Below are 115343 nucleotides of genomic sequence, written 5' to 3'. Positions count from 1 at the left end.
TTCCATCCCATGATGTTGGTTCTAACACCATCAACCATAGGATTAAACAACTCATACAAATAATTAAAAATAATAATTGCTGAGATGGTCTTGATTAAAGGCGCTAAGACTACAGAACCAATGCCCATGGTAAGACTAGATGCTAGATCCTTCCAGTTGTAAAGATTTTTATGGTCGTGAGTTTTGCTATATGTGAGTTCAACTAATATTAATCCCAGAAAACAAGGAATCCCATAGACTAATGGGTTTGTAAAATTCATATACTATATATTATGTATGAAAAAGAATGTCTCGATTTTTGCTAATATATGTATTCTACAACGGAATTCTTGTTATTTAAAGTATTTATAATGCCAAAAGGAATATGTTCAACTCTCCAAAGACTACCGTTATTTTTTCTATGACATTATCTTAGCTGATAAAAATACGTTCAATCTTTGATAAAATAGATTTTGGAAAGTAATTGAAACAAGTTGTTCTCACTATCAATACCTATATATCCTGGATTGATACTTTAAGGCTTACCAACTGTATAGGTTGTTGCATTAGATAAGCTAAGAGATTTTCTTTTTAATCATAACGCCCAGCGTTAAATACTATTTGTCCTCATACGGGCAAGATCGAAAATAAGTCAATAAATCAAACTTTCTATCTTCAAAAGTATCATTTAGAATTTTAAAATTTTGAATTCTGTCTATTCTAAAAGCACGATAGTCATTTCTCAAGTAGCACCATGCTATCAGTATCCATTTATGGTTTGTAGCGTATAGGGCATAAGGTTCAATCTTTCTAAATGATACTTCAGTAGCCTCTGCTTTTTTGTAATTTATTTCTACATAGTTAAAGTTTGTGATTGCTAACTGAATTTCAGATAAAGCATTACTCGAAATATCCTCATAATTACTAGAATTAAAAACATAGATATTTCGCTCTAGAAGTTCACTTTTTTGTTGAACGGAAGTGCGGAATACTGATTTTATTTTGGTAAGGGCTTCATCAAAGTCTTTAACAAATGATGCATCCTGGGTTTGCTTAATCAGGTGCTGAGCAGTAATTAAAGCATTGGCTTGTTGCTCAGTAAATTGTACAGGCGCGACAGCATAGCCTTCCATTAGGGAATAACCACGTCCTTCAATGGTAGTAATTGGGATTCCTGCGTCTTCTAACTTTCTTATATCCCTGTAAATGGTTCTTACGCTAACCTCATATTTTTTTGCAAGCTCACTAGCAGTTAGTAAGCGTTTAGATCTTAAAAGTGTGAGTATTGATATAAGGCGGGATAGCTGTGACATAAGAAACAAAGATAGTGAACTGACTAGCAATTCACTATCTGCTCGTTTTTTGATAATCTATACGTTTTACATCCAAGAATGCAAGGCAATGCGGTTGCCTTCTGTATCTATAAATTGTGCCATAAAGCCATTTTCGCCAATATCGGTTTTTGGCATTATTATTTTACCACCAGCTGTTTCTACTTTGTTCAAGGAAACACTCAGGTCATCTCCTCCGTTTAGGTATATTGTTGGCCCATCTGTAGTTGGGGTCTGTCCTTCGCCTTCCACAAGACCTCCACCAACACCATTATTGTCATTATCATAAGCAAACATGCCATATTTCATGTTCTGTTCTGGCATGTGATGATCTGTGATTTCAGAATCCATTACAGTGGTGTAAAATTGTTTAGCTCTTTCGTAGTTTTTTACTGGAATTTCAAACCAGTTAATTGCATGTTTCATTTTTTTATTGATTTGTTTATTAAACTTACATGCAAAAGTAGGAGCGCTTGTGACGAATTATGTCAGGGGTGTTTTTTAGTTTTTATTTTTTAACTCGTTTTATACTTTTCGTATTGGTACTGGCCCTTTAAAATGAAGTGTAGCTAAAAAATATGCCAAACTTATTTATTAAAAAGAGCTTTTATATCTGGTTTGGTTAGTTCTATTAATGTGAATACTCCTAGTAGGATTCCAAGAATACCTGTGAGGCAATTTACTATGGCTAGGCCAAAAATAAAATTGTAGTTTTTTTGTTCTTTTATATATTTTGATGCCATTAAATTTAAGATCCCGAGAACAATACAAAATAAAATACCTATACCACCAATAATTGTAAATATCCATCCAAAATTAAATGGCAGTTCGGTATCCTGTTGTGAATGTTCAATAACTTGGTTAAAGAAAAAACCCATGCCGGCGTAAAGCATAAAAAATAAAGAAAAACACATGGTTAGAATACCTTTGATGAGGTATAAGATTCTAAATGTATTGAGGTTGTTAGGTTTGGTTTGCATTTTAATTTGTATTAAGTTTTTGGTTGTACTCTTTATTGCGTTTTAATCCGTTTTTTTGACTAGTTATTATAAGATCAAATAACTTCCGTCAGCTTATATAGCATATATATCTTTTCAATACTTATGCTTGACGGTACCTGTTTGACAGCTGACAATAACGAAGGTAGCCGAAAATTTTTGCAAAATCAACAATACACAAAAGAACCACTCTGTTTTTCTCAGAGTGGTTCTTTGATGCTAATTTTATTCTATAGTAAGCCTTACATAGCTGCTTTGTAAATAGCAATGGTATCTTGTAAAGTTACATCTCTTGGGTTACCCCCTGTACACACATCGGCTAAAGCATTATGGGCCATTTCTTTAAAATCTTTTTCTTGAACACCTAGCTCTTTTAAACCAGAAGGGATGCCAACAGATTTTGATAAGGTTTTAATTGCTGTTATGGCTGCATTGGCACCTTCTGCATCACTCATCTCTGAAACATCTACTCCCATAGCTTTTGCAACATTTTTTAGTTTATGGGCACAAGAAGGAATATTAAATTGTTCTACATGTGGTAGTAAAATGGCATTGGCCACTCCGTGTGGTAAGTTATACATACCACCTAATTGATGTGCCATGGAGTGTACATACCCCAAACCTGCATTAGAAAATGCTTGCCCTGCAATAAATTGTCCCCAGGCCATTTTACTTCTAGCTTCAAGATCTTCGCCATCTGCCACAGCTTTTTCTAAGCTCTCTGAAATTAGCTTAATGGCTTCTAGGGCTAGAGTGTCAGACCATTCAAAAGCACCTTTGGTAATATATGTTTCTATAGCATGTGTTAAGGCATCCATACCTGTAGCAGCTGTTAAATCGGCAGGTTTGCCTATCATCAATTTAGGGTCGTTAACGGCTATTTTAACCAAACAGTTTTTGTCTACCATAACCATTTTTATATGGCGCTTCTCATCTGTAATTACATAGTTTATGGTAACTTCACTTGCAGTACCTGCTGTGGTATTAATGGCGATAATGGGTAAGGATGCATGCTGAGACAAATGTATACCTTCATAATCTTCAATATTTCCGCCGTTTGTAGCTAGAATACCAATAGCTTTACCGCAATCTTGTGGAGATCCACCTCCTAAGGTTAGTATAAAATCACAATCGTGTTTTTTTAATAATTCTAAACCACCATTAACATTTTTAATTGTTGGGTTTGGATCTACATCATCAAATAAAACGGTTTTAATATTAGCCGATGCAATAACATCCAGTACTTTTTCAGCTACTCCTAACTTAACAAGTACTTTATCAGTAACAAAAAGTGCCTTTTTATAAGGCAGTGTTTTTAATTCTTCTCCTAAATCTTCTAACGCACCGGGACCTATTAAGCTAAGAGGTGGTAAATATATTCTACGATTTTGTAACATTTGTATATTATTTATATGGTTAAACCAAATATTTGCATGTACAAATGACCAAATTTCCCCTCTTAATTTTTATGATTTTTGTCATTTTGTTTAAAAGAAGAAATAAAAAAACCACTTTGTTGCAACAAAGTGGTTTTACGTATAGTCTAAAAACGTAGTGTTGTTTAGTTGATTTTTATGAGTTCAACATCAAAAATTACTACTGCACCACCTGGTATCCCAGAAGTTCCATTATTACCATATGCTAAATGTGCTGGAATATAGAAAGTAGCACTGCCTTCTTCATTTAGGTGGGTCATTCCTTCTGAAAACCCTGCAATTAAAGCATTTAAATTAAAGTTTACTTCTTCTGCGCTTTCATCAAAAATAGCCTCATTTAAAAAATATCCAGTGTAAGTTACAGTTACATTATCTGCTGTAGTGGGTTTATTGCCAGTCCCTTCAGTATGTATCACATAGTGTAAACCAGTTTCTGTTTTTTGGGTGGTAATATTATTTTCTGTTATGTACGCCTGAATTTGTTCTTCATTTTCAGTCTTATAATTCACATAAATTAGTTCTATATCAAAAATAAGAACAGAGCCACCAGGGATGTCTCTATAGTCGTTACTGCCATAAGCTAAGTGAGAAGGGATTAATAATTTTCCACTGCCACCTTCTTTAAAATAAGAAATACCTTCAACCCATCCAATAATCACATTTTGTAAATTAAAAGATAAGCCCTCTGCATCACTTTCATCAAAAACATCTCCGTTAGTATAATAGCCTTTATACACTACTTTAACTCTATCTGTTGGAATTGGACTTTCTCCAGTACCAGGGTTGTCTATAACATAATATAGCCCAGTACTACTTTTTTGAGCGTTTAAATTATTACTCTCAATAAAAGCTTGAATCTCTTGATCGTTTTCTTCTCTAAAATCTTTGACACTATCATCATTAGAGCATGATGAAAGTATTAAAAAGGCAAATAAAATAGGTAAATACTTCATAGTTTAGTTTTAAGTTCAAAAATATAAAAGTCGTAAAATTAATCCCTAATTTTTCTGTCAAAATTATGCGGTTTTTATTTTAACGAAAAAACCACCTTGAGTAAACAAAGTGGTTTTTAAATTTATAGTGGTTGCTGAATCTTCAGCGCATCAACTATTTTATCATATCGTAGCTACGCTTAATAAAGTTAGTTAATTCTTCTCCCTTTAATAAGCCTTGAGATAATCTTGCCAAATCTAAGCTTTGGTTAATTAAACGCTCTTGTTTCTTTTTGGTTTTGGTATTTAGTATTTCCCCAACCAAATCAGAGTTTGTATTTACAATTAAATTGTACATTTCTGGCATATTGCCCATGCCAAACATACCGCCACCACCTGTTTGTTGCATCTCTTTCATACGGCGCATAAACTCGGGTTGTGTAATAATAAATGGGTTTGCGTTACTATCCATAGCTTCTAATTGTACCATGAATTTTTCAGAAGGAATAACCTCTTTTAACAACTCATCTAAAGTTTTCTTTTGGTCTTCATCTAACTTAGAAATTTTGGTGTCGTCTTTCTTGATTAAGTTATCAATATGGTCGCCATCTACACGTGCAAAAGAAATCTTCTCTTTACTTGTTTCTAATTTTTGTATCAAGTGCGAGACTATAGGGGAATCTAATAACAATACCTCATAGTCTTTAGCTTTGGCAGCTTCAATATAACTATGTTGTGCATCTTTATCAGAAGCGTAAAGAATTACTAGCTTATCATCTTTATCGGTTTGGTTTGCTTTTATCTTATTATACAATTCTTGATAGGTGTAATACTTACCATCAACTGTTGGATATAAGGCAAAGGCATCTGCTTTTTCAAAGAATTTTTCTTCAGAAAGCATACCATATTCAATCACGATTTTGATATCGTTCCATTTAGATTCAAAATCCTCACGGTTATTATTGAATAGTGACTTTAACTTATCAGCAACTTTTCTTGTAATGTAAGACGAAATCTTCTTTACTGCGCCATCAGCCTGTAGATATGAACGTGATACGTTTAACGGGATATCTGGAGAATCAATCACACCACGAAGCATTGTTAAAAATTCAGGAACAATTCCCTCAACGTTATCAGTAACAAACACTTGGTTTTGATACAGTTGAATTTTGTCTTTCTGAATTTGCATATCGTTGCTCAGCTTAGGGAAGTATAAAATACCTGTTAAGTTGAATGGATAATCTACATTTAAATGGATGTTGAATAACGGTTCTTCAAATTGCATAGGATACAATTCTCTGTAGAAACCACTGTAATCTTCATCTTTTAATTCAGATGGCTGCTTTGTCCAGGCAGGATTAGGATTGTTGATAATATCATCAACTGTAATCTGGCGATGCGGTTCGGTAGTTTCTTTACCGTCTTTATCTTTTGTAGTTTTTGGCTCGTGCTCTGGGTCGTTTATTTCCTTAGTTCCAAATTTAATAGGAATAGGCATAAACTTGTTATACTTATTCAATAAATCTCGAATACGAGACTCTTCTAAGAATTCGGTAGAGTCTTCAGCAATATGAAGAATGATTTCAGTACCTCTTTCGGTTTTTTCTGCAGGTTCTAAAGTAAATTCAGGAGAACCATCGCAAGTCCAATGTGCCGCAGGTTCTTCCTTGAATGATTTGGTAATAATTTCAACTTTATCTGCTACCATAAATGCAGAGTAGAATCCCAAACCAAAATGCCCAATAATACCAGCATCTTTAGCAGAATCTTTGTATTTGTCTAGGAATTCCTCAGCGCCAGAAAATGCTACTTGGTTAATGTATTTCTCAACCTCTTCGGCTGTCATACCTAAACCTTGATCAATAATATGTAATTTTTTATTGTCTTTATCAATTTTAACCTCAATTTGTGGGTTGCCATATTCAACCTTGGCTTCTCCAACATTGGTTAGGTGTTTTAACTTCAAAGTAGCGTCTGTAGCATTACTGATAAGCTCACGTAAAAATATTTCGTGATCGCTGTATAAGAACTTTTTAATTAACGGAAAGATATTTTCTACCGATACATTAATGTTTCCTTTTGTCATGATATATGTAGTTTAATCAAATTTTATATTCGATTCTGTTAATGACAAAAAAAATACCAAGAGTAAAAATATGACAACTTGACACAGCTTTTTCTTTAGGCTTTAGTTTTTGGAGTTTGAAATTTGACCATTATTTTTTCGTATTTTGGTTAAACAAAATTTGCAGATATGTATAACTCTAGAATAATTGGCCTTGGTAAATATGTGCCTGATAATATTATTACAAACGATGACTTGTCTAAAATGATGGACACCAACGATGCATGGATACAAGAGCGTACGGGTATACAAGAGCGTAGATGGATAAAAGAAGGTTCGGGCGACACATCTGCAGTAATGGGAGCCAAAGCAGCAAGAATCGCTATAGAACGCGCAGGGTTAACCAAGGATGATATTGATTTTATTGTGTTTGCAACATTAAGTCCCGATTATTACTTCCCGGGTTGTGGGGTGCAAATTCAAGACATATTAGACATGCCAACGGTTGGTGCTTTGGATATAAGAAACCAGTGTTCTGGTTTTATTTATGCTGTATCTGTAGCAGACCAATTTATTAAAACTGGTATGTATAACAATATTCTGGTAATAGGTGCAGAATACCATTCTGGAGGATTGGATAAATCTACTCGCGGACGAAGCGTGTCTGTTATTTTTGGAGATGGTGCAGGTGCCGCTGTAATGACCAGAACTGAAGATAATACAATAGGTGTGCTGTCATCCCATTTGCATTCTGAAGGGAAACATGCTGAGGAGTTAGTAGTGGAAGGGCCAAGTATAAGGCATTGGGTGCCAGAAATTTTAGAGGCGAATAACGAGGAAGATACGTCGTATTACCCATATATGAACGGACAGTTTGTGTTTAAACATGCTGTGGTTAGATTTAGTGAAGCCATAGTAGAAGGGTTAACGGCCAATAATCTACAAAAAGAGGATATAGATATGTTGATTCCGCATCAAGCAAATTTGAGAATATCCCAATTTATACAGAAGAAGTTTGGTTTAAGGGATGACCAAGTGTTTAATAACATTCAAAAATATGGTAACACCACAGCAGCATCAGTAATTATAGCTTTAACCGAGGCTTGGGAGGAAGGTAAGATTAACGATGGCGATACAGTGGTGCTTGCTGCTTTTGGTAGTGGGTTTACCTGGGGAAGTGTTATTATGAAGTGGTAACTTTAATAAAATAATAACGATGTGGTTGGTGGTAGATTAAATATCAAACTTCTGTTACTGACGATCTTAAGAAACAAAAATCCGAAACCAATGCATGATAGCGGAGTTTCGGATTTTTTAATGCTATTATCAGCTAGTTTCAATTAACACAAATTTTGAAAAGACAAGCTCTTATAGCTTAGTTAGATGATGATAATAGCAAAATAATGCTGTTACGTTGGGGTGTGCCCATCTATTTTAATACGAAAACAAAACTCGAAATTTCATGAATTTCGAGTTTGAATGTGTCCAAAGACACTAACCGTTTTAATGATTTTTTTTAAAAGCGACTAACTCAAATAATTACTAAATACGGTTTTTGGTTACTATGTAACGTGTTGGGATTGTGATTATTGTGATGGTATTGAAATTTTAACATTTTTAACAATGCTATTAATACAAACAAACCCCCAAAGTTTAAGCTTTGGGGGTTCTATTTAATAATCTAAAGATAACACTAACCATCAACTATTATTAGATTATTAAAATACTATTTATAGGAAGCCTCCACTACCTTGTTTTGTGTTATTATCTCTTTGTTTTCTGCGTAAAGCACGGTACTTGCCACCTCCAAACCTATAAGAAAAAGCAATGTTCCAAGTATTGCTTTCCCAATTAAACTGTCCAATACCAGGGTAAGGAGTTCTGGCTTTAAACTCAAAATTCATGGTATTAAAAATATCGCTGTAATTAAAGCTTAGTGTGGCACGCTGTTGTTCTAGGAACGAATAACGCATTCCAGTGTTAAGCATAAACATAGGTTCTCTTGTAAATTGTATGCCTTTCTCTTTGCCACGATACATGGTAAACAAAGAAAAACTTAACTTTTTAGAGGCTTTAAAGTTGTTAAAGAGTCTTAAATTCCACACCACATTATCAACTTTTGTGTTTTGTGTAATGATATCTGCTTCAGTAGCATTTGTTAAATCGTCGGTATCTATTATTTCTGTAATCCCTCTTTGCTCTTGCGAGTATAAATCGAAACTCCCGTTTAAACTCCACCATTTTGTAGGTCTATAATTGCTAGACAGTTCTACACCATAAGCTGTGGTATTGTCAAAATTACCAAAAGTTAAAATAGCATTTCCTGCTGGAATATTGTTTCTGTCAATGCGTACAAAACGGTTAATATTATCTTCAATTAATCTAAAAAATATACCTCCGGTTACACTTCCCTTTTTTAATTTACGTGTGTAATTCAGCTCAATTGAGTTTGTAAATTGTGGTAGTAATTCTGGGTTTCCAAATGAAGAAACTCTTGGTGTGGCCCATTCTCTTATGGGGTTTACTTGTTGCAAGCCTGGTCTGTCTACACGTCGGCTAGCACTAAATTGATAAGTGTTTTTATCCGAAGCTTTGTAACTTGCAAAAATAGAAGGATACACTTGAAAATAATCATTTTCAAAAGGAATAGATGCTATTGTATTGTCAGCAAAAAATTGAAGTGCGTCAGCATCTTCCAATACCTGTTCAAATCTTGCACCTATTTGGTAGTTCCATTTTTCGTTTATAGTTTTTCCATAGGTAAAATATGCAGAGAAAATATCTCTGTTGTATTCAAAATCAGTACTGGGGGTTTGGATAATGTTGCCCTGATCATCAAAGGTTTGACCTGTAGAACTATAATCCACATCAGAATTAAAGAAGCGCGCTTCTAAGCCAGCTTCAAGTTTAGATGTTTCATTTAGGGGCTTAACGTAATCTACATTAATAAACGTCTGGTCTCTTTTGGTGTCTACCATATCAACATAATTAGGAGGAAAGCTAAAGTTTCTAAAGTTGAAATTTGCTATTTCATCGTTTTCAAAATTATTATGGTCTATCTCAATATCTAAAGTTTCGTTTTCTTCTTCGTTAAAAACATGCTTATAAGCTAGGTTGTATTGGCTCGATATGTTATCTGTTATATTACTAAATAATTGAGCCTGATTAATAGGGCCGGGAAATGTGATAAAGGTGTCTCCAAAACCATTACCGTTAAAGGTGTTTTGGTTGGTAAATATTGAAATAGTGTTTTTGTCATTCATATAAAAATCTACACCAAACTTGTAAAGATGCGACTCATTATCATTCCCGAATTTGAAATCTTGTCGAGAATCATCATCAAGTCTATTTATATTTCCAAAATTATCATACTTGCCAATATTGTTACCATAATTCCCATAGAAATTGAATTTTCCGTTACGGTAATTCATATCAATAGAACTGTTGAATTTTGCAAAAATCTCTTTGGTAACACCAACATTTAAATTTCCGTTAAAGCCTATTTGTGTGTTTTTATGTAGTTTAATATTGATGATGCCACTCATGCCCTCAGGGTTATATTTTGCAGAAGGATTAGTGATAAGCTCGATAGATTTAATAGATGTGGAAGGGATTTGGCGAAGAAGTTGAGCAACAGGCACATTACTTAATTTGCCGTCTACCATAACACGTACATTTTCGTTACCTCTTAGGCTTATGTTGCCAGTTTGTTGGTCTACATTTACCGAAGGTAAATTATTCATGATATCACTTGCCGTAGGACCAGCAGTTGTTAAATCTTTACCTACTGTAATTACCTTTCGGTCAACTTTTTGCTGTATGGTAGAAACTTCGGCAACTACTGTAACTGCCTCTAAGTCTTCGAGTTCTTCTTCAAGATAAACATTGCCTATATCAACTTTATAATTCCCTCTTTTTAGGGTAACGTTTTTGTTGTAAGTTTTGTAGCCTATATACTGTATGCTTACAGTAACGTTACCTTCCTCAATTTTTTCAATTTTAAAAGAACCATCGTCTAAAGTAATACCTCCGGTTAAGGTCGTTCCTTTGGTATCTTTAATGATGACGTTTACATAAGGTAAGGGTTGTTTTAATTTTGCGTCTAAAACCTTACCTGAAATAATCCCCCTTTTGGCATCGTTGGGATCTGTTGGGTTTGCATGAACTGAAAGTGAAAAAAAAGCAAATAGAATGATGCTTAATGAAAAAAGATGTTTCATTTTGGATTGATTGTTTTTGATTGATGATGTTTGTGAGTAACAAATAGACGTATCATTTAGAATAATGTTACTAGTTTTAACAAAAAATTAATTTTTTTAACATGAAGGAAAGGAAAACCTTAGTATTTGGAGCCTCTTTGAAGCCCAATAGGTACTCTAATTATGCCATACAACGATTGGTAGCAAATGGAGTAGAAACTGTGGCTTTTGGGCTGAGACAAGGAGAGGTGTCAGGGATAAACATAGATACAGAGTTACTGGATTATGAAAACGTTCATACCGTCACTTTATATCTAAGTCCAAAACGACAAAAGCAGTATTACGATTATATCGTCTCTTTAAACCCGAAACGCGTTATTTTTAATCCCGGAACAGAAAACCCTGAACTGTATAAAATTTTAAAAACTCATAATATTGGCTTTGAAGCGGCTTGTACTTTAGTGTTGCTTTCTACCAATCAGTACTAAACCCAGATACATTAGCAAGCCATTGATAATTAGTATTTCAAATCCAATTTGATACCCATTTAGAAGTTCTACAGAGTATTTGTTTAGAGTATAAGACAAAGCAGGAGCTACAACAGCTATAATCCATACATATTTATCTTTAATTTGGTTTTTAGTAAAAATACCAAAGGCAAATAGTCCTAAAAGGGGTCCGTACGTATAGCCAGCAGCTTTAAATAGTTCCCAAATTACAGATACATCTTTAAAAATAATATCAAAGAGAATAATCACAAGCACTAAAATAACACTTACCAAAATATGTACGTTTTTTCTAATTTTCTTTTGAGTATTCTTAGGTTTTTTGTCTAATTCGATTATATCGATACAGAAAGACGTTGTTAAAGATGTAAGCGCAGAATCTGCGCTAGAATATGCAGCGGCTATTAAACCCAATAAAAAGAATGCTGAGGTTAGTATACCAATTTCGGGAAGCATGGCTATAGTTGGAAATAAATCGTCTTTTTTTGCCGTAACACCATGTTGGTTGGCATATTGTGTAAGTAATAAACCCAAAACTAGAAAAAGGATATTAACAAAAATTAATACAACACTAAACGATACCATATTTTTTTGAGCTTCCTTTAGATTTTTGCAGGTCAAATTTTTCTGCATCATGTCTTGATCTAACCCTGTCATTGTTATGGTTATAAACATACCTGCTAAAAAACTCTTAATGAAATATTGTGCATTATTCACATCTTCAAAAAAGAATGTTTTGCTCAAAGGACTTTGCACGACGTTTGCGTAAACCTCTGTAATACTGTTTAAGTTAAGAGCAGAAGCTAAAAACACAATGGTAACAAAAACAGATATCAGCATGAATAAGGTTTGTAATGTGTCGGTAAAGATTATAGTTTTAATACCTCCCTTAAAGGTGTATAACCAAATAAGGGCTATAGTAATGATTACGGTAATAAAAAAGGGTATTCCAAACTGATTAAACACTAATAGTTGTAATACTTTCGCGACCAAAAACAATCGAAATGCAGCACCTACAGTTCTTGAAATAAGAAACGCTATAGATCCGGTTTTATAACTGATGATACCAAATCTATCTTTTAAATAGGTGTAAATTGAAGTTAAATTGAGTTTATAGTATAAAGGTAAAAGCACGTAAGCGATAATTAAATATCCAAAAAAGTAACCTAAAACTACTTGTAGATACCCAAACTGTTTCGTTTCTACCGCACCCGGAACAGAAATAAAAGTGACCCCAGAAAGCGAAGCTCCAATCATGCCAAAAGCTACTAAATACCAAGGAGCCGATTTATTGGCCTTAAAAAAGGCTTCGTTAGAATCCTCTTTCCCTGTAAAGTAGGATATTAAAATCAACACTACAAAATAAGCTGCTATTAAAAGTAGGATTTGAGTAACACTCATAAAATTCGTTTTCAAGTTCTCAAAATACAACTATTCAAATTTAAACTCCAAACAGAATACTAGGTATTTTGATTGCAGGTTTTAAAATTAGCGAAATTGATATGTAAGTACTATTTTCGCAATCATGGAATTCTCCTCAAAGTTGTTAGAAAATGCAGTGAATGAAATCTCTCAATTACCAGGTATTGGTAAGCGTACAGCATTGCGTTTGGTGCTACATTTGTTGCGCCAGCCTAAAGAACAAACAAAAGCATTGTCTCAAGCATTACTTGATATGAGAATGCATATTAAGTTTTGTAAATCCTGTCATAATATTAGTGATGTGGAATTATGTGAAATTTGTGCCAACCCTAATCGAAATAGTCGTGAGATTTGTGTTGTTGAAGATATTAGAGATGTGATAGCTATAGAAAACACAAGTTCGTTTAAAGGGTTTTATCATGTTTTAGGAGGTAAGATTTCTCCAATAGACGGTATTGGTCCGCATGATTTAAACATTACATCTCTGGTTGCTAAAGTTAAATCAGGAGCTGTTGATGAGATTATTTTTGCATTAAGTTCTACTATGGAAGGAGATACGACTAATTTTTACATTTTTAAACAGATTAAAGAATACAACATAACTACATCTACCATTGCCAGAGGTGTTTCTGTTGGAGATGAATTGGAATATACAGATGAGGTTACACTTGGCAGAAGTATTTTGAATCGTGTACCATTTGAATCCTCTTTAAAACTATAAACTATATTTTTTGAAACTTTCCGTAGTTATATTAAATTATAATGTGCGCTACTTTTTAGAGCTCTGTTTAAAAAGTGTACAGGCCGCTACAGCTTTTATTGATGCAGAAATTATTGTGGTAGATAATGATTCTGAAGATGGTAGTTGTAAGATGATTAAGGATAAGTTTCCTGATGTTAAATTAATCGAAAATAAAGAAAACTATGGTTTTTCTAAGGGGAATAACATTGGGGTCTCCCATGCACAAGGCGAGTATATATGTATTTTAAATCCCGATACGGTAATTGCTGAAAATACTTTTGAAAAGCTACTGGAATTTAGTGGAGAAAAGAAAGGTTTGGGTGCTATTGGGTGTAAATTGATAGATGGTAGAGGCTGTTTTTTACCTGAAAGTAAGCGTAATATTCCTTATGTAAAGGCTGCGTTTAAAAAAATATTTGGAGATGCTTCAGAGTATTACGCTAATGACCTCTCTGAAGAAGAGGTGGGTAAGGTTGATGTTTTGGTAGGAGCCTTTATGTTTTTAAAGAAAGAAGCTTACACAAAAGTAGGTGGTTTTGATGAGGACTATTTTATGTATGGCGAGGATATAGATTTATCTTATAAATTGTTAAAAGCAGGTTTTCAAAATTATTATTTAGGGAGTGTAAAAGCAATCCATTTTAAAGGGGAGAGTACTTTAAGAGATAAAAATTATGCACGGAGGTTTTATGGGGCAATGCAGATATTTTACCATAAACATTTCAAGAAAAACATTTTGTTTGACCTCGTTGTGAGATTAGGGATAAGAATTGTGTATATGTTTAGGGGCACCAAGATAGAGAAAACAAAGTTTGTTAGTCAATATGCACTGATTTCCAATAAAGACAATGATAAATTAAAAGCAGTTTTATCAGGAGATACTGTTGTTAAAAATGCAATTAGCGATTTTAAAAATGAAACGGAAATTATTTTGGATGCTAATTACTTAAGCTATGCTAGTATTATAGATATTATGGATGCGAATGGGCATAGAAAATGGACTTATAAAATATTACCCAATAGTTCTAGCTTTATTGTAGGTAGCGATGATGCAATCAGTAGAGGAGAGATTATAAATTTTTGAGCTTATTATTGAGTTTAATTTAAAGAAATTGATGATTTTTAATTAATTTTGCAATCTAAATAAAAAATAAAGGCTTTAGTTTAAATAAATGGCAAAGTTTGAATTAACATTACCGAAAATGGGGGAAAGTGTTGCAGAAGCAACAATCACATCTTGGTTAAAGGATGTTGGAGATACCATTGAAATGGATGAGGCAGTATTAGAAATAGCTACTGATAAAGTGGATAGTGAAATACCCAGTGAAGTGGAGGGGGTGTTGATTGAAAAACGTTTTGAAGTTGATGATATAGTTCAAGTAGGACAAGTTATAGCAATTATTGAAACTGAAGGAGATGATATTCTTGCTGTTGAAACAACTGGAGAGCTTAAGAGCGAAGATACGCCAGCAATAGTTAGTGAGCTAACAGAACGAGTTGAAATTGCCAAAGCAGAAGTTAGCTCTAAGGTGCCAGCAATCTCGAGCAACGAGCGTTTTTATTCCCCATTGGTTAAGAATATAGCCAAACAAGAAGGTATTTCTCAAGAAGAATTGGATACCATACACGGTACAGGTAAAGGGGGTAGAGTTACCAAAAATGATATTTTAAGCTACATTGATAACAGAGGAGCAGCTCCTGCCCCGAATTTACAGGTCAAGGAAACAGTGTTGAGTCAACCTAAACCTGTTCTGCCAAAAGCTGAGCCTAAACCAGTTGTAGTGAGTGGAGCGGATGAAATAATTGAAATGACACGCATGGGAAAATTGATTTCCCAGCATATGACGAATTCTTTACACACCTCTGCTCACGTGCAAAGTTTTATTGAGGCTGATGTGACTAAAATATGGAACTGGCGGAATAAAGTAAAAGATGAGTTTGAAAAACGCGAAGGAGAGAAATTAACGTTTACGCCAATTTTTATGGAAGCAGTAGCCAAAGCGTTAAGGGATTATCCATTATTGAATATCTCTGTTGATGGAGACAAGATAATTAAGAAGAAAAACATCAATTTGGGTATGGCAACCGCCCTTGCAGATGGCAACTTGATTGTTCCTGTTATAAAAGATGCTGATCAACTAAATTTGGTTGGTATTACAAAACAAGTTAACGATTTAGCAAATAGGGCACGAAACAACCAATTACGTCCAGATGAGATTCAAGATGGTACCTACACGGTAACTAACGTAGGATCATTTGGCAGTATTATGGGGACGCCAATTATAAATCAGCCGCAAGTTGGTATTTTAGCTTTGGGGGCTATTCGCAAAGTTCCAGCTGTTATAGAAACATCAGAGGGCGATTTTATAGGTATAAGATATCGAATGTTCTTATCACATTCTTACGACCATCGTGTAGTAAACGGAGCCTTAGGCGGTATGTTTGTTAAAGCAGTGAAGGACTATTTGGAGGCTTGGGATATGCACAGGGAAGTATAGAAGAACTAAAATTATAAACGGAAACCCGACCTCTAGCGGTTGGGTTTTTATTTTTGCAACATCAATCAAGACACATAAATACAACATTTAATGCAGCTAAACCTAACAAAACCCATCTGTTTTTTTGATTTAGAAACTACTGGAATCAGTATCACTTCTGATAGAATTGTTGAAATTGCAATTTTAAAAGTATACCCTAATGGAAAAGAGGAGCGCAAAACATGGCGTGTGAATCCAGAAATGAAAATTCCCAAAGAGGTTACTGAGATACATGGGATTTCTGATGAAGATGTGGCAGACAAGCCTACCTTTAAGGAACTGGCCAAGGAGGTATATAATATGATAAAGGATTCTGACTTAGGAGGGTTTAATTCTAATAGGTTTGATATTCCACTTTTGGCAGAAGAGATGCTACGTGCCGATGTGGATTTTGATATGAAAAACAGACAAGCTATTGATGTACAAACTATTTTTCATAAAATGGAACAGCGTACATTGAGTGCTGCATATAAATTTTATTGTGATAAAAATTTAGACGATGCCCATAGTGCTGAAGCAGATACCAATGCAACTTACGAAGTTTTAAAGGCGCAAATCGCTAAGTATGATACTTTGGAGAATGATACTAAGTTTTTAGCAGAGTTTAGTTCCAGAAAGAAGTTTGCAGATTTTGCAGGGTTTATAGCTTATAATAAGAAAGGCGAGGAGTGCTTTGCGTTTGGAAAGCATAAAGGAAAACTAGTCACTGAAATACTTGAAAAAGAACCCGGTTATTTTGGGTGGTTATTAAATGCAGATTTTCCGCTGTATACAAAAAAGGTACTCACAGCTATCAAGTTACGACAGTTTAATAATAAGTTTTAGTAGGCAGTAGGCAGTAGGCAGTAGGCAGTAGGCAGTAGGCAGTAGGCAGTAAGCAGTAGGCAGTAAGCGGTAGATAGAGGATGTAATATTGGGCTATGTAGCTGAAGAAAACATAACTTTTTTAAGTATGAGTTCCCCTCCTTAAATAGGCTAGGAGCGGGTTACTAGAGCAAGAGTGGCGCGTTAGGGATTGAACGGCATGTTTGAAATCCCCGACGCAGGAGGGATTGAGTAGAGAAAGCCCGACCCCTTGTGGGTAACGCCCAAATAAAATATAATGTACTCATGAGTACAGAATTGAAAGTTTATAATTTAACGTTAAGAGTTCCTCTCCTTTGGAGAGGTTAGGAGAGGCTTGATATGAAATTAATTTGCATAGGTAGAAATTATACAGAGCATATTACTGAGTTGGAAAATGAAAAACCAACAGACCCTGTAGTGTTTCTAAAACCAGATACGGCTATTTTATTGAAAAAGCAGCCCTTTTTTATTCCTGATTTTTCTGAAGATATACATCATGAGGTAGAGGTTTTAGTAAAAATTAATAAAGTAGGTAAGCATATAGATAAGAAATTTGCACACAAATATTACGACGACATTGGACTTGGTATTGACTTTACTGCCAGAGATTTACAAAGTAAATTAAAAGCTAAAGGCTTGCCTTGGGAAAAGGCAAAAGCATTTGATGGTGCAGCTGTAGTTGGAAAATGGATGCCAAAAACAGAAATAGAAGATGTTAATAAAATTAATTTTTCTCTAAAAAAGAACGATATTATTGTACAAAAAGGAAATACTAGCCACATGCTTTGGAAAATTGATGAATTGATAGAATATGTTTCCAAATATTTCACTTTAAAGATTGGAGATATTATATTTACGGGCACGCCTGCTGGAGTTGGTAGGGTTGTTGCTAATGACAAATTAAAAGGTTTTATAGAAGACAAAGAATTATTTTCTATAACTGTTAAATAACATGGAACAACATTATAAATTATTTAGAGTAAAGGAATTAGCGGATAATGATGATGATTTTGTGATGGCACTAGCTGCTACTTTTTTAGAAGAAGTGCCAGAAGATGCTGAACGTTTAAAAAAGGCGGTTGCTGAAAAAGATTACCATACGGCCTATCAAGCAGCCCATAAAATGAAACCAACGGTAGACTTGTTTGAACTGGGAGTATTGCAAGATTTAATTGAAGTTCAAGATTGGGGGAAATTTACCAAAACTGATATGGATATTACCGATAAGTTGGAAATAGTAATTGTCGCTGTAGAAAATGCCATTGCAGAGATTAAACAAGATTTTGGATTGTAAGGATGTTAGCAGAAATCATAACCATTGGCGACGAACTTCTTATAGGTCAGGTTATAGATACCAATTCTGCATTTATTGCACAAACCCTAAATAGTATTGGAGTTTCCATTTATCAAATTACTTCAGTACAAGATGATAGGGATCATATTCTTCAAGCATTTAAAGACGCAGAAAGTAGGGTAGATATCATAATTATTACAGGTGGTCTAGGCCCAACTAAGGATGATATTACCAAAAAAACCATTGCAGAGTATTTTAATGATACGTTAATACGTGATGCAGCTGTTACCAAAAATATTGAGGAGATTTGGAAGAAATATGTACGCCAAACATTGTTGCAGATTAATAAGGATCAGGCTTTAGTGCCCTCCAAGGCTGCAGTGTTGATGAACGAACTTGGTACAGCGCCCGGCATGTGGTTGGAAAAAGGAGAGAAAACATTCGTGTCTTTACCCGGTGTGCCTTTTGAAATGAAAAAACTTTTGGTTAATAAGGTAATCCCAAAACTAAAAACCAAATACAAGTTTCCGTTTATTCTGCATAAAACTTTACTAACCTATGGTTTAGGTGAGAGTACTATAGCAAAGCGTATTGAAGCTTGGGAAGAAGCACTTCCGGAAACGGTAAAATTAGCTTATCTGCCAAAACTTGGTAGTGTGAGGTTGCGTTTATCATCTAAAGGACTTGTTGAAGATGTAGTGCGTCAAAATATTGATAGGGAGATAGAAAAGGTGTTACCTTTAATAGAGGATGCTTTTGTTGGGTTTGAAGATGAGGCACAATCGTTAGAGATGATAATTGCTAACCGACTTACGCAATTAAGAAAAACTCTAGCTATAGCAGAAAGTTGCACTGGAGGTAATGTGGCAGAACAGTTTACTCAAAATGCCGGAGCATCAGCGTACTTTAATGGAGGCGTAGTAACTTATGCTACCGAATCTAAGGTCAAGGTGTTGGGAGTCCCTAAAGATCTCATAGAAAAGCACTCGGTGGTAAGTGCGCAAGTTGTAGAGGCAATGGCCAAAAATGTTAGGGAGTTATTTAATGCCGATTATGGTTTGGCTACTACAGGAAACGCGGGACCCTCTAAAGGTGATTCTAATGCTGAGGTTGGTACTATTTTCATAGCTATAGCCACAAAAGATAAAGTGGTTTCAGAATCGTTTATGTTAGGTGCAGCTAGGAAGCGTGTTATAAAAAGAGCTGTGAATAAAGCTCTAGAAATGCTGGAAAAAGAAATTTTGAAAAATTGATGTTTTAAAAAAGCACTTCGAAACACAAAGTGTTGAGATATTCTTTTACATTGTCATTCCTGCATATGCGGGAATCTAAAATATCAGAATTTTTTAAGTTTTAAATCTTTGAAACCCTAATAGAACCATCTCGTTATAGAGGAGCTTTTTACTTCAAATAAATCTCTTTAAAAAATTCGGTATTTTAATTGCCATAATTCAAAATTTAAGTATATTTGCACCTCGTTTTTAAGCAACAACACATTTAAAAGTTAAAAAGTAATGTCAAGAGTTTGTGAACTTACAGGGAAAAAGGCAATGGTTGGTAACAACGTGTCTCATGCAATGAATAAAACTAAGCGCAGATTTGATGCTAACTTAGTAAAGAAACGTTTTTACATTCCAGAAGAAGACAAGTGGATAACTTTAAAAGTGTCAACTTCTGCTTTAAAGACTATCAACAAAATAGGAATTTCTGCTGCTATTAAAGAAGCAAAATCTAAAGGTTTTTTAAAATAAGTAGCTCAAAGTAGTATAAAATGGCAAAGAAAGGTAACAGAATACAGGTAATCTTAGAATGTACAGAGCATAAAGAATCTGGACAACCAGGAACTTCAAGGTACATTACCACAAAAAATAAAAAGAACACGCCAGATAGAATGGAGTTAAAGAAATTTAACCCTATACTTAAGCGTATGACGGTTCATAAAGAAATTAAATAATACGTTTTAAACGTAGAACTATAAAGATAAAGCAGCCATGGCAAAAAAAGCAGTAGCATCGTTACAAACAGGATCTAAAAGATTAACCAAAGCGATAAAAATGGTTAAGTCTCCAAAAACTGGAGCTTACATGTTTGTAGAGTCCGTAATGAGTCCAGACTTAGTAAACGATTTCTTAAACAAGAAATAAAACGTTTAAAAACCACAATATATCAAGCTGCTGTCTTTAAAGAGAGCAGCTTTTTTTATATTTACCTCTCAGGTTTATTTTATGACAATATTACAGGTATTTCATAAAGGCAGGAATATTGTTATTTAGTATATGGTTCTTTACTATTAACAAGATACCTAATGCAAAAAGTAAAACAGTTTTAAAAACGATAAAAATTATAAATGAGTTTTTTTAAAAAAATATTCTCTTCAGAAAAAAAAGAAACTTTAGATAAAGGGCTAGAAAAATCAAAATCAAGTTTCTTTGGAAAATTAAGTAAAGCTGTAGCAGGAAAATCTAAAGTAGATGATGAGGTTTTAGATAATCTTGAAGAAGTATTGGTAACTAGTGATGTGGGTGTAAATACTACGTTAAAAATTATAGAACGGATAGAAGAGCGTGTTGCCAAAGACAAGTATTTAGGTACAGATGAACTCAATCAAATTTTACGTGAAGAAATAGCAAGTTTACTATCAGAAACTAATTCTGGAGAGGAAACAGAGTTTAGTATTCCAACCAGTAAAAAACCTTATGTGATGATGGTGGTTGGCGTTAATGGTGTTGGTAAAACTACTACCATTGGGAAATTGGCGAGTCAGTTTAAAAAGCAGGGACTTAAGGTTGTTTTAGGAGCTGCAGACACTTTTAGGGCAGCAGCTATAGATCAACTACAGGTTTGGGCAGATCGTGTTGATGTACCTATTGTAAAACAATCTATGGGTAGCGATCCAGCTTCTGTAGCATTTGATACTTTAAAAAGTGCTATAACCCAAGATGCAGATGTGGTTATTATAGATACGGCAGGGCGTTTGCACAATAAAATAAATCTCATGAATGAGTTAACCAAAGTAAAACGCGTCATGCAAAAAGTGGTGGATGATGCACCTCATGATGTACTTTTAGTTTTAGATGGCTCCACAGGACAAAATGCTTTTGAGCAAGCAAAACAATTTACAGCTGCCACAGAAGTAACATCGTTGGCAGTTACCAAACTGGATGGTACCGCAAAAGGAGGTGTAGTTATTGGTATTTCAGATCAATTTCAAATCCCTGTAAAATATATAGGTGTTGGAGAAGGTATTGACGATTTACAAGTATTTAACAAATATGAGTTTGTAGATTCGTTTTTTAAGTAACTTTTTGTTTAAATACCCCTGAGGTTTTCGAAAATTATAGTCAGTTAATCAATGCATTGATCTTACCCCATAACTCGTTATCAAAATCTGAACGCGCAAAGTTAATACCATCAGCGAAGTTTCCCATTCTAACAATAACTAGTTTTTTACTAGGTACTACATATATTTTTTGATCGTTTTTACCAAGGGCAGCATAAGTGTCGTTTGGTGCATTAGGAATTAGCGTTCCGTTGAATTCTATCTGACTAGCAGGCAAGCGGTAACTGCTTTTGCCGTTTAACCACCATAAATAACCATACGATTTATTAATGTCTTGTGAAGTATTGGTAGCTTCTTCTAAAAAGGCTTCAGGAACAATTTGTGCGTCTTCCCATTTACCTTTTGCGTAAATCATTAATCCATAACGCGCCATACTTCGTGTATCGCTCCAATATACATTAAAGTCTGAACTTTGAATCCAGGCACCATTCATTCCAATTCTACTTTTTAGTTTACTTTCAAAATAAGAACTCCAAGAAGTATTGCTGGCTACTGAAACTACATCTTGCATTTTTTTATATACATTATGATATGCCCAACGTGTTCCTGCATCAGCTTTATATTGTAAATTTTCTTTTGATATATTATCTCCTAAACTATCATCTAAACCCGAATTCATAGATAATAAATGCTTACAAGTAATTAAACTTTCTTTGTCCAAAGGCATACTCGTCCAGCCGTTACCCAAATAATCAGAAGCTTTGTTGTTGATATTTAATAGCCCCTCTTTTTGAGCTATTCCACAAATGGAGGTAGTTAACGTTTTGCCAGCACTTGCCCAGTACCATGGTTTTATGGCGTCGTGTCCATTCATATATGCCTCAACTACAATTTTACCTTCATGAAGTATCATGAAACTTTTGGTGTTTTTTTCTTCAAGGAAGTTTAGGAGTGGTTGTAATTCACTGTGATTCCAATCTAAGGTTTCAATAGTTTTGTTTTCCCAAACATCAGAGTTTAATGGAGGAAAATATATGCTATCGTTAATAATTTCTGGTGTATCGCTATTTGTGTCTTCTGAAGAGCAACTACATACGGAGAAGATCGTTATAAGAAGGTAGAAAATATTGATTTTCATCTGTTAGAATTTGTTGTTATACTATATACAGATGTAATGCGCCATAAACTCATATGATACTTTTTTTGATTTAAGTGTCATGGCTCATTTCATAACTGTAGGTTTTCAATTTAGGACATACAAATATATAAAAGGTTTAATTGAAAAGAAATTCCTCGATATTTAGTATCGAGGTTTCCTTTGATATTGTCATTGCCGTGGAAACTGGAATCTCTTGATTAAAAACTTAAAAATCTAACCAGATATGAGGAAAAGGATTTTTCTATAATTCGTAAATCATTACCTATCTTTGCACCTCTTTTAAACAGTTATGCGCACAAAATCGCTTAAAAAAAATAGAATTAATGTAGTTACTCTGGGCTGTAGTAAAAATGTTTACGATAGTGAAGTACTCATGGGGCAACTAAAAGCCAGTGGAAAAGATGTGGTTCATGAAGAAGAAGGCAACATTGTTGTGATAAATACTTGTGGGTTTATTAATAATGCCAAAGAAGAAAGTGTGAATACTATTTTAGAATTCATGCAAAAAAAAGAAGCTGGAGATGTAGATAAAGTGTTTGTTACGGGATGTTTAAGTGAACGCTATAAACCAGATTTACAAAAGGAAATTCCTAATGTAGATCAATATTTTGGTACAACAGAGTTGCCAGGACTTTTAAAGGCACTTGGAGCAGATTATAAGCATGAGCTCATAGGAGAGCGTTTAACCACCACCCCTAAAAACTATGCGTATTTAAAAATAGCTGAAGGGTGTGATAGACCCTGCTCTTTCTGTGCTATTCCTTTAATGCGAGGAAAACACAAATCAACACCTATAGAAGAACTTGTAGTTGAAGCTGAAAAGCTGGCTGCTAATGGCGTTAAAGAGTTGATTTTAATTGCTCAAGATTTAACCTATTATGGCTTAGATTTATATAAAAAACGAAATCTTGCTGAACTGTTGGAAGCTTTGGTAAAGATAGAGGGTATTGAGTGGATTCGTTTACATTATGCATTTCCAACAGGGTTTCCTATGGATGTTTTAGAAGTGATGAAACGTGAGCCAAAAATTTGTAATTATTTAGATATTCCGTTACAACATATTTCTGATACTATTTTAAAGAGTATGAGACGTGGTACTACAAAGGAAAAAACAACCAGATTACTACAAGAATTTAGAGTAAAAGTACCTGAAATAACGATTAGAACAACATTAATTGTTGGATACCCTGGAGAAACTGAAGAGGATTTTGAAACATTGAGACAATGGGTAAAAGACATGCGATTTGAGCGTTTGGGTTGTTTTACTTATTCTCATGAAGAAAACACACATGCTTATAATTTGGAAGACGATGTTCCTGAAGAAGTTAAAATAGATAGAGCTAACCAAATTATGGAAATTCAATCCCAAATTTCATGGGAACTCAACCAAGAGAAGATAGGGCAAGAGTTTAAAGTGGTAATTGATAGAAAGGAAGGTGATTACTTTATTGGACGTACTGAATTTGATTCCCCAGATGTAGATAATGAAGTGCTCATAGATGCCAATGAAGTATACCTTAAAACTGGAGAATTCGCTAACGTGAAGATTGTTGAAGCTGAGGATTTTGACCTTTATGGAAAAGTAGTATAACTAAAAAACCGATTAGAATTTACTGAGTACTAATCGGTTTTTAGTTTTTATAAACTTTATGATTCCTGTTTTTTGGCGGTTTGCCTATCTAGTTGCTTCTTAATTTTTTTGATTGCATTTTCTATAGATTTCTCAGGTTCTATTATATTATAATCTCCCCAAAATTTTGGATCAGCAAATCCAGAGGTTGCTTCGGTTAAAATTGTTGATGGTTTTAACATCCTATCTCGTGCCTTGACAATTTTTGTATTTGGAATTTCCCAATCTGTAATAGCCATTTCGCTATTAAGTGTATAGATACTATTAAATAGTTTCCCTTCCCAATTTACTTTAAATGTTAACCCAATATTGCTATAAGCATAATGCCATCTGCCATTTTGTGTTCTATACTTTACTTTATAGGTGGCTTCGGTTGGGTACACATCAACTTTTCTTGGTTTTTTTCTAACAAATATAGAGCTAGACAATTCTTTGTTTTTAACATTTAAGCTGTATTCAGCGTTGGTTAAAGCAAGTGTATTTGCATCTATATATAATTTGCCATAATACAAGGGCGATTTTACATTGGGTTTTTGCTTAAAGTTAACTACATACACGAGGTTTTTGTTAATATTGGTGGAGTTCTCATAATTAAAATCATAGAAATCAATATCCTCTTTGTTAAAAATATATTCAGGATATTTTACTAAATCAGTATATAAATTACTGAATGGACCTCCTTGTAGTTTTAAAGCTAGTGTATCTAACCTGTTATAATTTATGTTTTTTCTTGATTTTATGAGTTCTATGTGATCATTACGAAGACTACTGTAAGGCTGTTTATGAATTTTAACCACAGCTTCAGATAAAGATGCATTCTTACGTCTTTTCTTTATAGTTTCTCTGTAGAATGCTGTCATTAATGCATTTTTGTCATTGTACGCCGTACTTTTGTTTGCCAATGTTTTTTCTACTAATGTTCGCGCATCATATTTAGGGGATGCAGAGAGGCTAATAGGATTTAATTTGGTAACACTGGGTGTTAACATGATTTTTTCGTAGTCGCCCAAATCAATAATATTTAGCAACTTTCTTTCATAACCTAAATGTGTAACTACCAATTTTGCATCTAAGTATTTGTAAGGGATTTTTAATAAAAACTCTCCATCGGAGTTCGTAACGGTACTAATATTGGTACCATCAACAACAATATCTGTGAAGACAAGTACATCTTTGGTTTCCTCATCGATAACTTTGCCATTTACTTCTTTAATGGCTTGTGTGTTTTGTGCATGCATAATAAAAAACGAACACAGCAGCAGACAAACTAATCCTAATCTCATATTGGTAATGTTTTTCATAATTTAAGGAATTAAGGTTTAACTGAAATTACAAAAAAAAGAGACAAAAGCTTAGTAATCAATAGTTTTTAACAAAAAAATTAACTTTTAATAGTTGTGATAATTGAAAAGAGATTTTTTAGTAATAAAAATAAAATAGGCCAATATAATTTTCTAGGATAGGTTTTTATAATCCTCATATAGAAGTATCGGTTAGAGTCATCATAAATGCGATAATAGCTTGTTGTTCATCTTCTGTTAAATCTAAACTGTCAAAAGGTAATGTTTGGTATGGGATATCAAAACCAAGTCCTTTTCCACCACCTTTGTTGTAAAAATCCATTACCTGTTCTAGATTGTTATATATTCCATTGTGCATATACGGAGAGGTAAGATTAATATTTCTAATTGTAGGTGTTTTAAATGCTCCTTTTCTAGAATCTGTTTTAAATAAATAATAGCGACCCAAATCATCATCTAATATTTTGTTTTTTTTAGTTTTTGGGACACCAATAACTTCTAACTCTGTTTCGTTAAAATTTGGAGGAATGGTACCGTTGAACAGAGGTGGGAAATGGCATGTTGCACAAGCAGCTTTTCCCATAAATAGATTAAACCCTTTTATTTCTTTATTGGTTAAACTATTTACCTCTCCATTTATGTTTTTGTCAAATTTAGAATCAAAAGCATTTAAAGATTTAACATAGGATGCAATTGAATGTCTTATATTTATATCAGTAGCACCTCTTTTGTATAAAGAATCAAAAGCTTTAGAATACTTTTTGTCATTTTTTACGACTTTAACAATATGATTTAAGTCTGTGTTAAACTCATCATGGTTGGTTACTACTCCTACGATTTGTCCCTCTAAACTCCCAGATCTGTTATCCATAAAAAAAGATTTTTGTAAACCAGAATAGGTTAGGGTTGGTGTATTTCTATTTAAATTTTTATTAAAAGTGATTCTACCGTCTGTAAATGCTTTTTCTTTAATATGGCATGTTGCGCAAGACATATCGTTGTTTATAGAGAACCTCTTGTCATTAAATAGTACTTTACCCAGTTCTATCTTAGTTTTTAAATGAGTAGTATCGCTTTTATAGTCTGAAAAGAAATCTAAATTAAAGCTGTTTTTAGAGAATAAGCTAGTTGTGTTATTTTTGATTGCCAGTTCAAAAGGAAAATCTATGTTCCAATCTTTTTGGGTAGTATTTAATAATTCTAATTGTTTGTTTGTATGTGTTTTTATAAATTGATAACGATTAAAATTCTCAAAGTCAGTATCTACTAATGTCTTAATTGCTTTTTGTATTTCAGAGCTCCATTGTTTAAGTATACTTTGGTTGTTGAAATTATTTTTATATATATTAAGTACCTCATCTAAAGTACTAAGTGCTAAAGAGGATTCCTTGAGGGATTCTCCAAATACTGGTGAGTCAAAATTAGAAAGTCCAGTAGTTGCAGTTCTAACAATAGCGTCTCTAATAAGCCATAAAATATGATAATCTTTAAACTTTAGTGTTGTATTATGTTCTATTAGTTTTAATCTATCCCTGGTAACTCTTATTGCACGCTCTATAACTAAAGTGTCAATAACATCTACAAATAAGTTTTCTTCAATTACCTGATAACCTATGGGTTGGTTTATCTTTATGTCAGTTGGGTCTTCCTCGTGAACTCTTAATAAGTTAGGAGCGTTTAAAGATTTATAGTTTTCTTTCTCAAAATAAGCCAAAATGGGTTCGCTTTTTTTGAAATTATATCTTGATTTTAGATAGTATACTTCATTAATTTTATTTGTGTTTTCTACATGAATACTGTCTAAATATTGATAAGCCATTTTAAGATGGCTTCGGTATAATTTCTCAAGCTTTTCAGTATTAGAGAGTTTTTCTTTCCTTAGATTTTCTTTTTGTTTGCAAGATGTATACAAAAGCAAAAGACATACGCTTATTGCATATGTCTTAGCTCTGAACGTAACATTCAAATATGTGCTCATTTTTTATCTATCTAAACCTTTTATTAGGTATAATTGTGAACCTTCTCTTCTGTTTGCTAAATCAGGGTTGGCTTTTGGGTCTGTAAATGAAGTGCCATCGGCAGGATTCCAACCGTGGTTTTGAGTAATTAATAGGAAGTTGTTATCCCCATTGTTTACAATATCAGTAACATCAATCATACCTGTAATTTCCCACATTCTATCTGTACCATATCCTATTGTTGCAGCTCTATCCTGATCGCATTCTAAAACTGTTTTAACCGTACCAGTAGTTAAATTATATTGGTATAGTTTAGCGTATCCTACAATATCAGGGTTTAAATCTGCATAACCATTTGGATCTTCTTGGATGTATGCATAGTTTTCGGTAACTAGAATGTTGTCTGGAGAGTGAAAGCCATCGGCTTTACCTCCTTCTTTATCGCCATCAAGAACACAGGTAATTGTACAAGCACCAGTAGGATCTGTTTCGTTAAGTACTACTTTATAGATACGCCCCAAACGAGTTCCTTTGCCTACTAAATCTGGTTTATCTCTACCTGTTACTGCAAAATATATTTCTCTTTGATTACCAGCAGAACCTCTTCTCCAGTCGATATCTTCTAATCTAGAGAACCCCATTACACCTTTGCTCTTGGCCTCAGTGTCTAAAGCAGTAATTTCTGTTTCAGTCAATTCAACAAATTCAGCATTATACTCAGTTCCTTCTACCATGTCCACTTCATATGTAATTCCAGCAGAAGTTACTTTTAATCCATATAGTTTTCCTCCAGTTAAATCTCCTCTATTACCAACGTACATTCCTAGTTGTCCAGAAGGTACACTGTTGTCAGAATGATCATCTCCTATAAAAGCAACAGTTTTATCAGTATAGGCATCTTTACCTATTACAACAGCATTTTCAGTAGACCATTGTCCAAAAGCAGTTAACATTTCTCCTATTCCAGCATCGGCAGCATCCTTTGCAGGGTCGGTAACAAAAACTCCTTTAGAAGAACCTCCCCACTCACCTCCAGAAAGGTACAAGGGACCAAAACCATGCTCGTCAGGTGTAATTAAGGATCCAGAACATTGAGCAGTTTCAGCAGTGGCAGCAGCATTTAGTATGTACTCACCAGAATATGGTCTTAAGTTTTCAGTTAATTTAATACGGGCAATAGAATAATCTGCTTCAATATTATTAATAAGCGTAAATGTCCCATCATCGTTTTTAAGTAAGCCAGCACCATCAGCCATAGAGCCATACACAAAATCAGGTGTGTTAGGAATTACATCTTCAGAAGATAATAAAGGTGTAATTTTAATTCCTACAAAGTCACTTGTTACAGTTAATAGACCGGGGGTTTTAGAAGCAGTTAAATATACTGATGCATCAGAACCGTTAATACCATCTGCACCATCTGCACCGTCCTCTCCGTCTTGCCCATCAATACCATCAATACCGTCTTTTCCATCTTTACCGTCCTCAATATCACAGCTAACTACTGATAAAGGAATAATTGTTAGGGCAATTACAAGCGATAAAAAGCTAAATAATTTTTTCATAATTTTTTTAATTGATTTTTAGTTATTATTTCCTCTCAAAATTAGATGGGTATTCCAAAAATCTTGTTAAGCCATTACTGTGCTTTTATTAAGTTAGGGTTATAGAAAAGTTATCAAGATTACCTAAATATTATCATTGTTATTTCAGTGTTAAGAATTGTTATGGAACTATTAATTTTTGAAGTTTTACTCATGATATTAATATGAATTAAGGTGTTTTTCAATGGACAAAAGGTGGACATAATCTGTTTTATTTTTTTTATTGTGTCTATATACATACATTGGTGCTTCCTAACATGATATATATGCCAACCATTGATATCTATAGCATTACACTAGTTTTGCTGTTTTTTTGTTTTTTCATTTTGTCCAGTTTTGCTCATTTTACTTTTGGACAAACTTTTAACACCTATTTTAAACCCCACTCTTATATATAGATATGAAGAAGATTTTACTTTTTTTACTTTTTATAGGTTGTGCTTCATACGGTTATTGCCAACAATTATATATGGAGTATGGCTCTACTATCTCTTCTTTTGATTACAAAAACTCTAGGGGAGAACGTTTAAATAATTTGTTAGCACAATCTAAATCCTATTTTGGTATGGGGTATAGACACCCTTTAAATAAGGCTAAAACTATTTTTCTAAGAGGTGGTATTAATTATAATAACTATGGCGCTATTGGTAGTGAGAGTAGTGTAGATAATTATTTTGCTTGGGATGTAAGTTACTTAGGAATAAAAGGAGGTACTGATGTAAAATTATTTCAATGGAACGATTTAGTGTTTTTTGCGAATGGCTCTGTGGCTTCAGAGTTTTTAGTTAGAGGAAACCAAACCATAAATAACGATGTGTTTAATTTGGTAGGCGAGGAAGAATTTAACAATAACATTTTGTTTCTAAGAGCAGGAATAAGTATGCAGTACCCAATTTCTAGTAGCACAGCTATTGTTGCAGGCTATAATTATGGGAGCTCTATATTGATAAGTAGTGGTATTAGTGCAGAAAAATTAAAACTAAATGCACATCAATTCGGTATTGGTTTCATCATTAATTTACCCACATGTTATTGTGATTTTTAAGGTGGACAAACTATGGACATTATAGTATATAAGGAATATTTAATATAGTTTCGATAAAGCGAAGCTCTAAACAATAAAGATGACAAACCAAATAATTAGGCATATTATAATTTGTGTGTTAACGATGTTTACAGTTGCATCGGTTTTTGGACAATCGAAAACCAAGAATACAGAATACAGGATTGTAAGATCTAGTGTAGGGGTAGGAGGATCCTCTAAAATACTTCAAACATCTAAAGGTAAATATATTGTAAGCCAGAGTTTGGGGCAGTCTAGCGTTATTGGTACCTCTTCTAAAAATGGATATTACTTACGTCAAGGGTTCCAGCAACCGCATAGTAAGATTGTAATAAAGAAGAGTAATGAAACTAGTAGTTTAAAAGCACTAGTATTCCCTAATCCGTTTGAAGAACGTATTACAATTTCATTTAAAGAAACGCTAACAGCAAAGGTTATTGTTGAAATTCATGATGTAATTGGAAAGTTAGTATATAAAGGTCAGTTTCTTCCCTCTAGAACAATACAAATAAATCTTAATAACCTCTCAACAGGTTCCTATGTGCTAAAGGCGATGTCTGGTAGTAGAACCCTTAATTCTAAAGTTATCAAAATATAATACCTATTAAAAACCAAATGTTATGAAACGTATAATAACCCTAACCTTAGCCTTATTGATATCAATGATTGTTTTAGCCCAAACCGAAGGCATAAGCTACCAGGCAGTTATAATTGGTCCTGATGATTTGGAATTACCTGGTGTAGATTCAGAGGGCAATTATTTGCCAACAACAGATATAATTGTGAGATTTTCTATAATTGCTCCAGGAAGTGGTTTTGTTGAGTTTACTGAAGAGCAAGAAACAACTACCGATGAATTTGGTAGAATAAATTTAATTATTGGTGCAGGGAACTATGATGATTTTGAAAAAATTTATTGGGACGGTAAACCAAAATCCTTAAAAGTTGAAATAGATTTTAGAAATGGAGATGGTTTTGTAGACTTAAGTGTAGAGAAATTAACCTATGTACCCTACATTCAACATAGAACAATAAAGGCTTCAGATTCTTTGATAGTTGACGGTAATACAGAATTAAAGGGGGATTTAACTGTTGTAAACCAGCCAACAAATTTAGGGGGGACGCTTAATGTTAATGGTGGTAATAGTACAAACTTATCAGGAAGGCTTGAGGTAGATAGTTTAGCCAATTTTAATAACGGCATAAATGTAAACAACAAAAGTGTTGCTAATTTATCTGGAGCCTTAATAGTTGGAGATTCGTTAACAGGCCCCCCTAATTGGGATGTAGATGCCCCTACAATACTTAATGGTAGTTTAGAGGTAAAAGGTAAATCTACTTTTGGAGCTTTGGAATCAAGAACATTAATAGTTAATGATAGTACAACCTTAAAAGGGGTGGTTAAAATTGAAACAGATAAGCAAACTGTAATAAACTCCACTGTACATATAGATGAAATTAGTTATACAAGCACAGATAATCAAACAGATCAGGTTGATGGTGTAGATCCTGGATTGAACAAAGATAATTACCCTCTGTTGGTTAAAGGAAGTACCCAAGGTATAGCTATTGAGGTTGAGGGTAAGAGAAGAAACGGTAATAATTTTATTTCGTTTTGGGATGAAGACGACCAATGGGGAAGAATTGAAGGCGAGGTAGAATCTGAATATAGAAACAATGCCGATTATATATTCGATCAAAACTCTCTTGGATATGATATCGCAGATGCAACTATGGATTTACTGTTTCAAGCTTGGGACACAGCAGTGGCAATTGGCGAAAATATCGCTGCAGCTACAGCAGTTGCACCTTGTATTGGCCCTATACCTTGCGTTATGGGACCACCACCTTCATGGATAGTTAGTACTAAAGCTAAATTAGTAGCAGAATCTATTAAAACTGCAGCTGCAGTTGTAAATGAAGGTTTTGCAATTGCTCATAAAGTTACATACGACAATAATAAAGACACTTTTCAGGGTGTAACCTATGCTTCTGGGGCTGGTGATTATGCGGAATATTTATTGAGAGAATATAAAGATGAAAAGATGACGTATGGTGATATAGTTGGGGTTAAGGGAGGTAAAATATCAAAATCATTATATGGTGCAGAGCGGATTATGGTAGTATCCTATAAGCCAATTGTGTTGGGTAACATGCCTCAAAAAAATCATGAAGCAAATTTTGAAAAGGTTGCGTTTATGGGGCAAGTGCCTGTTAAGATTTTTGGAAGGGTAAGTGTTGGAGATTTTATTATACCTAGTGGTAAAAATGATGGTATTGGAGTTGCTGTATCGCCCTCTGAAATACAAGTAAGCCAATTAAAAGATATTGTGGGAACGGCATGGGGAGAGAATGTTACAGGTTTTAATCTCGTTAATGTTGCTGTTGGATTAAATAGAAACGATAGTCATTTAATTCTTGAAAATTTACAGGATAAAGTTGATTCACAAGCTCGAGAAATTTCGAATTTGAAAAGTCAAATTGAAGATATATTATCAAGAATTGCTCATGTAGAACAGGTTGGTTTTGCAGCTAATAAGGAAACAACAGAAAAAGCTCAAACCAATCAGATTAATTACCAAGACTATAGTAGCAGAAAGCTATCAGTAGTAGAAGCTCCAGAAACAAATATTATTTACTTTGAGATTAACGAACAAGACCTAGAAGCGGGCTTAACATTAGCAAAGAAAATGATGGAAGATTCTGGAGATTTTGATAGGAATAGAAAAATTTTTGATAAGCTAGAAAATGATACACAGTTTAGACAACAGTTTATCCTGAGCCTGCAAGAGAAGATAGATAAACAGATGAAATATCATAAAGAAATAGATAGGAGTGGTTATTAAAACTATCTAAACTATTTTAATTTATATGAAAGCTAAAATTTTATTTTTCTTTTTAGGTGTATTTATTTTACAGGCATTATCGCCTCTGAAGGCACAAACAACTGCTATTCCAGATGCAAAGTTCGAGTATTATTTAGAAACTCATGATGCAAATGGTATAGAGGTTGGTATTGGAGATGATACCAGCATGGGTGATGGTATTGATAACAACGGATTGGTTCTTTCTAATAAAATTGATAACGTAATTGCACTTAATGTTGGTAACTTAAATTTAAATACACTTTCTGGTATTGAGGATTTTTTAGGACTGGAAACATTAATATGCAGTGGAAATAATTTAATAGATATTGATGTTTCTAATAATGAGAATTTAAAATCACTATTGTGCGGATCTAATCAACTTACAGGATTAATAGTAAACGCAAATACTAATTTAGAAGATTTAGACTGTTCAAACAATCAAATTTTAAACATAGATATTAGGGATAATGTTCTTATAAGAAGTGTAAATTGTTCCAATAATAGAATTTCAACTATCGATTTAAGTCAAAACCCTGATTTAACTTCATTATCAATTTCAAATAATAGAATTACTAATTTAGATGTAGATGCTAATACCAATCTTCAAAGCCTATATTGTGCTTCAAATCAATTAACGACTTTAGATCTCCTATTCAATAACTCTCTAAGTATACTAGATGTTTCCAATAATGCATTGACAAATCTAGATTTAAGTGCCATTAATACGGTTGTTTGTCCAGACCAACAAACAGATCCTATTACCATCTGTCAAGGTCCATCAACACTAAATGTATCAAATAATCAACTTACCTCTCTGGTAGTTTCAAACGAATTTAATGATTTAGTGACATCGTTCAATTCCGAAGGAAATATAGATTTATCTTGTATTCAAATTGATGTGGGTTTTGCTGTAGACGCAAATTGGATAAAAGATGATTGGACATACTTTTCAGAAACAACTTGTGCAGCTATTTATACTTATGTTCCAGATGATAATTTTGAACAGGCTTTAATCGATTTAGCTTTAGATGATGTTTTAGATAATCTGGTTTTAACATCAAATATTGTAGCTGTTAACAATCTAGATGTATCTAATTTAAATATTGATACTCTTTTGGGTATTGAAGATTTTACAGGACTTACAACCCTAAATTGTGGAGGTAATAATATTTTAGAATTAGATATTTCAAATAATATACTCTTAACCAATTTAGATGCCTCTGGTAATAATTTGGAGCATCTAGATTTAAGTGCCAATACAGCAATAACCGTTTTAAATATTTCAAATAATAATCTAAGTAGTATAGATATCACTACAAACGTATCTCTGGAGAATTTAAACTGTTCTAATAATGCCATCCAGCTTTTAGATTTAAACAATCATCCATCAATTACAGATTTTAATTGCGAATCTAATGCTTTGGAAGTATTAAATATTCAAAACGGACAAAATGGGAATTTAACAAATTTTACAGCTGTGAATAATCCTAATCTTACTTGTATTGAAACAGATACTGGGGGAGTGCCAGGTGGAGTAAATTGGGTTATAGATGCAACGGCAAATTATGCGACGAATTGTGGGACATATGTTCCAGATGGTAACTTTGAACAAGCTTTAATTGATTTGGGGTATGATGTAGCCCCATTAGATAATTATGTGCCTACAGGTAATATTTTAGGGGTAACTGATTTAGATATTAGTGGTAGAGATATTGCAGATGTAACAGGAATTCAGGACTTTGATGCCCTGCAAACCTTTAACTGTGCAAATAATGCCATTGTTGAGCTAAACTTAGTGGCAAATATGTTACTAACAAGTATTAACTGTAATAATAATGCCTTAGAGTTTGTTGATATAAGAAATGGAAATAATGCCAGCATCACGTTTTTTGATGCCACCATTAATTCCAGTTTGTTTTGTATTAATGTTGATGCTGCTGTGATAGGTAATATTCCGGCAGGTTGGACGATTGATCCCATTTCAAATTATAACTCTGATTGTGATACTAATAGATTTACGCCTATTCCAGATGATAATTTTGAACAAGCTTTAATTGATTTAGGGATAGATGCTGGCCCATTGGATAATCAGGTGTTAACAGCTAATATAGAATATTTAACATCTTTAAGTGTAAGCGGTAAAAATATTGAAAGTCTGGAGGGTATACAGGCATTCTTGTCGCTTACAGAACTAGATTGTAGTGATAATTTTTTAGATGAATTGGATGTAAGTGGTATGGTTAATCTGGAAAATTTGTTCTGTGGTTCAAATTTTTTCCTAACCACAAATACAACAAACCCAAACGGTGTGTTAAATATTTCAGGTACACCTAATTTAACCAAACTATTTTGTCCGGATAACAATTTGGCCGATTTGGATATCTCATTACATACTAATTTAGAAATATTGGAATGTTCAAACAACAAATTAGGGGGTATAGATATTAGTAATAACACTAATTTAATAGAGGTTATTTGCGACAATAATCAGATATCTAACTTTGTTAGTTATGCAGCTGATAATTCTACGCTAATTACAATAAGCTGTAACAATAATGAGCTCTCTACCCTACAAGTAAATAGATGCTTAGCACTAACAACTTTAAATTGTAGAAGTAATGCGTTAAGCTTGCTGGATATAGGTGCTAATACGGCACTGGAAGTTTTAGATTTTTCAGATAATGAACTAGCTGATATAAACCTATCTGCCAATTCTAACCTCATAGCACTTTCAGGATCACAAAATCAGCTAACCGAAGTAGATGATTTATCATCAGTAGTTCTGGAAAGTTTAATTTTAGACAATAATCAAATAAGTCAATTAAACACAGTATTAAATAGCTTGCCCTCGCTTAAGCATTTATCAGTTAGCAGCAATGCTCTCACAGATTTAAATACAAGTATAAATGTAAGTTTAATAGAATTAAACGTGAGTAATAATGCAATCACATCTTTAGAGCTTGCCTCGAATTTAAATCAGCTTAAAAACTTTAACTGTAGTAATAATGGAATTGATGGTGGTATGGATTTATCTACGTTGGGAACAGGAGCTTGTCCTGCACAGAACTTAAACAATCCACTAGATTTTTGTCCAGATACTATCACTATAAATGTGTCGGGCAACCAAATAGAATTTGTGAGTATCCAAAATGGAATAAATAGTGAAATCTCCAATTTTTCGGCAACTAATAACCCTAATCTTAACTGTATTCAAGTGGATGACGAAAATAACGTTGGGGCCAGTTGGATAAAAGATATTACTGCGGTATATAGTATAGATTGTAAGTTTGGAGAAACCTATGTGCCTGATGATAATTTTGAACAGGCATTAATTGATTTAGGTTACGATATAGCTCCTTTAGACGACTATGTGCCAACCATAATTATAGAAGTGGTAACTGATTTAGATATAAGCGGAAACAACATTACAGACTTAACAGGTATAGAAGATTTTACTGCTTTACGGGTTTTTAATTGCTCTAACAATACCATAAGTACCATAGATGTAGGTAGTAATATAAATTTAACTGAAATTAACTGTTCTAATAATACTTTAACACATCTAGATTTAACCAATAATACAGGTGTTGTTAGTGTGGATATCTCCAATAATGATTTTACAGAATTTGATGTTAGTCTAATCCCAGCACTTGAAGTATTGGACTGTAATCAAAACGAGATTGTAGAACTTGACTTCACTACTAACCCTACACTTACAAATCTAAATTGTGCTTCAAATGCATTGGAGGTTTTAAATTTACAAAATGGACAAAATGGTAATCTAACGAATCTAAATGCACAAAATAATATAGATTTAACCTGTATCCAAACCGATGATGGTACTGTTCCCGCAGGAGTAACGTGGTTAAAAGATGCAACTACGCAGTATGCCATAAACTGTCATTTTGGAGAAACCTATGTGCCAGATGATAATTTCGAGCAGGCTTTAATAGATTTGGGTTACGATACAGCACCCTTAGATGATTACGTGCCAACAGTCAATATTAAAAACAGACAGTCATTAGATGTAGAAAGTAAGTCTATTTTAGACTTAACAGGTATCGAAGATTTTGAAGCACTTACAACATTAAGCTTTAGTAATAATTTAATTGAAGCAGTAGATTTGAGTAATAATGTAAAGTTAGTTGGGGTTGATGCTTCAGGAAATCAACTTACAGATTTAGAAACCTCAAGCCTTTTAGATTTAAACTATTTAAATATTGCTGGTAATAATTTTACTCAAATAAATACAGCTTCAAATTTAGGTTTAATAGATTTAAATATAGCTGATAATCGATTCGAAACATTAGATGTTAGTTTGCTTTTAGATTTAGAAAAATTGAATTGTTCTTTTAATCTACTAGCAGAGTTAGATTTTACTTCGAATACGAAACTCACTGAGCTGATTTGTATTTCAAATTTGTTATTCCAAGATAAATTGAATATTCAAAATGGTGCCAATGAAACTCTTAGGATATTTAATGCTTCGGATAATCCAGACTTAAGCTGTATTTTGGTGGATGATCCTGTGGCTGTAATCTCCAATGTGGATGGTTTGTATGATAATTGGTTTAAAGATGCTACAACAAATTATCAAACGGTTTGTGACGATGCCGATAATGATGGCGTAGCCAATGAGGATGACTTATGTCCAGGAACACCATTTGGCGAACCTGTAGATTTATTTGGCTGTACCTTTTCAGCATTACCAGAAGATAATTTTACCATTCTAATTACAAGTGAGACATGTTTAAATAATAACGATGGAAAAATAAGAATAACCACTAAAGAATTTTATCAATATAAAGCACATTTAGTTGGAGATGATTTTGATAGAGAATATAGCTTTACCAACGAAATAGATATTTTAAACTTACTTGCGGGAACGTATAGATTATGTATGACATCGGATGAATTACCAAATTTTGAGAGGTGTTTTGATGTAGTAATTAATCATCCTGAAAATTTGGATGTCATTACCGGTAAAAGTAAAAAAGGAAAGGAAGTAACGTTTACTATGTCTGGAAGTAGTAATTATAATATTGATTTTAATGGTTTGCAATTTTCAACAACAGATTCCTCTATAACGCTACAATTAGAACAGGGAGAAAACACAATAAAGATTTCAACAGATTTACCTTGTCAAGGTTTTCATGAGGAAAGTATTTTATTGTCTGATGAAATGTTAGTATATCCAAATCCATTTCAAGAAGATATTAATATTTACTTGGGAGAAATGGATAGTGATATTGTAGAGATACAGGTCTTTTCTTATATAGGGCAAATGGTTTTAAATAGACAAATAGAGTGGAGAGATAAGAGAAGCGTTACTATAAATACGCAGCATTTTAAAACAGGTTTGTATACTGTGATTATAACATCTAAAAATTCAATTTCTAACTTTAAAATTGTTAAGAAATGAAAAAGATAATTTATGTAATTTGTTTTAGTTTTTTAGTGTTTGCATGTAGCAACCCTTCCACTATAGAGCCAGATCCAATTAGTGTAGACCCAGAAGATCCCAGTGAAATAGATAAGCTAACCGTAAGTCTGCAGTTTCCCCACAAGGATGAATTGTGTAATACAGGAGCAAATATAACACCAACACAAAGCACTGTCTTTTTTGAATGGGAAGCTAGTGATGTTGCAGATGGTTATAGAATTTTTATCACGAATTTAATTGATGGGTCAACTATTGAAGAAGAAACTACCGAAGATAAAATAGGGATTGTAATAAATAGAGCAACTCCATATTCTTGGTATGTACAATCTAAACGCGGTACTGTAACAGCAGAGAGTGAAACCTGGAAATTCTATAATTCAGGACCAGGAGTTGAGACATACGCACCTTTTCCTGCTACAATTAATGCTCCAGACATGGCAGCTTCTGTAAATGCAGGTACGGTTACTCTTATATGGTCTGGTAGTGATGTTGATGATGATATAGTTAATTACGATGTATATTTAGGAACAAGTAATACACCAGATATTCATGCTAGTGCCGTTACTGCAACTCAGCTAGATGTTACTGTAAGTTCAGGAACTATTTATCATTGGAAAATAGTTACTAGAGATACTACAGGAAACACTTCAGAGTCTTCAGTATTTCAGTTTAGAGTACTTTAAAAAAGCCTTAACTTAATTTTTAGATATTAAAAAATGTAATAACTGTATATTTACACGACTATTACGTGATATATGCAGCAAGAGTACATACCATTTCGGGCTACTGGTTATTTTTCATCATTAATTTGTGATTATTTAGATGAGAAAGACGAGCTTAAATCGTTTTATCATCGTTTTCCATCCATTGATAATTTTAAATCTCAAATTGAAGAAAAAAAGCAATCTTTTCAGGTGCAATCTAGAACTACTTTAGTAGATGCTTTGAAACAGCAGTACCAAAATCTTGAAATTTCAGAATCTACAAGCCACAATCTTGAAAGCTTAAATTCTGAAAATACATTTACAATAACCACGGGACACCAACTAAACTTATTTACAGGTCCACTTTATTTCTTATATAAAATAGTTTCAACAATTAATCTTTCGAAACAACTAAAAGCGGTATATCCAGAACATAATTTTGTGCCAGTATATTGGATGGCCACAGAAGATCATGATTTTGAAGAAATTAATTATTTTAATTTTAAAGGGAAAAAATTCCAATGGAATAAAAATGCCAATGGATCAGTAGGAGAACTAAATACTAAAGGTTTAGATGAAGTGTTAGAGTTGTTTTCTCAAGATTTAGGCGCTAGTAGAAACTCAGAATTCTTAAAAGATTTATTTAAAAAAGCTTATATAAATCATGATAATTTAGCTGACGCTACACGATTTTTAGCTAACGAATTGTTTAAAGATTATGGTTTAATAATAATTGATGCTAATGATACTAAGTTAAAACGCCTATTTATACCTTATGTTGAAAAGGAACTTTTAAGTCAGGTATCGTTTAAAAAAGTTAGTACTACAAATATAGCTTTAGCCAAAGTTGATGATTCTTATAAAATTCAGGTAAATCCAAGAGAAATAAACCTTTTTTATTTAAATGAAGGATTACGAGAACGTATCATTTTTGAAGATGATGTTTATAAAGTGGTTAATACAGATATAATTTGGAGTAAGAGTGAGATACTAAAACATCTTAATGAGGAGCCTGAAAGATTTTCTCCGAATGTAATTATGCGTCCATTATACCAAGAAGTAATTTTACCAAACCTTTGCTACATTGGTGGAGGAGGGGAATTAGCGTATTGGATGCAATTGAAATCTTATTTCGAAACGGTAGATATTCCTTTTCCAATGTTGTTGCTTAGAAATTCAGTCTTAATAAAAACAGAGAAACAGGCTAAGAAACTTCAAAAGTTAAATATTTCTAACAAAGCTATTTTTTTAAAACGACATTCTTTTATTAATAAAAAAGTACGTGAAATATCAAATATCGATTTAAGTTTTGCGCCTCAAAAAGAGTATTTAAAAGCTCAATTTGAAGATATGCTTAAACTTGCAGAGCAAACCGATAAATCTTTTATCGGAGCTGTTAAGGCACAAGAAAAGAAACAGCAAAAAGGGCTTGAGACATTAGAAAAACGATTACTAAAGGCCCAAAAGAAAGCACTCTCTGATGAGGTGTCTAGAATGACAGAACTTCAAAATGAGTTGTTTCCTAATAGGAGTTTGCAGGAACGTAACACTAATTTTTCAGAGTTTTATTTAGAATATGGACAATCGCTAATCCCAAGGTTAATAGAAAATTTAAAACCATTAGGTGGTGAGTTTTCAATTTTAACCATTTAGTACGCTAAAGATTAAGAACCAAATCTTGTAAAGAATCCTCTGTGGTTATGTCTAATTTTTTACGTAATCGGTAGCGTGCTTTTTTAACCCCTTCTGGAGAAATGTTTAAGATGTTAGCGATCTCTTTAGAAGATAAATTCATCTTTAATAAAGCCATTAATCGCAATTCATTTGATGTTACCTCAGGATATTTCTGTTTAACATTAGTATTAAAATCCGTATGTACTTGCTCAAAATAACGAGAAAAATTATCCCAATTATTGTCGCCTTTTAAATCAAAATTTATGGTACGAATTAATTGATTGTACCCTTTTAGAGAGTTTTCAGAAGTTTTAAAAGTTTTAGCTTGCTGTTTTAAGGTTTCTAAAAGTTCATTCTTCTTTGCTAAATGCAATGCATGAGTAGTTAATTCTTTCTTTTTATAATCAAGTTCAAGATTTAGTTTTTCTTTTTCGGTTTTACTTCTTTTCAACTTTTGTCTTAAGGCATAAAAACCAATTAATGCTAATAATAAGCCTAGTCCCAATAGGATGATGTATAACGTATTGACTTCTCCTTTTTTTTCTAATAAATTAATCTCTGCTTCCTGTAAGGCTATTTGTTGTTCTTTTTTTTCGGTTTCGTATATTGTTTTTAACTCTTCAATTTGTTGTGTTTTAGTAATGGAATATAAACTGTCATTAACTTCTCGGGATGCATCAAGGTATACTATAGCTTCTTTGTGCTTGTTTTGCGCTTGTAGAATCTTAGCGCGGTAAGGATAAAATCGTTTTAGATAGGCAAGAGCGTTGTTGGGTTTAGCAAGTTCTATGGCTTCATAATTATACTTTAGTGCTGTGCCGTAGTTTTTGTTCTTATATGAAATTTTAGATAATCCGTGAAGTGCATTAGCTAAGTTAAGTTGATAACTTTCTTCTTCTGCTATAGTTTTAACTTCTAGAAAAAGTGTTTTAGCTTTAGCATAGTTTTCATTTTCTATTTCTAATTCCGCGACAGCATTTAGTGCATCAGAAAGTGCAAATTTATCTTCAAATTCTTTAGCATATTTTATAGCTAAATCGTAATGTTTTTTTGCATTAACGTAATCGTCTAAGTTTTTATATGTAGATCCTAAAGATGTGTTAACATAAGTTAGCGACCACTCCTGATGTTCTTGCTCATAGATTTGCGCAGCTTGCTTATAATATTTTAGTGCAGACTCATAATTTTTTTGAGTAGATTGAATGATACCGATTTGCTCCAAGGCACCAGCTCTTCTGGGGTCTTTTACTTTTTCAAAACATTCTAAGGCTTTAAGAGCTTCTTTCAAGGCTATTTTGTAGTTGCCTTTTTCTGCATAACGGATGGATAACGCATCATGATGTGATCCAATAAATTTAATTTTAGAAGGGTCATCATCGTCTTCGGTTTCTTCAATTAGTTTTAAATTTTCTTTGGTAATAGCAATTGCTTCATCTAAGTCCCCCGATGTTTCTTTAACAATAGAAATGGCATGATTAATAAATATTAACCCTCTTGTGTATGAAATATCTTGAAAGTTTCTTTTTGCAATGGCGTAATAGTGTAAAGCAGAATCATTTTCACTTTTGTTTAAAAAATAATCGCCTATATGCATGTTGCATGCAGCAATACCAAACTTATTATCAATTCTATTTGAGATTTCTATACCTTTTAAAGCATAGGCTTTTGCTTCTTCAGGTTTAGAGTATTTAAGATTTTTATTGAGATTTATTAAGATGCTAATTTTTGTAGAGTCATCTGTTTTTCTTTGTTCAAGTTCATGCTTTAAACTGTCAATAAGCGTTTTGTCTTGAGCCTGTAGAAAGTAAAATTGAATAATTAATAAAACTGTAGAACAAATGAACTTTTTCATATTGAGCACTAATTTATTTTTAATAAAAATAATATTTAATAATTGTTGAAAAAATAAACTGCCCAAACTTTCCAATAAAAAATCAATTCCTATTTTTGCGCATGCAACATGATAAGGTACTAATTTTAGACTTCGGGAGCCAATACACACAGCTTATTGGGCGTAGAGTTAGAGAACTCAACATATACTCCGAAATCCATCCGTTTAATAAAATTCCAAACAATTTAGAAGAGTACAAGGCAGTGATTCTGTCGGGCAGTCCAAACTCTGTAAGAGGAGAAGATGCCCTACATCCTGATTTATCTGAAATTAGAGGTAAAAAGCCTGTTTTGGCGGTATGCTATGGTGCTCAATATTTAGCGCATTTTTCAGGAGGGGAAGTGGCACCATCCAATACTAGGGAATACGGACGTGCAAATTTGTCTTTTATTAAAGAAAGTGAACCATTTTTTGCGCATGTGAATGCAGGTAGTCAGGTTTGGATGAGTCATTCAGACACAATTAAAAAACTACCTGAAAATGGGGTTTTAATTGCTAGCACACACGATGTGGAGAATGCTGCGTATAGAATTAATGGCGAAGAAACTTACGCTATTCAATTCCACCCTGAAGTATACCATTCTACTGATGGAAAGCAATTATTGGAAAACTTTTTAGTGAGCATAGCAGGTTTGCATCAAGATTGGACGCCGCAGTCTTTTGTAGAAGAAACTGTTGAAGCCATTCAGGAAAAAGTTGGTAGCGACAAAGTTGTTTTAGGCTTGTCTGGAGGTGTAGATTCTACTGTAGCTGCTGTTTTATTAAACAAAGCTATTGGTAAAAACTTGTACTGTATTTTTGTGAATAACGGCTTACTGCGTAAAAATGAATTTGAAAGCGTTTTAAACCAGTACGAGGGTATGGGACTTAACGTTAAAGGGGTTGATGCCTCAGAACGATTTCTAGCTGCATTGAAAGATATTGAAGATCCAGAGAAAAAGCGAAAAGCTATCGGTAATGCCTTTATTGAAGTGTTTGATGACGAGGCACATAAACTTGAAGATGTGAAATGGTTAGCACAAGGTACTATATATCCTGATGTTATAGAAAGTGTTTCGGCTACTGGGGGGCCATCGGCAACTATAAAAAGCCATCATAATGTGGGAGGCTTACCTGATTTTATGAAACTAAAAATAGTAGAACCGTTAAGGGCTATTTTTAAGGATGAGGTAAGGCGTGTAGGGGCTACACTAGGGATTTATCCTGAATTGTTGGGGCGCCATCCATTCCCTGGACCTGGTTTGGGTATTAGGATTTTAGGAGATATAACCGCTGAAAAAGTTAAAATGCTTCAAGAAGTGGATTATATTTTTATAAAAGGCCTAAAAGAATGGGGTTTGTATGATAAAGTGTGGCAGGCTGGAGCTATGCTATTACCAGTAAATAGTGTTGGTGTTATGGGGGACGAGCGTACTTACGAAAAATGTGTGGCCTTAAGAGCTGTTGAGAGTACAGATGGTATGACAGCCGATTGGGTAAACTTACCCTATGAATTCCTTCAAAAAACATCAAATGAAATTATTAATAAGGTAAAAGGTGTAAATAGGGTAGTTTACGATATAAGTTCTAAACCTCCTGCCACCATAGAGTGGGAGTAGTTCACTTGTAACTGGAATACCTAATATTTTGGTTTTTTAACTAATAGTTGCTGATTGAACTGCGTTAGGACTTGCAAAGAAAAGCCTGCCGGTAGGCAAGCCCGACCCGACCAAAGGAGGATAACGCCCATATAAGAATTTGGCATGCTATATGTAATAATAAATTAAAAAGGTTAATCTTTTTACACAATAAATAACGTATATAAGCTATTTAATATAGGTTAGCTATTAAATAAACAATACAATGCATAGATTTTTATTAGTCCTGATTATTTCATTATTTTTTGGAATAGCATCTGTTAATGCCCAAAACTATAGTACGCATCAGGTTAAAAAAGGAGAAACTATCGAGGATATTGCTAAGCGGTATTATGTTACACCTTTTGATATTTATGGTTTAAATCCTGATGCCAAAAAGGGATTGAAACCTAATACTATTTTAATAATCCCAATTTCTAAAGCTAAAAAACCAAAGGTTACAGAAACCAAAGAATTACAGGGGTTTAAAAAGCACAAAACTAAACGTAAGGAAACGCTATTTGGAATATCGCAAAAGTATGGCGTAGAGATTGAGGATATAAAAAAATACAATACGTTTCTATATGCCAATAATTTACAAAAAGGGGATAAGCTACAAATACCAATTTTTAAAATAATTAAGGTTGAAGAAGCAGTTGATGCTTATAAAACATATACAGTGCTTCCTAAAGAAGGAAAATGGCGTATAGCCTATAAATTTGGAATTACTGTTGCTGAGTTAGAAACTATTAACCCAGATATGGGGGAGGTATTGCAAGAGGGGCAAGAAATTAAGGTGCCTAATATTGAAAAGACAGAGGAGAAAGCAATTGATGAGCAATACAGTTATTATAAAGTTTTACCTAAAGAAGGATTTTACCGTTTAAAACTTAAGTTAGGTTTAGAGCAACACGAATTGGAAGCATTGAATCCGGGCTTAGCAGAAAGTGGTTTAAAAGCAGGAATGATATTAAAGGTTCCGCTTACGGATGCTGAAGGTGTAATTGATGAAGATGCAAATACAACCAATCTGGTAAATAATATAAAGGATTTTAATACCAAGCGCATTGCTTTGATGTTACCCTTTAGATTGAATCGTGTTGATTTTGACTCTATATCTGGAACAAAAAAAAGTATTGAGAAAGATCCCTATTTGGATGCCTCTCTGGATTTTTATTCTGGTGTTTTGGTTGCGATAGATTCTCTAAAGAAACTTGGGGTTTCTATAACTTTAGACGTATATGATACTAAATATCAAAATACAGCTGTGTCTAGGATATTATTAGAAAACGACTTTGAAAACGTTGATGCTGTAATTGGTCCACTTACTACAAAGAATTTTAATATTGTTTCTAATGCATTAAAACAATACCATGTTCCTGTAGTATCTCCAATAGGTACAAAACTACAGCTTTATGATAATGTATTCCAATCCAGACCTTCTGATGATTTGCTAAAAGTGAAGATTGTCAATTATGTGAAACGTGATAGTTTACCCAAGAATATTATCATAATTGCTGATTCTAAAAACGTGTCCGTAGCAAACGCTTTAAAACGCGAATTTAATGCTAGTACCATTGTGTATTCTAGAAAAAATAAGGAAGGCAAAGATGAATATTTTGTTACTAAAGAAGACATTGAAACGGTATTAAAACCAGGAAAGAATGTAGTATTTTTAGAAACGCAAAATGAAAGTTTTATCTCTGGTGCTACAAGTATTTTAGCCGCCTTGAATTTAAAGGTTGATCCAGAAAAACCAGAAGTGGAAAAATCTGAAATTGTATTAGTTACTACCAGATTTAATGGTGCTTTTGAAGGCGATGAGGTAAATAATACACATCTCTCTAAACTACAATTTACATTTGCAACATCCTCAAAGCCATATAGTGAAGATGGACAGAATACTTTTATTAAGCATTATAAAAATAGTTATAATGTAACTCCTGGTAGACGGGCTGTAAAAGGATTTGATTTAACTATGGATGTCGTACTAAGAATAGTAACATCCGAAGACTTGTTTATGTCTGTTAATGAAGCACCACTAACAGCATATGTTGAAAACAAGTTTGCTTATAAAAAGAAAATGTTTGGTGGTTTTTATAACGACGCAGTTTATCTTGTTAAGTACGATAATCTTAAGGTAGTAGAGTTAAAGCAATAAGGCTACTATATTTACGTTTACTTATAAACTTTCCACAGTGTATAAGGTTGTTTTAATAATATGCGTGTTGCTGTTTGTTCAGAAAAAAGAAGAGCCAGTAATGTCTTGGAAAGATACATATCGTTTAACTTGGAACGATTTTAAAGCAAAACCTAAGTACAATGTAAATGCAGTTGCAACAACAGCTTCTGGTATTACTTTTGGTTTTTCAATCCGAGAGAGTGATACACGTGTTATTAGTTTCTCTACAGAAGTTCATGCTCATTTCTATCCAGACCAATCTTGGTATAAACCTGAAAGTGTAAACGATCATGTATTGGGACATGAACAATTACATTTTGATATCACAGAATTGTTTGCTCGAAAATTTAGAAAGCGTATAAGTTTACTGAAAACTACTAATGATGTTGCTAAGCGTTTAAGGGAGACACATAAAAATATCAATAAAGAACTTGCTGCGTTTCAGGATAAATATGATGCTGAGACTGACTTCTCCAGAAATATGGAAGTGCAGTTACAATGGGAGGTATTTATTAAAAAGGAGTTGAAAATATTAGATTATTTTAAGTCTACAGACTAAATTATGTTACCAGATAAACAATTCTTAATAGACCTCGCTCACACTAAAATGCCTTACGGTAAATATAAAGACCGCTATTTAATTGATTTGCCAGAATATTACGTGGTCTGGTACCATGGTAAAGGGTTTCCTAAAGGAAAACTAGGTAATATGCTTAGGCAGGTATATGAATTAAAAATAAATGGTTTAGAAGGATTGGTGCGAGATATCAAAGAAAAATATCCTAAATGATTTTTTTAGGATTTTATTTCTATTAAAAGCCTAAACCTTGGAATTGCATTGTAGTTTTTTGTTTCCTTAAACATTTTGTGTACTAACAGTCGTTTCGAACGTAGTGAGAAATCTCATTATAGATTCAAAACTATTAGATTCCGCTTCGTACCTCATTCGGAATGATAAGCTACTTTAAAAGAATTTCATTCTTTTATCTAAAACTATGGATTTCAAATTCATAGTGGTTTATTTACTGATATTTATATCGAACTCAGGTAACTAGTGTTTTTCTTTCAGTAATTCTTCTGGGAACTTAGACTGAAATCGTTTTAGTCTTGGTATGGATACGTTACGGATATAACTATTATTAGGATGAAGTCTTTCATAGTTTTGATGGTAGTCTTCAGCAACCCAAAACTTTTGGAAAGGATATATTTCGGCTGCAATTTTAGCATCTAGCTGTTTAGCAAGAGCTTCTTTTTTCTCGAGAATAACTGCCTTTTGTGCATCATTTTGATAAAAGATGATGGAACGGTACTGCGATCCCCTATCTGGTCCTTGTCCGTTTACTTGTGTAGGATTTTGCGATGCGAAATAAGCATCAACTAATGTAGAGAAACTTACTACTTTAGGATCGTATATTACTTCAACGGCTTCAGCATGTCCTGTTCGACCAGTATTACTGGCATTATAGGTTGGATTATCTGTATGGCCACCAGAATATCCATTTATTACTTCATCAACACCTTTTATGCTCTCGTAAACTGCTTCAACACACCAAAAGCAACCACTGGCAAAATAGGCTTTAGCCTTTCCTTTTTCTAAAGGGACTTCGACTGGTGTAGCATTTATAACAGCCTTTTGTTTATCATTGCTTTGTGCTGTGTTTTGGCAACTAAAAGCTAGAGCTATAATTAAGAGGGTAATGTAGTTTTTCATTGTTTTTCTTTTTCTAATAGACGTATAAAAATAAGAAACCTTAAATTTTAAAATGAGAAAGTTGTTTTAAATAATAATCAGAAACAATTATTGTTCAGCATTAAGAGCTTTGCTTTACTATTGTGGAAGTGTAAAACTACTATTAAGATTCTTAAATATTGGACATAAAAAAGCCTTCACGTGTTAATGAAGGCTTTACAATTTATAGTGTTTTACTATTTACAGTTTTGCAAATAGTTTTTCCATTTTAGCTTTTTGCTCTTCTGCTAAAACTGCATCTACCAAAATTCTTCCACTGTGCTCATCAGTAATTACCTTGGTACGTGATGCAATTTCTACTTGTATTTGTGGAGGGATGGTAAAGAAAGAACCACCAGAAGCACCTCTTTCTATAGGCACAACAGCCAAACCATTTTTTACATTTTTACGTATTCTGTCATACGCAGCAACCAAACGATCTTCTATTTGGGTTTTGTATTCTTCTGATTTACCAAGCAGTGCTTGCTCTTCTTTTTCGGTTTCGGCTAATATAGCATCTAGCTCTCCTTTTTTATGCTTTAGATGTGTTTCACGTTCTTTAAGCTGGTCTTTGGTAGTAGCTATTACTTCTTTCTTTTGCTCTATTTGAGCTTTAAATTCTTTGATGTGCTTTTCAGCCAATTGAATTTCTAACTCTTGAAACTCAACTTCTTTAGAAAGAGAGTTAAATTCCCTGTTATTTCTAACATTTTTTTGTTGCTCTCCGTATTTTTTGATGAGCGCTTTAGACTCTTCAATTAAATTTTTTCTTGAAGAAATATCACTATCAATTGTAGCAAGGTCGTTTACTAACTTTTCTAACCTGATGTTTAGTCCAGCTACTTCATCTTCTAAATCTCTTACTTCTAAAGGTAACTCTCCTCTAACATTTCTTATTTCGTCAATACGAGAGTCTATAAGTTGTAAATCGTAAAGTGCTCTTAAACGCTCTTCTACACTAACTTCTTTCTTTTTAGCCATACTTTAAAAATACTTAACAGGATTGGTGTCTGTGTTTGATAAAATGATTGCAAAATTAGTAATTTTTTTTGTAAGATACTCTACTAAAAGTGTTTTTGTGAATTGTTCACTTTCATAATGTCCAATGTCTGCCAGAAGAATGGAGTTTTCAGCAGAGAAAAAGTCGTGATATTTTAAGTCTGCCGTAACAAAAGCATCTGCTCCCATAGCTTTTGCTGCATTTATGGCGAAACTTCCAGAGCCTCCCAACACTGCTACTTTTTTAATGGTTTTATTTAAAAACCTGGAATGGCGGATACAACCTGTGTGCATTTTGGTTTTAAGATGACTCAGGAAATCTGTTTCAGAAAAGGGATGTGCCAACTCTCCAATCATACCCATACCTATATGTTGGTTTTTGTTTTCAATAGTCACAATTTCATAAGCTACTTCTTCGTAGGAATGTGAACTGAAAAGTGTTTTTAACACCTTTCCCTCAAGGTGTTTAGCAAATGTTACAGTAACTTTGGTTTCTGCTTCTGTATGGGTTTCATTTTTATTTCCGATGGTTGGGGATGACGCTTCGTTGCCTTTAAAGGTACCATACCCATCTGTATTAAAACTACAGTTATCGTAATTTCCAATACTACCCGCACCTGCATTAAAAAGAGCAGTTCTCAATGCTTCAGCTTCATTTTTTGGAACATAGGTCGTTAATTTTTTTATGGTACCATTTTGCGGTATCAAAATTTGTTTATTTTCTAATTCAAGCTGATTGCAAATCATATCGTTAACACCTAGATAAGTATTATCCAATGCTGTGTGTATACTGTAAATTGCTATGTCGTGCTTTATAGCTTTCATAACTACACGTTCTACATAAGTATTGCCATTTAGCTTTTTAAGACCTTTAAAAATAATGGGATGGAAGCTTACTATAAGATTGCAATCTTTTGCGATTGCTTCATCAACAACACTTTCTAGAGTATCTAACGTTACCAAAACACCTTTTAAATTTGCCGTTTTGTCTCCCACTAAAAGCCCTACATTATCAAAATCTTCAGCATAAGTTAAAGGCGCAAGTGTCTCTAAATGGTTTATAACATCTTGTATAATCATACGGTTTGTATTTAGTATCAAAGATAAAATAATTACATTCGTTGTTATGAAGCTCCTAAGAAAAATATTAATTCCAGTAGTTCCTATGTACTACCTAATAACTTGGTTACGGAATATATTTTATGATATTGGAATTAAGACATCTACGTCTTTTTCTATCCCAGTAATTTGTGTGGGTAATTTAAGTGTTGGTGGAACGGGTAAAACACCAATGATTGAATATTTAATTCGGCTTTTAAAGGATGACCATAAAACAGCAACGCTTAGTAGGGGGTACAAGCGAAAAACAAAGGGGTTTTTATTAGCTAATGAAAGCACGACTTCTGAAGATATTGGGGATGAACCCTATCAATTCTACAACAAATTTGGAAAGCAAGTTATGGTTGCTGTAGATGGTAATCGCATTAATGGTATTTCACAACTATTACAACATACCAAGCCTCCTGAAGTAGTGCTTCTAGATGATGCATTTCAGCATAGAAAAGTAAAAGCTGGATTTAATATTATGCTAACTACATACCAAAAACCATATTTTAAAGACATTGTATTACCTACGGGAGATTTAAGAGAACCGAGAAGTGGTGCTAAACGTGCAGATATTATCGTCGTAACAAAGTGTCCTTTAGATTTAAGGGAAGAGGACAAATCTTTTTTCTTAAAACAGATTAATGCTAATAAAGAACAGTATGTGTTTTTTAGTTCTATTTCTTATTCAGATGAGATATTTTCAAATAAGGCTAAGATGCATTTAATGGATTTAAGGGATTTTGTGCTGGTAACAGGTATTGCCAATGCTACACCAATGGTAAACTTTTTAAAATCTAAAAACTTAAATTTTGAGCATTTAAACTTTAAAGATCATTATGAATTTTCAAATAAAGATATCTCTAATTTAGAATCTAAAACAACAATACTTACCACAGAGAAAGATTTTATGCGTTTAAAGCATTATAAGTCCTTAGAGGATAAACTATATTATTTACCAATAAGGGTAAAAATAGATAAAAATAAGATGTTTGATAATTTGATAAAGACCTTTATCGATAAATATTAAGCAGTAGCTGATTTTTTGTTTGATAATGCATTGAATAGTTTTTTCTCAAATTCTTCTTGCTTGAAAGGTTTAGGGATAATATCAGTAAATCCTGCTTCTTCAAACTCATGCATTTTATCTTCTATGGTTACAGCTGTAAGCGCAAAAATGGTTAATTCTTTATCAAAAGTCCTAACAATTTTTGTAGCCTCAATACCGCTAATTCCAGGCATATGGATATCCATTAGAATGATGTCGTACTTATTGGTTTTTATCATATCAACCGCAGATTCTCCGTTGTCTACAACATCACAAGCAAGCTCCATTTTGGTTAATATCTTCTTAGTAATCATTTGGTTGATTTTGTTGTCTTCGACTACTAAAATTTTAACTGAACTTAAATCAATATCAGGTTTTTTATCAAGTTTTTTGATATCGTCATCAGCTAATTTTTCTTTTGCCTCGTTATATTCTAGAGGAATTTCGAAGAAGAAGGTAGTGCCTTTCCCTAATTCACTTTGTAAATAAATTTTTCCTTTTAATATTTCTATTAAACCTTTTACAATAGAAAGCCCCAATCCTGTGCCACCGTATTTACGATTAATTTGTATGGAGCCTTGAGAAAAACTTTCAAACATATTGTCTTGCTTCTCTTTGGTAATGCCTATACCGTTGTCTTCAACTTCAAATCGAAGGTTATAAATGTCATTTTCTTGGCCTATTTTATATATTCTAATCCAAATGTCTCCATCTTTTGTAAACTTGATGGAGTTTCCTATGAGGTTTATGAGTATTTGGGAAATCTTTAATTGGTCTGCAACAAAGTTTTCTGGTAAATCTTTATCGTATTCAAAATGAATAGTAATGTTGTTATCTAGTGCTGAATTATTTAACGCTAGTATGATGTTGTTGATTTTCTTTTTTAGATTGAACGGTTCTGGCTCTACTTCAACCTTGTTTGCTTCAATTTTATTTATTTGAAGGATATCATTTATAAAAGTCAACAAATAATCCCCCGAAAACTTCAAGGATTTTAAGTGCTGAATTTGTTCAGGTTTGGGGTTTTCATCAAGCAGCATATTACTTAAGCCAGTTACGGCGTAAAGCGGTGTTCTTAACTCATGGGTTACAGTTGACAGGAAATTGGCTTTTGTTTTAGAGGCCAATTCGGCTTTTTCTTTAGCAACAATAAGCTCATTATTTTTCTTATGTAGCATATTGTTGGTTTTCAACCTTATGTTATTATTCTTATAAAGCGAAAGCGTGAGTAATGATAGAATAGTAATAAGTGCTACACTGAGAATGGAAATTAAGGTACTTAAATCATTTTTATTGTTGGCTTCTTCTAATTCAGCCTGTTGTTTTTTGTTGTTTTCAATTTGATCGTTAATTAAAAACTTAATTCTTTTTTCAGGAGATAGATTCGCTCTTTTTACTGCTCTTAAAGAGTCTGACAGTTTTATATGGGCTTTTAGGTAGGTAGTAGCTAATTCGTAGTTGTTTGTACTTTCATAAATATTGCTTAGTACTAGAAGCCCTTTGTTTTGAATGGATTTTAAACCGTTAGATTTTGCTATTTCTAGACCTTCTTTAGCAAAATTTAAAGCTTTTGGGTGTTCGTTAAGAATATTATGGATTTTTCCATGATTAACCAAAGCATTACTTAGAGTGCTATTAAGTTCCTCTTTTCTTGCCAAAGCTACTGCCTGTTCAGTAAGCTCTCTAGCTTTTCTGTAATTTTTAAGTTCTAAGTAAGCATTACCTTCTGCCAATAGGGTTTCGGCTAGTTCGGTATCCATTTCTTCTTCCTGAAATTTAGATTTTGCCGCACGATAGGAATCTAATGCTTGGTAAACGTTGTTCTTGGCCATATAAACATCTCCAAAAGTTTTATAGGATCTACCAAGATTCTTATTATCATTGATGATACGCTGCATTTCTACAGCAGAAGTAAGTGCTTTTATGGCAACGTCTTCTTCCTCTATAATTAAATGTAACTTACCTTTTATGGATTGAATAAGCCCAATGCTTTTCTTGTTATCTGAATTTTGAGCAAGTTCTAAAGCCTCATCAAGTATTTTTTGAGCTTCAAAGTAATTGAAGCTTTCAATATTCTTTTGAGATTGTTCAATTCGGTAATCTATATTGTTTTGAATAATTTCAGGATCCTTCTCAATGGTATTTTGAGAGAATAAACTGATGGATAATAACATCAGAACAATAAATGTGTATCGTTTTATTTGGGACATTTTAAATACAATAGGTCGTCAAATATAAATAATTATTCGACAAAATACACATTTTTATCGATAAATTACATATTTATTTAGTTTATATGCTTTTGAGCTTTATATGATGAACGCACTAGGGCACTACTTTCAACATGTCTGAAGCCTAAATCCAGACCTATTTCTTTGTATTCATCAAATTCATCTGGATTAACAAAACGTTTTACGGGTAGGTGTTTTTTACTTGGTTGTAAATATTGACCAATAGTAACTACATCAACATCATTATCCTTTAAATCATGAAGTGTCTCAATTACTTCTTCTTTTGTTTCTCCTAAACCTAACATAATTCCAGACTTGGTTCTTCGCTGCCCTTGCTGCTTTAGGTATTTTAAAACCCCCATACTTCTATCATACTTGGCTTGTATGCGTACTTCGCGTGTTAACCTTCTCACGGTTTCTATATTATGGGAAACAACTTCTGGAGCCACATTAATTATACGGTCAATATGTTTCTCTATACCCTGAAAATCTGGAATAAGTGTTTCTAGAGTAGTTTCAGGGTTCATTCTTCTTACTGCATTAACCGTTTCTGCCCACATGATACTTCCCATATCTTTAAGGTCATCTCTATCAACACTAGTTAGTACAGCATGTTTTATGTTCATTATTTTTATAGAACGGGCTACTTTCTCAGGTTCGTCCCAATCTACAGTTTCTGGCCTTCCAGTTTTAACACCACAAAAACCACAAGAACGTGTGCAAATATTACCTAATATCATAAAGGTAGCCGTGCCTTCTCCCCAGCACTCACCCATATTGGGACAGCTTCCAGAAGTACAAATAGTATTTAGTTTGTACTTATCTACTAATCCTCTTAACTCTGTATATTTTTTACCAGTTGGTAGCTTTACACGTAACCATTTTGGTTTTGCTTGGCGCTCTGGTATAATATTAGAAATTGCTTGCTTTTCCATCAAAAAAAATTGAATTGCAAAGATACGAAGTATTCTATTAAATCTTCTTTATAAAGTAGTAAGGTACCATATGCTAAATCCTATTAAAAAAAGAATTCCAAACCAGCTCAAAACGTGTAGTATTATTGAGGGTCTCCATTCTTTAGGTGTGTGTGTTCCTGAAATTAGTATATAATTAATGATGGCATAGAATGGTGCAGTGATAAAGGATAGTATAGTGGCGATTTTAATAAGTAATCCCATTTCGGATGCTAAAAACAAGAATATGTAGATTGTACCTAATGAAAGTAAAATTATCCAAAATAAATAGCCTTTTTTAAAACTCTTATTCAGAAGTAATTCAGAAGTTCTATCCATAGAGCGTGGAGAGGCATCAAGAGTAGTAAGTGTAGTACTAAACATGGTTGTAAATGCTGCTATACCAATAATAATGTATGCCCAATTACCTAAACTTGTTGTATACATATCTATTAGCTGGCCTGCAAAAACGCCTGCAGAACCACTAAATGTTTCTCCACTACTAAACATTACTAATGCACCTAGAAGTACAAAACCAATCCCTAATACTATTGTGCCGATATAACCTACATTAAAATCAAAAAGAGCCCCTTTAGTGGAAAATTCCGTTTGATTTTTTTGTTTTTCTAATGTCCATAATGAATGCCATACAGATATGTCTAAAGGTCCAGGCATCCAGCCCATAAATGCAATTAAAAAAGCGATTTCAGTACTGTTTTCAGGTAAAATTTGTTGTAACGAAAGCGCACTAGTATTATTAAAAAATGCCATTACTACAGCTACAATTGTACTAACGGATAGTGTAATTATTATAATTTTTATAAGATTGTCCAATAATTTGTATTTACCCAGAAGTAACAATACCATACAAATACCTAATATTATAATAGACCAAGCCTGTACACTATTAATGGTAATCGTTACAATTTCAAATGGCTTGAATTCATAAAATAAAGACGATGCTATACCTGCCGTAACTATGGTAACAGCCATTTGTATAACAAACATAGTTCCCAGAGTTATTAAGTAGTAGGCAATTAGAGTGCCTTTTCCTAATTTTTTATAGCCATCCAGAAGGCTTTCGTTGGTTGCAGCTGCATATCTAGGGCCATATTGAAAGAACGGATATTTAAATAGTGTAACTAACATTAATGCCCAGATAAGTCCTAAACCAAAATCGGCCCCAGCTCTGGTGGATTGTACCAAATGTGATACGCCAATAGCTGCCCCTGCAAATAATAGTCCAGGTCCCAGGTTTTTTAGATTTCTAATCATTTTTATTGGTAATAACCTCGGCAAGTAATTTTTTTGCTCTCAACAATTTAACCTTTACGTTATTGATAGGCTCATCTAGTTCCTTGGAAATTTCTTTGTAGCTTAATTCTTGAAAGTATCTTAAGTTAATAACCTTCTGGTAATGTGGTTTTAGTTTTTTAATATCTCTCAATAGTTTGGCTAAATTTTGTTCTGTGATAAGTTTATCTTCAACAGTAGGGGATTCATCTAGAATTTGATATGCTTTACTGTCGTCTTTTGAAATAACACGTTCAATAGAATTTTTTTCTTTTCGGACTAAATCAATATGTATATTCTTGGAAATGGTAATTAACCAAGTTTTAAACTTATACTGCTCGTTAAAAGTATCTATTTTATCAAAAGCACGAGAGAATGTTTGTATCGTAATATCCTCGGCATCATTTTCATTCTTTACACGTTTTAACTGAAAGCCATACACAGCATCCCAATATAAATCCAATAAATAATTAAAGGCTTTTTGGTCATTATTCTTGGCACGGGAAATGGCTTCTTCTATTTCCAATAGTTGGGTTTTGAGATGATATTATTTATAAATATAGCCAATTGCGCAATAATTAAAAAGATTTCTAAAAATGGAAAAAGTAAAACTAAGTCTTTTTCGTTGAGTTTTTTTGCCGAAACCCCATAGATGGATATCATAACGATTATTCTAGCTAAAATTAGAGCACTAACAAAAACAGGTAAGTGCCAAAATGCCAAAAGTAATATTGATAATAACCAAAATAGAAAGCTAGATGTATAAAGTAAGCCTAAGGTAATTTTATGATTTAATTTATAATGTTTTGCGGTTGAAACATGCCTACGTTTTTGTTTAAACCATGTTTTTAAAGAAGTTTTTGGTTTAGATGTAGTAAAACTACTTGCTGTTATACATATGCTGGTATTGTCTGGAGTAGCAGCTTCATTAACAAATAGATCATCATCGCCGGAACGAATACGCATATGTTTCATGAAACCGTTTACTTTAAAAAACTGTGTTTTAGTGTAAGCCAGATTTCTACCCACTCCCATGTATGGCATACCAAGTTTGGCAAAAGACAGGTAGCACATAGCAGCGTGTAACGTTTCAAACCTGATAAGTTTGTTGAGTAAAGAGTTTTTAACTTTTGTGTATGCGCCGTAACCTAAAACAATAGAGGTTTTGGAATTAAAGTTAGAAACCATGTCCCTAACCCAGTATTTTGATACAGGTTTACAATCAGCGTCTGTAAACAATAATACGTTGTGCTTTGCTGCTTTTATACCTAAGGTTAATGGGTATTTTTTGTTTCCCCAAAAGGTTTCGACGGGTTCAACATCAACAATTTTAATGTTTTGATGCACCTCAGAAAAAGTTTTCATAACTTTTAAAGTATTGTCTTTTGAAGCATCGTTAATCAAGACAATCTCAAAATCCACATAGTCTTGTTCAATGATATAGGGTAGAAATGCGCTAAGGTTATCGGCTTCATTTTTAGCACAAATAATTATAGAAACAGGTGTTTTAACATTTTTAGTAGTACGTTTTATGTTGCTAAATGCAAGTTTACCAAAAATGTGCAAGAAGAAAAAAACTTGAATTAAGACAACTACAATAAGCGCATAGAAGGCAATATCAAGTGTGGTCATCAACTATTAGGAATGTTGTGGTTCGTTACATTCGTTAAATTGATCTGGTGTTTTTCCACAAAAACCACAAGCTTCCCCTTCTTGATTCAGCATAGGGTTTTGACTTGCGCAGGTTCCTGCAAATTTCCCATCCTTTTTTGCCCATATTTTAATGGCTATTCCTGCAATACCAAGACCTAACAACACTAAAGTAATTAAAAGAAGTTTCATGAAAATGATTTTCAGCAAAGATACGTGTTTTGGAAAAACCGCGAAGTAATATGGCTTAATAATTATGGTTGTGTGACTTATCTGCTTTTTAGGTGTCTCATTACCAATGAACTACTTTTTTATTACTAATCAATTAAACTATATAACATTATGAAAAAATTATTAGCAGAATTTTTTGGAACCTTCTGGTTGGTTTTTGGTGGTTGTGGTAGTGCCATATATGCAGCTGCCTTTCCAGAAGTTGGTATTGGCCTTCTTGGAGTCTCATTAGCCTTTGGTTTAACTGTTCTAACCATGGCTTATGCAGTGGGTCATGTTTCAGGCGCGCATTTTAATCCTGCTGTTTCTCTAGGTTTATGGGCTGCAGGAAAATTTGAGGGCAAACATTTGGTAGGGTATATTGCAGCTCAACTTATCGGAGCTATTACTGCTGCTGGTGTGTTATACCTTATTGTTTCGGGCAAGTCTGGTTTTACAGGTATAGGTGGCTTTGCTGCAAACGGTTACGGCGAGTTGTCTCCGGGTGGCTATAATATGATTTCTGTACTTGTTACAGAATTTGTACTTACTTTATTTTTCTTGTTAATCATTTTAGGAAGTACATATCCTAAGGCTCCTAAGGGATTTGCAGGGATTGCTATAGGTTTGGCGTTAACCTTAATCCATTTAATAAGTATTCCAATTTCTAATACATCTGTAAACCCTGCACGGTCTACAAGTCAAGCCCTGTTCGCTGGAGGAGATTTTACTGCGCAACTATGGTTATTTTGGCTAGCTCCAATAGCAGGTGCCCTATTAGCAGGATTAATACACAAAGCTTTTTTTGATAAGGCATAAAGAGAATAACTTGAATCTAAGAGTTATTAATAGCAAGTAAAAAGCCTCTTCCTGATTTGGAAAGAGGCTTTTTCATTAATAAAAATTATAATATGGTTACTGTAAGCTTATTTCTGCTACTGTATTTTCTAGAGATGCAACGGCATTCCCGCCTTTTGGTTCAATGGTTATATTTAAACCTCTGGCATTTTCAGTGAAAGGAATCCTTTTAAGTTGTCTATCAGCTTCACTTAAAATACCTAAGCTAACCATTTTACCTTGTAAATCTGCCCAAATTTGATAGCATTGTTCTTCAGGTAATTGTGGCAGGGAAACCACATCTATCATAGATGTTTTTTGCTTAGGATTAATGTATGCCACAGTTTTGAGGTCTCTGGCACGCTCATTACCTTGAATGATGTATTTATAAGTTTCAGGGTCATTTAAACGCCTAAACTGTTCCATAATGGCATCAAGTTTTTTATTGTTTTCTTCGATGTCACTTCTTAAATCAAAAATTTCTTCATCAACAACAAGTGTGTCATTTTGTAACTTCTGATTTTGATTATAAAAATAAAGAGTAGTGGCGGCAAACAACAAAGCGGAAACACTAGCGGCAATACTTAATTTATACCATTTCTTGTATTTACCTTTTGTGTTAAGGGTTACTACTGGAGCATTGTCAAGTTCTTGTAAAATATTATTTAGAACATGCTTAGGAGCTTCAACAGCATTGCTTTTAGCAACAATCTCTAAGTTATACTGTAGGGTATTGTATGCATTTTGTACTTCAGGATATTTAGATATGTAGGTTTCAACCTGTTCCGTCTCGGCAACGGTTGTCGTACCCATTAGATATTTATCTAAAAGGCCTGAATTTAAAAAAGTAGTTATTTTTTCATTCATGACTTGGTTTTATTAAGGATTGTAAATCTTTTTCAATTCTCGCAATCCAATTTTTAATCTCGATTTTATGGTGCCCAACGGGATATCAAGCTCATCACTTGCTTCCTGTTGCGTCATTCCTTCAAAAAATAGTGCATTTATCACTATTTGATACTTCTCATCCAAGGTGCTTAAATGTTTTTTTATGTCTAAAACATCTTGGTTTAAAGCGTTTGTTGTAATCTTATATACGCTGGAACTCTCAATTTGGACTTCTTTCTCGGTTTTATTCTTTAAAGATCTGGTTTTATCAATAGCTGTATTGTATGCAATCCTGTAAAGCCAAGTAAACAGTTTTGCTTTAGATGCATCATATTTTTTTGCATAACGCCAAATTTTCACAAACGTTTCCTGCAATACATCTTGAGCGGTATCTTCATCAGTAATTACCTTTCTTATAACGCCATAAAGCGCATCGGCATAATTTTCATAGAGTAGAGATATAGCTCGTTTGTCACTATTTTTTAATAAGCTAACTATTTCCCTTTCAATATTTGAAATCAATGTAAAGTTGGTTTATAAATAAGTTATTATTGAGTACTGATTAACGCCAAAGTTAGAAATTTATTTAAACTACAGGACATTTACTTCTGCTTCAATGGAAATATCAAACAGTTTTAAAACTGTTTTTTGAATCAGTTTAGAAAGTTTTAAAATATCAGAACCTTTAGCTCCTCCATAGTTTACTAAAACTAAAGCCTGCTTTTTATGAACACCAAAATTACCAAAACGCTTGCCTTTAAAACCTGATGTTTCTATAAGCCATCCAGCCGGTACTTTTACTTCGTTTTCAGAAACAGGATAACTAGGTATATTTTTGAAATTTTGTTGCAATACTTCAAATTCTGTTTTTGAAATCACTGGATTCTTAAAGAAACTACCGCTGTTACCAATCTCTTTAGGATTGGGTAGTTTACTTTCCCTAATAGCTATAACAGCTTTTGAAATATCCTGGATGGTAGGGGTTTTGATACCTTGCGTACTTAGTTCAGACGTTATGGCCCCATAATCTACACGCAGTTTGTGTTGTGCTTTTGTTAACTTAAAAACTACAGCAGTAATAACATATTTGCCTTTAGCTTCATTTTTAAAAATAGAATTCCTATAGCCAAACTTACAGTCTTCTTTGGTAAATGTTATGGTTTCTAAAGTGTCTGTAGAGATAGCGTTGCACGATATAAAAGTGTCTTTTAATTCCACCCCATAGGCACCTATATTTTGTATGGGAGCTGTACCAACATTTCCAGGTATTAGTGATAAATTTTCTAGACCACCAAAATTGTGCTTTAAACACCAAAGCACAAATTCATGCCAGTTCTCGCCCGCATTTGCTTTTACATAAACGTGATTGTCATCTTCTTTTTCAATAGATATACCCTTTAGGTTTATGTGGATAACGAGTTTGTCTTGAGGTTGCGTTAATAACATATTACTCCCACCACCCAAAATTAATTTTTCTGGATAGTCTTTGAGAGACAAAACCGCTTTTAATTCATCTAATTCTGAAACTGATACGAAATGAGATGCAACTTCATCAATACCAAACGTATTGTATGCTTTTAAGGATATGTTATGCTGCAGTTGCATTAATCTTTATAGACTTTTAGAGCTTCTTTTATAATATTAACAGCTTTAATTAAGTGTTGTTTATTAAGTACGTATGCTATCCTAATTTGGTTTACCCCAATACCTTTGGTAGAGTAAAAGCCTTCTGCTGGTGCTACCATGACAGTTTCATTATTAACACTAAAAGATTCTAAAAGCCATTGTGCAAATTTATCAGCATTTTTTACTGGAAGCTCTGCAATACAATAAAACGCCCCTTTGGGAATTGCTACTTTAACTCCCTCAATTTTATTTAATTCAGAAATTAAAGTGTCTCTACGCGTTATGTATTCGTGTTTTATATCTTCAAAATAGCTTTGTGGAGTGCTCAAAGCAGCTTCACTGGCTATTTGTGCATAAGTTGGAGGGCTTAACCGTGCTTGGGCAAATTTTAAGACTGTGTACCTTATCTCTTCATTTCTAGTAACTAAACAACCAATTCTTGCACCACACATGCTGTAACGTTTAGACACACTATCAATCATGATGGTATGGTTGTCTAATCCTTCTAACTCTAAAATGGAGTAGTGGGTATTACCATCATAGGTAAATTCTCTGTAAACCTCATCAGAAATTAAAAACAGGTCGTGCGTTTTAACCAAGGCAGCAAGTTGCTCAATTTCTTCTTTTGAGTAGAGGTAACCTGTTGGATTTCCTGGATTACAAATCATTATTGCTTTTGTGCGGGATGTAATCAGTTTTTCAAATTCTGATATTGGAGGCAGTGCAAAATTGTCTTCCATCTTGGAAACAATGGGTTTTACCTTTACACTCGCTGCAGTTGCAAATGCAATGTAATTGGCGTAAAATGGTTCGCAAATAATAACTTCATCATCAGGATCCATAATACTTCCAAAAATAAAAGCAATGGCCTCGCTTGCACCTGTAGTCACGATTATATCCTTGTGGGAAACTTTTATGTTGTGATAGGCATAATAATCTGCAATTTTTTTTCTATAGGTATCAGAACCTTCAGAACGGGAATACGATAAAATTTGTACATTATTATCCTTAACAGCTTTTAATGCTATTTCTGGAGTTTTTATATCTGGTTGTCCAATATTAAGATAGTAAATAGATTTACCATCAGCTTCAGCTTGTTCAGCAAAAGGAACAAGCTTACGTATTGGTGATTCGGGCATATCTCGCCCTTTTTTAGATATTGAAGGCATCTTATTGCAATTAGTGCGCAAAGTTGCAAAAATTATATTAAAAAACTAAGGTAAATCTATCACATAAAAAAACCCAAGCCAAAGCTCAGGTTTTCCAATATTTCGAGAATGTAGAACTACTTATTGTTCTACCATACTTTTACTTTTCTTTTCTAAAACGTTGTTCTTAGAAGGGTCTACAACCAAACCTTTAATTTTTAGCGCTACAGTTGGAGTATCTGCATTAGACATTACTGTAATGGTTTTTCTAATAGGATTTACTCTATTAGTGTCATATTTTACTTCTATTTGTCCAGTTTTACCCGGCATTATTGGATCTTCTGGCTTTTTAGGGATGGTACATCCACAACTAGAACTTACTTTAGATATGATTAAAGGCGCATTTCCTGTATTAGTAAATTCAAAAATTCTTACACCATCAGCACCCTTTTCTATAGTGCCATAATCTATGGTAGTTTCTTTAAACTCAATTTTAGCAACTTTTTCCTGTGCATTGAGTGAAAAGCTAAGTAACCCTACAAATAAAAGTGTAAATAATTGTTTCATCTTTTTGTATTTAATGGTTATTATTTAATTCAAACATAGGTACTTTTTCTACAACCAGCAAAAATAATAGACGAATTACCGTAATCTTAACATTTGGCATTTTCCTATCAGCTTTCACAGAAAGAGAAATATAAGTACTTTTGCACTCTGAAGTTCAAAAACTGTTCCAAAATATGCAAATCCCATCAAAATACGATGCTAATAAGGTAGAAGGTAAGTGGTATGATTACTGGATGAAACACAATTATTTTCATTCCACACCAGATGAAAGAGAGCCTTATACTATAGTAATTCCACCACCTAATGTAACCGGGGTGTTGCACATGGGGCATATGCTTAATAATACCATTCAAGATGTATTGATTAGAAGGGCACGTTTGCTAGGAAAAAATGCGTGTTGGGTACCTGGTACAGATCATGCCTCTATTGCCACAGAAGCTAAAGTTGTGGCAAAATTAAAGGAGCAAGGTATTGATAAAAACGACTTAACTCGAGAGGAGTTTTTAAAGCATGCTTGGGAATGGACCCATGAATATGGAGGTGTGATTTTAGAGCAACTTAAAAAATTAGGCTGTTCTTGCGACTGGGATCGTACTAAGTTTACTATGGATGACGATATGTCAGAAGCAGTAATTAAAGTTTTTGTGGATTTGCACAAAAAAGGCTTGATTTATCGTGGTTATCGTATGGTAAATTGGGATCCAGAGGCAAAAACCACTTTGTCTGATGAAGAAGTAGAATATATTGATAAACAGGGTAAATTATACCATGTAAACTACAAGATAGAAGGTTCAGATGAAGTACTTACTATAGCTACAACACGGCCAGAGACCATTTTAGGAGACACAGCTATTTGTATCAATCCTAGTGATGAACGTTATACACATTTAAAAGGCAAAAAAGCGATTGTGCCTATTTGCAATCGTGTAATTCCTATTATAGAAGATGAGTATGTAGATTTGGAATTTGGTACAGGATGTTTAAAAGTAACACCTGCGCATGACGAAAATGATAAGGTTTTAGGGGACAAGCATAATTTAGAAGTGGTAGATATCTTTAACGAAGATGCTACATTAAATAGTTATGGCTTACATTACCAAGGTAAAGACCGTTTTGAGGTTAGAAAGGCTATTGTAAAAGAGCTTGAGAGTCTTGATTTAATTTCTAAAATTGAAGATCATAATAATCGCGTTGGTATTTCAGAAAGAACCAAAGCCATCATAGAACCAAGGTTATCAGATCAGTGGTTTCTAAAAATGGAAGATTTGGTAAAACCTGCGATTAAAGCGGTTTTAGATGATGATAATGACATTCAATTATTTCCAAAGAAGTTTGAAAATACCTACCGCCATTGGATGGAGAATATTCGCGATTGGAATATTTCTCGTCAGTTATTATGGGGGCAACAAATCCCAGCATATTATTACGGCGATGGGAAAGAAGACTTTGTAGTAGCCGAAAACATTGAAAGCGCTGTAAAGTTAGCACAAGAAAAAACATCGAACTTTGAGCTTAAAGCGTCAGATTTAACTCAAGAAACAGATGCACTGGATACTTGGTTTTCCTCTTGGTTATGGCCAATGAGTGTGTTTGATGGTATTAGAAATCCTGAAAACGACGACATAAAGTACTATTACCCAACCAACGATTTGGTAACAGGACCAGATATTCTGTTTTTCTGGGTAGCACGTATGATAATTGCTGGATATGAGTACAAGAACGATAAGCCTTTTAAAAATGTGTATTTAACAGGTTTAGTACGTGATAAGCAACGTCGTAAAATGAGTAAATCTCTAGGAAACTCTCCTGATGCTTTAAAACTTATTCAAGCATACGGCGCTGGAGGAGTGCGTGTTGGATTACTATTAAGCGCAGCTGCGGGTAATGATTTGTTATTTGATGAAGCACTTTGCCAACAAGGAAAAGGACTTGGCAACAAAATTTGGAGTGCATTTTACCTAACCACTTTATGGGAGGTATCAGAAACCATTGAGCAACCACAATCTAGTAAAATAGCATTAGATTGGTATGAAGCTAAGTTCCAAAAAGCTTTAACAGAAATAGAAGATCATTTTAGTAAATACCGTTTAAGCGATGCTATCATGGCTATTTACAAATTGATTTATGATGATTTTTGTGGATGGTTACTAGAAATTGTAAAACCAGCCTATCAACAACCAATTGATGCTAAAACTTACAATGCAGTTATAAGTCTACTAGAAGATAATTTAAAGATTTTGCATCCGTTTATGCCATTTATTACTGAAGAAATATGGCAGTTAATTTCTGAAAGAACACCAGAAGAAGCCTTAATAGTGGCTAAATGGCCTGAGTTGAAATCTACTAACGAAAGTTTAATTTCTGAATTCGATTTCGCTGCCGATGTGATTTCTGGGATTAGAACCATTAGAAAAGAAAAGAATATTGCGTTTAAAGACACTATTGCATTATCTGTAATCAATAATGAAAATATTGCCAATACTTTTGATGCCGTTATCAAGAAACTAGGGAACCTAGAAGATATTGCATATGTTTCTGAAGCTATTGAAGGTGCATTAACCTATCGTGTAAAATCTAACGAGTATTTTATACCAATGGCGGGCGCTATTGATGTTGAAGCTGAGATTAAAAAACTTACCGACGAGTTAAATTATACCGAAGGTTTCTTAAAGTCTGTACAGAAAAAATTATCTAACGAGCGTTTTGTAAACAATGCCCCTGAGCTAGTGGTGGCAAGCGAAAAGAAAAAGGAAGCTGATGCTTTAGCTAAGATTGAAACGTTAAAAGCTAGTTTGGCTAGTTTGGGGTAGGGCTTTTGTTTAACTTAGGATATGCGTCGTTTAAATGACTTATATCCAACATTAAACGAAGGGGTTAAAATATTACAAAACCAAGTTGAGGGGCTATTTGAATTAAGTGTCCTCCAAATTGTAAGCTATGTGTAAAAAAGTGCTTCCTGTAAAAGAACAGTTATTCTCTATATAGAAAGTATTTATTTACAAGGTCTATATAATTTCTTTTAGCCTCTTCCTCAGTTAAGTTTTTTACTTGAAAAAGCGCATTGGTTTTAAAAGCATTTATAAGGGCTTCTCTGCTTCTTGGTCTGCCGTAGTCGTTTGTAGCTTTTTTGTAGTAAGCATAGAGTTTTAAAAGTGTATCTGCAGGAAACGGTTCTTTATGTGCATTAACCCTAGCTACCGCTTCTTCAAATTCTTTATCTAAATCTTCATTAGTCATTACACTTGGGCTATAACAGTTTCGCCGCCTCTTACTTTCTGATTTAATTCTACTTTTATATTAGTATCTAAGGGCAAAAATAAATCTACCCTAGACCCAAATTTAATAAAACCAGAATCTGCGCCTTGAGATGCATTGTCGTTTACTTTAGCATAATTTACAATACGCTTAGCAAGAGCTCCCGCTATTTGGCGGTATAACACCTTTCCATATACTTTGTTCTCTACCACAACGGTAGTACGCTCGTTTTCTTCACTTGCTTTTGGGTGCCATGCTACTAAATACTTTCCTGGATGGTACTTACTAAAAATTACGTTTCCACTAATTGGGTATCTGGTAACATGAACATTTAAAGGAGACATAAAAACACTTACCTGTAAGCGTTTTTCGTTAAAATATTCTTTCTCAAACACTTCCTCGATTACTACAACTTTACCATCTACAGGCGATACTACGGTATCATCATTTTGTTGCGTATGGCGTTTAGGGTTTCTAAAGAATTGTAGAATTAAAATTAAAAATATTAAGAGCGCAACCAGTATTAAGGTGCGCAACCAAAATATGGATATATAACTATCTGCCAACAAAAAGCAAGCAACAACGATTATAAGCGTAAAGAGAATTATTTTATGGCCTTCTTTATGAAACATAGTGTAAAATTCTTAAAAATAAATAAATAAAAGGTGAAGCAAAAATGATACTGTCTAAACGGTCGAGCAATCCCCCGTGTCCTGGCATGATGGCACCGCTGTCCTTTACTTTAGCTTGGCGTTTAAATTTAGACTCGATTAAATCTCCTAGGGTACCAAATACAGCCACTGTAATACTCAACATTAACCAATTTGTAAAGTTGAGTGTTGCCGTGTAATTGGCTATAAAATAGCTAGCGATGCAAGCAAAAAATAAGCCACCAAGAAACCCTTCTACTGTTTTCTTAGGAGATATTTTTTCAAATAATTTTTGTCGTCCAAAATTTTTCCCAACTAAATAGGCGAATGAATCATTAACCCAAACTAGAACAAAACAACCTAAGAGAATTTTGGGGCTAAAAACGTTTGCTATCAGTATTGCAAAAACAAAACCACTGGAAAGGTAAAATGTGGTAATAATAAAACGTTTGGTTACAAAAAGTGGAATGGTTTTACGTGAAAACAAATCTTTAATCAAAAACAGATTTACAAAAATTGTAATTACTGTGAGTATTTGGATGGCTTCATCTAGCCCAGTATCTGCATCTAGTACCATTTGCCAATACCCAAAAACGAGATATAAAATGATAAAAATAAAATAAGGTATACCGCTTTTTAGCTGAATTAGTTTATTGAATTCGTAAAGCGAAAGTAAACCAAAAACAAAGAAAAGAATTGTAAAAGCATGAGGTGTATTAAGCGTGAGCGCAATTACCAATAAAACTACATAGAGCAAACCAGATAGAGATCGCAATAACATGTCTTTCATTTTCTAAATCTGCTTAAATTATAAATCCTCTAACAGTAGCAAATATAAGTTTTTTGCGCTACTGCCATAGCTTAAAAAATCTTTGTCTTCTCCAGATTTGAAATGCTTAATTGTAGTTATGTTAGTGGGGATGTGTTGCCGATTCTTAGATTTTATACCACGAAGCCCTTCGCCAATATTGTCAACTATTTGGCTTGTAGTAGCAAATACAATAAAATTAAAAGGGAGTTCTGGTAGCTTTTTTGTGGCAATTTGATTTGAGCTAATTAATAAAGATCCATCTGTGGCAATTAAATTTTCACATGTTGTAAAAAAGTAGGTAGCTTTACTAGTTTTTTTGGTAGCATTGATATTACAGGACTTGAACTTTTCTAAAAGATGGTCGTCAATAATCAATACTTGTTTTTCTTCCCAAGAATTTTCTTGAACTATGTTACTGTAGTTTTGAAAAACTTCATTTAAGTCATCGCAATAAAGGAATTTACCACCATTAGCTTTAAAATTTATGGTAAATTTTTCGTCTATTGGCAATTTAAGTTCGGGCATGTATTTACCACGGTCATCAGACTTTATTTCGTTTTCAGATCGTTTTGATTTTGATCCGAAAATTTTCTTAAAAAGATTCATTCAGGTATTTGCTATTAACCTTTTTGAGTTGAGAGTTTTCCAAATATAAAAAATCTTAATGATAATGTACTATTCTTCCGTGTTTTTATCTTCCTTTACTTCTGTTTCTTCAGTTTGTACTTTTTCAAAGGGACGTTTACCGAATATTTTTTCGAGGTTATCCTTAAAAATCACTTCTTTCTCTAAGAGAACTTCAGCAAGTTCTGATAGTTTGTCTTTATTCTCTTCAAGGATTTTTATGGCACGTTTGTATTGTGCTTCTATGATATCAGATATCTCTTTGTCAATTAATTCAGCTGTTGTTTCACTGTAAGGTTTTGTAAAACCGTATTCACTTTGTCCAGAAGAGTCGTAATAGGTTAAATTACCTATTTTATCACTCAGTCCATAAATGGTAACCATGGCTCTTGCTTGTTTGGTAACTTTTTCTAAGTCGCTTAAAGCACCGGTGGATATTTTGTCAAAAATTACCTTTTCAGCAGCGCGTCCTCCCATGGTCGCACACATTTCATCTAACATCTGTTCGGGTCTAACAATAAGTCTTTCTTCGGGTAGATACCAGGCAGCTCCTAAAGATCTACCACGAGGTACTATAGTAACTTTTACCAATGGCGCAGCATGCTCTAACATCCAGCTTACAACAGCATGTCCGGCCTCATGATAAGCCACCGCTTGTTTTTCACTTTCGGTAATAATTTTGTTTTTCTTCTCTAATCCACCAATAATTCTGTCTACTGCATCTAGAAAGTCTTGTTTATCTACCGCTTTTTTACCATTTCTAGCAGCAATTAACGCAGCTTCATTACATACGTTAGCGATATCAGCTCCAGAGAAACCAGGTGTTTGTTTTGATAAGAAATCCGTATCCAAATCTTTCGTTTTTTTCAACGGTCTTAAATGTACTTCAAATATTTCCTTACGCTCTCTAACATCTGGTAAATCAACAAAAATTTGTCTGTCAAAACGTCCAGCGCGCATCAATGCTTTATCTAAAATATCGGCTCTGTTGGTGGCAGCCATTACAATTACATTTGTATTGGTGCCAAAACCATCCATCTCAGTTAATAATTGATTTAAGGTGTTTTCGCGTTCATCATTACTACCAGACATGGCGTTTTTTCCACGAGCTCTACCTATGGCATCAATCTCATCAATAAAAATTATAGAAGGCGACTTTTCCTTTGCCTGTTTAAATAAATCTCTAACACGTGAAGCCCCAACACCTACAAACATTTCAACAAAGTCTGAACCAGATAAAGAGAAGAAAGGTACTTTTGCCTCTCCTGCTACCGCTTTAGCCAAAAGGGTTTTTCCAGTTCCTGGAGGTCCTACCAGTAGCGCGCCTTTTGGAATTTTACCTCCAAGCGTAGTATATTTTTCTGGGAATTTTAAGAAATCTACAATCTCTTGAACTTCCTCTTTTGCTCCTTCTAGACCTGCAACATCTTTAAATGATGTTTTTACTTCGGTATTCTGATCGAAAAGTTTTGCTTTAGATTTTCCGATATTGAAAATTTGACCACCAGCACCGCCACCAGCTCCTCCTGACATACGACGCATGATAAAAATCCAAACACCAATAAGGAGTACAAACGGTAAGATTCCAATTAAGAAATCGGCTAGATGATTTTCCTCTGTAACATATACGGGTTCTAAATCTAGGTTTTCCTCTTCAATAATTTTGTTGAGTTTATTTTGAAAAATCTCTAATTCCCCAAATTCAAATCTGTAATTAGGAACACGAGTTGTAGATAAACTAAAGTTATTTGGTTTTGATTTTTTATGAACCTCTTTTTGTGAGGCCTTTTGGGTTAAGTAAACTTTTGCAAGTCTTCTGTTAACAATTTCTACCTTGTCTATATCCCCATTCCTTACAAAATTAAAAAACTGTGTAGGGTTTGTAGAGTTGCCACTGTCTAGTCCACTGTTATTAAATAGGGTAAATACCAAAAATAGGGATAGTATGATACCGTAAATCCAATACGGGCTAAATCTTGGTTTTTTATCTTTTGTATTTTTATTGTCGTTTGCCATTTTCTGTTTTTAGTAACTAGTTTCTATTACTGTTGTTTTTGCATCTCCCCAAAGACTTTCTATATCATAATACTCCCTGATATGCTTTTGGAACACATGTACAGCAATATTTACATAGTCTAGTAAAACCCATTCTGCATTTTCGGCACCTTCAACATGCCATGGGTTGTCTTTAAGTTCTTTACTTACCTTTTTTTGTATGGAATTAACAATGGCGTTTACTTGAGTGTTTGAAGTACCTTCACAAATTATAAAATAATCGCAAACTGTGTTTTCAATTTCTCTAAGGTCTAAAATATTAATTTCTTTACCTTTTACATCTTCAATTCCACTAATTATAACTGCTATTAACTGGTCTGCGTTTATTTTTTCTTTCGCCATTAAATTTATTTAATTTGTGCAAAGTTATTATTTTTTTGGTTCTTTAACCTTTAAAATTTTCACAAGATTAAAAACTGTAAAAATAACCTCTAAATGCCAATAATCAAACTTGATGCCATTGATTCTACAAATACATTTTTAAAAGAAATGATTGAAGAGCAATTAGTTGAGAATTTTACAGTAGTCACAGCAAAACATCAAACAAAAGGTAAAGGGCAGATGGGAACGCTTTGGGAGTCTGAAGCATCTAAAAACTTGATGTTTAGTGTGTTTGTTGATGTTTCTAAATTTCCTATACAGTATCCGTTTTACATTAGTATTGTTACGGCTTTGGCCTTGAGACATAGCCTTAGTACATTTTTAATTCCGCGATTGCACATAAAATGGCCTAACGACATTTTGTCACATAACAAGAAAATATGTGGTGTTTTAATTGAAAATGTCATGAAACAGGGTAGCATAAACGCATCGATTATTGGTGTTGGTTTAAATGTAAACCAAACACAATTTAAAAATTTACTCCAGGCTTCCTCCTTAAAGAATGTAACAGGGCGATTTTTTGATATTGATGAACTGTTACATCGTATCATCCATGATTTAAAACAGTATTTCGAACTATTGAAACAAGGTAAATTAGAGGCGCTTAAAACTGAATACGAATCGTTTCTATTCAGAAAAGATAAACCCTCTACATTTAGGGACAGTACTGGTAATTTATTTTCAGGCTACATTAAATCAGTACTTAACTCTGGAGATTTACAGGTACTTCTGGAAGATAATATCACTAAATCTTTTATGCTAAAAGATATTACGTTGCTGTATTAAATAGTCTTAGGTAAATTGGTAGCCAGAGTTTCAATAAATTTTGAAATAGGCCCTTTAACCATCATAGCCATCATAGGATTAAAATCTCCGCTAAATTCTAGTTTTACCTCACTATTACCATTTTCTACTTCAGAAATAATAGCAGTTAAAGCAAAATCTATTTTCCCGCCAGCAGCACCAAAAACGATTTTATTTGGAGGTATTTCTTCTTTCTTTTTTAAGACGATTTCTGGCATGCCTTTTAAGGCGAATAAAAATTTGTCTTCGCTTAAAACTTCAAATTTACTGATGTTTTCGGGCATTAACGCTTCAAAGTTTTTAATATCCGATATAAAATTAAATGTGTCTTCTGGAGTTTTTGATACACTAACTTTTGGAGATTCTAAATTCATAATGATGTTAAATAGTTTATTGTTTAAACATTTAGTTGTTTTTAGTGTGCTAATTTAGCGCCTAAACAACTTCACGTTACATTATATCAAATAGCATTCCATTCACTAGGATTAGAATTCCATTCGGTTAGGGTTTCGAGTTCTTTTTCAGTGATATAATTGGTTTGAAGTGCCTGTTCCAATAACGTTTCATAGTTACCTAGTGTGTGAAGCATAACATCCTCTTTTTCGAAATTTTCGGCTGAAACTTCAAAACCATAAGTAAATATAGCTACCATACCTTTAACGTTAATACCGCCGTCACGTAATGCCCTAACCGCATTTAAGCTACTTTTTCCTGTACTTATTAAATCCTCAACAACTACAACGTTTTGTCCTTTCTCAATAAATCCTTCAATTTGGTTTTTTCTACCATGACCTTTAGCATCTGGCCTCACATAAATAAAAGGCAGGTTTAAATACTCTGCAACCAACATTCCTATACCAATAGCACCTGTTGCTACACCGGCAATAGCATCTGGTTTTCCATATTGTTGCTCAATATGCTTGGCCATAGTTTCCCTTATATAGTTGCGAATGGCTGGAAAAGATAATACAATGCGGTTGTCACAATAAATAGGGGATTTCCATCCCGAAGCCCAAGTAAAAGGTGCTTTAGGACTTAGCTTTATAGCGTTAACTTGCAATAAAACTTCTGCTGTTTTTTTGGCGGTATCTTTGTTAAAAATCATAGCGTAAAATTAAACATATATTTATGATTACATAATCAGTTTTAAACGAATAAATTATTTTTTTCAACAATGGTAGGTTTGCGTTTAAAAATGATATTTTTACCAATTAGAAATAGCTAATCAATGCTTTATGTACAAAATATTTGTTGGGGATAAACCTATAATTTTAAGTACTACGCCTAAGGATAAAAAAGGGGTTAAAAATTATAAGTTGAATAGGGTAATTCTTAGGAATGTAGTTAGAAAATTAAATAAATCTTCCACCCAAGAGGCCTATTTGGTACATAAGAAAGAAGAAAAACTACTAAAGAAGTTTTTAAAAAAGGCACCAAACGTAATTGCTGGAGGAGGTAAGGTGTACAATAAAGAGGGCAAAGTACTTTTTATATTTAGAAACGGAAAATGGGATTTGCCAAAAGGTAAGATTGAGAAGAAAGAAAGTATTGAAGAAACTGCCATACGTGAGGTTGAAGAGGAAACAGGGGTTACAGGCTTAAAAATTGTAAAACCTCTGGAAACTACATACCATATTTTTAAGAGAAGAGGTAGGTATAGAATTAAAATTACCTATTGGTTTGAAATGGTTACGACTTTTGATGGAAAATTATACCCTCAGGAAAAAGAAGGCATTACCAAAGTTAAATGGCTTGGAAAAAAGAAAATAAAAAAGGCTATGGAAAATTCCTATGCCAATATTAAAATATTGATAGATTAGTATACGGTTCCTTCCAATTACAACAGTTGCTTTATCAGGTTAAATGAATTACAATGTTTAGGGCGCTGTTTTTTTAGTTAGAAAAAAAACAGTAATTTAGACGTAATTGCTATTTAAGTCAGGTATAAATTCTCTCCAAGAACATGATATCTTATGCAAGAGTATAAACTCTCTTTTGGGACAATAGTTGTACTAAAAGATGATTTGGCAGAAGTAATAATTAATGAAGGCGTAGTAATGAATGAAATTATGGTAGACTTATATCATGATTTTTTACTAAGCTACCTAAAAGCCCCTTTTTCCTTAATAATTAACAAAAAGAATTCCTATACTTATACATTTGAGGCGCAAAAAATAATTGCTAATTTAAAGGAGATCCACGCTATGGCTGTAATTGTTGGAACCGATGCGGCGGTAATGTCTACTAAGACATTAATACAGATTAACGAATCTAATAATTGGAATATAAAATTATTTAGAACCAGACCAGAAGCGTTGGAGTGGATTGAAAGTTTGCATGAATATTCGCTTCAAGAGCAGCATTAATTGCTTGTGTATAATTTGTTTGCGCATTACTTGTACATCGCTTTATAAACTGTAAATTTGCAGCCTCAATAAACAAACCATGACGGCATTTTTTAGAAAGCGTGCAAAAAACGCAAAGAACGATATTTTAAGTGGACTCACTGTAGCTTTAGCATTAGTACCAGAGGCTGTAGCCTTTGCATTTGTTGCAGGAGTAGATCCTCTTGTAGGCTTGTATGCAGCTTTTATGATTGGTTTTATTACCTCGATTTTTGGGGGTAGACCAGGGATGATTAGTGGAGCAACCGGTGCCTTGGCAGTGGTTATGGTACATTTAGTGGCAGAAGGTAATGCCATGGGCGAACCATCTGAACAACTTGGGTTGTACTACCTTTTCGCTACAGTTATACTTATGGGTATAATACAGATGCTGGCTGGTGTTTTTAAACTAGGAAAGTTTGTTAGACTGATACCACATCCTGTAATGATGGGGTTTGTAAACGGTTTAGCTATTGTTATTTTCTTGTCGCAATTAAATTTATTTAAAGACGCTAATGGCGACTGGTTCACAGGAGCACCTATGTGGATTATGTTAGGTTTGGTAGCATTAACCATGGGTATTATGTTTGGTCTACCAAAGCTAACTAAAAAACTTCCAGAGGCTTTAATCGCCATATTGGTAGTATCTGCTATAGTTATTTTTGGAAATCTCGACGTTGCTACAGTAGGTAGTTTTATTCGTGATGGAGGCGGAGAAGGCTTAAAAGGAGGCTTGCCACAATTTCAAATAGATATATTTGGTAAAGTGCCATTTAATTGGCAAACCATTAAATTTATTGGACCTTACGCAGTTATTTTAGCAGCAATAGGGCTTATAGAATCTTTAATGACCTTAAACTTGGTAGATGAAATCACAGAAACTAGAGGAAATGCCAACCGCGAGTGTATGGCGCAAGGTGGTGCTAATATAGTTACAGGTTTGTTTGGTGGTATGGGAGGTTGTGCTATGATTGGCCAATCTTTAATTAATATAAAAGGAGGTGGAAGAGGCAGGTTATCTGGAATTGTAGCAGCAGTAGCTTTGTTAATCTTTATTTTATTTGCATCTGGACTTATTGAGCAAGTACCAATTGCAGCATTAGTAGGCGTTATGTTTATGGTAGTTATAGGTACGTTTGCTTGGAGTAGTTTTAGAATTTTACGAAAAATACCTATTACAGATGCCATTGTACTTATTGCAGTATCATTAATAACCGTTTGGAAAGATTTAGCAGTAGCCGTTATTGCAGGTGTCATTATAAGTGCATTGGTATTTTCTTGGGAAAATGCAAAACGTATTCGTGCAAGAAAGCGTATGCGAGAGGATGGTACTAAAGTATATGAAATTTGGGGGCCATTATTTTTTGGATCTATAAAAGCATTTAATGAGAAATTTGATGTAAAAAACGATCCGGAACATGTTGAAATAGATTTTGTAGAATCTCGTGTAAGTGATCATTCCGCATTAGAGGCTATTTTTAATCTTGTAGAGAAATATGAAGCCGCAGGAAAAACCATTAAGCTAAAGCATTTAAGTGAAGATTGTAAAGTACTGCTATACAAGTCTAGTCCGAAATTTAGAGAGGTAATTGTTGAGGATATTGACGACCCTCGTTATCATCTCGCCGAAAATCCAGAGGCATTTACAAAACCATTGTCTGAATATAAACTTTAAGCATTAATATTCTTTATTTGGGCGTTCCCCTCCTTTGGTCGGGTCGGGCTTTCGGCAGTCGCTCTCTGCGAGGAGCTTCTACAAATGCCTCAATCTCTAACGCGTGCTAGTTTGCTAACTTTATTCTATAACCTAAGAGACGAAATTGTGTTTTTAGGAGGTTCGTTTAACGGTTTAGTATATGATTTCGTTGCGTGGTTTAAGGACTAAGTTAGTAAATAAATCACGAATAGAAAGTCCACGAGGACTTTCGTAAGTAGGCTATAATTAGTAATGGATTATACACATTGTCAGTAAACATATTTTATAATCGATATACTATTTCTGTTACTATTAAACGCTTTACAAAATAGTCGTCGAAGTCTAAATCAGCAATTAACATCTCATAAGCTACCATTCTTGGGTCTAACATTCCAGCTTCATTGGTCATTTGAAGATATTTTTTAATGAATTTATCTTCTTTTGAGATAGTTTTTAATGCTTCTCGATATTTACCAATATAGTTTATGTCATAATGATTTTCGAGCGTCGCAGTTAGAGAATCTTCATCACTAACTTTTGGAATTGAAGCTTCCAAAGTTCCAATTTTATATTCCCCTTTTACGGTCAAATATTTTTGCCTAATTCTGTAATCAGTTCGATTTTTGTTTTCAGTTTTCTCAACCCAAATAGAGTCAGGAAGTCCGTAAATAACTTTTTTTAATTCACTCTGATTGAATTTATCAATATTCTTTTTAGTTGGTCTTTCCCAATTGCCAGTTATATTTGATTCCAGTTCGGTTAAGTATTCAGAATATGCCTTTTCGGTTGATAATTTCGGATATTTTGTTTTTAAAAAACCATTTTCAAATTCGGAAACCATTGAAGTCAAAGTTACGCTATTCTCTTTTCCTAAAATATTTTCAAATTCCAGAATCTGTTCCTTATTCGAACAGCTAGAAACTAGAAGTAGAAAAGTGAATAACTTCAGAATTTTTGTTGGTCTCTTCATATGTTTGCTAACAATGTCACGGATATGCGCCGTTATGTAATGGCTTATATCCGCCGTTAAACGAAGTTAGTTGAAATTTTTTACAAAGTCAAATAGACTTTACTACACATATTATAAATTCGATATTATAAAACCTAAGAGTAGACATTCTAATTCTTCCTATCGCATTGGCCGTTTTAGTTGTTCTTTAACACGCTCAAAAGATTTTTTACTGGTGCGCTCCCAACGGTAAATAGTATATTTTTTGTCTTTGTTAGCTATTTGCTTAGCTTCTTTATCTCTAATTTCTTTTACCCAATTAAACCGTTTTTTGGTTATAGAAATAATTAAATCATCTCCACAGCCAAGTGCTTCTAAAGTATTTAAAGCAGCGATAGATACATTTTGCACTTTATCATTCATAGCATGTAGCAATACAGGTACAGAAGAGCATTGCCCTGTATAAGCTAGAGCTTCAGCAGCTAACTTTCTTGTCTTATAATTGCCATGTTTTAACGCATACTCTAGTTTACGTACATCTTTATGTTCCATCCAGAAGTTAATAGCACGTTCTGATGGTTGAAGTACCTTCAATTTAAATAAGATATATGTGATGTTGTGTAACATTAATGGTTGATAATTAACTACTTATTTGTAGTAAATCCATTAAAAATGTTACAGTAAACTAATGTTTAAATAAATTAATGGTATAATCTAACAGCTCTATACCCCCATGTTTACCATGGCCGGGTATTACAATTTCTAGGTTAGGATATTCTCTTTTAATAGATGCTACTGTGTTTGACCATTCTAATACATTTGCATCTCCTAAATAGCCTTTACCAGCATTATTACTTTTTATTAGGCATCCTCCAAAAAGCGTTTTTTCACTTGGAATATAACCAATAACATTATCAGCAGTATGTCCTTCTCCAAAAAATTGTGTGGTAACTACTTGACCACCCACTTTGAATTTTATTTTACTCTTAAAACTATTTTCTGGAAGTTCTATACTATCTTTTTTTGCTAAGGCTATTGTGAGTGCATTAGCATAAGAATCTATCTTTTCTTTGTGAAATTCATGAATACCACCAAGACAATCATTATGAAAATGAGTGACTATTAGTGCTTTTATTTTTTTGTTATTGTTTTTTGTAATCCAATCTATTAGTTGTTTTGAAGCTTTATTATTAACTGGAGTATCAAAAATAATTGCTTCATTTTTATTAATATAAACCATACCATTACAAGCTACTTTTCCATAATCATTGGTTTGAATAAAAGAAACATGCTGAAAAATATGATTATTAATTTTTTTGATTTTTAAAATATCAGACTCAAAATTTTGCAAATTTTGAATACTAGATTTACAACTAAAAAAGCCTAAAGCTATTAGTAAAGTAGAAAACAACTTCATAGAAAGGTGTGTCAAATAAATTGTTATTTAACACGAACGCTTTTGGGCACTAATTTCGTATAGTCTCCATTATTTCTGATAACATCGCGTACAATAGAAGATGCGATATAAGACGTATCTGCAGAGGTTAATAAAAAGATGGTTTCAATAGGTGCTAAATCTCTATTGGTGTGGGCGATGGCTTTTTCAAACTCGAAATCTGCGGGATTTCTAAGGCCTCTAAGGATAAATTCAACATTATTTTTTTTACAAAAATCAACCGTTAAACCTTCATAGTTTACCACTTTTACCTTGGGTTCATCTTTAAAAGCATCTATTATAAATTGTTGGCGTTCTTCAAGTGAAAACATGTATTTTTTTGATGAGTTTACACCAATGGCGACAATAATTTCATCAAAAAGCGTCACACCACGTTTAATGATATCGTAATGTCCTAAAGTTAACGGATCGAAAGATCCTGGGAAAATTGCACGTTTCATAAGGCCCTCTTAATCTCCCTATTTCGACTACATTTAATACTCGCTTAGGGAGAAACTAATTTGTTGTAAATATACAAATCTTATAAGTAGATAATTTTACTCATCACGTTCTATATTAAATATCTCCTTTTCTTCATAAAGAAATTGAAGATTCTCTAAGGTAGTTACATCTGTAAGAAAGGTGTAATTTTCACTTTTATCTATTTGGTCTATGGCAGAACGTTTATCAATTTCATAATTATTAAAAACTACATAAATGCTATCTTCTTCTATTTTTGTAATTTTCATTGTTGTAAAATGTCCTGGCGATTCAGATTTTATAGAATAAATATCTCCAATAGCAGGCGCCTTTATATATTCTGCTTCAGCTTCTTTGTGTTGCGCATTAGAGTAACTAAAGTATCCAATAACTAAAGCAATTATTGCAAGACCACTAAAATGTAAAAAAGGAATGCCTTTATGCTTTTCTAGTTCAAACTTATCTTTAATCTTTTGAGGTAATTCTTTTAGTTTGAATGTTCTTTTACAGCTATTACACTCTAAAATATTTTCTTTTCCAATAGGGAAAATAGGAATCCAATAGACGTAGAAGTATTTTCCAAAAACACTATAATTCATAGAGGTTTGCTCATTACAATTAGGACATTCTACGCCTCTAAGTTGTCCATTTTTTAATCGAGAAGAATTTGTACCGTAAAAAATCATATAAGTTTGGTTATGTTGTGTCCCAAATATAACCAAATAAATGTGTAATCTGTAAGGTAATTATTTCAATACCTCTTTAATCGCATTGTCGAACAAATCTGAAAGGGAGATACCGGCCGCTTCAGCTTGTTGGGGTAAAATGCTTTCTTTAGTGAGTCCGGGGACAGTATTTATTTCTAATAAATGGGGTTCATCATCCTTGAATATATATTCGCTTCTAGAGAATCCTGTCATTCTTAAAACTTCATAGACTTTTTTTGCGAGTACGTTAACTTTATCTTCTTGTTCTGGTGTTAACCGTGCTGGTGTAATTTCTTGAGATTTACCTAAGTATTTTGCTTCATAATCAAAGAAATCATTTTCTGAAACAATTTCTGTAATTGGCAATACTTTGGTTTCTCCTTTATAAGTGATAACTCCAACGGAAACTTCGGTGCCATCTAAAAAGGATTCAATAATAATTTCGTCATCTTCTTTAAATGCCACATCAATAGCATGTTGCAAATTCTCTTTTTTATGAACTTTGGTTACCCCAAAACTACTGCCAGCTTTATTGGCCTTAACAAAACAGGGTAAACCAACCGCTTTAACTATAGCTGCTTCGTCTATAGTGTCTCCCATATTCAAATAATACGATGCAGCAGTTTTAATACCATAGGGTTTTAAAATACTTAAACAATCACGTTTGTTAAACGTAATTTGTGCTTGATACATTGAACAGCTTGTATGTGGAATACCTAATAGCTCAAAATACCCTTGCATATAACCATCTTCTCCAGGCGAGCCGTGAATAGCATTAAACACACAATCAAAATTTATTTTAAAACTATCTACATTAATAGAAAAATCGTTTTTGTCAATGGGAAATTCCATATTTTCTTCATCTACATATACCCATTTATCTTTAAAAATATGAATACGATAAGGATTGTATTTATCTCTGTCTAAGGTTTCAAAAACTACATTACCGCTGGTTAGAGATATTTTATATTCGCTGGAATAGCCGCCCATGATTATGGCGATATTTTTTTTCATAGATGTTTATTTTGTTCAGGCTTAAATTTTTTTGATAAGCCCAAGCGTTATATTTATTCTGTGGTTTATGGAGTTGTTCTCAGCTGCGTTAGGGATTGAACGGCCTGCTTGAAATCCCCGACGTAGGAGGGATTGAGTAGTGAAATGTTTACATTCACGAATACATTAATTTAAAATATAAATCAATGAGTAAAGCCCGACCCCTTGTGGGTAACGCCCAAATTGCAAAAATTTAAACCGCTACACTATATTTACAACCAAATACCAACAATAAACGTATGTAATAATAGTTTGTGTTAGTGAGGCTAAAATATTATATAAATCGCAAAACAAAAAACAGTTCTTTATATTTGCCTAATTCAAAAATCGATACATGAGTTTCTTAAAGTTTTTATTCAGTAAAACATTTTTAAAACAATTAGCATTAGCTATAGTGGCTTTGGTTGTATTGTGTTTTGTAATGCTAACTTGGTTAAAGTCTACCACAAATCATGGCGAATTTGAAACAGTACCAGAGCTTAAGGGGAAATCTATTAGTGTTGCCGATATGGAATTGAAAGAAAACAATTTGGTAATGCAAATTCAGGACTCAGCTAATTTTAATCCAGATTACCCAAAATTTTCAGTTATAGATCAAGAGCCAGCTGCGGGTACAAAAGTAAAAGAGGACAGGAAAATATACTTAACACTAAACCCATCGGGTTACCGAAAAGTTGAGGTGCCAGATTTAAGAGAGCGTACTTTTAGGCAAGCAGAGCCTAATTTGGAAGCTCTAGGGTTTAAAGTGGGCAATATTACTTATGTAGATAACCTAGGAAAAGATATTGTACTACAATTAAAACACAAGGGAAAACCCATTAATCCAGGAGAAAAATTACCAAAAACATCTAAGATAGATTTAGTTTTAGGTAACGGTAATCGCCCTTAGCATTAGTAATAAACTAGTGCCATACTATGGAAAACTACGGACCACAATTACCAGAAGAAGATAACCTTCACGAACATTTTGCTTTTACGGTAGATAAGGGGCAAGCCCCTTTACGTATTGATAAATATTTGATGAATTACATAGAAAACATCACACGTAGCAAAATACAAAACGCAGCGAAGAATGATGGTGTTTTGGTTAATGACGTACCTGTAAAATCTAATTACAAGGTAAGACCCAATGACAAGATTCGTGTGCTATTTGAGCATCCCACTTATGAAGCTTTATTGGTTGGCGAAGATATCCCATTAGATATAGTTTATGAAGACGACCAATTGGTTGTGGTTAACAAACCTGCGGGTATGGTTGTGCATCCAGGGCACGGTAATTATTCTGGTACTTTAATAAATGCGTTAATTTATCGGTTTAAGAACTTACCCAACAATTCCAGTGATCGCCCAGGATTGGTACATCGTATAGATAAGGATACTAGCGGACTTTTAGTAGTTGCAAAAACAGAGCAAGCCATGACACATTTGTCTCTACAGTTTGCTGAAAAAACTAGCGAACGCGAATATGTAGCCTTAGTTTGGGGGAATGTTGAAGCTGATGAGGGCACTATTGAAGGTAATATTGGCAGACACCCCAAAAACCGACTACAGAATACCGTATTTTTAGATGAAGAAGCCGAAAAAGGAAAACCCGCTGTTACCCATTATAAAGTATTAGAGCGTTTGGGGTATGTAACCTTGGTGTCCTGTAAATTAGAAACAGGACGCACACACCAGATTCGTGTGCATATGAAACACATAGGACATACGATGTTTAACGACGAACGCTACGGAGGCAATGCCATTTTAAAAGGTACAACATTTACCAAATACAAACAGTTTGTAGAGAATTGCTTTAAAGTATTACCCAGACAAGCGTTACATGCTAAAACCTTAGGGTTTAAGCATCCTAAAACAGGGGAGTTTATGCGCTTTGAAACACCAGTGCCCGAGGATATAGAAGCTTGTATTGAGAAGTGGCGTGGGTACTCTAAGTTTTAGTGTGTTTGGTTTATGTTATTTGTCTGCATATTTCTTAGATTTTGATTAGTTTGCTAAAGGAAACGCAATACCAATTCCTAAGTTTAATCCAGACCAGCCCGTAGTTACTTTATTTCCACTACTATCCAATAAATGCGCCTCTTTCATATCTTCAAATTTTAATTTTCCACCGATGTAAAAATCGGCACCTAAAGTTGCTCGTAAAGTAATCACTTTTAAAGGGTATCTATATATCATTATAGCACCAGAACCAAAGTCAATAGATCTAAAATTCAACACATCATTATCAAAAGAATTAGCAATATTACTTTCACTTTTAACTATGAGCTTTGAACTGGTAATTAAACCTTTTACACCAAAAGACAGAGATCCTTTTTTGAATTGTTGAAGATCAAATTCATAAATACCTCCAAAAGTATATCCTCTTAGCTCATCAGTAAGTCTAATATATCCAGAGAAATCAGCAACAGACGATTTTGCTCCTGCCACTTTATTCTGAAAGAAAAAAGAGGTTTTTATGCTGTTAATTTTAAATCCAATTGAGAATCCATAGTTTATACCATAATTATCGGTAGTTTCGAACCCTTCAATTGTTAATTGTTCTGATAGGCCTTCATGGAATGTCTTTAGAGGTTGATGAGATAGTAAGCCGATACCAAAATCAGTAAAAATCTCAGAGTTTTGGGTGCTTACACTTAACGAGAACACTAGAAATATTGCTAAACTAAAAATATATTTCATAAATATTTTTTAAAAATTATCGATGTAAATCCCTTTTGTGTGAAAAAGACGCCCATTCTGTAAGTATACAAAATGATCGCCCCCTCCATTAATATGCTCATAAGGAAAAGTTTCAAGGATATCTGAATTTATATCGAATATGCCGGCACCACCATTATTGATCAATAAAAGTTTTTCCGACACAGGATCATATTGCATTGATTTTTGGTAAGTTCCAAATTCAAAAGTTTTTTTAGTATTTGTGTTCAGGTCTGCAATTGAAAATTTACCTGAAAATTCTCCGCTATAGTGTGAATAAATAAGCCGATTCCCAACAACAATTAGCTTTGAAACATAATCGTCTTCACTTATGTCTATTATCTTTGATAATTGATTCCCGTCAATCTCATAAATACCTCTGCCGTTTTCATCTGCTATAAAAATATATTTGGCATCGTCCGAAAGAACACTGCCGATTGAATTTCCAGAGCGTATTATGGTATTGGTCTGTATGTTCTCAATGGTTGTGTGGGTAGGAAAATGTCCAGTACGGGTAATTACTATATTACCTCTAAAATTTTTTCTTATATCATTAGCACTACCCGTAACTTGTTTTATGATAGAGAGATTGTCTTTATCAATCAAGTATGAACTATTAAAAGTATCTACATAAAAATTCTGAGTTAATGGGTCTATATAAATGGATAAATGCCGCCCTAATGCTTCACTATTAGAAATATAATTTCTTCTAATAAATTCCATGTCTTTGGAATATTCATAAATATATAACTCATAGCCCTCAATATTTGATATACGGGCACCATTAACTAATATGTAATATTTTTCATTAGTTGTGTGATATACAATTCCTTTATAGTTTGGTACTCCAAAATTGAAAGAGCCAAATGTGTCTTCGTCTAATTTTGCGTTACGAAAAGAATAAATTTCATAACCACCCAAATTAACTTTGGGTTTAAAATTAATTGTATAATCAGAGCCAAAAATAAAAGGACGATCTACAACCATTTCGCCACCTGAGCTTGAACCTAGAAACCCTGATATTTGAAGATTTTCAAAATTTCCATATAATGGATGCGATGGCCATTTGATAATATAATCATTGAAACCATTGAATACAATTTCTGGTTCAAACCATTCAATATTATATTCTATTTCCTTACTTGATCCATAGTTGTCAGTATACTGATTTGTCAATAAAATTGAATATTCTGCTTTAGAGTAATAGTCATAAAATGGAGTGTTCCGATTACCCGTATGAAGCACTGTAGTTTTATCAATAAATTTTTTTTGGGAGAGAATTTCTGGACTTAAGGGCACTTTTTGCTCTGATTCTTTAAATTTTATGCTTAAATATGCTTTTTCATAGTCATTACCATTCATTTCTCCCCATTTAACAGTAATACTCCCGTTTTCTATTTTAACTTCGGTAATTGGAGGAGGTGTTGAGGTTTTTCTGCGAACAACAAAATTAAACTCTTCGATTTTAGTTAAAACTTCTTGACCAAGTTGGTCGGCAATACTACCAGAACCAGAAAAAAAGGAATGTTCAAATCTAAGTTTATGAATGCCATCTTTATACCTAGCAGGATATAAGCTAAACCTGCCTGTTTCAGTTTCTGCATTCCATCCAGCTCCTATTTTTTCTCCATCTAAATATACAATAGATTCTGCTCTAAATGGATTAGAAGGCCCCTCAAAAGTATACGTCATTACTCTTTGAGAATTTATTGTATCACCACTTTTGAAGTTGCTAATAAGTATTGAGTTGTTTTTTGTTGAAGGCCTATCAATTTCATTAAGATTATCCTCAGAAAAATTATAGGAACAATTAAAACAAATTATGGTTAAAATTGAAAATAGTAAGACACTCTTTTTCATTCTGAAATTGTAGATTTTAAAATAATACAAGTTAAAACTACTCATACGTTTCTTACCAACCAACTCTTTTCTATTAAATCAACAATTATTAAGTTTTATGGTATGCTGTGGCATATAATAAATAAGAACATTGGTAAAATCTTATTAATATTGTAGTTAATAAATTTAAGCATTGATTTTAATCCTTCTTAAGTACCTGTAACTTTAAAAAATAAACACATGAAACTCTTATATCCCCAGCAAAATTTTTAGACTTTGTAACAGAATTGCCAGCATCAAAACATACAGAACCTCAATTTTTAAAACAGTCAGAGTGTTTAAATAAATCACTTAAAAAGAAATAAGTCAAAATTTTAGGATTTGAGTACCCTAAAACAGGAGCGTTTATGCGTTTTGAAACTCCTATTCCTGAGGATATAGAGGCTTGTGTAGAGAAGTGGCGTGGGTATTCTAAACATTCAGGATAACAACTATTCAATATTTTTAAGCAATTCTTTTACACCAAACTCAGGACTTGTAAATACCTCTTTATCTAAGTTTTGTAAATGGTTTTTTGCACCAGCCATTGATGCTTGTGCTAGGAAAAACACATCAACCTCAGAAGCTTTGTTAATGGTGTTTTCTGCAATACCTTTGTTGTAACTTTCTAAATCGCCTGTCTCAAAATGTGTCCATAAGGCAGAACAATCAACATTTATAATTTCAATATGTTTTTCTTTTTCAGCAGATATGCTTTGCATTAAATCCTCGCTTACTGTTTTAGTAGAATTTGCGGTATAAACTAATCCTATTTTAGTGTAATTGGAAACTAAATAATCTATAATAGGGTGGTCTATTCTATACACATCAGAATATTTATCACTTTCTGCACCGTAAGTAGAACATGTACAAATGATTAAAGATGGTTTTTCTTTTCTAATAGCTTCTATTTCCTTTTCAAACTGTACAGCGTCTGTAATTCCAGTTTTTAAAGCACTATCCAATATATTTTTGTTTACGTAATGTTTTGTTTCAACTGTACTGTTCTGTGCACGTACTAAGTTTTCAAAATTGTTAATGTGAGCTTTATTGGTGTGCAAAAACGCTATCATATTGATGTTTTTAATTTTTAGAATAAACAAATCTAATGTAAAACTTGCTAAGTATCAATTCACTTTATATCTTCATTGTAAATAGTATTAGATTTCAATATTAATTCAAGAAAATGCGTTGTAAATTTGGAGATATAAAAGCGACTAATTAATAAAAAATAAAACACATGAAGTTAGTTATTTCTCCAGCAAAATCTTTAGACTTTGAAACAGAATTGCCAACATCTAGATACACAGAACCCAAGTTTTTAAAGCAATCTGAACGTCTTAATACATTATTAAAGAAAAAATCTGTAAAGAGTTTATCTAAACTCATGAGTATCTCTGATGCTCTAGGACAATTAAATTATGAGCGCAATCAGTCTTGGGAATTACCATTTACTAAAGATAATGCAAGACCTGCAGTATATGCGTTTAATGGCGATGTATATCGTGGTTTGGATGCCTATACTATTCCTGAAGAAAAATTAGATGTAATGCAAGATAGCGTTCGCATTCTTTCTGGATTGTATGGGATATTAAAACCAACAGATTTAATGCAACCTTACCGATTGGAAATGGGTACTAGAATGCCTGTAGGTGTGAAGAAGAACTTATACGAATTTTGGAAAAAAGATATTACTAATGCTTTAAATGAGGAGCTGCAAGACAACGAGCTATTTTTAAATTTAGCAAGTAACGAGTATTTTAAAGCAATTGACAAAAAAGTATTGAAAGTACCTGTGATAAGTGCTAACTTTAAGGATTTTAAAAACGGACAATACAAGGTTATCTCTTTCTTTGCAAAAGAAGCACGAGGTGCAATGGCAAGATATATTATTGATACTAATGCCCAAACCATAGAAGATTTAAAAGGCTTTAATTACATGAATTATGGGTTTAGCGAAGATATGTCTACCGATACCGATTTGGTTTTTATTAGATAGTAATATTTACTAGGTTTATCTTGAATTTAATATACTAAGGTTTGATTTGGTATTACTTGGTTATTGCGTTACAGGCGTTTTGTATATATCACGCCATAAAAAACAGAGCTCCATATTATTGGATTTTTGTAATATTTTTTCTTTCTGGTATTGGTTGCGCAATCTATCTGATAACCCAAGTATACAATAAGCGCGATGCTGAAAAAATAACCTCTGAAATTACCAATATTATCAATCCCACTAAAAAGATTAAAGATTTAGAAAAACGGCTAGAGTTTTCAGATACCTATCAAAATAGAGTGAATTTAGCAGATGCTCACTTAGAAAATAAAGATTACCAAAATGCTATACAGCATTACAAAGATGCTCTAGATGGAAATTTTCAAAATGATTTTTATGTAATAAAAAATATAATTGAAGCCTATGATAAATTAGAAGATTACAAAAGTGTAGTGCTGTATGGTGAACAAATTAAAACCCATTCTGAATTTAAAAAATCAAGAACACAATTTTTATATGGATTAGCATTAGAAAAAGAGGGCGATTTAGTTGAAGCTGAAGCTAATTTGAAAGCTATTGATATAAGATTCTCTTTCTACGAAGAGCGCTTAATTTATGCTAATTTTTTAAGAGACATAGGAAAAATAGAGGAAGCCAAAGAAATTTTGGAAGCTTTAATTTCTGAAGGAAGGCATATGACAACACCCAATAGAAAGCGCTACAGAAGTACGATAATGGGTGCAGAAAACCTCCTTTCTCAACTATGATTACTTAGGTTTTGCTTTATTGCCAACATTTACTTTTTGCTCAATACTTGGTCTTTTTTTAATTCGAGGTCTACGCGCACCAAAAGTTCCTCTGTTTATTTTACCGCGTTTTGTTTTTTTATCGCCTTTTCCCATAAATTCTTTTATTTTTAGTTTGAATTAATATAAGATTTTTAGGTTAAAAAGCCAAGCTTAATTTATGTTTAAACACAAACACCCTTATAAACCCTTTATTCAAAAAGATACCACTAAGTTAATAGTTGGTACATTACCACCACCACGATTTTCAACTGGAGCACTTTTAGAAAAGGATGTTAATTTTTGTTATGGGAGCTATTATAATTCGCTTTGGTTATTTATTGATAAAATCCACAATTTAAATTTACGTTTTGATAATTCTTATGAAGCTATTGAAGAACGAAAATCATTTTTAATTAAAAACAAAATTGGGGTTTGTGATATTGTTGAAAGTGCAGAACGTGATAAAATTGACGCCTCAGATTTGGGAATGCAAAATATAATACTTCGAGATGTTATTGGCTATTTGAAGCAATATCCAAATATAGACACCTTACTTTTTACAGGCGGCAATAGTAAAAACGGTCCTGAATATTTCTTTAGAAAACATCTAAAACCCTATGGTTTAAAATTGGAGTTGGTAAATAATGAGGTACCACGAATCCATCAATTTATTATTCCGAGTGAAACGCTTGAACCTGTTGATTTTAAACGAATAATTAAAACCGTATCACTTACCTCGGGCTCTGGAGCAGCCAATGTTTCTATAAGTAGAATGCCACTTTATAAACAACTTAAAGCCAAAAATCCTGATTTCAATACGTTCGATTTTCGTGTGATGCAGTATCGGGAGTTTTTTTGAAAAGCTTATATGCGTTTCTAACTAATAAAAATGATTGCAATATTGAAAGTTAGTTAGCATGATAATAACCTTATATACTTACTGATAATCAGGCTTACGAACATAAATTCTTTGATTACCGCTAAATCCATTAACTTCAGAAGCTGTTGTATTTGCAATAAATTCTACCTGCATAGTTTCGGTGTTTATTATTTGCATTAAAAAAACACCTCTTGGGGAAACCTCATCTATACTATCAGTTGAGTTTAATTCATAGGTTCCATCAGTATTTCTTTTTAAATCGAGACGTGGAATTAATTCATATTTAACTATTCCATAGGAAACATCTACATTTTCTGGTTTTGGATTATTGGATTTTATCCATGAATATGAGTATGAATTTGTGTCTTCCACATCAGGGTCATGGCGGGGTAACCCATCCATTAGAGCGACCCTTTGAGCATAAATATGATCGTAACCAACTGCAAAATAATTTGCAAAAACATCTTTATTTTCAAGTTTATCTTTTAAATACCAATTTCCAGAGATCGTACCTTTAACATCATAGTCATTTTTACCTCCAAACGGTTCTATTTCTCTTATAGTTTTACTTAAAAATTCTCCCTTTATCGGGTTTTCGTCTTTATAGTAATCAAAAATGTTTGCAGCAAATAAATTTTCAAAATAAGCTAATTCTGGATAACAAAATGATTTTTTGTCCTCCAAGTCTAAGTCATGAACTCCTATATCCAATGCTGAGAATGCTGAGATATATCCTATAGTCTGACCTGCTTTTACCTCAATTTCAACATTTAGAGGACTCCCTTCTAATACAGGGTCTGCATTATCTGAAATAAAATTTGAAAACCTACCTACATGACCTAGTTTGGTACTTATAGTTGTACTATATTTAACAGTCATAAAGAAATCATTCCCGCTTTTTCCAAGTTCTGTAACTACACCATCAGCCATAGCATAAATAGGTGTTGTTGGCATATTAACATTATATTCAAAGTGAATAAAACCACCATGGTCTTGAGGAAATACACCCATCCTTCCCATGGGTTCATAAAAAGCAACTCCATTTAAATCTAGTGGCGCAAATTCGAAAAATATTTTGCCTTTAGGATAATTATATCCCATTTCTTCTTCCTCTTCCATTTTTTCTTTCATTGGTTCTTCTTCATCTTTTTTACTACAACTAGATGCAGAGAACAAAAATGTAGAAACTAGAATAAAAGAGATAAATACTTTAGTAATATTGTTAGAAGATTGTTTCGGTATATGGTCTTTTATTCTCATATCTTTAATTTAAAAAAACAATGTTTTTGCTACAATAGTTTGGTAAAGGGTTCACTATTAACTATATAAATATACATTAAATTCATGAGAGGAAAGTTAATAAATAATAATTTATATGGATGGTTTTTAAAAATAGAGGCTCTGCAATAATATGGGTAGTTAACTATTAAGGATGAATTAATATGAATTTTTTTAATACTTTATTATTGATCAACTGAAGTTTTTATAATTTCTAGTAAAGTTAATTCATAAAAAATCAGAATAATAAAATAAGACGTACCTTGCTCTCCTAATAGCAAAAGAGGTATATTACATTATGTGATTTTTATCTCTAAGTCCAATTTGAGCTTCATAAACATTATATATGTCATTTCAATCTCTAGGCTTATCTAAAGCCTTGCTAAGAGCAGTTAGCAAAAAAGGGTACGCTACCCCAAGTCCTATTCAACAAAAAGCCATTCCTTTAGTTTTAGAAGGCAAGGATGTGTTAGCGTCTGCACAAACAGGTACAGGGAAAACAGCAGGCTTTACATTGCCTATATTACACTTGCTTTCTGAAAACCCTAAACAGAAATACAGACCTATTCGTGCGTTAATTTTAACCCCAACTAGAGAATTAGCAGCCCAGGTTTATGATAATGTTAAAGCGTATAGCGAGTTTTTAAACTTACGAAGCGCTGTAATATTTGGGGGTGTTAATCAAAAACCTCAAATAGCAACAATACGACGAGGTGTTGATGTTTTAGTAGCCACTCCCGGGCGTTTGTTAGATTTACAAAACCAAGGGGTATTATCTATTAAACGCATAGAGATTTTTGTTTTAGATGAAGCCGATCGTATGCTGGATATGGGGTTTTTGAGAGATATTCAGAAGGTCATTAATTTGATGCCAGATAAGCGCCAAAATTTGATGTTTTCTGCAACCTTTTCAAAAGATATTAAGAAGTTAGCGCATGGTATTTTAAACAATCCAGTTCAAGTTGAAGCTACCCCAGAAAATACAACTGTTGAAGCTATTTCTCAAAAAGTATATCGCGTAGCAAAAGCGAAAAAAACAGGTTTGATTATAAAGTTAATTTCAGAAGGTAATTGGAAACAGGTTTTAGTATTTACGAGAACTAAGCATGGCGCTAATCGCTTATGTGAAAAGATGGTTAAGTCTGGGATTACAGCTGCAGCTATTCATGGTAACAAAAGTCAAGGTGCTAGAACCAAGGCCTTATCTGGTTTTAAAAGCGGACAAGTTCGTGTTTTAGTAGCTACTGATATTGCTGCACGTGGGTTAGATATCCCGTTATTACCACATGTTATTAATTTTGAATTACCCAATATTTCCGAAGATTACGTACATCGTATTGGTAGAACAGGTAGGGCAGGAGCAAATGGGCAAGCTATATCTTTAGTAAGTGCAGACGAGACGTCTTTCTTAAAAGGTATTGAAAAGTTAATAGGAGAAAACATTGAAGTGGAAATTATTGAAGGTTTTGAGCCTGACCCCAATGCCTCAACAGAACCTATCAAACCTGGGCAAAATAGACAGAGAAGAAATAAACCTAGAAACTCCAACTCCAATAATTCAAGAAGGAATAGAAACTCTAGAAATAGAAATAATAAAAACAAATCTAGAAGGCGCAACAATAGCATTAATTAAAACTTATGCGTAAGATTTTAAAAGATAAAATTATTGAAGTTTGTAATAAAAAGATTGCCGATAAAGGTGCAAATGTAGGTGTGTCTTTTTATGCCTTTTTTAAAAATAAAAATGACAACCCAGAATTGTTAATGGAAGTAGCTACATGGTGGATAGAAACCCATAAGTTAGATCATTTTGAAAAAGCTGTAAAAATAAAAAACCTTATTGAAAAGCTTTAATGTAATCACAACCCAACAACCCATTACATGGCAAAAAACTAGAACAGATTATTAATGATTTAGTAACACATTATGGTTGGGAATATATGGGCTATCAAATAAAAATTAGATGTTTTCCTCATAACCCTTCAGTAAAATCGAGTCTAAAGTTTTTAAGACGTACACCTTGGGCAAGAACAAAAGTAGAGCAACTATATTTAAGAATGTTTGAAAATAACAAACGCTAATCTATAACCTTAATTTCAATATCCTTAAAGTTTATACCTTGTCCTTCAGATTGTAATCATTATTATTAGTTACTGATCTAACAAAGGTTTCCCTATATCGTCAATTTCATTATCTATTTCAGGATTTTTTGGGTCAGGACCGTATTTGTTTGTCCCAACATCACCATTTTGAACAGTGAATACCAACATGATAATTCCTCCAACATAGGGTATAAATGATAATAAATAATACCATCCACTTTTCCCTGTATCATGTAATCTTCTAACTGTAACTGCTATTGATGGAATTAAAATAGCTAAAAAGTATACACCGATTAAAATCATAGGTATGAAAGCGGTATCATCGTTACCAACAAATAGACCTGATAATAGTGCAACTCCAAAAATTATTAATATATTAATGAGAGTAAACATCCAATACTCTTGTCGTCTTGCCCTACCTTGAAAATTTGCGTAATTATCTCTTACAACTTTTAAGTACCAATTCATATTATCCGTTTTATTATCTGTAGGTAAATATCTAGTTTATAATTGAATCAACAAAACCGTTTATCGATTTTGCACCATGTTTAGTAACATACTTCACAAATGCACTGCCAATAATAGCGCCTTTAGCATATTTAGTTGCTTGTGTAAATGTTTCGTTATTGCTTATACCAAAACCTATCACTTGTGGATTTTTTAAATCCATGTTACCAATACGCTCAAAATAAGCGGTTTGTTCTTTCCCAAAGCCAGATTTAGCACCAGTGGTGCTAGCACTGCTTACCATGTAGATAAATCCGTTTGAAATAGAATCGATATACCGAATACGCTCATCGCTAGTTTGTGGTGTAATTAAAAACACATTAATTAAACCGTACTTTTCGAAAATAGCTTGATATTTTTCATGGTATACATCAACTGGCAAATCAGGAATAATTAATCCATCTATACCCAATTCTTGGCATTTCTTGCAAAATGCTTCCACACCGTATTGAAACATCGGATTAAAATATCCCATTATAATTAGTGGTATAGAAACTGTCTCACGAATCCCTTCCAGTTGCTTAAAAAGCACTTCGGTTGTCATTCCATTTTTTAATGCAGCTGTAGAACTGTCTTGAATAGTTGGTCCGTCCGCTAGAGGATCGCTAAAAGGCAACCCGATTTCTATCATGTCTACACCGTTTTTTTCTAAATCTTGAATAATACCAACAGTATCATTAAGATTAGGATAACCTGCTGTAAAATATATCGACAATAACTTTTTGTCTTCTTGTAATTTGCTTTTTATTCTGTTCATACTATCTGTCATTCCTGCGAAGGCAGGAATCTATAATTTAGTTATACTTTTTTTTGTGGATTCCGCATCAAGTGCGGAATGACAGTTATTTTAAAAGATTCTTATTTTCATGGGAATACAAAAAATTAAATTTTAAAATAATCAATATAATTCTGTAAATCCTTATCACCACGGCCTGATAAACTCATTACTACAACATCGTTTGGTTTAAAGGTTTTATGCTTAAAAATAGCAAAGGCATGAGACGTCTCAATAGCAGGAATAATACCTTCTAGTTTAGATAATTCCAAGCCAGCTTCCATAGCATCACTATCTGTAATAGACAAAAATTCTGCGCGCCCCGTTTTAGATAAATGCGCGTGCATGGGACCAACTCCAGGATAATCTAACCCAGCCGAAATAGAGTAGGGCTCAGTAATTTGTCCGTCAGCCGTTTGCATCAACAAGGTTTTACAACCATGAATGATACCTTCTCTTCCTAAAACAGATGTAGCAGCACTTTCGCCAGAATCTATACCTAAACCAGCAGCTTCTACAGCAATAATACCTACATCGGGCTCGTGTAAATAATGATAGTATGTTCCTGCAGCATTACTACCACCACCAATACAAGCCACCACATAATCTGGGTTTTCACGCCCTTCCTGCTGCTTTAATTGCCATTTTATTTCTTCTGAAATAACTGCCTGAAAGCGTGTTACCATATCTGGATATGGATGAGGACCAATGGCAGAACCAATAATGTAATGCGTATTTACAGGGTTATTAATCCAATCGCGAATGGCTTCGTTTGTAGCATCTTTTAGTGTACGACTTCCAGAAAGGGCTGGCACTACTTGTGCACCTAACATTTTCATTCTAGCTACATTTGGTGCTTGTCTTGCTATGTCGATTTCTCCCATATACACAATGCATTCCATACCCATTAAGGCACAAACAGTAGCTGTAGCAACACCGTGTTGGCCTGCACCCGTCTCGGCAATAATTCTAGTTTTACCTAAACGTTTTGCCATTAAAATCTGCCCGATGGTATTGTTTATTTTATGTGCTCCCGTGTGGTTTAAATCCTCACGCTTTAAATAAATTTTAGTATTGTATTTTTCAGAAAGATGTTTAGCATAATATAAGGGTGAGGGTCTGCCAACATAATCTTTTAGAAGCTTGTCAAATTCTTTTTGAAAGTCTGGCTCTGCCATAATTTTTAAATAGTTTTGACGTAACTCTTCTACATTTGGATATAGCATCTCTGGAATGTAAGCACCACCAAATTCGCCATAGTATCCTTTATCATCTACATTGTAATTCATTGTTTTTTTATTGTATAATTTATTAATGAATTCTCTTAAAATTGAACTGTTTTTTAAACCTGGTTCAGTTTCAAATTTACTGTTTACATCAATGGCGTAACAGTATGTTGAAGCATCACTTTTTTGAAATTCCTTGATTGCTTCTACTTGATCTAAACCAATGCCTCCACTTAAAAAAAAGGGTTTTGTTGATGGATAATTGTTTAAAAGGCTCCAATCAAAAGTGTAGCCATTTCCACCTGGAAGTTTCCCTTTGGTATCAAACAAATAATAGTCGCAAACATTTTCGTAGGGCTCTAGGACATCAAAGTTAAAGCCTTCTTTTACTGAAAATACCTTAATAATCTCAATGGGTCGAGATAACAAACTTGTAGACCGCAATATGCTACAGAAATAGGGTAATTCTTCGCCATGTAGTTGAACGGCATCAAGTTTAAATTCGTTTACCTTTTCAACAATTGTTCCTATTTCAGCATTAACAAAAACACCAGTTTTTTTGATACTGTCTGAAATATCAGGGATTTTTGTGTCAAAATAACGAGGTGTTTTTTCATAAAAAATAAATCCAAGATAATCTGGTTTTAAAGCAGCAATACTTTCAATATTATCTTGGTATTTCATGCCGCAAACTTTAAGCCTTACCCTAGACCCCTCCAAAGAAGCGGGAACTTGTTGCGTAATATTTTTATCTTCTTTATTCATAACATTTTCTTTTTCCATTTCCATTTGAGTAAGCATCCTCTCCCTTCGGAAGAGCCTGCCTGCCAGTAGGCAGGTTAGAGGAGGCTTTTTATAAATTCTGTTGTGCTTTCCCCAGGATTATCAGTTTTCATAAAGTTCTCACCAATTAAAAATCCTTGATAGCCGTAAGGTTGTAATTCCTTTATAGCGTTAATATTGCTTATTCCACTTTCTGATACTTTTACAAAATCATCAGGTATAACAGTGCTTAGGTTTTTACTGGTTTCTAAACTTACCTCGAATGTTTTTAAGTTACGATTATTTACACCCAACATATCTAAACTAGGCATGATAGATTTGTGTAATTCTTCTTCATTATGAACTTCTAAAAGCACATCTAATTTTAAACTTTTGGCAAATTCAGAGAATTGTTTAATTTCATCTTTAGTTAAAATGGCAGCAATAAGTAAAATAACATCTGCACCATAAGCTTTGGCTTCTAGTATTTGATATTCGTCTACAATAAATTCTTTTCTTAGAAGTGGTAGACTACAGCTTGCTCTTGCGGTTAATAGGTCGTCTAAAGAACCGCCAAAGTATTTACCATCTGTCAATACAGACATACCACAAACACCAGCAGATTCGTAGCCTTTGGCTACATCTTGAACATTAAGGCTATTGTTAATTACCGATTTAGAAGGTGAACGCCTTTTATGTTCGGCTATGATCCCTGTTTTACTGTTCTTGAGACTATTAGCTAAAGAAACAGTAGGCCTTTCAAATAAAACAGATTGCTCTAACTGAGAAATAGGAATTAGAGATTTTCTAAGTTCTACTTCTTTACGTTTATCTAATGTTATTTTATCTAGTATGTTCATGTTTCAGTGTTCAGTGTTCAGTGTTCAGTCGCAGTAAAATGCAACTGCACACTGTACACTAATTTTTACTAAGTTCAATCAATGTATCTAAACGCTCTTTCGCCTTACCAGAGAACAGTGATTCCTTTGCCATTTCAAAACCTTCTTTATGTGTTGTTTGTCTGGCCGTTGCAATGGCTAATCCTGCGTTGGCACAAACCACATTATTCTGTGCTTCGGTGCCATTTCCATTAATAATATCTACAAATATTTTTGCAGCATCGGCAACGGTATTGCCTCCAAAAATAGCTTCTTGTTTTATAGTTGAAAGTCCTAAATCTTCTGGAACAAATAATTTTTCAGAATGATTGGAAACAATTTTAGCTTTTCCTGTTAGCGAAATTTCATCATAACCATCTAAAGCATAAACAATGCTATAGTTTTTATCTGTATTTTGATAAATGAAACTATATAAGCGTAACAATTCTAAACTAAAAACACCCAATGCTTGATGCTTGGGAAATGAAGGGTTTACCATTGGCCCCAGCATATTAAAAAATGTTTTTACACCTAACTCTCTTCGTATAGGTGCCACATTTTTCATAGCGGGATGAAATAAAGGTGCATGTAAAATACAAATACCAGCTTTGTCTAAGCAGCGTCTTAAAAAGTCTTCATCATTAGAGAACTTTACCCCAAGATGTTCCATAACATTGGACGAACCTGAAGTTGATGATACCCCATAATTACCATGTTTTGATACGTTTACTCCAGCACCTGCCGTTACAAAAGAGGATAATGTAGATATATTAAAGGTGTTTTTGCCGTCGCCACCTGTACCTACAATGTCTATAGCATCAAAATCCTTTAAATCTACTGCAACACAAAGTTCTAGTAGGGCATTTCTAAACCCTGTTAGTTCCTCAATAGTAATGCTTCGCATCATATATACTGAAAGAAAACATGCAATTTCACTTGGGTTGCACATATCGTTTGATATGTTAACAATAACCTGTTTTGCCTCTTCCGTAGAGATGGTTTCGTGATTTATTAATCTGTTTAAAATGTCTTTCATAAGCCTCTCCCTAACCCTCTCCAAAGAAGAGGGAACTGTTAGTTACTTTTTTTTATTTATTCGAGTAAGCACTGCCTACTGCTACTGCAAACTGCTTACTAGTTATTTACCCAATTCTCCAATATCTTTTTTCCATGTGGAGTTAGTACCGATTCTGGGTGGTATTGTACTCCTCTCACATCATATTCCTTATGTCTTAAAGACATTACTTGTCCGTTAGCATCAAAAGATGTTGCTTCTAATGTATCTGGAAGGTTAGAGCTAACCACCCAAGAATGGTAACGCCCCACTTCGATATCTTTTTCTAAACCTTTAAAAATATATTCATCATCAACACTAATGGTAACATTGGTTGAAACCCCATGATATACATCATCTAGGTTTACGAGCGATCCCCCGAAAACTTCTCCAATGGCTTGTTGCCCCAAGCAAACACCAAAAATACTTTTTGTGGCTGCATATTTTTCGATAATAGATTTTAATAAACCAGCTTCATCAGGAATGCCAGGTCCTGGGGATAGCACAACTTTATCATAAGGCGCAACATCTTCTAGGGTTAATTTATCATTTCTAAATACGGTAACATCACAATTTAAGTCCTCTAGATAGTGTACTAAATTATACGTAAAACTGTCGTAGTTGTCTATTACTAATACTTTTTTCATAATTAAATATCTTCTGCTAGTGTAATAGCTTTTGTTAATGCTCCTAACTTATTATATACTTCTTGTAACTCATCTTCTTTATTTGATTTTGAGACTAAGCCTGCACCAGCTTGCCAGAATAATTTATAATCTTTACTTAAAAAAGTACGTATCATAATGGCGTGGTTAAAGTTACCATCAAAGTCCATAAATCCGATGGCACCTCCATAAAATGCTCTACTAGTTTTTTCGTAATCTTCAATCAATTGCATTGCCCTGTGTTTTGGCGCTCCACTTAAAGTACCCGCAGGAAAAGTGTCTGCCACAACCTGCATGGTTGAGGTGGTATCGTGTTTTTGACCTGTAACTTTACTTACCAAATGAATTACATGCGAGAAGAATTGTACTTCGCGATACGTTTCTACATTTACTTGGCTGCCATGACGGCTTAAATCGTTTCTAGCCAAGTCCACCAACATTACATGTTCAGCATTTTCTTTATCATCTTTCTTTAATTTGTCTGCTAAAATTTCATCTTTTTCTTCATCTCCTGTACGTTTAAATGTTCCAGCTATGGGATGGATTTCTGCTAGTCCATCATCAACAATTAATTGTGCTTCTGGAGAACTTCCAAAAATTTTGAAGTCCCCATAATCGAAGTAAAACAAGTAAGGGGATGGGTTAATACTTCTTAAGGCACGATAGATATTAAAATCATCTCCAGTAAATTCCTGAGAAAATCGTCTAGATAATACTAATTGAAATACATCTCCACGTTGGCAATGTTTTTTGGCAATATCAACATGTGCTCTAAATTCATCATCGGTTAAATTAGATGTGATATCTCCTTTGGCAGTGAAGTTATAAGATGCAAAATTTTGAACATTTATAAGTTTGTCAATAGCATCAATATTATTGTCTACCCCTTCAAAACAATGAGCAAAAATATAAGCTTCGTTTTTAAAGTGATTAATGGCGATAATATTTTGGTATACGGCATAATAGATGTCAGGAATAACTACTGAATCATTCTTTTTACTTATTTGGATATCCTCAAAATAACGCACTGCATCATAAGCTGTGTAGCCAAATATACCGTTGTTTATAAACTTAAAATTCTCTTCTGATGAAGTATCAAATTTTTTGGTAAAATTATAAATTTCGTCAACTACATTTATGTCTTCTGTTATAGTAATGGATGTAGAACTTCCATCAGGAAACGTTTCTGAAATTACCTCGTTTTCAACCTTAATCGTGGCAATAGGATTGAAACAGATATACGAGAAATTTTTATGGTTTCTGTGGTAATCACCACTTTCTAATAATATACTGTTTGGATATTTATCACGAATCTTATAATATACCGTTACAGGTGTAATGGTATCTGTAAGAATGCGTTTATGATGGGTATAAAGACTAAATTTTTTCATAATTATGCGAGTTCTGAACTCAAAGAAAAAAGGCTTGTCGTGAATGACAAGCCTTTTTTGATATTTTTAATTTAAATATACTAGGATTTTACTTCACGAATGTTAGTTTCGAGAGCACCACCACCAAGTATTATTTAATTCTTTATTCATTTTACAAATCAATTGTGGGTCAAATATAAAAACGAAAATATAATTATACAACGCTTTGTGTATTTTTTTAAACAAAAAACTACCATAATGTATTATGGTAGTTTTGCACGATTATTGAGTTTAGAGAGAGTTAGTCTGCTATTAACCGTAATTTACTCAATAACCTTATCAACTCTGAAGCCTCCTTATCTGTAAGTTGGCTTACTATTTCTACTTCTTTACTATCAATCAATTTATCTATTTGACTTAAGAAGTTTAACCCCTCAGTTGTAATTTTTATATCTATTTTTCTTTTGTTAGTACTATTTATTTGTTTTTTTACGAGTCCCTTTTTGATTAGCTTATCTACCAATCGTGTTGTGTTACTCATTTTATTTATCATCCGTTCTTGGATGTCACTTAGTGTCGCTGGATTCCCTTTTTGCCCTCTTAAAATTCTTAATACATTAAACTGTTGTATTGATATTCCCTTAGGCTTTAACAGCTGATTTAATTCTCCATTAATTAATCCAGAGATGTACAAAATATTGACCACAACATTTTTGGATAGCGGAATACTAGAGCTTAATTTTAAAATATCTTCTATCCGCATTTTCAACTGTTGTATATACAAATGTAGGTAAAATAATCAACTTCTGTGTGTTTTGTTTAAATATTTGTTAAACCTTCTTATGACTCTTCTGCTATTGTTTAAATTTAAACATATAATATAGAAACTAAATGGTATTGAGATTATTAATAGTTATACTGCTAATCACAGTATCGTGTAAGGAAAAGAAGGATATTAAAGCCGAGCAACATGTTAAGGTTGAACAGGAAAATGTTACCAAGGCAGATATTGATTTAGAGGTTTACGATTTTGAACGATTTCAAACGTTTTTAAAAAGAACTGATGATAAAACTTATGTTATTAATTTTTGGGCAACATGGTGCGGTCCCTGCGTTAAAGAGTTACCATATTTTGAGAAACTAAATGAAACCTACAAGGATAAAGGAGTTGAAGTAATTTTAGTGAGCTTAGATTTCCCCCACGTATATGAGTCTAAATTGAAACCTTTTATTGAGAAGAAAAATTTGAAAAGTAGGGTAGTGGTTTTAAATGATGATAATGAAAATAGATGGATTAATGAGATAGATGAGTCTTGGTCTGGCTCAATTCCAGCAACTATTATTTACAATAAAAACAAACGTAAATTTTTTGAAAGGTCATTTACCTATAAAGAATTAGAACAAGAAATAAAACAATTAAAATAATTTACCATGAAAAATTTATTAAAAATAGTTCCTCTTATTGCAATTGCAATTTTTGCAAGTGCCTTTACAAATACTAATCACAACGACGGTTATGATGTTGGTGATGTAATTGAAGATTTTAAACTAAAAAACATTGATGGAAATTTTGTGTCGTTAGCCGATTATGAAGAAGCAAAAGGATTCATTATCACTTTTACCTGCAATACCTGCCCGTTTGCTATTGCTTATGAAGACAGAATAATAGCTTTAGATAAAAAGTATACCCCTAAGGGATATCCTGTAATTGCTATAAATCCGAACAACCCAAATACCAAACCAGGCGATAGTTATAAAGCTATGCAACAGAGAGCCAAAGAAAAAGGATTCACGTTTCCTTATCTAGTAGATGAAGGACAAAAAGTATATCCCAAATTTGGAGCGACTAAGACACCACATAATTATTTAGTCCAAAAAACAAAGAAAGGCATGGTAGTAAAATATATAGGGTCTATCGATGATAGTTCCAGAAACCCAGATGCTGTTAGTGAAACTTATCTAGAAGATGCTGTAGACGCCCTTCTTAGTGGAGAAGAAATTAAGCTTAAAAAAACTAAAGCCATAGGTTGTTCCATAAAAGTATAAATAGGATTGAGAAACAGATAAAATCCGAAGTTGTAATACTTCGGATTTTTTTTCGTCTATCTTTTTAAGAAGTTTTAAATTTGCAAAAAATCATATAATAATGGAAGATTTAACACAGGATGAATGGGCTGAGCAGTTGGCAAATGATGACAACGCTGTTGTACTGGATGTAAGAACTGATGAAGAGGTTGCTGATGGGATTATCCCTAATGCTGTTCATTTAGATATTTATAAAGGTCAGGAATTTATTGATGCTATAGAAGCGTTAGATAAATCCAAAAGTTACTATGTGTATTGCCGTTCTGGAAACCGAAGTGGACAAGCCTGCCAAATTATGGAAGAGTTAGGTTTTGAAAAAGCCTTTAATTTAGAAGGTGGTATGCTACAATGGACAGGGGATGTGGTAGATATAGAATAATAGCTTCCAATGCGGCATTTTAAGTTATTAATTATAACGACCATCTTTATTAGCTGTATCTCTCATGATGAAAACTCTTTAGCTTTAAAAGCAGAGGCTTTTAAAGCTAAAATTGAAAATGAAGATGTGCAATTAATTGATATAAGAAGTCCGAAAGAGTTTAGTGCTGGCCACATTAAAAAAGCAGTAAACATCAACTATTTTTCCAAAAATTTTCAAGATAGTATACGTTTGCTAAAAACTACGTTACCAATATTTGTTTATTGCCGCTCAGGTAAGCGTAGTTCAAAAAGTATAGCTCTATTTAAGTCTGTAGGTTTCGATTCGATTTATCAATTAGAGGGTGGATTGTCACAATGGAAATCCCATGGATTTGGAGTAGAGGAAGATTAGTATTTAAATATGGTTGTTTTTCAATTTTGTGTTTTCTGCTATAGCGCAAAGAGTCTACGATAATTAAAACTCTGGTTTACGGATTAATATTTGCCTATTACAATATTTTCGAATAGCAATTAACACCCCAAAAAAACTATAATAATTAAAAGCTTTGGTCATTATCTTATTTGGTTAGAGCTTTTTATCTTTTTTTTAAGTACTTTACCTTTTTTATTTTTAAGAAAGTACTTCTTTTTTCTAATTTTATTTAAAATTTTAAATGCTAATTCATAGCATATTGAGATTTTAATAATTTTTACCCTGAAATATTAGAATTATGGAAAATGGCTTACTGATTATAGGATTGATTGCATTGTTGTTTTTGAGTATGTATGGTTATGCGTATGGCACTGTTGCTTTAGAAAAAGGGAAACTTAAAAAACAACAACAAGAGTTGGAGCGTATAGAAGCCAAGAAAAAAGAAGAGCGCCTTGCACGTCAAAAACTCAGAGACGAAAAATTAGAAAAACTTAAAAAGCGTAGTGAGGAAATTAGATTAGAATTAAATAGACTCGAAAAAGTAAATTTACAAAGAGCTACCGCAGACCAGAAGAAAGTTGAAAAAATGAAGGAACGCATAGAGCAGAAGCAGCAAGCGAGCTAGTTGAGAAACTCTAAGATATATAGACACCAAATAGGTGTCTTTTTTTTGCTATATCCTTTTTGAGGAAGCCCTAACTATAAGTTCTGCATCCAAAATCATTTTATTAAGTGTAACTTCTTCATCTGGATTTGATATCCTCCTTAGGAATGTCTTTGCAGCCAATTCGCCAATTTTTTCACTATGTTGCTCAACCGATGAAATTGAAGGTGTAGCAATCGCTGCAAAAGGTTCGTTACTAAAACCAACTAGGGCAATGTCCTCAGGAACACTTATATTGTTTTCTTTCATCACTTCAAGTACACCTAAAGCAGCATAATCCCCAGATACATAAATACCATCGGGTTTATTTGGAAGGCTTAATATCTTCTTCATTAGCTCTCTACCGTCACTCTGTCTTAAATTACATTCGTATATTAAGTTTTCTTCAAAAGGGAGATTGTGTTTTTTTAGAGCATCTAAATATCCCCTTATTCTGTTTTTATAGATTCTTGTGTGGCTAAAACCACTTATATGTGCAATTCTTTTACAACCTTGTTCTACAAGGTGATCTATAACTACATGGCTACTCATATAATCATCAATACCAACATAATCAACATTTAGATCGTTTTCACCTCTGTCAAATAGTATTAATGGAATCCCTTTTTGTTTTATTTTGTTATAATAATCAAGTTTTACAGTTTCGTTAGCCATTGACGCAATAATACCATCAACCTGTGTAAACAAGAGTGCTTCGATATTCTTGCATTCTTTTTCATAGGATTCGTTAGATTGCGTAATGATTATATTGTATCCTTTTTTATTTAAAATGGCTTCAATGGTTTCAATAACAGAAGAAAAGAAATTACTATTGGCTCTGGGTATGATAACGCCTACCAAATTACTTTTTCCCTTTCTCAAGGCGGTAGCGATATGGTTAGGTTGGTAATTGAGATTTTCAGCAACTTGTAAAACTGCCTTTTTCGTTTTTTTGCTTATTCTAGGGTGGTTGTTTAAAGCTTTTGAGACAGCAGAGGGAGTAATTCCCAAAACATTAGCAATATCTTTTATGGTAGTTTTTTTTTTATATGCCAATTTTTATTTACTTTTGTTTCAACGTTTGAACAAATATACTGTTTTTATTCAAATCATAACTAGACCAACTAAAAATACATACATACTTTCCTTTTTATAATTGACTTTATAACTTTTTGTATTTCATTTTATTAAAAGAAAATTAGGTTTATTTTTATTTTGTTATAATTTGTTCAATCGATGGAACAATTAAAAAAATAATATTATTTAAGTACAATGGCAAAAGTAGTAACATTTGGAGAAATCATGTTAAGATTAGCTCCACACGGATTTTTAAGATTTTCGCAATCCACATCATTTGATGTAATTTATGGCGGAGGAGAAAGTAACGTAGCGGTATCTCTAGCTAATTATGGTATTCCCGTAGATTTTGTAACACGTTTACCTAAAAATGATATCGGGGAATGTGCATTTATGGAAATGAGAAAAAGAGGTGTAGGTGTTGATAAAGTTGTTTGGGGTGGAGACCGTTTAGGAATTTATTTCCTTGAAACTGGAGCTGTAAATCGGGGTAGTAAAGTAGTTTATGATAGAGCACATTCTGCAATGGCTGAAATTAAAGCAGGTATGGTAGATTGGGATGCTGCATTTGAAGGAGCAGATTGGTTTCACTGGACTGGGATTACTCCAGCAATTTCGCAAGGAGCGGCTGATGCTTGCCTAGAGGCATTAAAAGTGGCGAGTGCCAAAGGACTAACCATCTCTACAGACCTTAATTACCGCCAAAAGCTTTGGAAATATTGTGATGAAGCACATAGAGAAGCAGTCATGACTGAGTTAACATCTTATTGTGATATCATTTTAGGAAATGAAGAAGATGCTGAAAAACATTTTGGTATCAAGCCAGAAGGTTTAGATATAACAACGCAAGGAGAGCATGTAAAAGGTGCTGCATTTTTATCAGTTTGTGATCAAATGTTGAAAAAATTTCCACGTGCTAAAAAAGTAATCACAACTTTGAGAGGTTCAATATCAGCTTCTCATAATACGTGGGCAGGTGTTTTATATGATGGAAAAACATTATTTGAATCTCCTCAGTATCAGATTACAGATATCGTTGACCGTGTAGGAGGTGGAGATAGCTTTATGGGAGGTCTTATATATGGATTAATAGAATATGAAGGAGACGACCAAAAAGCGTTAAATTTTGCAGTAGCAGCTTCATGTTTGAAACACACAATAAAAGGAGATGCTAACCTAGCTACAATAGATGAGGTTAAGAAATTAATGAGTGGAGATGCTTCTGGGCGTGTAGCAAGATAAAAAAGTGTTTAATTGTTGATCTGTTAGATCACTAATTAAATTGGTTTAACAGTTCAACAACTACACAAATCAACAATTATACATTTATAAAATGGCACAGTTTACAAGATTAGAAGTTGCAGCAGCAATGAAAGAGACAGGGATGATTCCCTTGTTTTTTAATCAAGATATAGAATTAAGTAAGAAAGTATTAAAGGCCTGTTATGATGGTGGTGCTCGGTTAATGGAGTTTACTGCACGAGGTGATTTTGCTCACGAAGTTTTTGGGGAATTAACCAAATATGCCATAGCTGAATTACCAGGAATGATCATGGGAGTTGGTTCCGTTACCGATGCAGGTCAAGCTTCGCTTTATATGGCTTTGGGAGCAAACTTTATAGTAACCCCAGTGCTAAGAGAAGATATTGCAATAGTTTGTAATAGAAGAAAAGTGTTGTGGTCTCCTGGTTGTGGTACGCTTACTGAGATTACTAGAGCAGAAGAACTAGGATGCGAAATAGTAAAATTATTCCCAGGAGATATTTATGGACCTCAATTTGTTAAAGGTATAAAAGGCCCTCAGCAGTGGACTTCCATTATGCCTACAGGAGGTGTAGCTCCAACTGAAGAAAATTTAAAAGCATGGTTTGATGCAGGAGTAACATGTGTAGGTATGGGCTCAAAATTAATATCAAAAGATATTATTGCAAATAAAGACTATGCAAAACTAGAGCAAGACGTAAGAAATGCACTAGCCATTGTAAAAGCAGTTAGGAAATAGTTTATTACTAGTATTATTGATGGTATTTTATCCAATAAATACTATCTAAAAGCCATTAATCACAGTAAATAAGTGGTTAATGGCTTTTTTTTGGTTGGACCAATCAATTTTTTTTATTTTGATCTTTGTACTTTGCATTTCTATGGGATGTTTAAATTGTTAAAAAGTAAACCCAAATCTTAAAGTGAAACGTTTTATATTCTTCATTACTTTATCAATTCTATCAACTAGTTTGTTTGCTCAAGACGAGGTAATAAAAACTAAGTTTATTGAAAGTGGAACTATTCATGAAAGTGTAGATGCTAATTCTTCTATAGTCATTCATTTTAAGAGGAACCAGAAGTGTATAGTTTTAGAGTATTCCGGACAAAACACATATAAAGTTAAATATGATGAGGTTCTGGGTTATGTAGGGGACGAGTTTCTCGATATTACAGAAAGCATGATGGATTTGTTTTACGACTATGAAGAACGGGAAATGCAAAAGCTAATAGCAGAGGAAGAAAATAGGCAGAAAAAAATTCGAGAAATAGTAGAAAGAAAAGCGCAAAGAATAAAAGACTCTATTGCCAAAATAGAAGAAGAGAAGAGGAAAAAAGCTTTAGCCATTGAACGTGCCAAAGCTCTGAAAGAGCAACGAATCAAGGATTCTATAGCTAAAGTAGAAGAAGTAAAACGTTTAAAAGAATTAGAGCGTCAACGTTTAGCGGCCCTAAAAGAAAAAAGGAGGTTGGATTCCATAGCCAAGGTCCAAGAAGAGTTGAGACGTATAGAAATGGAAAAAGAAGCGGCAAGACAACGTGCTGAAGCATTGAAGGAACAACGCCGATTGGATTCCATCGCCAAAGCAGAGGCAGAGGCTCAAAGACAATTGGAGCGCCAACGAGAACTAGAGCGTCAACGTTTAGCGGCCCTAAAAGAAAAAAGGAGGTTGGATTCCATAGCTAAGGTCCAAGAAGAGTTGAGGCGTATAGAGCGGGAAAAAGAAGCGGCAAGACAGCGTGCTGAAGCATTGAGGGAGCAACGCCGATTGGATTCCATCGCCAAAGCTGAGGTAGAGGCTCAAAGGCAATTGGAGCGCCAACGAGAACTAGAACGCCAACGTTTAGCGGCCCTAAAAGAAAAAAGGAGGTTGGATTCAATAGCCAAGGTCCAAGAAGAGTTGAGGCGTATAGAGCGGGAAAAAGAAGCGGCAAGACAACGTACTGAAGCATTGAAGGAGCAACGCCGATTGGATTCCATCGCCAAGGCAGAGGCAGAGGCTAAAAGGCAATTGGAGCGCCAACGAGAACTAGAACGCCAACGTTTAGCAGCCCTAAAAGAAAAAAGGAGGTTGGATTCAATAGCCAAGGTTCAAGAAGAGTTGAGGCGTATAGAGCGGGAAAAAGAAGCGGCAAGACAACGTACTGAAGCATTGAAGGAGCAACGCCGATTGGATTCCATCGCCAAGGCAGAGGCAGAGGCTAAAAGGCAATTGGAGCGCCAACGAGAACTAGAACGCCAACGTTTAGCGGCCCTAAAAGAAAAAAGGAGGTTGGATTCCATAGCTAAGGTCCAAGAAGAGTTGAGGCGTATAGAGCGGGAAAAAGAAGCGGCAAGACAACGTGCTGAAGCATTGAAGGAACAACGCCGATTGGATTCTATCGCCAAAGCAGAGGCAGAGGCTAAAAGACAATTAGCGTTACAAAGGGCATTAGAGAAACAAAAGAAAGAAGCTCTTGATGCAAAACGTAGGTTAGACTCTGTTGCTCAAGTAAAGGAATTAGAAAAGCAAAAACTTGCAAGCGAATTAGAATTGGCAAGGCGGCAACTTAAAGTTTTGAAGGAAAAACAATTAAGAGATTCCATTGCAAAAATTAGTGCTACCAAACAACAGCAGCTAAGAGACGTGGCATTGCAGCAGCATAATTTAGGGGAAGATAAAAATCAACAAAAACTAGAATCAAAACAGAGAGAGATTGAGGAACGATTAAAGTTCAGGGATTCTTGTCATTATCAAATTAACGAATACGACAAGTTTTATAATTTAAGAACCATACGAACAGAGGCATATGCTATAGCAGAACATTTAACGGTTGAACTCTATAAACAAGGTTTAAAGACGAATGTATTTTTTAATTTATCTAAAAATGATTTAGGGTGTGCTAGTTATTTGCCAAATCAACGCTCTAGTGTCAAGGTTACTCTTGAAAATGGTCAAGTAGTTTCATTTTACCACTCATGGGACATAGAATGCGGAAATTTTATGTTTAAGGCCAACTTGAGTAAAGCAAAAATATTAAGTTTATTAAAATATCCAATTAGATCTATCCTTCTTAAGGGTACTAACGATTCTTTAGAAATAACAAGAATAGATTACAAGGAGTTTTTTATGGATAAGTTAAAATGTATTGAATAACATATAAATACTAACCATAAAAACCTCAATATTACTCATTGGTTGAGGTTTTTTTATTAATGCTTTAGACACTAAGTTTACTTAATGTAACTAATCCAATAGCTTTGGTATTCCTTTTTCTAGTAGTATCTTTTCAAGGGCATTGACGTTATTTACAAATGTGCCTATTCTAGGCTGTATACGACCGAATAGATCCTTGGCTTTTTCAAAACTCTGCATATGTGTTTTTGTAGGTCCATAAATAGTGCCAAAACCACGAGCAGCTACTGATAATCTAGAAGCTACAGATTGCAGATCCTTTTCGCGTATTTCTTTTTTGGATGCATTACCATTAATTACTTGACCTAGGTTGCGCATTTCACTCATTAAATCGCTAATTTGTTTCTCTAAAGTACCTGGTTCCATCATTGCATATACTGTAGCTTTATTGTAAGCCTTTAGCTTTTTTGTTGCATTATTAAATTGGTTTAATTTGATTTCAAAATTAGACTTAAAGGCTTTATAATCTTTTATATAAGCATCAATTTCACTAGCAATAGGGTTATCTAAACTATTTTCCCTAATTCTTACAATTTCAAATGTTTGAGGTGCAGACAATGGTGTTACAACACCATTTATCTTAGAAAACATGGAGACAGTATATGTGCCTTCATTAGCAAATAGATTATAACGGTACTCCGAAGGTTTACCTGATATTTTTTCCATGTTTAGCGACGATATGTTGGGTACTTTTAAGTTCCAGGCAACACGATTAAATCCTCTTTTGTAAGGTGCATTAACTCTGGTAATAAATTTGCCATCATTGTCTTTTACAACTAGAATAACTGAAGCTCCCTCTTCGTTTTTTTCACCATCTAAAGCATCCCATCCAGGAAATGGTATATCTTGATTTTCTTTTTTTAACTGTTTTTCTCTTCTTTGACGTTTCTCCATTCCACTCTGGAACCCCTCTGGAAGATAATACGTAAATACTGCACCATAATCAGGGTTTTTAGCTGTATAATATGAAGCGCCCTGGCTCGAAGTTCCACCACGTACAGGTTTATATTGTAACGCTTTTCTTGGTTTAAATAGCATTGGTGTTGCTAATGATTTTTCATCTAAGTTTCTTAAGGCACTGTAATCATCCAGAACATAAAATCCTCTTCCAAAAGAAGCTGCAACCAAATCATTTTCTCTTTTTTGGATGGCTAAATCCCTAAATGAAATGGTAGGTAAACCTTCTGAAAATTTAGTCCATTTTTTACCTTGGTTATGGCTAACGTAAATACCATATTCAGTAGCTAAAAACATTAAATTTGGGTCTACATGGTCTTGTACAATTCTCCAAATTAAAGTATTTTCTGGTAGTCCGTTTGTAATTGCAAACCAAGATTTACCACCATTAGTTGTTTTTAGTAAATACGGTTTGTAATCTCCAAATTTGTGATTGTCTAACGCCACGTAGGCAATATTCACATCGTATAAATCTGCTTTAATATCATTAACAAAAGCAGTGTAAGGTACGTTGGGCAAATTGTTTACCATTAACTTCGTCCACGAGTCGCCTCCATTTTTTGTATATTGAATGATTCCATCATCTGTTCCTGCATACAACACATTTTCATCTAAAGGAGATTCTGCCAAAGACGTAATAGTGTTATAGGTGGACATAGCATAAACATCCCAAGCAGCATCCCAACTTTGTTGTTTACCCATAATGGGTAGAGATAAACGTTCTTCGTTTTTAGTTAAATCTTTAGAAATTGGTGTCCAACTATCTCCTCTGTCATCTGAACGCCATACACGTTGTGTGCCAAAATACAAGCGTTTTGGGTTGTGGCTACTTACCAAAATAGGAGAATCCCAATTGTTGCGTTCGTAGGGTTCATCAATACCTTCTTGAGGTCTTATAAAAGTAGCCTCCCCAGTAGTTCTGTCAACTCTGTTTAAATACCCTTGTTGCGATTGTGCGTACATTATATTAGGATTGCCAGGCTCTGTTGCAGGTTGGTGTCCGTCACCACCTAACACCACAAACCAATCAGAGTTTGCAATACCATTTGTTCTAAATGTTCTAGAAGGGCCACCTTGCGTATTGTTATCTTGAGTACCACCATAAATGTTATAAAAGGGTTCTGCATCATCAACAGCTAATTTGTAAAATTGCGTAAGCGGTAGGTTATTTACATATTTCCAGGTTTTGGAGCCATCAAAAGACTCATAGATACCACCATCCGTTCCAATCAACATATAGTTTGGGTCGTTGGGTTTAAAAGTTAACGCATGGTTGTCAGAGTGCTTATCTTTTTCATTCATAATATAAAAGGTCTTACCGCCATCTTCAGAAACTTGTGCCCTTACATCCATTAAATAAAGTTTATCAAACTCATGGGGAGACGCTATAAGTTCTTGGTAGTAATGAGGACCAGTACCACCAGAAACAGTGCTAGACATTTTTGTCCAACTTGCTCCTTGATTATTCGACCTGTAAATGCCTCCAGTGCGTCTGTTCAATTCTATCGCAGCATAAAGCACATCTGGATTTATGGGAGAGATAGCTAAACCAATTTTACCCATGTCACTTTTAGGTAATCCAGTAGTGAGTTTATTCCAAGTGTTTCCACCATCAGTACTTTTGTAAAGTGCGGTTCCGGGTCCACCGCCCATGTAAGCTGCTACATTTCTATGGCGTTGCCATGTAGCTGCATAGAGTATGTTTTCGTTTCTTGGATCAATTAAAATATCAGTTACTCCTGTCCATTCGTTATCGCTCAATACCAATTTCCAAGTATTACCACCATCAGTAGTTTTGTATAAACCACGTTCGCCACCAGAACTCCAAAGCGGTCCTTGGGCAGCAACCCATATTTCATTAGAGTTTTTAGGGTTTACTATAATTTTTGATATGTGCTCAGATTTTTTTAAGCCTTTGTTTTTCCATGTTTTTCCACCATCATAACTCGCATAAATTCCATGACCTATACCAATGTGTCGTCCACCAACATTTTCGCCTGTTCCTAACCAAATTGTGTTAGGGTTATTAGGGTCTAGGGTTAAGCAACCCGTAGAGTAAAAGGGTTGTTTATCCGTAAGAGGACTCCATGTAGTACCAGCATTTTCAGTTTTCCAAACCCCACCAGAACCAACAGCAACGTACCAAATGTTTTGGTTTTCAGGATGTATCACAATATCCGCAATTCGCCCAGACATAAAAGCGGGACCGATACTTCTAAATTTTAATCCAGATAGTGTAGAGTCTTTTTTTGTTTCTGTTTTCTTTTGTGCGTTAAGGTTTAAGAGGAGAAATAATACAAGAATAGAGGTGCTTATGGTTTTTAAATTGATCATATTAGTTTTTTCTCAAATTTAACCATTGCACTTTCGGATATGTTAAATTTTAATAAAAAAATAACATTTTTGGAATAAAAAAACTCACTAACTTAAAAACTGTTAGTGAGCTTTAGAATGTGGAGTCGGAGAGAATCGAACTCTCGTCCAAACAAGTAACTAAAGAGCTTTCTACACGTTTAGTCTATTCTTGATTTTTCGATTGTAAACTGGCTAAAGACAACCTATTTACAACTTAGCTTTTAAATCTCGAAGGCGCATCAAAGCGCTACACCATCTTAGTTAATATTTACGATGCCTCTAAAAAGAACGCCATTAACCAAGGCTTTCTGGAGACATTTAGCTTTCCCGCCTTGCGGGACGTGGCTTGAACTTACTATAATTCAGTTATTAAGCAGCTAAAGCGTAGTTATTCTCGCCGTTTAAATTTTGGTCTAGCCTTTTACGTGTTTCAAAACCATTACACGACGTGCTTACCGTTCAATTAATCTCGCTGTCAAAACCAGTCGACCCCGTATTAATTTTTCTAAGGGCGTTACCCACAAGGGGTCGGGCTATCCGCTATATCTTTCTGCGAAGCAGTCCCGAACTTGTTTCGGGATCTCATTAATTCAAGACAAATAAGTTATTGATTTAAATATTCATCATAACTAACTTCACAAAAAGGATGCCGCTTCTATCCCTAACGCGGAGGGCAAATTTAGAAAATTCTTTGTTAATCATGCCAAATCCAATTAATTTAGAGCAAAAATTATTCCAAAGGTTCAGTTGGCAGTTATAGTGTCTATTGTATGGGTAGCTAATGTTGGTATTGATTATTCATGAGCATGGAAAAAGATCAGACATATCTGTAGTATATGTAACTTAAAAGTAAACGTGTCCATCTTAACTTATACTTCATCTAAAGCTTTGGCAGAACCTAAAGATTCTAATATGTAAAAATAGCAGGATAAGATTTTTTAGATTAAATAATTTATAATAGGGGATATGGCATATTTTAGAAGAGTTGTTGATATACTATTTAAGCAATACCTTGTTTCTTATTTTTTAAATTAAAGGGGGATGGAATCTTAAGAAGATAGAATATCCATATTATTGTTATTGCACCATAAACAATCAACTTAAACCAAAGGTCATGAGCTACTGTGAAATATTGGCTATAATATAAATTAATATAAGCTAAGCCAGAACACCTAAGTATGTTTAAAATATGAGCTGCAAACACGCCTAAAAGTATATAATATAACTTTCGCCAAAACTTAGAGGGCAAACAAATTATCAAGCCTATATAACGTAAAAATACAATAAGACCATTGCAAGAATCAGCAATAAAAACCACTTTAGTGGTTTTGTAATAAATTTGAGATGATATGACCTCATCATTATAAACGCTCTCTCTAATTACACTAAAATCAGAAGAGTTTGTTGAGATGTTTAACAGTTTAGTAGCATATTCTCCAATATGTGTAGTTAAAGGATAATTTATAAAGTTTAAATCGAGTGACAAAACAAGTTTGTATAAAACAAAATACAGTAAGGCTTTAATTAAAATAAGCCTTACTGTAAATGGTAAATAGTTATTTAAGAATAACTTAAAATTCACTATTTGTTACTATCTCGGTATTTTTTAATACCTATTGCAGAAGCAGCACCAATAATTAGAATAGCAAGTCCGCCATCCAATGGGACACCACTATTATCAACAGTGTCTTGAGGTCCAGTAGGAGGTCCTGTTTGTGCGCTTAAATTTGATGTACATACCAATGCTAAAATAATAGTCATGGCACTAATTACTTTTAAAAATGTGTTTTTCGTATTTTTCATTAGATTATGTATTTAATTGATATTTAATTTTTTAGTTACTGTTTTTCCTTTAGAGGTTAATTTTACAAAATAGATACCTTGATTTTGTGTAAAACTTGTGTTAATTGTTGCTTTAGTGCCTCTAACTAATCCAGTTCTAGTATATAACTTTGCGCCTATTGCGTTGTAAATGGTAACATCAAGGTCATCCATTCCTAATGGTATATCTAAGTAAAACTTACCAATACTTGTAGGATTAGGATATAAAGAAATCTGCTCTAAGTTTAATTTATCAACTGATAAAGTCGATTCTGAAGCAAATACAATTTTAAAGCGATCTGCAGCTATAGAGCCAGGGGTATCAGAATCAACAGTATATTCATATTCTACATTTCCGCTCTGTGGGACTTCAGTTGGTATATTCGTAAAGTTGTCAACTAAATAAGTAGTGACTCCTTGTATAGAAGATCCTTCGGCAACAATTGTATAGTTAGTGTTTCTATACGTATTAATTTCTAATTGAATTTCTTCCTCATTTTGAGGAACAGCTCTATTTTCAATACTCAATAATACACCATTGTTATTGGTTGCAAAATTTTCATCTAAGTTAGTAAATTTAACAGCATCTTGTATATCAACATCATTATTTCCATTAGTATCAAATAGAATTAACACACCATCGGTAGCCGATTCGTTAGCAGCTAAAGCATTACTTTCATATAACGATAAGCGTAATTCTCCAGCACTAGCTTTTTGTGCTGAATTTTTAAATACTAAAGTTTCAGATTCAGATGTTGCCTTACTATTTTGTGTAAAGTTTATTGAAGATGAACCAGATCCAAGAGTACTAACCCATCCTGCTTGACCTGCTTGTAAAAATTGATTGGCATCTGAATCAACAGATGAAGCATCACCAGTTGCAGCTATTATAGCGGTGTAAGCACCTCTGCTACCTAATGTTGGATCCCATACCCAATAAAATGTTGATCCAATATTTGTCGTGTTTGTCGTTAATACTGTATTCATATTAACTGGAGCTTGGAACGGATTTCCAATAGCAATAAATCGTTGCTCTGGAACATCTACGGTTATTGTGCTTGAACCTTCATTTTCTGCTGTTAACTTACCTGTAGCTATTAACGTTGTTTCTGTTGGTGTTGCATTATTATTGGTCAAGTCTGTATTTCTATCTCCTCTTACTAATATATGATACATAGTCCCAGGAATCAAATTCGTAGCATTAGTATTAGCCATAGGAACGTAACTATAAGCTTCATTATCAAAAATAAACATAGAAGAGTTACCAGAATTTGTAGCATCAAAACCATTTGCGCCAGAATTGGAGCCTGTAATATGCGTTCCTAATTGCCAATTTTCTGCAATAGGAGTACTAGTTGTTACAGGAGAAGCTAATTGACGATAAGCTCTTTTGGCTGGTATGTAACGTTCAATGGTAGCATCTCCAACGAAAGTACCGGTTCCTGAACCAATATAGGCTGATCCTGTTGCATCTGATTTAAGTGTAAGCGTACCATTATTTGTAACAGTTCCGTTATTACTAAGCACTGTATTGGGATTTATAGTTAAAGACGCTCCACTTTCAATTGATAAATTTAAACCTTCTTCTAAATTTAGATCAGCTGTTAATATAGGATAGTTATTGCTTCCTACATTAGGTATGGTTACATTGTTTGTTGGTGTTAAACCAGGAGCATTATTATTTGCCCAGTTATTAGCATTAGTCCAGTCAGAATCAGCTGTACCAGTCCAAACAAATGCAGAAGGTTCTATTATATCTGGTGTTTCAGGATTACAATCATCATCAATACCATTTCCTAATATTTCGGTAGCTGAGGAGTTCACTGCAGGGTCTGTGTCATCACAATCCGTATCAGAGTTTTCGCCATCGCCATCAGCATCTACCGTGTCTGGTGTTTCAGGGTTACAATCGTTATCTATCCCGTCATAAAGAATTTCGGTAGCTGAAGAGTTTACTGCTGGGTCTGTGTCATCACAATCCGTATCAGAGTTCTCGCCATCGCCATCGGCATCTACGGTATCAAGAGTTTCAGGGTTACAATCGTTATCTATCCCATCGTAAAGAATTTCGGTAGCTGAAGAGTT

At 33.6% G+C, this 115343-nt stretch carries 106 protein-coding genes, 1 other RNA gene and 2 pseudogenes (1 of these 109 running past the window's edge); 47 read left to right on the top strand and 62 right to left on the bottom strand.

Features of this window, described 5'->3' with window-relative positions:
• From JS605_RS11735 to htpG, 7 genes are all read right to left on the bottom strand, one after another.
• Positions 1-260: the 5' portion of a sterol desaturase family protein gene (locus JS605_RS11735; RefSeq protein ID WP_203257919.1), read on the bottom strand. The gene continues 667 nt to the left of window position 1, outside the view; only the first 260 of its 927 coding nucleotides appear in the window; its start codon is at positions 258-260; its stop codon lies beyond the left edge, outside the window.
• A 336-nt stretch (positions 261-596) separates the two neighbouring features.
• Complete coding sequence (locus tag JS605_RS11730) at positions 597-1292, bottom strand: helix-turn-helix transcriptional regulator (protein WP_203257918.1); 696 nt, start codon at positions 1290-1292, stop codon at positions 597-599.
• Positions 1293-1358: 66 nt separating this feature from the next.
• Complete coding sequence (locus tag JS605_RS11725) at positions 1359-1736, bottom strand: VOC family protein (protein WP_203257917.1); 378 nt, start codon at positions 1734-1736, stop codon at positions 1359-1361.
• A 161-nt stretch (positions 1737-1897) separates the two neighbouring features.
• On the bottom strand, positions 1898-2290 hold the full coding sequence (locus JS605_RS11720; RefSeq protein ID WP_203257916.1) for a hypothetical protein: 393 nt from the start codon (positions 2288-2290) through the stop codon (positions 1898-1900).
• A 260-nt stretch (positions 2291-2550) separates the two neighbouring features.
• On the bottom strand, positions 2551-3705 hold the full coding sequence (locus JS605_RS11715) for an iron-containing alcohol dehydrogenase (protein WP_203257915.1): 1155 nt from the start codon (positions 3703-3705) through the stop codon (positions 2551-2553).
• A gap of 164 nt (positions 3706-3869) precedes the next feature.
• Positions 3870-4697: an FKBP-type peptidyl-prolyl cis-trans isomerase gene (locus JS605_RS17695; protein ID WP_203257914.1), complete on the bottom strand. Its 828-nt coding sequence runs from the start codon at positions 4695-4697 to the stop codon at positions 3870-3872.
• Positions 4698-4851: 154 nt separating this feature from the next.
• On the bottom strand, positions 4852-6762 hold the full coding sequence (htpG, locus tag JS605_RS11705; RefSeq protein WP_203257913.1) for a molecular chaperone HtpG: 1911 nt from the start codon (positions 6760-6762) through the stop codon (positions 4852-4854).
• Positions 6763-6930: 168 nt separating this feature from the next.
• On the opposite strand from htpG, the gene JS605_RS11700 reads away from it, so the two are divergent.
• Positions 6931-7938: a 3-oxoacyl-ACP synthase III family protein gene (locus tag JS605_RS11700; RefSeq protein ID WP_203257912.1), complete on the top strand. Its 1008-nt coding sequence runs from the start codon at positions 6931-6933 to the stop codon at positions 7936-7938.
• Between the two features lie 533 nt (positions 7939-8471).
• On the opposite strand, the gene JS605_RS11695 is transcribed toward JS605_RS11700, so the two are convergent.
• On the bottom strand, positions 8472-10961 hold the full coding sequence (locus JS605_RS11695; protein WP_203257911.1) for a TonB-dependent receptor domain-containing protein: 2490 nt from the start codon (positions 10959-10961) through the stop codon (positions 8472-8474).
• 101 nt (positions 10962-11062) lie between these two features.
• Between JS605_RS11695 and JS605_RS11690 the strand changes: the two genes are divergently transcribed.
• Entirely contained in the window at positions 11063-11428 is a 366-nt protein-coding gene (locus JS605_RS11690) for a CoA-binding protein (RefSeq protein WP_203257910.1), read from the top strand.
• Here the strand turns inward: JS605_RS11690 and JS605_RS11685 are convergent.
• Positions 11399-12847, bottom strand: coding sequence for a sodium:solute symporter (locus tag JS605_RS11685; RefSeq protein ID WP_203257909.1), 1449 nt, complete (start codon positions 12845-12847; stop codon positions 11399-11401). The genes JS605_RS11690 and JS605_RS11685 overlap by 30 nt on opposite strands.
• 124 nt (positions 12848-12971) lie before the next feature.
• On the opposite strand from JS605_RS11685, the gene recR reads away from it, so the two are divergent.
• From recR to ftsY, 11 genes are all read left to right on the top strand, one after another.
• Positions 12972-13589 carry a recombination mediator RecR gene (gene recR, locus JS605_RS11680; protein WP_203257908.1) on the top strand — a complete coding sequence of 206 codons (618 nt, stop codon included), beginning with the start codon at positions 12972-12974 and terminating at the stop codon, positions 13587-13589.
• Positions 13590-13599: 10 nt separating this feature from the next.
• Positions 13600-14694 (top strand): glycosyltransferase family 2 protein, encoded by a 1095-nt coding sequence (locus JS605_RS11675; RefSeq protein ID WP_203257907.1) that lies wholly within the window; start codon positions 13600-13602, stop codon positions 14692-14694.
• A gap of 88 nt (positions 14695-14782) precedes the next feature.
• Entirely contained in the window at positions 14783-16108 is a 1326-nt protein-coding gene (locus JS605_RS11670) for a dihydrolipoamide acetyltransferase family protein (protein WP_203257906.1), read from the top strand.
• Positions 16109-16198: 90 nt separating this feature from the next.
• Entirely contained in the window at positions 16199-16972 is a 774-nt protein-coding gene (locus tag JS605_RS11665; protein WP_203257905.1) for a 3'-5' exonuclease, read from the top strand.
• 360 nt (positions 16973-17332) lie between these two features.
• Positions 17333-17944 (top strand): fumarylacetoacetate hydrolase family protein, encoded by a 612-nt coding sequence (locus JS605_RS11660; RefSeq protein WP_203257904.1) that lies wholly within the window; start codon positions 17333-17335, stop codon positions 17942-17944.
• A 1-nt stretch (position 17945) separates the two neighbouring features.
• Complete coding sequence (locus JS605_RS11655) at positions 17946-18287, top strand: Hpt domain-containing protein (RefSeq protein ID WP_203257903.1); 342 nt, start codon at positions 17946-17948, stop codon at positions 18285-18287.
• A 2-nt stretch (positions 18288-18289) separates the two neighbouring features.
• The gene (locus tag JS605_RS11650) at positions 18290-19540 is read left to right on the top strand and encodes a competence/damage-inducible protein A (protein WP_203257902.1); all 1251 of its coding nucleotides are present in this window, start codon (positions 18290-18292) and stop codon (positions 19538-19540) included.
• Between the two features lie 261 nt (positions 19541-19801).
• Entirely contained in the window at positions 19802-20038 is a 237-nt protein-coding gene (gene rpmB / locus JS605_RS11645) for a 50S ribosomal protein L28 (RefSeq protein WP_057778512.1), read from the top strand.
• Positions 20039-20058: 20 nt separating this feature from the next.
• On the top strand, positions 20059-20241 hold the full coding sequence (gene rpmG, locus JS605_RS11640) for a 50S ribosomal protein L33 (RefSeq protein ID WP_092579068.1): 183 nt from the start codon (positions 20059-20061) through the stop codon (positions 20239-20241).
• Positions 20242-20278: 37 nt separating this feature from the next.
• Positions 20279-20431 (top strand): DUF4295 domain-containing protein, encoded by a 153-nt coding sequence (locus tag JS605_RS11635; protein WP_092579066.1) that lies wholly within the window; start codon positions 20279-20281, stop codon positions 20429-20431.
• Between the two features lie 203 nt (positions 20432-20634).
• The gene (gene ftsY / locus JS605_RS11630) at positions 20635-21588 is read left to right on the top strand and encodes a signal recognition particle-docking protein FtsY (protein ID WP_203257901.1); all 954 of its coding nucleotides are present in this window, start codon (positions 20635-20637) and stop codon (positions 21586-21588) included.
• Between the two features lie 40 nt (positions 21589-21628).
• Here the strand turns inward: ftsY and JS605_RS11625 are convergent, their stop codons facing one another.
• Positions 21629-22705 (bottom strand): serine hydrolase domain-containing protein, encoded by a 1077-nt coding sequence (locus tag JS605_RS11625; protein ID WP_203257900.1) that lies wholly within the window; start codon positions 22703-22705, stop codon positions 21629-21631.
• A 310-nt stretch (positions 22706-23015) separates the two neighbouring features.
• Between JS605_RS11625 and rimO the strand changes: the two genes are divergently transcribed.
• Positions 23016-24317: a 30S ribosomal protein S12 methylthiotransferase RimO gene (gene rimO, locus JS605_RS11620; RefSeq protein ID WP_203257899.1), complete on the top strand. Its 1302-nt coding sequence runs from the start codon at positions 23016-23018 to the stop codon at positions 24315-24317.
• Positions 24318-24373: 56 nt separating this feature from the next.
• Here rimO and JS605_RS11615 read toward each other — a convergent pair whose 3' ends face one another.
• The 3 genes from JS605_RS11615 to JS605_RS11605 all read right to left on the bottom strand — a co-directional run bounded on the left by JS605_RS11615 (position 24374) and on the right by JS605_RS11605 (position 29180).
• On the bottom strand, positions 24374-25657 hold the full coding sequence (locus tag JS605_RS11615) for a carboxypeptidase-like regulatory domain-containing protein (RefSeq protein WP_203257898.1): 1284 nt from the start codon (positions 25655-25657) through the stop codon (positions 24374-24376).
• 175 nt (positions 25658-25832) lie between these two features.
• The gene (locus JS605_RS11610; RefSeq protein WP_203257897.1) at positions 25833-27635 is read right to left on the bottom strand and encodes a cytochrome-c peroxidase; all 1803 of its coding nucleotides are present in this window, start codon (positions 27633-27635) and stop codon (positions 25833-25835) included.
• 3 nt (positions 27636-27638) lie between these two features.
• Positions 27639-29180, bottom strand: coding sequence for an alkaline phosphatase PhoX (locus JS605_RS11605; RefSeq protein ID WP_203257896.1), 1542 nt, complete (start codon positions 29178-29180; stop codon positions 27639-27641).
• A 439-nt stretch (positions 29181-29619) separates the two neighbouring features.
• Between JS605_RS11605 and JS605_RS11600 the strand changes: the two genes are divergently transcribed.
• The 6 genes from JS605_RS11600 to bshC all read left to right on the top strand — a co-directional run bounded on the left by JS605_RS11600 (position 29620) and on the right by bshC (position 40949).
• A complete protein-coding gene (locus JS605_RS11600) occupies positions 29620-30264 on the top strand; it encodes a hypothetical protein (protein ID WP_203257895.1) in 645 nt (214 codons plus the stop codon).
• Between the two features lie 79 nt (positions 30265-30343).
• On the top strand, positions 30344-30880 hold the full coding sequence (locus JS605_RS11595) for a T9SS type A sorting domain-containing protein (protein ID WP_203257894.1): 537 nt from the start codon (positions 30344-30346) through the stop codon (positions 30878-30880).
• Positions 30881-30902: 22 nt separating this feature from the next.
• Entirely contained in the window at positions 30903-33128 is a 2226-nt protein-coding gene (locus tag JS605_RS11590; protein WP_203257893.1) for a hypothetical protein, read from the top strand.
• A gap of 25 nt (positions 33129-33153) precedes the next feature.
• Entirely contained in the window at positions 33154-38571 is a 5418-nt protein-coding gene (locus JS605_RS11585; protein WP_203257892.1) for a T9SS type A sorting domain-containing protein, read from the top strand.
• Positions 38568-39275 (top strand): hypothetical protein, encoded by a 708-nt coding sequence (locus JS605_RS11580; protein ID WP_203257891.1) that lies wholly within the window; start codon positions 38568-38570, stop codon positions 39273-39275. The genes JS605_RS11585 and JS605_RS11580 overlap by 4 nt, the downstream gene beginning before the upstream one ends.
• Positions 39276-39347: 72 nt before the next feature.
• A complete protein-coding gene (gene bshC, locus JS605_RS11575) occupies positions 39348-40949 on the top strand; it encodes a bacillithiol biosynthesis cysteine-adding enzyme BshC (RefSeq protein ID WP_203257890.1) in 1602 nt (533 codons plus the stop codon).
• Between the two features lie 4 nt (positions 40950-40953).
• On the opposite strand, the gene JS605_RS11570 is transcribed toward bshC, so the two are convergent.
• Entirely contained in the window at positions 40954-42822 is a 1869-nt protein-coding gene (locus JS605_RS11570) for a tetratricopeptide repeat protein (protein WP_203257889.1), read from the bottom strand.
• Between the two features lie 101 nt (positions 42823-42923).
• On the opposite strand from JS605_RS11570, the gene guaA reads away from it, so the two are divergent.
• The 4 genes from guaA to JS605_RS11550 all read left to right on the top strand — a co-directional run bounded on the left by guaA (position 42924) and on the right by JS605_RS11550 (position 47449).
• Positions 42924-44459, top strand: coding sequence for a glutamine-hydrolyzing GMP synthase (gene guaA / locus JS605_RS11565; protein ID WP_203257888.1), 1536 nt, complete (start codon positions 42924-42926; stop codon positions 44457-44459).
• Between the two features lie 244 nt (positions 44460-44703).
• Positions 44704-46638, top strand: a complete 1935-nt coding sequence (locus JS605_RS11560) for an amino acid ABC transporter substrate-binding protein (protein ID WP_203257887.1) — start codon at positions 44704-44706, stop codon at positions 46636-46638.
• Positions 46639-46738: 100 nt separating this feature from the next.
• Positions 46739-47218, top strand: a complete 480-nt coding sequence (locus JS605_RS11555; protein WP_239000335.1) for a DUF922 domain-containing protein — start codon at positions 46739-46741, stop codon at positions 47216-47218.
• A gap of 3 nt (positions 47219-47221) precedes the next feature.
• A complete protein-coding gene (locus JS605_RS11550; protein WP_203257885.1) occupies positions 47222-47449 on the top strand; it encodes a DUF3820 family protein in 228 nt (75 codons plus the stop codon).
• 261 nt (positions 47450-47710) lie between these two features.
• On the opposite strand, the gene msrA is transcribed toward JS605_RS11550, so the two are convergent.
• The 3 genes from msrA to JS605_RS11535 all read right to left on the bottom strand — a co-directional run bounded on the left by msrA (position 47711) and on the right by JS605_RS11535 (position 50467).
• A complete protein-coding gene (gene msrA, locus JS605_RS11545; protein ID WP_203257884.1) occupies positions 47711-48370 on the bottom strand; it encodes a peptide-methionine (S)-S-oxide reductase MsrA in 660 nt (219 codons plus the stop codon).
• Between the two features lie 219 nt (positions 48371-48589).
• A complete protein-coding gene (locus JS605_RS11540; protein WP_203257883.1) occupies positions 48590-49369 on the bottom strand; it encodes a zinc ribbon domain-containing protein in 780 nt (259 codons plus the stop codon).
• 3 nt (positions 49370-49372) lie between these two features.
• The gene (locus tag JS605_RS11535; protein ID WP_203257882.1) at positions 49373-50467 is read right to left on the bottom strand and encodes a Nif3-like dinuclear metal center hexameric protein; all 1095 of its coding nucleotides are present in this window, start codon (positions 50465-50467) and stop codon (positions 49373-49375) included.
• A gap of 46 nt (positions 50468-50513) precedes the next feature.
• On the opposite strand from JS605_RS11535, the gene lpxK reads away from it, so the two are divergent.
• Positions 50514-51521, top strand: a complete 1008-nt coding sequence (lpxK, locus tag JS605_RS11530; protein WP_203257881.1) for a tetraacyldisaccharide 4'-kinase — start codon at positions 50514-50516, stop codon at positions 51519-51521.
• Here lpxK and JS605_RS11525 read toward each other — a convergent pair.
• From JS605_RS11525 to JS605_RS11500, 6 genes are all read right to left on the bottom strand, one after another.
• Positions 51518-53713, bottom strand: coding sequence for an ATP-binding response regulator (locus tag JS605_RS11525; RefSeq protein ID WP_239000334.1), 2196 nt, complete (start codon positions 53711-53713; stop codon positions 51518-51520). The two genes, lpxK and JS605_RS11525, sit on opposite strands and share 4 nt — an antisense overlap.
• 113 nt (positions 53714-53826) lie before the next feature.
• Positions 53827-54705 carry a lipoyl synthase gene (lipA, locus tag JS605_RS11520; protein WP_203257879.1) on the bottom strand — a complete coding sequence of 293 codons (879 nt, stop codon included), beginning with the start codon at positions 54703-54705 and terminating at the stop codon, positions 53827-53829.
• 48 nt (positions 54706-54753) lie between these two features.
• Positions 54754-55998, bottom strand: coding sequence for an NRAMP family divalent metal transporter (locus JS605_RS11515; RefSeq protein WP_203257878.1), 1245 nt, complete (start codon positions 55996-55998; stop codon positions 54754-54756).
• A complete protein-coding gene (locus JS605_RS11510; protein WP_203257877.1) occupies positions 55991-56542 on the bottom strand; it encodes an RNA polymerase sigma factor in 552 nt (183 codons plus the stop codon). The genes JS605_RS11515 and JS605_RS11510 overlap by 8 nt, the downstream gene beginning before the upstream one ends.
• The gene (locus tag JS605_RS11505; protein ID WP_203257876.1) at positions 56533-57648 is read right to left on the bottom strand and encodes a glycosyltransferase; all 1116 of its coding nucleotides are present in this window, start codon (positions 57646-57648) and stop codon (positions 56533-56535) included. The genes JS605_RS11510 and JS605_RS11505 overlap by 10 nt, the downstream gene beginning before the upstream one ends.
• Before the next feature lie 6 nt (positions 57649-57654).
• Positions 57655-57858 carry a membrane or secreted protein gene (locus JS605_RS11500; protein WP_203257875.1) on the bottom strand — a complete coding sequence of 68 codons (204 nt, stop codon included), beginning with the start codon at positions 57856-57858 and terminating at the stop codon, positions 57655-57657.
• 150 nt (positions 57859-58008) lie between these two features.
• Between JS605_RS11500 and aqpZ the strand changes: the two genes are divergently transcribed.
• Positions 58009-58695, top strand: a complete 687-nt coding sequence (gene aqpZ, locus JS605_RS11495) for an aquaporin Z (RefSeq protein ID WP_203257874.1) — start codon at positions 58009-58011, stop codon at positions 58693-58695.
• A gap of 96 nt (positions 58696-58791) precedes the next feature.
• Here the strand turns inward: aqpZ and JS605_RS11490 are convergent, their stop codons facing one another.
• From JS605_RS11490 to JS605_RS11470, 5 genes are all read right to left on the bottom strand, one after another.
• Positions 58792-59580 (bottom strand): anti-sigma factor, encoded by a 789-nt coding sequence (locus tag JS605_RS11490; protein ID WP_203257873.1) that lies wholly within the window; start codon positions 59578-59580, stop codon positions 58792-58794.
• Positions 59581-59592: 12 nt separating this feature from the next.
• Positions 59593-60123 (bottom strand): RNA polymerase sigma factor, encoded by a 531-nt coding sequence (locus JS605_RS11485; protein ID WP_203257872.1) that lies wholly within the window; start codon positions 60121-60123, stop codon positions 59593-59595.
• 69 nt (positions 60124-60192) lie between these two features.
• Positions 60193-61206, bottom strand: a complete 1014-nt coding sequence (murB, locus tag JS605_RS11480) for a UDP-N-acetylmuramate dehydrogenase (RefSeq protein ID WP_203257871.1) — start codon at positions 61204-61206, stop codon at positions 60193-60195.
• Positions 61206-62396 (bottom strand): pyridoxal phosphate-dependent aminotransferase, encoded by a 1191-nt coding sequence (locus JS605_RS11475; protein WP_203257870.1) that lies wholly within the window; start codon positions 62394-62396, stop codon positions 61206-61208. Before JS605_RS11475 ends, murB begins: the two co-directional genes overlap by 1 nt.
• A gap of 120 nt (positions 62397-62516) precedes the next feature.
• Positions 62517-62942, bottom strand: coding sequence for a DUF1573 domain-containing protein (locus JS605_RS11470; RefSeq protein WP_203257869.1), 426 nt, complete (start codon positions 62940-62942; stop codon positions 62517-62519).
• Positions 62943-63115: 173 nt separating this feature from the next.
• On the opposite strand from JS605_RS11470, the gene JS605_RS11465 reads away from it, so the two are divergent.
• Positions 63116-65752, top strand: coding sequence for a valine--tRNA ligase (locus JS605_RS11465; protein ID WP_203257868.1), 2637 nt, complete (start codon positions 63116-63118; stop codon positions 65750-65752).
• Positions 65753-65912: 160 nt separating this feature from the next.
• Here the strand turns inward: JS605_RS11465 and JS605_RS11460 are convergent, their stop codons facing one another.
• From JS605_RS11460 to rsfS, 6 genes are all read right to left on the bottom strand, one after another.
• Positions 65913-66179: an acyl-CoA-binding protein gene (locus JS605_RS11460; RefSeq protein WP_203257867.1), complete on the bottom strand. Its 267-nt coding sequence runs from the start codon at positions 66177-66179 to the stop codon at positions 65913-65915.
• On the bottom strand, positions 66179-66829 hold the full coding sequence (locus JS605_RS11455) for a phosphatidylserine decarboxylase family protein (protein WP_203257866.1): 651 nt from the start codon (positions 66827-66829) through the stop codon (positions 66179-66181). Before JS605_RS11455 ends, JS605_RS11460 begins: the two co-directional genes overlap by 1 nt.
• Positions 66819-67637 (bottom strand): phosphatidate cytidylyltransferase, encoded by an 819-nt coding sequence (locus JS605_RS11450; RefSeq protein WP_203257865.1) that lies wholly within the window; start codon positions 67635-67637, stop codon positions 66819-66821. The genes JS605_RS11455 and JS605_RS11450 overlap by 11 nt, the downstream gene beginning before the upstream one ends.
• Before the next feature lie 18 nt (positions 67638-67655).
• The gene (locus JS605_RS11445) at positions 67656-68264 is read right to left on the bottom strand and encodes an LUD domain-containing protein (RefSeq protein ID WP_203257864.1); all 609 of its coding nucleotides are present in this window, start codon (positions 68262-68264) and stop codon (positions 67656-67658) included.
• Positions 68265-68333: 69 nt separating this feature from the next.
• Positions 68334-70298, bottom strand: a complete 1965-nt coding sequence (gene ftsH, locus JS605_RS11440) for an ATP-dependent zinc metalloprotease FtsH (protein ID WP_203257863.1) — start codon at positions 70296-70298, stop codon at positions 68334-68336.
• Positions 70299-70307: 9 nt separating this feature from the next.
• Positions 70308-70679: a ribosome silencing factor gene (gene rsfS / locus JS605_RS11435; protein ID WP_203257862.1), complete on the bottom strand. Its 372-nt coding sequence runs from the start codon at positions 70677-70679 to the stop codon at positions 70308-70310.
• 93 nt (positions 70680-70772) lie between these two features.
• On the opposite strand from rsfS, the gene JS605_RS11430 reads away from it, so the two are divergent.
• Entirely contained in the window at positions 70773-71504 is a 732-nt protein-coding gene (locus JS605_RS11430; protein WP_203257861.1) for a biotin--[acetyl-CoA-carboxylase] ligase, read from the top strand.
• On the opposite strand, the gene JS605_RS11425 is transcribed toward JS605_RS11430, so the two are convergent.
• Both JS605_RS11425 and pyrE read right to left on the bottom strand, forming a co-directional pair.
• Complete coding sequence (locus tag JS605_RS11425; protein ID WP_203257860.1) at positions 71501-71896, bottom strand: SRPBCC family protein; 396 nt, start codon at positions 71894-71896, stop codon at positions 71501-71503. The two genes, JS605_RS11430 and JS605_RS11425, sit on opposite strands and share 4 nt — an antisense overlap.
• 86 nt (positions 71897-71982) lie before the next feature.
• Complete coding sequence (pyrE, locus tag JS605_RS11420) at positions 71983-72627, bottom strand: orotate phosphoribosyltransferase (RefSeq protein ID WP_203257859.1); 645 nt, start codon at positions 72625-72627, stop codon at positions 71983-71985.
• 130 nt (positions 72628-72757) lie between these two features.
• Here pyrE and JS605_RS11415 point away from each other — a divergent pair, with 130 nt between their 5' ends.
• From JS605_RS11415 to JS605_RS11405, 3 genes are all read left to right on the top strand, one after another.
• Positions 72758-73342 carry an NUDIX hydrolase gene (locus tag JS605_RS11415; RefSeq protein WP_203257858.1) on the top strand — a complete coding sequence of 195 codons (585 nt, stop codon included), beginning with the start codon at positions 72758-72760 and terminating at the stop codon, positions 73340-73342.
• Between the two features lie 153 nt (positions 73343-73495).
• A complete protein-coding gene (locus tag JS605_RS11410; RefSeq protein ID WP_203257857.1) occupies positions 73496-73888 on the top strand; it encodes a hypothetical protein in 393 nt (130 codons plus the stop codon).
• 79 nt (positions 73889-73967) lie between these two features.
• Complete coding sequence (locus tag JS605_RS11405) at positions 73968-75581, top strand: SulP family inorganic anion transporter (RefSeq protein ID WP_203257856.1); 1614 nt, start codon at positions 73968-73970, stop codon at positions 75579-75581.
• A 304-nt stretch (positions 75582-75885) separates the two neighbouring features.
• Here JS605_RS11405 and JS605_RS11400 read toward each other — a convergent pair whose 3' ends face one another.
• The 6 genes from JS605_RS11400 to JS605_RS11375 form a co-directional block, all read right to left on the bottom strand.
• Positions 75886-76572 carry a hypothetical protein gene (locus JS605_RS11400; RefSeq protein ID WP_203257855.1) on the bottom strand — a complete coding sequence of 229 codons (687 nt, stop codon included), beginning with the start codon at positions 76570-76572 and terminating at the stop codon, positions 75886-75888.
• 159 nt (positions 76573-76731) lie between these two features.
• Positions 76732-77178: a HEAT repeat domain-containing protein gene (locus JS605_RS11395; RefSeq protein ID WP_239000333.1), complete on the bottom strand. Its 447-nt coding sequence runs from the start codon at positions 77176-77178 to the stop codon at positions 76732-76734.
• A 58-nt stretch (positions 77179-77236) separates the two neighbouring features.
• Complete coding sequence (bla, locus tag JS605_RS11390) at positions 77237-77968, bottom strand: subclass B1 metallo-beta-lactamase (RefSeq protein WP_203257854.1); 732 nt, start codon at positions 77966-77968, stop codon at positions 77237-77239.
• 23 nt (positions 77969-77991) lie between these two features.
• Complete coding sequence (gene coaD / locus JS605_RS11385) at positions 77992-78447, bottom strand: pantetheine-phosphate adenylyltransferase (protein WP_203257853.1); 456 nt, start codon at positions 78445-78447, stop codon at positions 77992-77994.
• 96 nt (positions 78448-78543) lie between these two features.
• Complete coding sequence (locus JS605_RS11380; RefSeq protein WP_203257852.1) at positions 78544-79152, bottom strand: zinc-ribbon domain-containing protein; 609 nt, start codon at positions 79150-79152, stop codon at positions 78544-78546.
• Positions 79153-79212: 60 nt separating this feature from the next.
• Entirely contained in the window at positions 79213-80187 is a 975-nt protein-coding gene (locus JS605_RS11375; RefSeq protein ID WP_203257851.1) for a D-alanine--D-alanine ligase, read from the bottom strand.
• Positions 80188-80560: 373 nt separating this feature from the next.
• On the opposite strand from JS605_RS11375, the gene JS605_RS11370 reads away from it, so the two are divergent.
• Entirely contained in the window at positions 80561-81115 is a 555-nt protein-coding gene (locus tag JS605_RS11370) for a PASTA domain-containing protein (RefSeq protein WP_203257850.1), read from the top strand.
• Positions 81116-81141: 26 nt separating this feature from the next.
• Positions 81142-82167, top strand: coding sequence for an RluA family pseudouridine synthase (locus JS605_RS11365; protein WP_203257849.1), 1026 nt, complete (start codon positions 81142-81144; stop codon positions 82165-82167).
• 45 nt (positions 82168-82212) lie between these two features.
• On the opposite strand, the gene JS605_RS11360 is transcribed toward JS605_RS11365, so the two are convergent.
• The 3 genes from JS605_RS11360 to JS605_RS11350 all read right to left on the bottom strand — a co-directional run bounded on the left by JS605_RS11360 (position 82213) and on the right by JS605_RS11350 (position 85877).
• On the bottom strand, positions 82213-82908 hold the full coding sequence (locus JS605_RS11360) for a hypothetical protein (protein ID WP_203257848.1): 696 nt from the start codon (positions 82906-82908) through the stop codon (positions 82213-82215).
• Between the two features lie 9 nt (positions 82909-82917).
• Positions 82918-84786, bottom strand: a complete 1869-nt coding sequence (locus JS605_RS11355; protein WP_203257847.1) for a hypothetical protein — start codon at positions 84784-84786, stop codon at positions 82918-82920.
• A 470-nt stretch (positions 84787-85256) separates the two neighbouring features.
• Positions 85257-85877, bottom strand: a complete 621-nt coding sequence (locus tag JS605_RS11350; RefSeq protein ID WP_203257846.1) for a hypothetical protein — start codon at positions 85875-85877, stop codon at positions 85257-85259.
• A gap of 167 nt (positions 85878-86044) precedes the next feature.
• Here JS605_RS11350 and yaaA point away from each other — a divergent pair, with 167 nt between their 5' ends.
• Positions 86045-86803 carry a peroxide stress protein YaaA gene (gene yaaA, locus JS605_RS11345; RefSeq protein ID WP_203257845.1) on the top strand — a complete coding sequence of 253 codons (759 nt, stop codon included), beginning with the start codon at positions 86045-86047 and terminating at the stop codon, positions 86801-86803.
• Between the two features lie 41 nt (positions 86804-86844).
• The gene (locus JS605_RS11340) at positions 86845-87570 is read left to right on the top strand and encodes a hypothetical protein (protein ID WP_203257844.1); all 726 of its coding nucleotides are present in this window, start codon (positions 86845-86847) and stop codon (positions 87568-87570) included.
• Here JS605_RS11340 and JS605_RS11335 read toward each other — a convergent pair whose 3' ends face one another.
• Positions 87571-87705: a 30S ribosomal protein THX gene (locus tag JS605_RS11335; RefSeq protein WP_203257843.1), complete on the bottom strand. Its 135-nt coding sequence runs from the start codon at positions 87703-87705 to the stop codon at positions 87571-87573.
• Positions 87706-87769: 64 nt separating this feature from the next.
• On the opposite strand from JS605_RS11335, the gene JS605_RS11330 reads away from it, so the two are divergent.
• Positions 87770-88450 (top strand): uracil-DNA glycosylase family protein, encoded by a 681-nt coding sequence (locus JS605_RS11330; RefSeq protein ID WP_203257842.1) that lies wholly within the window; start codon positions 87770-87772, stop codon positions 88448-88450.
• A gap of 78 nt (positions 88451-88528) precedes the next feature.
• Here JS605_RS11330 and JS605_RS11325 read toward each other — a convergent pair whose 3' ends face one another.
• The gene (locus tag JS605_RS11325; protein ID WP_203257841.1) at positions 88529-89731 is read right to left on the bottom strand and encodes a M23 family metallopeptidase; all 1203 of its coding nucleotides are present in this window, start codon (positions 89729-89731) and stop codon (positions 88529-88531) included.
• 364 nt (positions 89732-90095) lie between these two features.
• Between JS605_RS11325 and JS605_RS11320 the strand changes: the two genes are divergently transcribed.
• The 3 genes and pseudogenes from JS605_RS11320 to JS605_RS11310 all read left to right on the top strand — a co-directional run.
• On the top strand, positions 90096-91382 hold the full coding sequence (locus tag JS605_RS11320; RefSeq protein WP_203257840.1) for a DEAD/DEAH box helicase: 1287 nt from the start codon (positions 90096-90098) through the stop codon (positions 91380-91382).
• 5 nt (positions 91383-91387) lie between these two features.
• Positions 91388-91603: a DUF6500 family protein gene (locus JS605_RS11315; RefSeq protein WP_203257839.1), complete on the top strand. Its 216-nt coding sequence runs from the start codon at positions 91388-91390 to the stop codon at positions 91601-91603.
• Between the two features lie 5 nt (positions 91604-91608).
• Positions 91609-91830, top strand: a pseudogene (locus tag JS605_RS11310) (VF530 family protein); the annotation flags it as partial.
• A 69-nt stretch (positions 91831-91899) separates the two neighbouring features.
• Here the strand turns inward: JS605_RS11310 and JS605_RS11305 are convergent.
• The 9 genes and pseudogenes from JS605_RS11305 to JS605_RS11270 all read right to left on the bottom strand — a co-directional run bounded on the left by JS605_RS11305 (position 91900) and on the right by JS605_RS11270 (position 99851).
• Complete coding sequence (locus tag JS605_RS11305; protein ID WP_203257838.1) at positions 91900-92319, bottom strand: DUF805 domain-containing protein; 420 nt, start codon at positions 92317-92319, stop codon at positions 91900-91902.
• A 31-nt stretch (positions 92320-92350) separates the two neighbouring features.
• Positions 92351-93115, bottom strand: a complete 765-nt coding sequence (gene trpA, locus JS605_RS11300) for a tryptophan synthase subunit alpha (RefSeq protein WP_203257837.1) — start codon at positions 93113-93115, stop codon at positions 92351-92353.
• Positions 93116-93240: 125 nt separating this feature from the next.
• The gene (trpB, locus tag JS605_RS17690) at positions 93241-94422 is read right to left on the bottom strand and encodes a tryptophan synthase subunit beta (protein ID WP_317194155.1); all 1182 of its coding nucleotides are present in this window, start codon (positions 94420-94422) and stop codon (positions 93241-93243) included.
• Between the two features lie 33 nt (positions 94423-94455).
• Positions 94456-95043 (bottom strand): annotated as a pseudogene (locus JS605_RS17685) (phosphoribosylanthranilate isomerase); the annotation flags it as partial.
• Between the two features lie 155 nt (positions 95044-95198).
• Positions 95199-95981 carry an indole-3-glycerol phosphate synthase TrpC gene (gene trpC, locus JS605_RS11290; protein ID WP_203257836.1) on the bottom strand — a complete coding sequence of 261 codons (783 nt, stop codon included), beginning with the start codon at positions 95979-95981 and terminating at the stop codon, positions 95199-95201.
• Positions 95982-96039: 58 nt separating this feature from the next.
• Positions 96040-97035 carry an anthranilate phosphoribosyltransferase gene (trpD, locus tag JS605_RS11285; protein WP_203257835.1) on the bottom strand — a complete coding sequence of 332 codons (996 nt, stop codon included), beginning with the start codon at positions 97033-97035 and terminating at the stop codon, positions 96040-96042.
• A 98-nt stretch (positions 97036-97133) separates the two neighbouring features.
• Complete coding sequence (locus tag JS605_RS11280; protein WP_203257834.1) at positions 97134-97700, bottom strand: anthranilate synthase component II; 567 nt, start codon at positions 97698-97700, stop codon at positions 97134-97136.
• A gap of 2 nt (positions 97701-97702) precedes the next feature.
• Entirely contained in the window at positions 97703-99109 is a 1407-nt protein-coding gene (locus tag JS605_RS11275; RefSeq protein WP_203257833.1) for an anthranilate synthase component I family protein, read from the bottom strand.
• 280 nt (positions 99110-99389) lie between these two features.
• Positions 99390-99851, bottom strand: a complete 462-nt coding sequence (locus tag JS605_RS11270; protein ID WP_203257832.1) for a MarR family winged helix-turn-helix transcriptional regulator — start codon at positions 99849-99851, stop codon at positions 99390-99392.
• Positions 99852-99979: 128 nt separating this feature from the next.
• Here JS605_RS11270 and JS605_RS11265 point away from each other — a divergent pair, with 128 nt between their 5' ends.
• The 5 genes from JS605_RS11265 to JS605_RS11245 all read left to right on the top strand — a co-directional run bounded on the left by JS605_RS11265 (position 99980) and on the right by JS605_RS11245 (position 102591).
• The gene (locus tag JS605_RS11265; RefSeq protein WP_203257831.1) at positions 99980-100513 is read left to right on the top strand and encodes a TlpA family protein disulfide reductase; all 534 of its coding nucleotides are present in this window, start codon (positions 99980-99982) and stop codon (positions 100511-100513) included.
• 6 nt (positions 100514-100519) lie between these two features.
• Complete coding sequence (locus JS605_RS11260) at positions 100520-101134, top strand: thioredoxin family protein (RefSeq protein ID WP_203257830.1); 615 nt, start codon at positions 100520-100522, stop codon at positions 101132-101134.
• 100 nt (positions 101135-101234) lie between these two features.
• Complete coding sequence (locus JS605_RS11255; protein ID WP_203257829.1) at positions 101235-101552, top strand: rhodanese-like domain-containing protein; 318 nt, start codon at positions 101235-101237, stop codon at positions 101550-101552.
• Positions 101553-101561: 9 nt separating this feature from the next.
• Positions 101562-101945, top strand: coding sequence for a rhodanese-like domain-containing protein (locus JS605_RS11250; RefSeq protein ID WP_203257828.1), 384 nt, complete (start codon positions 101562-101564; stop codon positions 101943-101945).
• A gap of 319 nt (positions 101946-102264) precedes the next feature.
• On the top strand, positions 102265-102591 hold the full coding sequence (locus tag JS605_RS11245; RefSeq protein WP_203257827.1) for a hypothetical protein: 327 nt from the start codon (positions 102265-102267) through the stop codon (positions 102589-102591).
• A gap of 48 nt (positions 102592-102639) precedes the next feature.
• Here the strand turns inward: JS605_RS11245 and JS605_RS11240 are convergent, their stop codons facing one another.
• Positions 102640-103665, bottom strand: a complete 1026-nt coding sequence (locus tag JS605_RS11240) for a LacI family DNA-binding transcriptional regulator (RefSeq protein WP_203257826.1) — start codon at positions 103663-103665, stop codon at positions 102640-102642.
• Positions 103666-103881: 216 nt separating this feature from the next.
• On the opposite strand from JS605_RS11240, the gene JS605_RS11235 reads away from it, so the two are divergent.
• From JS605_RS11235 to JS605_RS11225, 3 genes are all read left to right on the top strand, one after another.
• On the top strand, positions 103882-104928 hold the full coding sequence (locus JS605_RS11235) for a sugar kinase (protein ID WP_203257825.1): 1047 nt from the start codon (positions 103882-103884) through the stop codon (positions 104926-104928).
• Between the two features lie 91 nt (positions 104929-105019).
• Positions 105020-105688 carry a bifunctional 4-hydroxy-2-oxoglutarate aldolase/2-dehydro-3-deoxy-phosphogluconate aldolase gene (locus JS605_RS11230; RefSeq protein WP_203257824.1) on the top strand — a complete coding sequence of 223 codons (669 nt, stop codon included), beginning with the start codon at positions 105020-105022 and terminating at the stop codon, positions 105686-105688.
• Positions 105689-105872: 184 nt separating this feature from the next.
• Positions 105873-108086: a coiled-coil domain-containing protein gene (locus JS605_RS11225; RefSeq protein WP_203257823.1), complete on the top strand. Its 2214-nt coding sequence runs from the start codon at positions 105873-105875 to the stop codon at positions 108084-108086.
• 90 nt (positions 108087-108176) lie between these two features.
• Here the strand turns inward: JS605_RS11225 and JS605_RS11220 are convergent, their stop codons facing one another.
• The 5 genes from JS605_RS11220 to JS605_RS11200 form a co-directional block, all read right to left on the bottom strand.
• Positions 108177-111416 carry a WD40/YVTN/BNR-like repeat-containing protein gene (locus JS605_RS11220; protein ID WP_203257822.1) on the bottom strand — a complete coding sequence of 1080 codons (3240 nt, stop codon included), beginning with the start codon at positions 111414-111416 and terminating at the stop codon, positions 108177-108179.
• A gap of 117 nt (positions 111417-111533) precedes the next feature.
• Positions 111534-111930: a transfer-messenger RNA gene (ssrA, locus tag JS605_RS11215) on the bottom strand.
• A gap of 507 nt (positions 111931-112437) precedes the next feature.
• Positions 112438-113019: an archaeosortase/exosortase family protein gene (locus JS605_RS11210; RefSeq protein ID WP_203257821.1), complete on the bottom strand. Its 582-nt coding sequence runs from the start codon at positions 113017-113019 to the stop codon at positions 112438-112440.
• Positions 113019-113240, bottom strand: a complete 222-nt coding sequence (locus JS605_RS11205; protein WP_203257820.1) for a hypothetical protein — start codon at positions 113238-113240, stop codon at positions 113019-113021. Before JS605_RS11205 ends, JS605_RS11210 begins: the two co-directional genes overlap by 1 nt.
• 12 nt (positions 113241-113252) lie before the next feature.
• Positions 113253-115343, bottom strand: a 2091-nt coding sequence (locus tag JS605_RS11200; protein WP_203257819.1) for a MopE-related protein, incomplete at its 5' end; no start/stop codon positions are given.

Origin of the sequence: Hyunsoonleella ulvae, assembly GCF_016827605.1 — a bacterium.
Classification (GTDB): Bacteria; Bacteroidota; Bacteroidia; order Flavobacteriales; family Flavobacteriaceae; genus Jejuia; species Jejuia ulvae.
This window is presented reverse-complemented; position numbering and strand designations above follow the sequence as displayed.

Bases quoted from the DNA above. Each gene is read 5' to 3' on its own strand.
- JS605_RS11365 (WP_203257849.1), top strand. From the start codon at position 81,142: ATGGAAAACTACGGACCACAATTACCAGAAGAAGATAACCTTCACGAA.
- JS605_RS11260 (WP_203257830.1), top strand. From the start codon at position 100,520: ATGAAAAATTTATTAAAAATAGTTCCTCTTATTGCAATTGCAATTTTT.
- JS605_RS11570 (WP_203257889.1), bottom strand. From the start codon at position 42,822: ATGAAAAAGTTCATTTGTTCTACAGTTTTATTAATTATTCAATTTTAC.
- rsfS (WP_203257862.1), bottom strand. From the start codon at position 70,679: ATGGCGAAAGAAAAAATAAACGCAGACCAGTTAATAGCAGTTATAATT.
- JS605_RS11245 (WP_203257827.1), top strand. From the start codon at position 102,265: ATGGAAAATGGCTTACTGATTATAGGATTGATTGCATTGTTGTTTTTG.
- rpmB (WP_057778512.1), top strand. From the start codon at position 19,802: ATGTCAAGAGTTTGTGAACTTACAGGGAAAAAGGCAATGGTTGGTAAC.
- JS605_RS11410 (WP_203257857.1), top strand. From the start codon at position 73,496: ATGCAAGAGTATAAACTCTCTTTTGGGACAATAGTTGTACTAAAAGAT.
- JS605_RS11265 (WP_203257831.1), top strand. From the start codon at position 99,980: ATGGTATTGAGATTATTAATAGTTATACTGCTAATCACAGTATCGTGT.
- JS605_RS11470 (WP_203257869.1), bottom strand. From the start codon at position 62,942: ATGAAACAATTATTTACACTTTTATTTGTAGGGTTACTTAGCTTTTCA.
- JS605_RS11405 (WP_203257856.1), top strand. From the start codon at position 73,968: ATGACGGCATTTTTTAGAAAGCGTGCAAAAAACGCAAAGAACGATATT.
- lpxK (WP_203257881.1), top strand. From the start codon at position 50,514: ATGAAGCTCCTAAGAAAAATATTAATTCCAGTAGTTCCTATGTACTAC.
- JS605_RS11280 (WP_203257834.1), bottom strand. From the start codon at position 97,700: ATGAAAAAAGTATTAGTAATAGACAACTACGACAGTTTTACGTATAAT.
- pyrE (WP_203257859.1), bottom strand. From the start codon at position 72,627: ATGATTTTTAACAAAGATACCGCCAAAAAAACAGCAGAAGTTTTATTG.
- trpD (WP_203257835.1), bottom strand. From the start codon at position 97,035: ATGAAAGACATTTTAAACAGATTAATAAATCACGAAACCATCTCTACG.
- JS605_RS11525 (WP_239000334.1), bottom strand. From the start codon at position 53,713: ATGTTATTATCCATCAGTTTATTCTCTCAAAATACCATTGAGAAGGAT.
- JS605_RS11615 (WP_203257898.1), bottom strand. From the start codon at position 25,657: ATGAAAAACATTACCAATATGAGATTAGGATTAGTTTGTCTGCTGCTG.
- JS605_RS11330 (WP_203257842.1), top strand. From the start codon at position 87,770: ATGTTTAAACACAAACACCCTTATAAACCCTTTATTCAAAAAGATACC.
- guaA (WP_203257888.1), top strand. From the start codon at position 42,924: ATGCAACATGATAAGGTACTAATTTTAGACTTCGGGAGCCAATACACA.
- coaD (WP_203257853.1), bottom strand. From the start codon at position 78,447: ATGAAACGTGCAATTTTCCCAGGATCTTTCGATCCGTTAACTTTAGGA.
- JS605_RS11325 (WP_203257841.1), bottom strand. From the start codon at position 89,731: ATGAGAATAAAAGACCATATACCGAAACAATCTTCTAACAATATTACT.
- JS605_RS11205 (WP_203257820.1), bottom strand. From the start codon at position 113,240: ATGAAAAATACGAAAAACACATTTTTAAAAGTAATTAGTGCCATGACT.
- JS605_RS11610 (WP_203257897.1), bottom strand. From the start codon at position 27,635: ATGAGCACATATTTGAATGTTACGTTCAGAGCTAAGACATATGCAATA.
- yaaA (WP_203257845.1), top strand. From the start codon at position 86,045: ATGAAGTTAGTTATTTCTCCAGCAAAATCTTTAGACTTTGAAACAGAA.
- JS605_RS11380 (WP_203257852.1), bottom strand. From the start codon at position 79,152: ATGATTTTTTACGGTACAAATTCTTCTCGATTAAAAAATGGACAACTT.
- ftsY (WP_203257901.1), top strand. From the start codon at position 20,635: ATGAGTTTTTTTAAAAAAATATTCTCTTCAGAAAAAAAAGAAACTTTA.
- JS605_RS11250 (WP_203257828.1), top strand. From the start codon at position 101,562: ATGCGGCATTTTAAGTTATTAATTATAACGACCATCTTTATTAGCTGT.
- JS605_RS11650 (WP_203257902.1), top strand. From the start codon at position 18,290: ATGTTAGCAGAAATCATAACCATTGGCGACGAACTTCTTATAGGTCAG.
- JS605_RS11360 (WP_203257848.1), bottom strand. From the start codon at position 82,908: ATGAAATATATTTTTAGTTTAGCAATATTTCTAGTGTTCTCGTTAAGT.
- JS605_RS11305 (WP_203257838.1), bottom strand. From the start codon at position 92,319: ATGAATTGGTACTTAAAAGTTGTAAGAGATAATTACGCAAATTTTCAA.
- JS605_RS11505 (WP_203257876.1), bottom strand. From the start codon at position 57,648: ATGACCACACTTGATATTGCCTTCTATGCGCTTATTGTAGTTGTCTTA.
- JS605_RS11275 (WP_203257833.1), bottom strand. From the start codon at position 99,109: ATGAAAAAATTTAGTCTTTATACCCATCATAAACGCATTCTTACAGAT.
- JS605_RS11425 (WP_203257860.1), bottom strand. From the start codon at position 71,896: ATGAATTTAGAATCTCCAAAAGTTAGTGTATCAAAAACTCCAGAAGAC.
- JS605_RS11660 (WP_203257904.1), top strand. From the start codon at position 17,333: ATGAAATTAATTTGCATAGGTAGAAATTATACAGAGCATATTACTGAG.
- JS605_RS11455 (WP_203257866.1), bottom strand. From the start codon at position 66,829: ATGTTTCATAAAGAAGGCCATAAAATAATTCTCTTTACGCTTATAATC.
- trpC (WP_203257836.1), bottom strand. From the start codon at position 95,981: ATGAACATACTAGATAAAATAACATTAGATAAACGTAAAGAAGTAGAA.
- murB (WP_203257871.1), bottom strand. From the start codon at position 61,206: ATGCAACTGCAGCATAACATATCCTTAAAAGCATACAATACGTTTGGT.
- trpA (WP_203257837.1), bottom strand. From the start codon at position 93,115: ATGAACAGAATAAAAAGCAAATTACAAGAAGACAAAAAGTTATTGTCG.
- JS605_RS11685 (WP_203257909.1), bottom strand. From the start codon at position 12,847: ATGAGTGTTACTCAAATCCTACTTTTAATAGCAGCTTATTTTGTAGTG.
- JS605_RS11580 (WP_203257891.1), top strand. From the start codon at position 38,568: ATGAAAAAGATAATTTATGTAATTTGTTTTAGTTTTTTAGTGTTTGCA.
- JS605_RS11590 (WP_203257893.1), top strand. From the start codon at position 30,903: ATGAAACGTATAATAACCCTAACCTTAGCCTTATTGATATCAATGATT.
- JS605_RS11445 (WP_203257864.1), bottom strand. From the start codon at position 68,264: ATGAATCTTTTTAAGAAAATTTTCGGATCAAAATCAAAACGATCTGAA.
- JS605_RS11355 (WP_203257847.1), bottom strand. From the start codon at position 84,786: ATGAAAAAGAGTGTCTTACTATTTTCAATTTTAACCATAATTTGTTTT.
- JS605_RS11595 (WP_203257894.1), top strand. From the start codon at position 30,344: ATGACAAACCAAATAATTAGGCATATTATAATTTGTGTGTTAACGATG.
- JS605_RS11555 (WP_239000335.1), top strand. From the start codon at position 46,739: ATGTCTTGGAAAGATACATATCGTTTAACTTGGAACGATTTTAAAGCA.
- JS605_RS11715 (WP_203257915.1), bottom strand. From the start codon at position 3,705: ATGTTACAAAATCGTAGAATATATTTACCACCTCTTAGCTTAATAGGT.
- bla (WP_203257854.1), bottom strand. From the start codon at position 77,968: ATGAAGTTGTTTTCTACTTTACTAATAGCTTTAGGCTTTTTTAGTTGT.
- aqpZ (WP_203257874.1), top strand. From the start codon at position 58,009: ATGAAAAAATTATTAGCAGAATTTTTTGGAACCTTCTGGTTGGTTTTT.
- JS605_RS17695 (WP_203257914.1), bottom strand. From the start codon at position 4,697: ATGAAGTATTTACCTATTTTATTTGCCTTTTTAATACTTTCATCATGC.
- JS605_RS11690 (WP_203257910.1), top strand. From the start codon at position 11,063: ATGAAGGAAAGGAAAACCTTAGTATTTGGAGCCTCTTTGAAGCCCAAT.
- JS605_RS11730 (WP_203257918.1), bottom strand. From the start codon at position 1,292: ATGTCACAGCTATCCCGCCTTATATCAATACTCACACTTTTAAGATCT.
- JS605_RS11335 (WP_203257843.1), bottom strand. From the start codon at position 87,705: ATGGGAAAAGGCGATAAAAAAACAAAACGCGGTAAAATAAACAGAGGA.
- JS605_RS11465 (WP_203257868.1), top strand. From the start codon at position 63,116: ATGCAAATCCCATCAAAATACGATGCTAATAAGGTAGAAGGTAAGTGG.
- JS605_RS11270 (WP_203257832.1), bottom strand. From the start codon at position 99,851: ATGCGGATAGAAGATATTTTAAAATTAAGCTCTAGTATTCCGCTATCC.
- JS605_RS11550 (WP_203257885.1), top strand. From the start codon at position 47,222: ATGTTACCAGATAAACAATTCTTAATAGACCTCGCTCACACTAAAATG.
- JS605_RS11655 (WP_203257903.1), top strand. From the start codon at position 17,946: ATGGAACAACATTATAAATTATTTAGAGTAAAGGAATTAGCGGATAAT.
- rpmG (WP_092579068.1), top strand. From the start codon at position 20,059: ATGGCAAAGAAAGGTAACAGAATACAGGTAATCTTAGAATGTACAGAG.
- ftsH (WP_203257863.1), bottom strand. From the start codon at position 70,298: ATGGCAAACGACAATAAAAATACAAAAGATAAAAAACCAAGATTTAGC.
- JS605_RS11725 (WP_203257917.1), bottom strand. From the start codon at position 1,736: ATGAAACATGCAATTAACTGGTTTGAAATTCCAGTAAAAAACTACGAA.
- JS605_RS11415 (WP_203257858.1), top strand. From the start codon at position 72,758: ATGTACAAAATATTTGTTGGGGATAAACCTATAATTTTAAGTACTACG.
- JS605_RS11695 (WP_203257911.1), bottom strand. From the start codon at position 10,961: ATGAAACATCTTTTTTCATTAAGCATCATTCTATTTGCTTTTTTTTCA.
- JS605_RS11375 (WP_203257851.1), bottom strand. From the start codon at position 80,187: ATGAAAAAAAATATCGCCATAATCATGGGCGGCTATTCCAGCGAATAT.
- JS605_RS11255 (WP_203257829.1), top strand. From the start codon at position 101,235: ATGGAAGATTTAACACAGGATGAATGGGCTGAGCAGTTGGCAAATGAT.
- lipA (WP_203257879.1), bottom strand. From the start codon at position 54,705: ATGGAAAAGCAAGCAATTTCTAATATTATACCAGAGCGCCAAGCAAAA.
- trpB (WP_317194155.1), bottom strand. From the start codon at position 94,422: ATGAATTACAATGTAGATGATAAAGGATACTATGGCGAATTTGGTGGT.
- JS605_RS11670 (WP_203257906.1), top strand. From the start codon at position 14,783: ATGGCAAAGTTTGAATTAACATTACCGAAAATGGGGGAAAGTGTTGCA.
- htpG (WP_203257913.1), bottom strand. From the start codon at position 6,762: ATGACAAAAGGAAACATTAATGTATCGGTAGAAAATATCTTTCCGTTA.
- JS605_RS11605 (WP_203257896.1), bottom strand. From the start codon at position 29,180: ATGAAAAAATTATTTAGCTTTTTATCGCTTGTAATTGCCCTAACAATT.
- JS605_RS11350 (WP_203257846.1), bottom strand. From the start codon at position 85,877: ATGATAGCGTTTTTGCACACCAATAAAGCTCACATTAACAATTTTGAA.
- JS605_RS11540 (WP_203257883.1), bottom strand. From the start codon at position 49,369: ATGGCTAAAAAGAAAGAAGTTAGTGTAGAAGAGCGTTTAAGAGCACTT.
- JS605_RS11220 (WP_203257822.1), bottom strand. From the start codon at position 111,416: ATGATCAATTTAAAAACCATAAGCACCTCTATTCTTGTATTATTTCTC.
- JS605_RS11230 (WP_203257824.1), top strand. From the start codon at position 105,020: ATGGCACAGTTTACAAGATTAGAAGTTGCAGCAGCAATGAAAGAGACA.
- JS605_RS11460 (WP_203257867.1), bottom strand. From the start codon at position 66,179: ATGACTAATGAAGATTTAGATAAAGAATTTGAAGAAGCGGTAGCTAGG.
- JS605_RS11400 (WP_203257855.1), bottom strand. From the start codon at position 76,572: ATGAAGAGACCAACAAAAATTCTGAAGTTATTCACTTTTCTACTTCTA.
- JS605_RS11430 (WP_203257861.1), top strand. From the start codon at position 70,773: ATGCCAATAATCAAACTTGATGCCATTGATTCTACAAATACATTTTTA.
- JS605_RS11515 (WP_203257878.1), bottom strand. From the start codon at position 55,998: ATGATTAGAAATCTAAAAAACCTGGGACCTGGACTATTATTTGCAGGG.
- JS605_RS11475 (WP_203257870.1), bottom strand. From the start codon at position 62,396: ATGCCTTCAATATCTAAAAAAGGGCGAGATATGCCCGAATCACCAATA.
- JS605_RS11665 (WP_203257905.1), top strand. From the start codon at position 16,199: ATGCAGCTAAACCTAACAAAACCCATCTGTTTTTTTGATTTAGAAACT.
- JS605_RS11395 (WP_239000333.1), bottom strand. From the start codon at position 77,178: ATGTTACACAACATCACATATATCTTATTTAAATTGAAGGTACTTCAA.
- JS605_RS11700 (WP_203257912.1), top strand. From the start codon at position 6,931: ATGTATAACTCTAGAATAATTGGCCTTGGTAAATATGTGCCTGATAAT.
- JS605_RS11235 (WP_203257825.1), top strand. From the start codon at position 103,882: ATGGCAAAAGTAGTAACATTTGGAGAAATCATGTTAAGATTAGCTCCA.
- JS605_RS11585 (WP_203257892.1), top strand. From the start codon at position 33,154: ATGAAAGCTAAAATTTTATTTTTCTTTTTAGGTGTATTTATTTTACAG.
- JS605_RS11320 (WP_203257840.1), top strand. From the start codon at position 90,096: ATGTCATTTCAATCTCTAGGCTTATCTAAAGCCTTGCTAAGAGCAGTT.
- bshC (WP_203257890.1), top strand. From the start codon at position 39,348: ATGCAGCAAGAGTACATACCATTTCGGGCTACTGGTTATTTTTCATCA.
- recR (WP_203257908.1), top strand. From the start codon at position 12,972: ATGGAATTCTCCTCAAAGTTGTTAGAAAATGCAGTGAATGAAATCTCT.
- JS605_RS11720 (WP_203257916.1), bottom strand. From the start codon at position 2,290: ATGCAAACCAAACCTAACAACCTCAATACATTTAGAATCTTATACCTC.
- rimO (WP_203257899.1), top strand. From the start codon at position 23,016: ATGCGCACAAAATCGCTTAAAAAAAATAGAATTAATGTAGTTACTCTG.
- JS605_RS11600 (WP_203257895.1), top strand. From the start codon at position 29,620: ATGAAGAAGATTTTACTTTTTTTACTTTTTATAGGTTGTGCTTCATAC.
- JS605_RS11625 (WP_203257900.1), bottom strand. From the start codon at position 22,705: ATGAAAATCAATATTTTCTACCTTCTTATAACGATCTTCTCCGTATGT.
- JS605_RS11535 (WP_203257882.1), bottom strand. From the start codon at position 50,467: ATGATTATACAAGATGTTATAAACCATTTAGAGACACTTGCGCCTTTA.
- JS605_RS11500 (WP_203257875.1), bottom strand. From the start codon at position 57,858: ATGAAACTTCTTTTAATTACTTTAGTGTTGTTAGGTCTTGGTATTGCA.
- msrA (WP_203257884.1), bottom strand. From the start codon at position 48,370: ATGAAAAACTACATTACCCTCTTAATTATAGCTCTAGCTTTTAGTTGC.
- JS605_RS11635 (WP_092579066.1), top strand. From the start codon at position 20,279: ATGGCAAAAAAAGCAGTAGCATCGTTACAAACAGGATCTAAAAGATTA.
- JS605_RS11315 (WP_203257839.1), top strand. From the start codon at position 91,388: ATGCGTAAGATTTTAAAAGATAAAATTATTGAAGTTTGTAATAAAAAG.
- JS605_RS11450 (WP_203257865.1), bottom strand. From the start codon at position 67,637: ATGAAAGACATGTTATTGCGATCTCTATCTGGTTTGCTCTATGTAGTT.
- JS605_RS11560 (WP_203257887.1), top strand. From the start codon at position 44,704: ATGCATAGATTTTTATTAGTCCTGATTATTTCATTATTTTTTGGAATA.
- JS605_RS11370 (WP_203257850.1), top strand. From the start codon at position 80,561: ATGAGTTTCTTAAAGTTTTTATTCAGTAAAACATTTTTAAAACAATTA.
- JS605_RS11490 (WP_203257873.1), bottom strand. From the start codon at position 59,580: ATGAATGAAAAAATAACTACTTTTTTAAATTCAGGCCTTTTAGATAAA.